This is a genomic window from Limisphaera sp. 4302-co, from assembly GCF_049537155.1.
Classification (GTDB): domain Bacteria; phylum Verrucomicrobiota; class Verrucomicrobiia; order Limisphaerales; family Limisphaeraceae; genus Limisphaera.
Genome location: NZ_JBMVQZ010000004.1, coordinates 230,686 through 346,028, shown reverse-complemented (window position 1 = coordinate 346,028; position 115,343 = coordinate 230,686). Strand labels below are relative to the sequence as shown.

Sequence of the window (115,343 nt, the reverse complement as noted above, 5' to 3'; positions counted from 1 at the left end):
GGTCGGGTGGGCGCTGGCGGGCGCGGTGGCATCGCTGCACGGCGAAGGGCTGGTACACCGCGATCTCAAGCCGGCCAACGTGCTGTATGTCCGCGGCACGTTGAAGTTGGGCGACATCGGAACGGTGAGCCGCCACGCACCTGCGGGTCCATCCGTGGGAAGCGTGGGATACCATCCACCGGAAGGGAGCGGTCTGCCCTCGGGCGACCTGTTCAGCCTGGGCCGGATCCTTTACGAACTGTTCAGCGGGATCCCCGTCCAAGAAGCGGGCGAGAGCCTGCCGGATCTGACCCCCCGGCTGCGGGGGGCATCCGAGCGGGCTTTTTATGAAGTGGTGCGGCGATGCTGTCATCACGACCCGGAAGGTCGGCCGGCCACCGCCAGGGATTTGCAGCGGGAGCTCGAGTCCGTGCCGTCTGCCTGAGCCCCGGTTGGCCGGAGAGCCGGGAGATGAGCGTCATCAACCGAGACGGAAACCGAGCCGGGGCCGGCGCAGGGTATCTGCCTCCGCCGGCCGCCGCGGCGGTGGAGGTTGGCCATGCAGGGTTTGCCGGGGCCGGCCCCACTCGGGACGTGACAAGCAGCCGCGACCCGGGGAAGATCGGGGACGTATGAAGAGTCTGAGCATGAACCTGCGAGCGAACGCCCGTTGGGGCTGGGGGGCGCTGCTGTTGGGGCTCCTGCTCCATGGCACGGCGCCGGTGCAGGCGGGCGCGTCCGGGGACGGCGCGAGCACCAACCAAGCGAGCGGGACAGTCCCGGCCCGGGCGTCCGGCGAGACGGAGGTGGCCGTCATCGAGACATCCGAAGGAACCATGGTGATGGAGTTCTGGCCCGAGGTAGCCCCACGCACGGTGGAGAACTTCAAGAAACTGGCGCGCCAAGGCTTCTACGACGGGACCTGCTTCCACCGGGTCATCAAGGGTTTCATGATCCAGGGCGGTGATCCGCTGACCAAGGACGAGTCGCAAAAGGCCCGTTGGGGCACGGGCGGCCCGGGCTACACAATCAAGGCCGAGTTCAACTCCCGCAAGCACGTGCGCGGGGTGGTCTCGATGGCCCGCCGGAGCGATCCCGACTCGGCCGGCAGCCAGTTCTTCATCTGTCACGGCGACGCGCCGCATTTGGACGGCCGGTACACGGCCTTCGGGCGGCTGATCAAGGGCGAGGACGTGCTGGACCGCATCGCCAACACCCCACCGATGCGCAGGATCGCCCGTTGAAGCGTGTCACGGTGGAAACCATCCGAATCGTTCCGGTTTCCCAGGCCCCGTGAACCGGCGGCTCGGGACCGGGCGCCCGGCAGTTGAAGCAAACCCAGCCAAATCAGGAGGCGAATCATGTCAGGTGAAAGGGCGGTCATCCAAACAAGCGAAGGGACCATGGTGCTGGAACTGTGGCCGGAGGTGGCCCCGCGGCACGTGGAGAACTTCAAAAAGCTGGCGTGCGAGGGGTTCTACGACGGGACCTGTTTCCACCGGGTCATCGCCGGTTTTGTCATTCAGGGCGGCGATCCGCTGACCAAGGACGAGTCGCAAAAGGCCCGCTGGGGCACGGGTGGCCCGCCCCACTGCGTGCCGGCCGAATTCAACGACCGGCCGCATGTGCGGGGCGTCCTCTCGATGGCCCGCGCCCAGGACCCGGACTCGGCCGGCAGCCAGTTCTTCATCTGCCACGGCGACGCGCGCTTCCTGGACGGCCAGTACACCGCGTTCGGCCGTCTGGTTGAGGGAGAGGACGTGCTCGATCGCATTGCCCAAACGCCCACGGACGACCGGGATTGTCCCATCCGCCGGATTCACGTCGAAAGCATCCGCATCGTGCCGGCGGCCGAAGGGACCCAACCGGGCACACGCGCCTGAGACCATGAGCGAGCCGGATCCCGAACTGCTCGCGGTGGCCCGGCTGTTGGAAGGATGGGGTTGCCCGCCCGAACGTTCGCTGGAGATGGGTCGCCACCTGCTGCGCCGGGCCGACCAACTGGCCCGCGCCAAGGGCCGTTCGAAGCAAGAGGCTCTGAACCATCTCCTGCGGCTTTTCGCACAGGCCCGGGCGGGCAGGCCACCGGGGCCTGACCGGGTCTGATCCGGGCGGGTCAAGCCCCGCCCCGCCCGGCCCCGGAGCAGCAGTCAACCTCGAGACTTCACATGATCCAACCCTGGACCCGACTCGACAGCGTGTCGCTGGGTGATTTCAAGGTGTTCCGCCTCCGCAAGGACTTGAAGCGCTCACCCCGCACCGGTCGCACCCACGAGTTCTACGTGATGGACTCGGTGGACTGGGTGAACGTGGTGGCTCTGACGCCCGACCGAAAGTTGGTGCTGGTCGAACAGTACCGGCACGGCACAGACACGGTGGAGCTCGAAATCCCGGGCGGTCTCATGGACCCGGAAGAAACCTCCCCCGTGGACACCGCCGTGCGGGAGCTCCGCGAAGAAACCGGTTACACCGGCGTGCGCCCGCGCGTGATCGGCGAGGTTCTGCCCAACCCCGCCATCCAGAGCAATCGTACCTACACGGTCCTGGTGGAAGAATGCCGGCAAACGCACCCGGTCCAGTTTGACCTGGGCGAGGACCTGATCACCCACCTGGTCCCGGTGGAGGAAATCCCGCACTTGGTCGCCGCCGGCCGGATCCGGCACTGCGTGGTGGTCGCCGCACTCTATCATTTCGACCTCTGGTTGCGGGGACTCAAATCGGCTACGAACACCCCGCCGGACGCCGAGCCCGTTCACCCGGCCGGATCGTGACCACTGCCCCACCCTCGTGCCTCGAAGCATCCAGCCCTGCCCCGTGGTCCGCGGCCCGGGAGCGGTCCGTGTGCCCGGCGCGCCACTCTTGGGCGCTCTCCTCCCGCACAGCTCCGCGACCTCGACCTCGTTCCAACGAGGTTCGATCTTCTTCGCGGGAGCTCAGGCCCAGGCCGGGCCCTGAAAAGCCGAACCCGAAGGCGATCGCTGCGCCGGCGCCAGACCATCCTCATCGTAACAGAAGCTGACCGAACGCCGGACGGGCGCGCCATCGCCCTGCACTCCTGACCGCCTCGCATCGGGGGCCGTGGCGCCATGCCGGGACCAACGGGCTGTCGCACGAGCTGCAGGGCAGGACGCCCCCATCTGGCCGGCTTTTGCGGTTCCGCCGGGGAGAGGCGTCTTCCATATACGCCTCCCCTCTGCCAGAGGCGTTTGGAGATAAAAAAACCGGGCCAAGCGGCCAGGGGGTGGCCGAGAGGCCCGGGGAGTATCGAACAGTACACAGAGGGATCAGGGAGAAGTCGGTCCGGGCCTGTACCAAGCCCCGACCGAAATCCGGTCTCGGAATCATTTCCCTGGATTCCGATGTTCAAAGAACACCCGCACTTGTATGGCGGTGACGCGGCGTAGATAACCACGTCCGCCAACGAATGTCAAACACCGCGCGCAAAGTATAAGGAAGTCTGGGGCCAGCGATTAGCCAACATCCGGCCGCGGCTTTTGCGCCGGTGCCGGGCCCGGTTCGCATGCACGGGTCTCTGTGGAGGCGAGAAACACGCCCGAGCAGAGCGTCCGCCTTCCTGGCCGGCCCGGGCAGAGCCGGTGAACACGTCCTCGCTGTGCACGGCTTCCGCTGCAGTCGCGGCCGCCGTTGTGCGGTTCGGGCCGGCCCCTTTTCGAGGGGATGGCACAGGGGCTGCGGAGGCGCTCGATCACCCCTCGCGGAAAAGACGTGCGGGCTCAGACGGGGTGGTTTTTGCCCCGGCGGTCTTTCCTGTCGGCCAGCGGCTCCCTGAAGGGAGGGGCGTTTGCATTCGGCCGTTTCGCATGACTGTGGGGGCAGACCTTGAATGGGATCGAACGAACCTGCGCGAGCTTGCTTGGCTCACGTGGCGGATCGGGGCGGGTGGCAGGGTCACTGGCCCCGCTCGGCCAGTCTGGCCAGGGCCCACCGGGCGTGCTCCGCCACCAAGGGATCGGGATCCTGTGCCGCCTTTTCCAGGGCGGGCCGGCAGTCGGGCCCACCCACATTCCCCAGAGCCACGCAAACGTTCCTCCGAAATCCGGAGTACCGGGCGCGCGCCAGTGGGGTTTGACCGAACCGGGCCCGGAACCCGGCTTCGTCCAGCTCCAGCAGTCCCGCCAGTTCCATCGCGCCGAGGTCGGGCCGGGCGAACTGCCGCATCAGCCGGCCTGCGTGTGCGAACCGGTTCCAGGGACACACCGCCAGGCAATCGTCACAGCCGAAGATGCGGTTGCCGATGGCAGGTCGGAGTTCGACGGGGATGGGGCCGCGCAACTCGATGGTGAGGTAGGAGATACAGAGCCGTGCATCCAGCTCGAAGGGCGCAACGATGGCCCGGGTCGGGCAGGCCTCCAGGCAACGGGTGCAATGGCCGCACCGGTTGCGCTCGGGTGGGTCCGGCGGCAGGGTGCAGGTCGTGAGCACCTCGCCCAACAACAACCAGTTGCCCCATCGGCGGCTGATGAGGTTGGTGTGCTTGCCCACGAACCCCACGCCGGCCCGTTCGGCCAACTCTCGTTCCAGCAGCGGGCCGGTGTCCACGTACCAGCGCGTTTGCGTGCCGCGGGGACCCACCTCCTCGATGAACATCGCCAAGGACCGGAGCCGCTCCCCCATCCACTCGTGGTAATCGGTTGCCCGGGCGTACCGGGCGACGACGCCCACCGGAGCGCCTGCGGAAATCCCCTCCGGTCCGTCCACGGCGTAACTGGCGGCCACGACGACGATGCTGGCGGCGCCCGGCAGGACCTTCCGCGGATCGGTCCGCCGCTCCACCCGCCGGGCCATCCACTGCATCTGACCGTGCCGGCCTTCGGCCAGCCAACGTTCCAGCCACGCACCTCGGGCCGGCGGATCGGCGGTCGTGAACCGGCATTCGTCAAAGCCCAGCTCCATCGCCCGCCGACGGATCTGCTCGCGCAATGCGGCTGCATCCGGCGCGGCGGGCCTCGATCGCTCGATCCCGCACGGATCCGCCGTGCCTTCTCCGCACGCCACAGGGGGCGGCGAGGTTTCAAACCTTCGAGGGTGCATGAAGCCGGAAGGCGTGAACGACCTGGGCGGCCACCTCTCGAACGGAACGTTGCTCGGTCTGGATCAGGACATCCGCCTGCCGGTACCACGGCTCACGCCGCGCCAGCAGTTCGCGAATGCGCGCGAGTGGATCAGCCGTCTGGAGCAACGGCCGGTGATCGTGGTGCCGAACCCGCTGATAGAGCGTCTCCGGCGAGGCCCACAGACAAACCACGAGTGAATGTTCCTTCAGCCGCTCCAGGTGATCATCGTAGGTGGGCAACCCGCCTCCGGTCGCGATCACCGTGCGGCTGAGCCCGGCCAGGGAACGCACGATCCGGCGTTCCCATTCGCGGAAGCCGGCCTCGCCCTCGCGCTGGAAAATCTCCGGGATGCTCATCCCCGCCGCCGATTCGATCCGCTCGTCCGTGTCCAGGAAGTCGAACCCCAACTGGGCGGCCGCCAACCGTCCCACGGCACTCTTGCCCGATCCCATGAACCCGATCAGCGTCAGGTTGCGGATGTCCCGCGACGTTGCCACACCCCATCCATAGCCTCGTCTCCCGGCTGGCGCACGCGAAAACCCCGGAGCAAGAACGTTTCCGCTTCCCCCGGCAGACCCCGGCCGGACGGCCCTTCCGTCGCGGTGAGTCCGGTCGCCGGGCCGAGACCCTGAAGGCCCTGCACTCGCCCGCAGATGAGTTTGCCGTTATGATGAAGCCGGCAAGTGGCGAACCGGAAACGGCCGCAACCGGGTGCCAGCCCCGGGTAACCGAAGCACCGTTCCGGGACGCACCCGGGCCGCACATCGTATGAGTATGACAATGTCTCCGTCCACCCGGCGCGCATTGCGCATCGCGGGCATCGCCGTCATTGTCCTGATCCTGCTCGTGGTTCTGGCCTGGTGGTACGGAACCAGCAACGCCTTCTTTCAACGGTTTGTCCTGCCGCGCATCTCGCAAAAGCTCGGGGCGCGGGTCGAAGTGGGGCATGCCCAAATCCGCCCCCTGCGCAGCGTCGTGCTCTCGGAAATCCGGATGCGATCCGGTCAGGCCGGCGAGGATCGCCCCATCCTGGAAGCCCGGGAGGTTCGCGTGCGTTATCATCTCTTTCGACTCCTGCGCGGCCAGGTGGATCTCGATGAGCTGACCGTGGAGAGTCCGCAGGTGCACCTGGCCGTGGACGCGGAGGGCCGGAGCAATTGGGGGGCCATCCTCGAATCCTTGCAGTCGCCGCCTGGCGAACCCGGTGTGTCTGAAGGAACTGCCGTCGAGACACCCGTCATCCGGCTGGGCAGGGTCGCCATCCGCAACGCCGCGCTCTCGTACCGGCGGGAGGATGCGGGCAGTCGTACGCTTGAGCTGGCCATCGAACCCCTCGACCTGGAGGTGCAAAATCTGGCCACGGATCAGCGCGGCTCGTCTTCCCTCCGGTTTCGCGCCCGTGCACGTGAGACGGATCCGGGCCAGCCAGCGACCAACCGGTTGGAACTGCGTCTCGAAACCCGGGCGGCATTCGCCCTGGGAAAAGGCACCCTTCCGCGGGAACTCACTCTCGACGGCCGCGCCGAGGTCACCGACGCCGCGGGTGATTGGCAGGTTTGGACAAATCTTCAAACGCTCCTGACGGCCCGACTCGGACCCGGGCAGTCGAATGAGTTCGTCATTCGCCTGATGCAGTCGGGCGACGCGCTCGCCATCCTTGCCGCGCGCGGATCGCTACCCTGGCAGACTCCGCAAACCGACCTGAACATCGAGTTGACCGGCCCGGACTCGCGCCTGCTCAACCGGATCGGTTCCATGTGGGGACTCGACTTCGGCCAGTCCCGGGTGAATGCGCAGGCGCGCCTGACAACCGATCCGGCCCACCCCGGCATCGGCCTCACGCTGCAGGGCGGCATCACCTCTTTCCAAGCGCGGAAGGGCAACCTGGCCACACCGGTCACCGACGTCGAAACCCGGCTCCGCGTCTTTTGGAATCGAGTGGCAAACACTCTCCGGGTCGAAGAGTTTCAACTCGCCGCCCGCCAGGAAACGCGGACCTGGCTCGAAGGCACGCTGCCGGCACCGATCGAATGGAACCCTGCGCAGGGCCTCTCGGCCGCGCCCGACTCCGGTCCTCGGCTGAGTATAACCGATCTCGATCTGGCGGATTGGCGGCCGATCCTGGGGAATCTTTTGCCCGCAGGGAAGGTGCGCGTCGAACTCGATCTCCGACCCCGATCGGGCACGTCGGATTTCGTCCTCTTCACGCGTGGAGAAGTGCGTGAGGCCAGTCTGCGCCTCGGCGAACGAAGCTGGCGCGCACTGGCCGCCTCGTGGGAACTGCCCGTGCGTCTGTCCCGGCAGGCCGATTGGATGCTCACCAACGGCTGGATCCGGCTCCGACACGAGGATCGTCCACTGCTGGAAGCGGTGGCGTCGGGCACCGGCAGTCTCTCCACGGCTGCGATGGCCTGGACCCTCACGGCCTCCCCGCCGGCGTGGCTGGCCTTCTTGCAGCCAGAGGCTGCCCCGGGGCTTCGCACCGGCGAACTCCAGACGCGGTTGGAGATCCGTCGCGCGGGCAGGACGCTCGAAACCCGGGGCGAACTGGCGCTGCGGCAGTTGGCTGGCGGTTGGTTCCCCAAGGACACCCCGTCTCCGGAGCTCGCTGCGACGTTCGACCTCCAGATCGGGCCGGCCCGGTGGGAGGCGCGCACGTTGAACGCCCGTTTCACGGCGGGTGGTCTGCCGGCCGGGACCATCGAGTTGCACGCCGTCCATCAACCCACCAACGGAGCCTGCAGCTTCACAGCGCGGGTGGACCGGCTCTCGCAGGCTGTCGCGGCCCCATTGCTGGCCGCCGTATCGGACGGTCTTCAATTGCCATCCTTGGAGTGCAGCGCCGAAGCTGCCGGAGATTGGAACCCGGGTGGTCTTTCCCGCATCCGGCTCCGGCTTGCGGTTACCAACATCGGTTTCCGCACCGGCACCGACGCGCCGGTGACCGAATCGCTGTCGGCCGGGCTCGATGCCGACCTGTCGATCTCACCCCGCGAATTTCACGTGAACCGGTTTCAGGCCCTCCTCGATCCCCGACCCGGTCAGCCCAACGAGGTCCGGGTTCAGGGCGGCCTGCAACGCACCGCAGTCGGGGTCCCATGGAGGGGGACGATCGAAGTGCAAACCCCGGATCTGGACCTCACCCGGGTCTGGACTGTTTGGGAGTCGCTGCGCCGGGAGCCAACAGGCGACACCGCCGCGCCGCCGGAGGCCGGGCCGACGGAACCGGAACCCGTGCGGCTTCCCGTGGATGAAGGTCGCCTCCGGGTGGCTCTTGGAAAGGTCCGCCTGCGCGAGTTGATCTTTTCCAACGCGGTCGTCGAGGTCCTCCTCCACACAAACCGCGTCCGGGTCCGCCCGTGCGAAGCACTGCTCAACGGCGCGCCGTTGCGCGCGTCGGCGGAGGTGGATCTTTCGGTCCCCGGCTACCGCTACCAGGTTGCGTTCTCCGCTGACGCAGTCCCGTTGCCGCCGCTGGTTTCCACCTTTGCGCCGGAGCGTCGCGATTCGCTGGCCGGCACGGCCACTGCCACACTGGAGCTCCAAGGGCTCGGCCTGACCGGTGCGAATCTACAGAAACACCTGCGTGGCCAGGCCTCCCTGGCGGCCACGAACCTCAACCTGGCCCTCGGACAGGTGCGCAGTCCGCTGCTTCAAACGGTGCTGAACGTCATCCTGGGGTTGCCCGATCTCATCCGCAACCCTGCGGCGGGGGTGACCCGGATGGTGGGCCAGTTGCTGGGTGCGCCCGGCTCGCGCAGCGGTTGGACCGATCGCCTCCTCAGTGCGCCCATCGATGCGGTCACCCTTCAGGCCCGGGCCGCAGACGGGCAGATCCGAATCACCGATGCAGAACTTCGCAGTCCCGCATTCCTGGCCCGTGCCCAAGGGAACGTAACCCTGGCGGCCGACCTGGCACAATCGGAACTCTACCTGCCCGTTCAGGTGGCCTTGGAACGCGCCCTGGCCGCCGAGATCGGCCGTGCCGGGGAGGCTGGCACCACCTACGTCGCCCTGCCCGACTTTCTCACCGTCCGGGGTACCCTGGGCGCGCCCCGCGCGGACCTGGACAAGCTGGCCCTCGTGGGACTGGCCACCACCGGCGGCGCCGCCGTGCTCCGCAACGTAGGAAGCGCCGCTGCCCAACAAGCCGGCAACGTCCTCGGCGCGCTCGGCCAGCTGCTGGGCGGCGGCACTCAGGGGAATCAGACGGCTTCCACCAACCCGCCAACGGCCCCGGCCATGCCTCCCCTGACAAACCCTCCGCCAGCCACGGACGCCACTGCGGTCACCAACCCGCCCGCGCAGCGGATCCTGGACCTTTTCAGGCCGCCGCGCTGACCGGCGGGGCCCCGAAAAGTCCCGAACCGGTTCACCAATCCTTGCGCGTCCGGGAGCCGCTTCGACGTCCGGTCTCCTTCTCCAGCGGCAGCCGGCGTTCGTCTCCACGAAGGGTTTCCAACAGTCGTGCCGCCTCTTCCGGCGTCATCTGCTCGGGTCTGCCGGAACGATCCTGTGCTTGTGGTTCCTTCCCGGCCTCGTCCCGGCTGTCCGGTTCCTTCGGCAACCTTTGAGACGGTTCCGTTCCGGGCTGGGGCGGCAGATCCTGCGGGCCGGACTCCCTGTCTTCCGAACGTGCTTCCGGGGGCGGCCCCGACGCGCGACGATCCGACGACGATTCCGGCTGTTGGGGCGCATTTGGGTTGTCCGAAGCGCCCTGCTGCGGTTGTTGCTCCGAAGGAGAGTCCTGCGGGCCGTTGTTCGGGGAAGACTGCGGCCGGGGCGGTGGAGGAGGCAGTTCCTCCAGCCGCTTGCGCACGTAATCCAGGTTGTACCGCGCATCCGCGTTGTTGGTGTTCAGCCGCAGCGCGTTCAGGTACTGGCGAAGCGCTTCCTCCCAAAGAGCCCGGCGCCGGGCCGGGTCCGTCTCCTGCTCGCCCAGTCGGTACAGGCTGTTCCCCCGGTTGTAGTACGACCATTCCTGCAGCCGGAGGTCCTGGCTCCGACTGGATTGCTCGAAATATTCGGCTGCCTCGTCGTACCGGCCCTGCCGGTAGGCGACCGTTCCAGCGTTGAAACGGAGTCGTTCATCCTCGGGCCGTTCCCGCAGCAACCGCTCAAACGCCTCGCGGGCGGCATCATAATGTCCCTTCTCGTATTCCCGCAGGGCTTGTCCGGGTGAGACGGCGATCAGTGGTCCGGGCCAGGTCGTTAAAAGACCGGCCAGGACCAACGTGGCGGCCGACCCGTTACCCCGGCCGGCGCGCCGCCGGCGCTCCGGCCACAACCACTCCACCGTCAACAACACCAGGGCCAGCCCCAACGGCCAGTGGTAACGATCCCGCAGCCGGCGGACGAACCGTTCGCTGCCCTCGCTGCGCGGTAGATCCGCCAGTCCCCGCTCGTACAGCGTTTCCATGACCCGCGGTCCCTGCAAGGGCAGATAAAATCCGCCGGGGGTGGCTGCGGCCATCTTCCGCAAGAGCCCTTCGGCCAGATGCGATTTCACCACCTGACCTGCCTCGTCCCGCACGTAGTCTTCACGTCCCCGGGCGTCCCGCACCCGGATCAAATCGCCCTCGGGCGTGCCCACGCCCACGGTGATGAGGCGCACGCCCTGTGCTCCCAGCCGTCGGGCGGCCTCCACAGCGCCGCCCTCGTGGTCCTCGCCGTCGGTCAGCAACACCACCACCCGATGGTTGTCACCGTCCTCCCCGAAAGCCTGCGCAGCCGCCTCCAGTGCCGCGGCCAGATGGGTGCCCGTGTCGGAAACCGTGCCCACTTCCAGCGCGTCCAGGCTCTGCAGAAAGGCCGCATCGTCCCAGGTGAGCGGACAGAGCACGATCGCCGAACCCGCAAACGCCACCAGGGCAAACCGGTCCGTCCGGGCCACGCGCAGGAGATCCTGCACGGCCAGTTTGGCCCGCGCCAGCCGGTTCGGCGCGACGTCGGCGGCCAGCATGCTGCGGGACACGTCCACCGCCACCACGATGTCCAGCCCCCGTTGTCGGACCTCTTCCAGCGTGTAACCCCATTGCGGGCGCGCCAGTGCCAGGAGCAGAAACAGCGCCGCGCCGGTGAGCAACCAGATCCTCCCCCGCTCCCGGGCGGCCGACCAGCCGGCCAGCAACACCGGCAACAGTCGCGGAGGCACAAACCGCTCGCGCAGCCGGCGCCGAACGCGGCTCCCCCAGCAGAGCATCCCCGCCAACACCAGCGGGACGATCACTGCCAGTCCCAGAAACTGTGGCTCTGCAAAATGCATGCCCAAAACTTCTTCCGCCCCCGCGCCACGAACCTCCGAAGCCCCGGTCCGGGCCGTTCTTCAGGGCAATCTCCGCCAGACCGTTTCACCCAGGACCACCTCCATGGCCAGCAACAACACCGCCGCGCTCACCCACCAACCGAACAGCTCCCGGTGCCGCGCGTACTTTCTGACCTCCACATCCGTCTTCTCCATCCGGTCAATCTCCCGGTAGATCTCCTCGAACCGCTCGGCATTGTCGGCACGGTAGTAGCGACCGCCCGTCCGGTCGGCAATGTACCGGAGGGTGTCCTCGTCAATGTCCACCTCCACCCACCGGTAAAACCTCCGCCCGAACACGTCCTGAACGGGCGTGGGGGCCCGACCGCGCGTTCCCACGCCGATCGTGTACACCTTCACCCCCAGCGCCTGTGCCGCCTCCGCGGCTGTCTGCGGATCGATCTTTCCCGCGTTGTTCTGACCGTCGGTCATCAGGATCACCAACCGGCTCCTGGCGGGCACCTCCCGCAACCGGTTCAACGCGCTTGCCAGGCCCATTCCAATGGCGGTCTGGTCACCCGGAATGTCGCCCAGCTCCAGACGTTCCACCGCCTGCAAAAGGTAGTCGTGATCCAGCGTGGGCGGCACGGCCACGAACGCGTCTGTGGCAAAGACCACCAGCCCGATCCGGTCGTTGGGCCTGCGCCGGATGAATTCGCGGAGCACGCGCCGCGACATTTCCAGCCGGTTGATCCGGCGGCCTTCCACCACGAAATCTTCCGCGGCCATGCTTCCTGACATGTCGAACGCCACCACGATGTCCACCCCGCTGGCCGTCACGCGCGTCTCGCTGTGGCTCAGCCGGGGCTGGGCCAGGGCCACGATCCCGCACGCCAGGCTCATCCATCGCAGCGCCTGCAGCCAGCGCGAGGGGCCCCAACGTCGCAACGGCACCAGCACGCGCATCAGCCGCGCCGAGGAATAAAGAAAGGCCGCCGGCACCGCCCGGCGCCGACGCAGCCACGCCAGCACGGGCAGAACCAACAGAAACAACAACACCCAGGGATGCGCAAACGTGATCACCGCACCGACCCTCTGCCATCCGGCGACCGTGCCTGGCGGATGGCGGATGGCGCCGCGGTCATCGGCACCGGCTCCGTCTCCTCCACCAGGCGCAGGGCCACGGAGTGCAACTCCATCAACTCCGACCGCACCGGCTCGTACCGTGCGAACTTCACCAGATCACAACGGCGCAGGAAATCTCCCAACACATCTTTCTGGTCGGGCAACAACCGGTCCGTCCCCCGCAGCTCCTCCAGGAACTCCTCGGTGGTGCGTTCCGGGGCGCGGAATTCGAAGCGTTCCTCCAGGTACTCGCGCAGAGTGTCCGAAACCGCCACGCAGAAAGCCTTCGGATCCTCCAACAGCGCCAGCGCTGCCTCCAACCGCCGGCGTGCCCGGACGTGGGCCGGTTCGGGTGGCGGCCCCGGCGGAACGGTACGCCGGCGACGGTGCCAGAACGCCCACAACGCCGCCACCATGCCCGCCACCACCAGCGCCAACAGGACCCAGCCCAGCCGGTCCCAGACCGACGGCACGGGCACCGGCGGCGCAATGTCCCGGATGTCCGGCGCAGAGGCCGCGCCGGGCGGGGTCGCGCCGGCCACCGTTTGGGTTGCCCGTATCATGCCTGTCTCCGCCGCTTCGGCTGTGGGGTGGGTTCCATCGTCCTTTGGCCGCTTCGAATCCATCCGTTCAGCCGCCCCGGCGGCGCCGGTGTTCGCGCATCTCGAAGAACCGGGCCAGCTCCACCTCGTACGGCCGGTCGGTTCTCAACAGGATCGCATCCACCCCGGCGGCCCGGAAGGTTCGCTCCAGTTCGGCCTGCCGCCGGGCCTGTTCCCGGGCGAATTGTTCCCGCCGGCGCACGTCTGCGGTGTCCACCTCCAACAGCTCGCCGGTTTCCACGTCCTCCAGAACGAGTCGTCCCAAATCGGGCAACTCCGCCTCGTACCGGTCCAGCACCTGCACCGCGACGAGGTCATGACGCCGGTTGACCTGTCGGAGCAGGCTCACCGTGCGGAGCCCCAGGGGGGCCAGTTGGAACAGCGGTCCTACCGTCCGCGGCTGGGGACCCGTGCGCCCGCCCGGGCCGGCCGGCTCCGCCGCCAGGAAATCCGAAACCAGCACCACGATCGCCCGCCGGCGCATCACCCGGAGCACGAACTGGAGCGCCGCAGGCAGATCGGTGCCGCGCCGGCGCGGCTCGTAAAAGAGAATCTCCCGGATGACCCGCAGCACGTGCCGCCGTCCCTTGCGTGGCGGGACAAACGTCTCCACACCCTCCGAAAAGAGCACCAGCCCCACCTTGTCGTTGTTCCGGAGCGCCGAAAAGGCCAGTACACTGGCCACTTCCGCCGCCAGTTCGCGCTTCGAGGGTTCCACCGAACCGAACCAGCCCGACCCGCTCACGTCCACCACCAGCAGCACCGTCAGTTCGCGCTCCTCCACGAACCGTTTCACAAACGGATGGTTCATTCGCGCCGTGACGTTCCAGTCGATCGCCCGCACCTCGTCCCCCGGCTGGTATTCCCGCACCTCCTCGAAATTCATCCCCTGACCGCGGAAAACACTGTGGTACTGGCCCGCCAGTGTCTCGGTCACCAGCCGGTTGGTGCGGATCTCGATCTGCCGGATCTTTTTGAGGATCTCGCGCGGGATCATGAGCGGGCTCCGTGTCAGCGGCGCGGTCCGGATACACGCTTCACGGCACCGGCAACTCGTCGAAGATCTTCTGGATGATCGTCTCGGGCGTCTTCTCCTCGGCCTCGGCCTCGTAGGTGATCATGACGCGGTGCCGCAGCACGTCCATCCCCACCGTCTTGACATCCTGCGGCGTCACGTAGCCGCGGCCGCGCAGGAAGGCATGCGCCTTGGCCGCCAGGGTCAGGTTGATCGTCGCCCGCGGCGAGGCGCCGAGCTGGATGTACTCGCGCACGGGAATCTTGTACTGATCCGGATCCCGCGTCGCGCACACCACGTCCACGATGTAGTCCTTGACCTTGTCGTCCACGTAAATGTCGTTGAGCACCTCGCGAGCCCGCAGGATTTGTGCAGGATCCACCACCGGTTGCACCTCCGGCAGCCCCGAGGTGCGCGCCATCAGATCCAGGATCTGTCGTTCCTCCCCCCGCGAAGGGTACCCGATCCGCAGTTTCATCATGAACCGGTCCACCTGCGCTTCCGGCAGGGGATAGGTGCCCTCCTGCTCGATCGGGTTCTGGGTGGCCAGCACCAGGAACGGTTCTTCCAACCGGAAGCTCTGGTCCCCGATGGTCACCTGCCGTTCCTGCATGGCCTCCAACAGGGCGCTCTGCACCTTGGCCGGCGCCCGGTTGATCTCGTCGGCCAGGACCAGATGGGCGAAGATCGGGCCTTTGCGCGTGGTGAACGTGCCGGTGTGGGGATTGTAGATCTGCGTGCCGATGACGTCGGCCGGCAGCATGTCCGGCGTGAACTGCAGCCGGGAAAACTTCACCTGCAGACATTGGGCGAGTGTCTTGACCGCAAGGGTCTTGGCCAGTCCGGGGACGCCCTCCAGAAGGACATGACCGTTGGCCAGCAAGCCCATCACCAGCCGTTCGGTCAGGTAGGTCTGCCCCACAATCACCTTGCCCAGTTCCTGGAACAGGGGCCGCACGAATGCACCGGCCTCCTGCACCGCCGATTGTATCGCTGCAATGCTCACGCTCATGTCCGGCCCAATCGTTACACGCTGACCTTGACCACTTCGACTCCCGGCACGTTCAAACCACCTGCCAGGGAGCGGGCAGCTTGTCCGCCGCTCCTCCCCCTCCGCAAGATCCGTCTGCGCCCGCGCGCAGAATGCCGCAGCCGCCCCAATCCCTCCCCGGCGAAAACCGGTCCCCCTCGCCACTGCCTCAGCGGCGGAGCCCCGCGTACACTTCCGCCAGCGACGGCACCCGGCGTTGCCCGCCCGGCAGGTCCCATCCATGATCGGCCACCGACCCCACCCACCCCACCAGCAGCGCCAGTGCCACCGGGGCAAAATCCATCCGTGCCACCCTCAGCGGCAGCCATCGCACCGGCGAAACCCAGCGCCGTCCGATCCGCGCGACGTAGTCCCAGATGGGGTGCCGCCCAAAGTACACGTACAGGTTCAGCCAGTAGAGCACCAGCAGGCCGGTGACTACCGGCACCCAGGCGCGCCCACAACCCACACCCATCACCAGGGCCTGCCAGGCCCGCCACGGCCATGGCGTGGGCTGGGGCAACAACCCCAACATGAACAACAAGGGTTCCAAAGCCAGCCACAGGACCGCCACGCAAACCATCGGGAACACCAGACGCAACCCACACGGCCAGCGGGCCAGAGGCCCCACGCACCTCCGCACCCATGCATGCACGGGGTTGCCCTCGCACACACCCTGCCCGGCACAGCTCAACAGCACCATCCAGAGCGCAAGCGCCGTCAACCACACCGCCAAACTCAGCAGGGTATAGACGGCCATCAGTCCCAGGCCCCGCCATCCCGGCAGGACCGGGAACGACAGGGTCAGAACACCGAAATCCACCCGGGGCGACCAGTCCGACCAACCCCCGGCCAGCCAGTCCAACCACGTCCGCAACGCCCACACGGCACCCGCGGCGGCCCAGGTCCACCCGGTTCGCACGCGGGAGACCGCCGCCGGCCGCAGGGTTCCGGCCAGCGTGGCCGCCGCGCGGCGCCGGTCCCAATCATCGCGACCGGCCCGGGCGCCGACGGCCAACAAGACACAGACCAGATTCAGCAGGCTGTCCACCCATGCCATGCCGCACGCCCCCGGTCGGACCGTTCCTCGCCCGATTATGGCGACCGGCCCCGCTTCACAGCAGCCGAATCAAGGTGTCGGCGATCTCCGCCGGTGTGGGCGCCACCGCCACGCCGGCGGCCCGCAACGCCTCGATCTTTGCCGCCGCTGTGCCCTTGCCCCCGCTGATGATGGCCCCGGCATGGCCCATGCGCCGCCCGGGAGGTGCCGTGGCGCCGGCGATGAACGCCGCCACGGGTTTCCGGCAGTGCTCCTGGATCCACGCCGCTGCCTCCTCCTCCGCACTGCCGCCGATCTCACCGATCATGATGATCGCGTGCGTATCCGGATCCTCCGCAAACAGTTTGACCACGTCCAGGTGCGACATGCCGGGCACCGGATCCCCGCCGATCCCCACACAGGTGCTCTGTCCGACTCCCCTGCGCGTCAACTGCCAGACCGCCTCGTAAGTCAGCGTGCCGCTCCGCGACACCACCCCGACGTGCCCTTTCTTGTGGATGTATCCCGGCGCGATCCCCATCCGGCAGCCCCCGTGAGAGCCCGGCCCCTCACCCGGCGTCACGATCCCCGGACAGTTCGGGCCGATCAACCGCGTCCGCCGGCCCGAAAGCGCCCGTTTGACGCGCAACATGTCGGAAACCGGGATTCCCTCGGTGATGCAAACCACCACCTCCAACCCCGCGTCTGCAGCCTCCAGGATCGCATCCGCTGCAAACGCCGCAGGAACGAAAATCACCGAGGCGGTCGCCCCGGTGGCGCGGGCCGCTTCCGCCACCGTGTCGAACACCGGCACCTCGTGGTCCTTGTACCGAAACACCTGCCCGCCCTTGCCCGGCGTCACACCGGCCACCACCCGGGTGCCGTAGTCCAGCGACAGTTGCGCGTGTCGGGCGCCGAAGCTGCCCGTGATGCCCTGAATCAAAACCTTCGTTTCCGGTCCAACCAAAATCGCCATAGGGTGCTGTCCCTTTGTTGTCTTGCGTCCGATCCGCTGTCACTTGCCCGCCCTCGGGGCCCAGGCCGGCGCGGTTCATCCGCCCGATCAACCGCCGCCACCCCGGGCCGCCGCCACCACCTTCCGGGCCGCGTCCGCCATCGAATCGGCATTGATCAGCGAAAGCCCCGCCTCCGCCAGCGTCTTCCGGCCCGCCTCCACGTTGTTCCCTTCCAGCCGCACCACCAGCGGGATCCTTAACCCCGTCTCCCGCACCGCGGCCACGATCCCCCGTGCGATCACGTCGCAGTCCATGATCCCGCCGAAGATGTTCACCAGAATCGCCTTCACGTTGGGGTCCTGCATGATGATGCGGAAAGCCGCCGTGACCTGCTCGACGCTGGCCCCACCCCCCACGTCCAGGAAGTTGGCCGGTTCCCCCCCGTAGTGCTTGATGATGTCCATCGTCGCCATGGCCAGCCCGGCTCCGTTGACCAGGCAGGCGATGTCGCCCTCCAGCTTGATGTAGTTCAAATGGTGCCGGCTGGCCTCGACCTCCAGCGGGGATTCCTCTCCCTCGTCACGCAACGCCGCCAGATCGGCGTGCCGGAACAGGGCGTTGTCTTCGAGCACCATCTTGGCATCCACCGCCATGAGTGCCTCGCCCTGCGGCGTGGCCACCACACAGAAGGGGTTGATCTCCACCAACGAGGCTTCGCACTCCCACCAGGTGCGGTAAATGCCGTCGAAACAACGCGTGGCCGCGCCCAGCAGCGGCCCCGCCAATCCCAGGGCCACCGCAAGTTTCCGCCCCTGATAGGCCTGCCATCCCAGCAGGGGATCCACCGGCTCGGTCACGATCTTCTCCGGGCTGCGCGCGGCCACCTCCTCGATGTCCATCCCGCCCTCCGTGCTGGCCATCAAGACCGGACAACCGCGCGCACGATCCAGCAACACGGCCACATACAGCTCCCGCCGGATCTCCGGAGCCACCGCCACCAGCACGCGGCGCACCTTGCGTCCGGCCGGACCCGTCTGGCGGGTCACCAACACATTGCCCAGCATCGCGCGCGCGCAGGCCTCGGCCTCCGCGGGGGACTGCACCAGTTTCACCCCGCCGCGGTAGCCGTCCACAAAGACTCCCTTTCCACGGCCGCCGGCGTGAATCTGGGCCTTGACCACCAGCTGGGGCGCGCCCTCCGCGCAGAGACGTTCCGCCACCGCGCGGGCCTGTTGCGCCGTTTCACACACCTCTCCCGGCGGCACCGGCACGTTCCGCGCCGCCAACAACTGTTTCGCCTGATACTCGTGAAGGTTCATGCCGACAGCCAAACGCCCCGCGATTCAACGGACCCGGCCGGACAAAGGCAATCTCAAAAGCCCCCGCCTGGCGCGCGATCCCCGGCCCGTTCCGCGGCGCGCCCGGTGAACCGGACAGGCCCGGCCGCGAGCGCCACCACCCTCCCGCTCCGGCCGTGCCCCGGCCGGATGCACCCTCAACCCCGCTGATCAATCGGAACGTAGTGCTGGAGCGTCGGCCCCACGTACACCTGCCGGGGCCGGTAAATCCGTCCGTTGGGATCCTCCACCACCTCCCGGTAGTGCGCGATCCAGCCCGGCATGCGCCCGATGGCAAAAATCACCGGGAACATGTTCACCGGGATGTCGAGCGCACGCATGATGATCCCGCTGTAAAAGTCCACGTTCGGGTAGAGTTTGCGCTCGATGAAATACTCGTCCTGCAGTGCCGCCTCCTCCAGGCGCTTGGCGATGTCCAGCAGCGGGTCCGTCCGGTTCAACTTTGCCAGGAGTTCGTCGCAATGCCGTTTGATGATCCGGGCGCGCGGATCGTAGTTCTTGTAGACGCGATGACCGAACCCCATCAGACGCCGCCCGCCGGTCCTGCTCTTGACCTGTTCGAGAAACTTCCGCCCGTCGTCCCCGCTGCGATGGATCTCCTCGAGCATCTCGATCACCGCCTGATTGGCCCCGCCATGCAACGGCCCCCACAGGGCGCACACACCCGCCGCCGCGCAGGCGAACAGGTTCGCCCCGCTGGAGGCCACCATGCGAACCGTGGAAGTGGAGCAGTTCTGCTCGTGATCAGCATGCAACAGGAACAACAGGTCCAGCGCCCGGACCGCTTCCGGCTTCAGCTCGGCATCCTCGGTCGGATGCGAGAACATCATGTGCAGGAAATTGGCCGCGTACCGGTATCTGGGCTTCGGATAGACGAAGGGCAGTCCGCGCGACTTCCGGTAGGCAAAGGCCGCGATGGTTCGCACCTGCGAGAGCAGACGCGCCGCCAGCACCTCGATGTGATTGGTCACGTCCCGCTGCAGCAACTCGGGATGGTAACAGCCGGCGGCGTTGATCATGGCCGAGAGGATCGCCATCGGATGCGCATGCGGTGGGAAGCCCTCGAAGTGGAACTTCATGTCCTCGTGGAGCATCTGGTTGCGCGTCAGCAGATCCGAAAAATGCTGCAGCTCCGTGCGCGTGGGCAGCCTGCCCATGATCAGCAGGTAAGCCACCTCCACAAAAGACGAGTGCTCGGCCAGTTCCTCGATGGGGATGCCCCGGTAACGCAGAATCCCCTTTTCCCCGTCAATGAACGTGATGGCACTGCAACACGATCCCGTGTTGGCATAGCCGTCGTCCAGCGTGATGTAGCCCGTCCGGGGCCGCAGTTGCCGGATGTCTATGGCCTTCTCCCCCTCCGTGCCCACCACGACCGGGAATGGATGAACCCTGCCCTCCAGCTTGATTTCCACCTGCTCGCTCATGGTCCCTTGCCCCTGTTGATGAACCCGGCGCCAACCTAGGAATCATGCAAAGCACCGCCAAGCCAAAACCTTTCGCACGGCCGCGGAAAAACCGGCCGGCTTCGAACCCTCCCCGCCCAGCGTCCGTACAAGCCGGCCGCCACCCGCACGCTCCACGACAAGGCTCCACTCACAGCCCTCTGACCACCCATTCCGCTGGCCCGGCCGCCGCAGGGTCGCGCAGCGCCGCTCCCCCGGGGCCTGATCCAACCTTTTCATCCCCGCGACCCATCACTATGCTGTCCGGCAAACGTGCGGTCGAGCGCCGTCGTTTCCAGAAAAAAGGCCCGGGCCAGACCGCCGCCCAAGGGACGTCGAGACCATGATCATCAAACCCAAACCCATCGTGGAACCAGACCCGCCCCTGCAACCGGACGATCTGCTGGTCATCACCGGGGCAGGCGGGTTCATCGGAGGCAACCTCGTTCGTTATTTCCGCAAAAAGGGATTCCGCCGCATCCGTGCGGTGGACAAAAAGCCCCTTCCCCAATGGTACATCCGCGAGCCGGGGGTGGAAAACCTCTGCCTGGACCTCACCATCGAGGAGAACTGCCGGCGTGCGGTGGAGGACGCGGTGGAGGTGTACAACCTGGCCGCCGACATGGGCGGCATGGGATTCATCGAACGCTACCGGGTGGAGTGCCTGCGCTCCATCCTCATCAACACCCACCTGATCGAATCGGCCTGGCGCGCAGGCGTGCGGCGGTACTTCTTCTCCAGCTCCGCCTGCGCTTACAACATCCAGCTCCAACAGGATCCGAATGCCCGCGCACTCAAGGAGTCCGACGCCTACCCCGCCTGGCCGGAGCGCGGCTACGGTTGGGAAAAACTCATGAGCGAAATCTTCTGCCAGGAATACTGGGCCGAACGCGGGCTCAAGACCTTCATCGCCCGGTTCCACAATGTCTACGGCCCGTACGGGACCTGGGACGGCGGCCGCGAAAAGGCCCCCGCAGCCATCTGCCGCAAGGTCATCGAGGCCATTGACCGCGGCGACCTCCGCATCACCATCTGGGGCGACGGCCGGCAAACCCGCAGTTTCATGTACATTGACGACTGCGTCTACGGCATTGACCGCATCATGCATTGCGACCAACTGGTGGCCACGCCCATCAACCTCGGCTCCAGCGAGCTCGTCTCCATCAACGACCTGGTCTCCATGGTCGAGAAGATCGCCGGAGTCACGCTGAAACGGGAATACGACCCGGACGCCCCCCGCGGCGTGGCCGGACGCAACTCCGACAACACTTTCATCAAACAGGTCCTTGGCTGGGAACCCAGCACTCCGCTCGAGCAGGGGTTGCGCGTTACCTACAACTGGATCAAGGAACAGTACGAAAAACGCAAACAGGGCCGCCACGTCGTCGAATAGCCGGTCCATCCGCACCAATCGGCGCGGTCGCCATGACCGATCCCGTCCAAAAGTTCCTGGGTCGAATCCCCCTGCGCATCGCCCTGGCAGGCGGTTGGATTGATCAACCGTTCGTTTCGCGACACAACCCCGACCCGCCGGGTTCCATGGTGGTGGTCTCGCTGGTGCCGAACTTCCGGCCCATGGACCGCGCCGGGTTCGCCACCGGCACCCGCGCCGTGGCCCAACGCATCTGGAAGGGCCGGTTGCCCCGGCGCCGCCCCGATCAACTCGTACGCGAACTCTACGCCGCCGAAAACGAGGGTCGGACCGACCCCAGCGGATCCCAGGACATGATCGGCATCGTCTATCCGGGCATCAGCCGGCTGGATTACGACGCCCGTGTCGAGGGCGGTGTCTTCCCGGCGCACATCGAGTCCCTGACCGACCGCCGCACCGCTGCCTGGCTGGAACGGGTGCTTCACATCCTGCCGGTCGAGCCCAGGCCCGACGGGTATTACCCCCTCGGTCGCCAGAACCTTGACCCGCGCTGGATCGCCCGACTCGGCCGAACCGGCCGCGACTGCTTCGAGGCCATCCGGCGGCGCGATCTCCACGCACTCGGCCGCGCCTTCAACGAATGCATGCGCTGCTGGGAGGTCATCCTCCCCGACACCGTCCAGCACCCCACCCTCCGCCTGGACCTCAAAGCCATGCTCCGCGCCTACCAACGCCGCTACCCGGGCGCCATGTTCTCCGGTTGCGGCGGGGGTTACCTCTTCGTCGTCTCGGAACAACCCGTGCCCGGCTCGTTCCAAATCCGGATCCGAACTCAATGAACCCCGACTCACAGCTTGTGGAACATTCCTCCGCCGCCCATCACCCGCCCGCACAGACCGCCGTGGTGGTCTCGGGCCCGTTCGACGACCTCCGATCGCATCATGTCCGTCTCCTGCAGGAAGCCGCCCGCCGCGGCCCGGTCACCGTGTGGCTCTGGTCGGACAACGCCATTCACCGGACCTTGGGACACCCGCCCAGGTTTCCCCTGCCGGAGCGGCTTTACCTTCTGCGCGCCCTCCGTTTCGTCACGGACGTCCAGTGCACCGACGAACCGCTGCAGCCGGATCCCTCGCTGCTGCCCCCCGGCCCGGTCCTGTGGGTCGTCCACCCCTTCCCGGAGCCGCATCCGGAACCACCCCCGCGAGCCGATCTCCAAACCCTCACCCTCGCCCCGACCGACCTCGCCGGATTCCCGCTGCCGGATCCCCTGCCACCCGATCCCGGCCGCAAAAAGGTCGTTGTTACCGGTTGTTACGACTGGCTCCACTCCGGGCATGTACGTTTCTTCGAGGAGTGCAGCAGCCTGGGCAACCTCTACGTCATTGTGGGCAACGACGCCAACGTGCGCGCCCTCAAGGGGCCCGGTCACCCGCTCCAATCCCAGGACGAACGTCGCTACATGGTCGCGGCCATCCGTTACGTCATCGAGACCTTCATCTCCTCCGGCCATGGCTGGCTCGATGCCGACCCGGAAATCCGCCGGCTGCGTCCCGACATCTACGCGGTGAACGAGGACGGCGACAAGGGAGGCAAACGCGAGTATTGTGCCCAACTCGGCCTCGAATACGTCGTGCTCAAACGGACGCCGGCCCCCGGCCTGCCCGCCCGTTCCAGCACCCAACTTCGCGGATTCTAACCCGGTCAACTGCCACGATTCCCAACCAACCAACCAGCCCTATGAAAAGACTCCCCAAAACCGCGGCGATCCTCACCGCCGCACTCACGCTCGGTACCAGCCAGCCTTCCACCGCCGGGGAACCCATCCGGCTCCAGATCGCCCGCGGCCCGTTCCTCCCCACGGCAGAGTCCCTCAGCCAATACACCTGCCCGGACTGGTTCCGCGACGCCAAGTTCGGCATCTGGTCCCATTGGGGCCCGCAATCGGTCCCCATGGCCGGCGACTGGTACGCCCGCAACCTCTACGTCCAGGGCCATCGCCAGTACCGGCATCATCTCGAGAACTTCGGACATCCCTCCACCAACGGTTGGAAGGGCATCATCCCGCTCTGGCGTGCCGAACGTTTCGATCCCGACCGCCTCATGGGCCTCTACCGCCGCGCCGGCGCACGCTACTTCGTCAGCATGGCGGTGCACCACGACAACTTCGACCTCTGGAATTCCAAGCACCACCGCTGGAACGCCGTCAACATGGGCCCACACAGGGACATCGTCGCCGCCTGGCAACAGGCCGCCCGCAAACATGGCCTCCGCTTCGGCGTCTCCGAACATCTCGGCGCCAGCTTCACCTGGTTCCAAACCGCCAAAGGCGCCGATTCCTCCGGTCCCCTGGCCGGCGTGCCCTACGACGGGAACCTCGAGCCGTACTGGGATCTCTACCACCCGCCGGCCGGCCCACACGACCGCGGCTGGTACTCCACCAACCGCCAATGGCACCTGACCTGGTTCCGACGCATCAAGGACCTCGTGGACTCCTACCAGCCGGACCTCCTCTACACCGACGGCGGCATCCCCTTCGACGGCGTGTGACGCAGCCTGGTCGCCCACTTTTACAACAGCAGCATCCTCCAGCGCGGCCGGCTCGATGTCGTCTACACCTGCAAGAACATGGGCTCGGGCGAGTTCATCCCCGGCGCCGCCGTGGAAGACATCGAACGGGGCGTCCAGGCCGGCATCCAACCCCGGCCCTGGCAAACCGACACGTCCATCGGAGACTGGTTCTACAACCGCGACTGGAAATACCGGCCCCCGCGCTGGATCATCCACATGCTCGTCGACATCGTCAGCAAGAACGGCAACCTCCTACTCAATGTGGTCCAGCGCCCGGACGGCTCCCTCGATCCAGAAGTCGAACAAGCCTTGGAAGAACTGGCCGCATGGTTCGCCATCCATGGCGAAGCCATTTACGGCACCCGCCCGTGGTACGTCTTCGGCGAAGGCCCCACCCGGATCCGCGGCGGCTATTTCCGGGAAGACTATCGCTTCACCGCCGGTGACATTCGTTTCACCACCAAAGGCTCCACCCTCTACGCCCTCGCCCTCGGTTGGCCAGCCGACCAGCGACTTACCATCCGGGCGCTGGGCAGCGTCCCCGGCACACGCACCAACCGCATCCGGTCCGTCCACCTGCTGGGCCACGACCGCCCCCTCGCCTGGGCCCAAGACACCAACGGCCTCACCGTTTTCCTGCCCCCGCAACCACCTTCGCGCCACACCGCCGCACTCCGGATCGCCGGCTCCCAACTGGCGCCCGTTCCATGGTTCGAACCCGTCCCACCCCTTGAACCCGCACCCGACGGTACCCTCCTCTTGGAGGCAGAAAGTGCCGATCTCCACGGCACTCAAATCCGGATCGAACAACGCGGCGGCCGACCCAACATCGGTTTCTGGGACCGTCCCGAAGAGTCCGTCTCCTGGACGGTTCGCATCCCCCGCCCCGGTTCCTATCGCGTCCACGCCGAATGCGCCGCCGCCGCGGGCGCCACCCGGTTGACTCTTCAAACCGGTCGAGAATCCCTCAGCGCCGCCATCCCTGCCACAACCTCATGGGACGAGTTCCCAACCATCGAACTCGGCAGCCTGCGTTTCGACCGGCCGGGCACCCACAAGCTCCATCTCAAACCCGCCGAGGCATCCGCCTGGCGCCCCGTCAACGTCCGATTGCTCCGGCTCACGCCCGAGCGCTGAACCACGCACTTCGCATCTCATGGCCCCCCTCGCTTGACGCAGCCCGGCCACGGGTGTAACCAAGCAGCAGATGGGGAGCTAACCCGTCCTGTCCGGCCGCAACCGGGCGGGCAAAGGCTGAGAGGGTACGGCGGGGGCCGTACCGACCCGTGGAACCTGATCCGGGTAATGCCGGCGAAGGGATCCTGAATCACCCCCTTCCCTGCCTTGCCCCGGCCCCGGGTTCCCCCAAACCGACAGGACAAGACAACGGGAAAACACCATGATTGCCGACCCGAAAGCCATCGAAACCGAAACCGACAGCAGTCGCCACCCCCTGCCCCGATCCCGGCGGGTGTACGTGTCGGGGCAGCTCCACCCCGACATCCGCGTGCCCATGCGGGAGATCGAACTTTCCCCCACCCGCCGCGCCGATGGCTCCATCGAGGTGAACGAGCCCGTGCGTGTCTATGACACCAGCGGCCCCTGGGGAGACCCTGACTTCCACGGCGATGTGACCCGCGGACTGCCGCCGCTCCGGCGGCCCTGGATCCTCGCCCGCGGCGACGTGGAAGAGTACGAAGGCCGGCCCGTCCGACCCGAGGACGACGGTTACCTCTCCGAACAACATCGCCAATGGGCCCGCGCCAGGCGGCAGGACGACCCGGGCTACCGGCTCGAAGGCCTCACCGCCCCACGCCGCAAACCGCTCCGCGCCTCCAAAGGTCACCCCGTCACCCAGCTGTGGTACGCACGCCAGGGCATCATCACACCGGAAATGGAGTTCGTCGCCATCCGCGAAAACATGCGCCTTTACAACCTCCGGACCCAGATGGCCGAACTATCCAGGGACCGCGCCCGGGACGACCTGCGCAAGCAGCACCTCGGCTCCGCCCAACTGCCCGGTTCACCCTGCACACCGTCGGTCTTCCGCCGCTTCCCCCAACGCATCCCCGATGAAATCACCCCCGAATTCGTCCGCCAGGAGGTCGCCGCCGGCCGCGCCATCATCCCCTGCAACGTCAACCATCCCGAGCTGGAGCCGATGATCATCGGCCGCAACTTCCTCGTGAAAGTCAACGCCAACATCGGCAACTCCGCCATCGCCTCCTCCATCGAGGAGGAGGTCGAAAAAATGCGCTGGGCCATCAAGTGGGGCGCCGACACCGTCATGGACCTTTCCACCGGCAGGAACATCCACGCCACGCGCGAATGGATCATTCGCAACTCGCCCGTCCCCATCGGCACCGTGCCCATCTATCAGGCCCTCGAAAAGGTCGGCGGTAAACCGGAAGAACTCTCCTGGGAAATCTTCCGCGACACCCTCATCGAACAGGCCGAGCAGGGCGTGGACTACATCACCGTGCACGCGGGCGTCCTGTTGCGGTTCATCCCGTTGACCGCCCGCCGCATGACCGGCATCGTCTCCCGCGGCGGTTCCATCATGGCCAAGTGGTGCCTGGCCCATCACCAGGAGAACTTCCTCTACACCCACTGGGACGAACTCTGCGAAATCTGCGCCGCCTACGACATCGCCTTCAGCATCGGTGACGGCCTCCGGCCCGGCTCGATTGCCGACGCCAACGACGAAGCCCAGTTCGCCGAACTGCAGGTCCAGGGCGAACTCACCCGCCGGGCCTGGGAACACGGGGTCCAGGTCATGAACGAGGGCCCGGGCCACATCCCCATGCACCTCATCGAGGAAAACATGCACAAACAACTCGAATGGTGCGGCGAGGCCCCCTTCTACACCCTCGGCCCCCTCACCACCGACATCGCGCCCGGCTACGACCACATCACCAGCGCCATCGGCGCGGCCATGATCGCCTGGTACGGCACGGCCATGATCTGCTACGTCACCCCCAAGGAACACCTCGGCCTGCCCAACAAAAAGGACGTCAAGGACGGCGTCATCGCCTACAAAATCGCCGCCCACGCCGCCGACCTGGCCAAGGGCCATCCGGGCGCGCAATACCGTGACAACGCCCTCAGCAAGGCCCGGTTCGAGTTTCGCTGGGAGGACCAGTTCAACCTCAGCCTCGACCCCGAAACCGCCCGGGCCTACCACGACGAAACCCTGCCTGCCGAAGGGGCCAAACTGGCCCACTTCTGCTCCATGTGCGGCCCCCAGTTCTGCAGCATGAAAATCACCGAGGACGTCCGGAAGTACGCCGCCGAACATGGACTCGATGAACAGGAAGCCATCCGAAGGGGGATGGAGAAAAAGAGCGAGGAATTCGTCAAACAGGGCGCAAATCTCTACCGCGAGGCTTGAAACCGCGAAAGCCCGCAACTGAGCCCGGCTCACCCGGACAATCCGGGACCCTCTCCGTCATCCGCAGCCGGAGTGGTCGGAACCACCCTTGCGGATCGGTGCGCGGCCCTTGGTGGGTGCAGCCCGTCTGAACGGACGGGTCCACTCCGGGCGTGGGCCTGCCGCCCTCCCGCCGGGCCTTCCTCGGCTTTTCCTCGTTCACGTTCACCCTTCGCAAGGAGCAGCTCGCCGGCGGATTCACCGCCTGCATGGCCCATCAGCGACAGGCATTGCCGGAGGTCTGGCCACAGGCCCGCCCCGATACCTGGTTCATGCTGATGCTAGAGCCCCATGGCATGAACAGCGGAGGTTCGTCCATACCCCATGCCATCGGCCGACTGGCTTCGACAGGTCCTCGAGGAGGCAAATCCGTTGGCGATCCGGGGAGTACTTTTCAACCCTTGGGCCGGTCCCCAAGACACCGAGACAATCGGAGACCGAATTCAGGCCGAGCTCTCCTCGGCTGCCGGACCGTCTCTCGACGCCGTGCGCCATGGTGCAACCCTGTGCTCCGATGGGGAACCCGGGCCGCCGCGCTGGGAACCGCCCGAGGTGGCTGACGGCCGGATCCTTCTTCGGTTCACCGCCCGGCCCGGGATGAGCCACACGGTGGAGTACGCGACGGAACTGCCAGCCATCAACTGCAACGTCCTGATCCGGGTTCCCGAAACGGCCGAAACCGTGGAAGTCGTGGTGGCCGACCCGGTCGGTCCCCTCCCGCGTTTCTAACGGGCCCGGTCTCCATGGCCCGCCCGGCGAAAGTCCGCGCCACCGGTCGGAAACTGCCTCCCCATGGTTCTACCGGGAACCCCGCCGGGGCACAGCCGGACCGGTGTCACCGGACGTTGCGCAACAGCCGCAAACCGCTACATTGCGCGGCCCTGACACGAGGTGCGGAACGACTCGTGAACAACATCGAGCTCATCATCTGTCTGTTGCTGTTGTTCATGGCCCTCCCTGATTTCTGCTCGAAACTGGGTCGGCCCGCCCTGGTCTTTCCCGCGTTCATTGTCTTCGGCCTGCTGCTCAGCCCGTTTGCCAACCCCCAGATTCGCACCCTGCTCGAGCAGGCCGGTCAGGTGGGGTTCCTCCTGTTGCTGTTCGAAGTGGGGCTGGAAATTGACCTGCCGCCCCCGCGCGAGTTCCTGCGCCCGCTGCTCCACGCGTTGGGATGGGCACTCGTCCAGTTTCCGCCGCTCGTGGCCGCGGCCCTGTGGATGGGGATGGACACCACCCAGGCCCTGCTGGCGGCCACGGCCTTGACCGCCTGTTCCGTCGGCCTGGCACACGCGGCGTGGAAAAGCTACCCCGGCCTGTCCGGTGATCGAAAGGTGTTTGTCCTGCACGGCATGGTGGCCCTGGAGGTGGTGGCGGTCGTTTTTCTGGCGCTGGGTTCCACCATCCTGCGGACGGGTCTGACCTGGATGGTCCTGGCCAAAATGGCCGGGATCGTTGCCACCGTGCTGCTCCTTGCACGTTTCGCCCTGCACCTGAACCGACTGTTCCAAACCGTCCTGGAGCACACCACACACTGGCGCATCCACTGGTTGGTGCTGCTGGTGTTGGTGGTCTGTGCCCTGGGTGAACGCCTCGGACTCGACGCGGCCAAAACCGCGTTCTTCCTCGGACTGGCCATGAGCCGCGTCCAACACCACGGCCTCACCATCGAGGAGTGTATCGCGCCGATCAGCCGCCGGTTCCTGATCCCGGTGTTCTTCGTGGCCCTGGGCTTGAATCTCCAGTGGTCGTGGTTACTCGATCGCACCGCGCTCTGGGCGCTCGGCACCACGGGGGCCCTGCTGGCCCTGCGCGCCTTCTTGCATCGCCACGCGTTCCGATGGGACGGGGATGCCCGCGTGTTCCTACTCTTCTGTCCCAACCTCACCATCGTGGCGCTGGCTGCCAAGGCCATGTTGGATGCGTCAGGAGAGCCGCGAATCGTGGCCTGGCTCCTCCTGACGGGCCTTTTCATGAGCATCGCGTCCGTGGCCCTCCTGCCGTCGGGTGGGAACAACCACACAGTTGCGACCGGACAAACGGCCCCGCAACCCTGAAGAGCGCCCGAACAGGCACAACCGGCACCAAGGGAAATCGAACCCCAACCGGAGACTTGTCCGCCCCGGCAAGCCTGTACCGGCCAGCCTGTTTCAGGTTGCCGAACCCAGCAGGTGGCGAATCTGGGCGGCCAGGTCCGCGCTGCGCATGAGGCTTTCCCCCACCAAAATCGCATCCGCACCGGCAGCCCGCACCCTGCACACGTCCGCGCGCGTGTGAATGCCGCTCTCGGCCACCAGCAACGGTCGCCGCCCGGTGCGGGCAGACCAGTCGGCCAGCCGACGCGCCACCCGTTCCGTGGTGGACAGGTCCACCCGGAACGTCCGCAGGTCGCGGTTATTCACGCCGATGAGGTCCGCCCCCACAGCCAGAGCCCGTTCCAACTCCGCTTCGTCGTGCACCTCCACCAGTACGGCCAGACCCGCCCCGGCGGCCAGGTCGTGCAACCTCTGCAGCCGCTCCTGGGAAAGAATGGCCACGATCAACAGCACCGCATCGGCCCCAGCCGCCACCGATTCCACCAGCTGGCGCTCGTCCAGAATGAAATCCTTCCGCAGCAGCGGCAGCGCCACCGCCGCACGGATCCGCCGCAGGTGATCCAGCGACCCTTGAAAAAACGCCTCGTCCGTCAGCACCGACAGGCAGGCGGCGCCCGCCGCCTCGTACGTTCGCGCAATGCCGACCGGGTCGAAATCCGGCCGGATCACCCCAGCCGAGGGTGATGCCTTCTTCACCTCCGCAATGAGGGCCGGTTCCGTGCCCGCGGCCCGTCGCAAGGCACCCGCGAAATCCCGCCGCGGCCCATGCCGATCCACCGCGGCCCGCAGCTCCTCAACGCTCACCTCCCGCGGGCCCAGACGCTCAATCTCCCCGCGCTTGTGCGCCACGATCCTCTCCAGGATGTCACCCGCCCCGGCCGGCGCGGTCATGCCTCCACCTCCTCCTCGTCCCTGACGCCCTGCTGCCGCTTGGTGGGACAACCCGCCCGGAGCCAGGCATTCACGAACATGTCCAGGTCCCCGTCCAGCACCGCGTCGGTGTCGCCCGTCTGCACGCCCGTCCTCAGGTCCTTCACCATGCGATACGGTTGCAGAACGTAGCTGCGGATCTGGTTGCCCCAACTGATGCTGCCCTTCTCGCCGTAGAAACGCTCCATCTCGGCTCGCTGCTGGTCCTCGCGCCACGCCATCAGCTTCGAAATCAAAAGCTTCATGGCCGTGGCACGATTCTGATGCTGCGAGCGTTGACTCTGCGACGCCACCACGATCCCGGTGGGAATGTGCGTAATGCGGACCGCCGTCTCCACCTTGTTGACGTTCTGACCGCCCTTTCCGCCGGAACGGTAGAAGTCAATCTTCAGATCCGCGGGGTTGATCTCGATCTCGCCGGGATCCTCGATCTCGGCGATCACGTCCACACTGGCAAAGCTCGTGTGCCGCCGCTTGTTGGCATCGAACGGTGAGATCCGCACCAGCCGGTGCACCCCGCGCTCGGCCTTGCAAAAGCCGTAGGCGTTTTCGCCGCGGATGGTCAGCGTGGCGTGTTTGATCCCCGCCGCTTCGCCCGGGAGGATGTCCTCGATCTCCACCTCCCACCCGCGCGATTCGGCCCAACGCTGGTACATCCGCAACAACATGGCCGCCCAGTCGCACGACTCCGTGCCGCCGGCACCCGCGTTGATGCTCATGATGCAGTTGCGGTGGTCGTGCGGCCCGTTCAACAAAACCTTCAACTCCAGCCGCTCCAGCTCCTTCAGAAACCGGTCGGTGTCCGCGGCCAGATCCTCCAACAGGGCAGGCTGGGTCGAGGGCGGTTCCGCCTTGCCCAGTTCCACCATCACGCGCAGGTCTTCCAACTGCTTCTCCGCCTTCAGCAGCGGCTCCACGCGCGAACGCAGGCGGTTGGCCTCCTCGATGAGCTTCTGCGCCTGCTCCCGGTTGGCCCAGAAGTTCTCCCCCGCCATTTGGGCCTCGATCTCCCCCAGACGACGCTGCGCACCGGGCACGTCAAAGAAACCTCCGCAGGTAGTTCAGCTTGTCAGCCGCCGCAGCCAGTTGGGTCTCAATCGTCTCAAACATGCAAATCAGGATAGCCCCTCCGCTGCGGCCCGCAACGGTGGAGCGCCTCCACACCAGCCCGCCATACAAGGTCTCGCTTCTCCGGCGAGCCCTTCCGTTGATGCAATCCACCCCGTCAAGCTGGACGCATACCCAGCCCTTCCCGGCCCATCGAATCGCGCATCACCGACAATCAGCAACTTGCATACTTACCGGCACGCACGAACAAAAAATACACAAAGTCTATTGACAAAGTGACTTTTTTGTCTAATGTGGCGGTGTCATGTGCGGGTGGACAGCAGCCACGACCGTCACAGGGCCGTCCCGCAAGGGTGCGGAAAATCACCATCCGGGAACGGAACCCGATTGCCCGAGCCGCCGGTCGGGCCACGGTTTGCAAGCACAGACCACGGGCCGGGCACGGGGCCGTCAGGCTGCCACTGCGCATGCGGACTGGCTGAGCAACCGGGAAGATGAAAGGGAGGCGCCGTGGTCGAAAAACCGTATCGCAGCCTGGTCAAGGCCGTCTCGTGGCGGATCACCGGTACGCTGGACACGATCTTCGTGTCGTTTCTGGTCACCGGAAAAATCAAAATGGCCGTCTCGATCGGGCTGATCGAGTTGTTCACGAAAATCATGCTTTACTATTTGCATGAGCGAATTTGGAATCGGATCTCCTTCGGGCGCGTGAAGGCGCAGGAGGACTACAGCATTTGAGCCGCAGGACAACAACATCACAGAACGGAGGTAGCAACGATGCCCTTGCATCCCGACATTGTCAGCACGGTGGGCCGCACGCCGCTGGTCAAACTCAACCGCATCACCGCCGGCCTGGACGCCACCATCGCCGTCAAGTGCGAGTTCTTCAACCCGCTCAGCAGCGTGAAGGACCGGATCGGCTATTCAATGATCGCAGCGGCGGAGCGGGACGGGATCCTCACCCCGGAAACGACGATCATCGAGCCCACATCGGGGAACACGGGCATTGCGCTTGCCTTCGTGGCGGCTGCACGCGGCTACAAGCTCATCCTGACCATGCCCGAAACCATGAGCCTGGAGCGCCGCACCCTGCTGGCCATGCTGGGCGCCAAACTGGTGCTGACTCCGGGGCCCGAAGGGATGCGCGGCGCCATTCGCAAGGCCGAGGAGCTGCATCGGGACATTCAACCCTCCTGGATCCCCCAGCAGTTTGAAAACCCGGCCAACCCGGAGATCCACCGGCGCACGACGGCCGAGGAGATCTGGGCCGACACGAACGGCAAGATTGACATCTTCGTGGCGGCCGTGGGAACCGGCGGCACCATCACCGGGGTGGGCGAGGTCATCAAATCCCGCAAAAAGGATTTCAAGGTCATCGCCGTCGAGCCCAAGGATTCACCCGTCATCACACAGACCCTGCGGGGCGAACCGATCAAGCCCGGCCCGCACAAGATCCAGGGCACCGGCGCCGGATTCGTCCCCAAGGTCCTGAACCTGCAGATCCTTGACGAGGTCATCACGGTCAGCAACGAGGACGCCTTCGCCATGGCGCGCCGGCTGGCCTTGGAGGAGGGCATTTTGGCCGGCATCTCCAGCGGGGCCAATGTCTGGGCGGCCCTGCAGGTGGCCAAACGGCCCGAAAACAAGGGGAAACTGATCGTGACCGTGGCGCCCAGCACGGGTGAACGCTATCTCAGCACGCCCCTGGCGGACGAAGCCCGCCGCCAGGTGCAGGCATGACGACAGCCCGTACGATGAATGCGACAAAAACCGAGAACGGCCTGACGCGCAACGAAGCCCTGAAGACCGGCTGCCCCACGCTGGCGGGCAACATCTTCGCCACGTGGGCCGACCCTTCGACCGACCATTTCACCGACGACGACTACGAGTTCCTCAAGTTCCACGGCGTCTATCAGCAGGACGACCGCGACCTGCGCAAGACCGGCAAGAAATGGATCTTCATGGTGCGGGGGCGGATCCCCGGCGGCGTGATGACCGCCCGCCAATGGGCCGTGTTCGACGAGCTTTCGACCCGCCACGGCAACAACACGCTCCGCATCACCACGCGGCAGAGCATCCAATTCCACGGCGTGCTCAAGCCGGGTTTGCGCCCCCTGATCCACGGCATCAACGAGTGCCTGCTCTCCACCCTGGCGGCCTGCGGCGACGTCAACCGCAATGTCATGGCCCCGCCCACGCCGGCCTACACACCGGCCCGGGCCGAGGTGTTCGATGACTGCAAACGCGTGGCCGAGGCGCTCAAGCCGCGTACGCCGGCCTACCACGCCATCTGGATCGAAGGTGTCCAACTCCAGCTGGAGGATCCGGCCCACCGCGACTTCGAGGACCCCTTGTACGGCAAGGGATACCTCCCCAGGAAATTCAAGACGGCCTTTGTCATCCCGCCCGTCAACGACATCGACATCCTCACCAACGACCTGGGCTTCATTGCCATCGTGGAAGGCGGTCGTCTGGTGGGTTACAACCTGGCCGTCGGCGGCGGCATGGGCCGGAGTCACGGCAACGCGCAAACCTACCCGCGCCTGGCCGATGTCCTCGGCTTTCTCCCGCGCGAGAAGGTCATCGACGTGGCCAGGGCCGTGTTGACCATCCACCGCGACTTTGGCGATCGGACCAACCGCAAGCACGCCCGGCTGAAGTACGTGGTGGCGGAGCGCGGCGTGGACTGGACGCGGGCCGAGGTCGAGAAACGCGCGGGATTCGCACTGGAACCGGCCCGCCCCTTCCACTTCACCACGACCGGCGATCTGTTGGGCTGGCACCGGCAGGTGGACGGGCGCTGGTTCTTCACCGTGTTCGTGGAGTCCGGCCGGGTCAAGGACACCCCGCAACTGCGGCTCAAGACCGCACTGCGCCAGATCGCCGATCGCTGGCCGGACCTCGAGTTCCGGCTCACCCCGAACCAGAACGTCATCCTGGCGAACGTCCCCGAGCCGGCCCGCAACGCAATTGATTCGCTCCTGCGCGAACACGGCGTCCGCACCGACCGGCAAACCACCGTCATCCGCGCCGCCGCACTCTCCTGCCCGGCCCTGCCCACCTGCGGCCTGGCGCTGGCCGAGTCCGAACGGCTCCTGCCAAGTGTGCTCGACCGGCTCGAGCGCATCGCCGCCGAACTCGGCCTGCAGGATCAGGAGATCATCGTGCGCATCACCGGTTGCCCCAACGGTTGCGCCCGGCCGTACATGGCCGAGATCGGCCTGGTCGGGAAGGCACCCGGTCGTTACCAGTTGTGGGTGGGTGGCGACGTGGCCGGCACCCGGCTCAACCGGTTGTGGAAGGATACCGTCAAGGAGCCCGAACTGGAGGGAGAGCTTCGGGCCCTTTTGGAGCGATACGCCCGGGAACGTACAACCGGGGAACGATTCGGTGACTGGGCCGTGCGCGTGCTCTGGCCGGAAATCCAGACCGTCCCTGCCCTCGCATGAACACCGAGACCCTGCAGCAGTGGAACGCCGAACTCCGGGAGCGCCATCCCCGGGACATCGTCCGTTGGGCCATCAGCCAGGCCGGGGGACGCGCCGTCGTCTCCACCAACTTCCGCCCTTACGAGGCCGTCCTGTTGCACCTGTGCGTGCAGGAACAGCCCGACATCCCCGTGCTCTGGGTGGATCACGGCTACAACCGGCCGGCGACCTACCGCCATGCCGAGCAATTGCGGCAGCAGCTCGGGCTCAATTTGAAGATCTACCATCCCCGGATGTCCGTGGCACATTACGAAGCCGTGCACGGCCCGCCGCCGCGCCCGGACGACGAGGAGGGACTCCGCCGGTTCAGCGCCATCATGAAACTGGAACCGTTCCAGCGCGGCATGCGCGAACTGGCCCCCAAAGTCTGGCTGACCGCGCTGCGCAAGGTCCAGAACCCCCACCGCGCCACCCTCGACGTCGTCCTGTGGGACGAAAACTTTCAGGTCCTCAAGGTCAGCCCGGTCTTTCACTGGACCGACGCCGACATGGAGGCCTATCTCCAACAACACAACCTTCCCAACGAATGGGACTACTTCGACCCGGCCAAGGCCGATGAAAAACGCGAGTGCGGCCTGCACGCCCGCTGGGTGACCCAGGTCCTGCGCCCCTGAGCGCCGGCCACCCCGCGGGCGGTTCCCGGGCATGCTCCGTTTCCGTTCATCCGCATGAGAAGCTCCTATCAACTGGATCATCTCCAGTACCTGGAAAGCGAAGCCATCCACGTGCTGCGCGAGGTCGCGGCCGAATTCGAACGGCCGTGCATCCTGTTTTCCGGCGGCAAGGACTCGATCTGCCTGCTCCGGTTGGCGGAAAAGGCGTTCCGCCCCTCGCCGATCCCCATGCCGCTGCTGAACATCGACACCGGCCATCACTTCCCCGAGCTCAACGAGTTTCGCGACCGCCGGGCACGCGAACTGGGCGCACGCCTCATCGTGCGCAAGGTCGAGGACGCCATCGCCAGGGGCATCGCCACACCCGCCCCCGGCGAGATCAGTCGCAACCGCCTGCAAATTCCCACCCTCCTGGCCGCCATCGAGGAATTCCAATTCGACGCCTGCGTGGGCGGCGCCCGGCGCGACGAGGAAAAGGCGCGTGCCAAGGAACGCTTCTTCAGTTTCCGCGACGCCTTCGGCCAGTGGGATCCGCGCAACCAGCGGCCCGAGGTCTGGAACCTCTACAACACACGCGTCAATCCCGGGGAGCACATGCGCGTCTTCCCCCTGTCCAACTGGACGGAGCTGGACGTCTGGGAGTACATCCGCAAGGAGAAGCTCGAAGTGCCCAGTATCTACTTCAGTCACAACCGGCTTTGCGTCCGGCGCCAGGGACAATGGCTGGCCGTCAACGACATCCTCCCGCCCCGACCCGGCGAGGAGGTCCGGGAACTGCGCGTCCGCGTCCGCACCATCGGCGACATCATCAGCACCGGCATGATCGAAAGCCCCGCCGACAGCATTGACGACATCATTGCCGAGGTGGCTGCAGCCCGGGTCACCGAGCGCGGCGCCCGTGCCGACGACCGCACCGGCGAAGCCGCCATGGAAGACCGCAAACGGCTCGGCTATTTCTGATCCCGCTTACCGTCGGACCTTGCACACCCATGACCACCCCTTCCATTGAAATCCTGCGGTTCAACACCTGCGGCAGCGTGGACGACGGCAAGTCCACCCTCATCGGCCGCCTGCTGTACGATTCCAAAAGCCTGATGGAAGACCAGCTGGAGGCGCTCCAGCGGTCAGCCGACCTGACCGGCGGCGGGCAGATCAACCTGGCCAACATCACCGACGGCCTGCGCGCCGAGCGCGAACAGGGCATCACCATTGACGTGGCCTACCGATACTTCGCCACCCCGCGCCGCCGGTTCATCGTCGCCGACACCCCCGGCCACGTCCAGTACACCCGCAACATGGTCACCGGCGCCTCCACAGCCAACCTCTCGGTCGTGCTGGTGGACGCCCGCCAGGGCGTCACCGAACAAACCCGCCGGCACGCCTGCATCGCCGCCCTGCTCGGCATTCCGCACATCGTTTTTGCCGTCAACAAGATGGATCTGGTGGACTGGAGCGAGGCGCGCTTCCTCGAAATCCGCGCCGAAATCGAGGCGTTCCTCCCCAAGCTCGACGCCTTCCGGGACGTCAAGTTCATCCCCATCAGCGCCCTGCACGGCGACAATGTGGTGGACCCGTCCCGGAACACACCCTGGTACGAAGGCCCCACACTGCTCCGGCATCTGGAAACCGTCCACATCGCCAGCGATTGGAACCTCACCCAGCTGCGCTTCCCCGTGCAGTGGATCAACCGGCCGCACCGGCCCACCGACCCCAAACTCCACGACTTCCGCGGTTTCAGCGGTCAACTGGCCGGCGGAATCGTCCGGGTCGGCCAACAGGTGCTCGTCCTGCCCTCCGGCTGGAAGACCACCGTACGCGAGATCTGGACACCCGAGGGCATCGAACCCGAAGCCTTCTGCCCACAGAGCATCACGCTGGTCCTTGAACACGACTTGGACATCAGCCGCGGCGACATGATCGTGGATCCCGATCAACTCCCGGGTATGAACACGGACGTGCTCGCCCGCATCTGCTGGATGCACACCAAACCACTCGTGCCGGGACGCAAGTTCCTCCTGAAACACACCACCCAGACCGTTCAAGCCGTTGTCAGTTCCATCGAGCACCGCCTGGACATCGCCACCTTCGAACCCCAGCCCGCGCCGGCCGAACTTCAGCTCAACGACATCGGCGAAGTCCGGATCCGCACCTCCCGGCCCCTCATCTACGACGGCTATCACACCAACCGCATGACCGGTTCGTTCATCCTCATCGAGCCCGGCACCAACGCCACCGTGGCCGCCGGCATGCTCCGCCCCCCGCTCGAACCGGCCAAACTCGAGTACACAGATTTCGTCATCTGAGTCCCGCCGTGGAGGGATCGGCGTGCCACTGGTGGCCATCCACGTTCTGCCTTTCCTCCCCTCACCGGGGGCAGTTCTCCCACGAGTCGAGGCGGGCTCTGCAGTTGAAACCTTTGCTGCGCTGACGACTGCGAAGGGGCCGAGGGCCCGTTCTTCATGCCGCCCATCCAGCGACAAACGCGCCAGCCCCACCAGCCCGAAACCAACCTCATCGAAGCCAGACGACGCGGTAAAAACTGGCCCCCGCAGGCCCCAGCGCCGGCGCGACGGCGATGGAACACTCCCACTCCACCCAAAAGTCCCGGGCGACAATTTCTGCATCTGCTTCAAAAACTCCCAACGCCGAGGCCGAGCGTTCGACCCGATAGCGCTCACCCGGGGCACTGTTCCAACGCAATCGCAGCCGCCAGTCCCCACCCGGTTGCAGGCGGCTCACGGTGGCCTGCAACCGGGGCGCCAAAACCCTCGGCACCTCGGCCTCATCGAACACGACACCCCAACGGTCCCGCGCAACCACTCGCAGCCGATCCCGTGACAACTCGCACTCCAGATGGTGAAACCGAGTCTCAAACCGCTCACTGAGGGGATCTCTCTCGGTCAGGGAGTAAAGCGTGTATCCGCCACCGCCTGTGGTCCACATGAACAGGGAACCGACAGGACGAAACCGCTCATAGACATGGTCATGGCCGAAGAAAGCCACCTGCACTCCGTACCGCTGCAACACCGGCAGCAGCCAGGTCTGCAATTCCACGCGGTCGGGCACTCCGTTCGTGTTGAGATCGTCGTATCGCCTGCCACCCGACGTGAACATCGGGCTGTGCATGAAAACAATTCTCCACGGCCGGTCTGTCCTGGCCAGGTCTTGTTCGAGCCATTGCAGCTGCAGGCTGTCAGCGCCCAACGCGTAGGCCTGCAGTTCCGGATAGGGTAGAAGCCCGGGAACAAACAGACTGACGAAGTGGGCGTCTCCCCGGTCGAAGGAGTAGAAGTGAGCCGTGCCGGTCAGGGAATTGGTCAACATGGCAAACGTCTCCAGGTAGGGAGTACCGGGAGGGGCCCGGTAGAGGGTGTTGTACACGTCATGGTTGCCCATCGTCGGATAAAGTGGCACGCGCCGTAGCAGAGGCCCAAACACGCTGAAGCACCGCAGATCCACCAGTTCCCGCGTCAATTCCGGATACACAAGGTCCCCGGTGTGAAGGATCAAATCCATTGCCGCTGTGGACAGACAGGAAACGACCTGAAGCTGGGGTAGTGTCCCCGACCCGCTGTCGCCAATCACAACAAACCGCAGGGGACCGTTCTCAAGAGGCGTTCGAAACGTTTCCGGAGGCGTGGCCAACCAACCGGTCTCGGTCCCCACTTCCACCTGGTAGGTCCACTCCCTGCCCGGCTGCAGCCCGTCAAGTTCGATCAGGTGGTTCGTCCCTTCACCAGCTGAGGACGACGCAAAAGACATCCCCCGGTCCGCAGGGCCGTGTCGAACTCGCACGGCCACGGGCGACGGGGTGCGAAAGGCGATCCATGCCCGGCGAGACTCCAAACGTTGAATGAGCGGGCCCCGCGTCAGGTTGGCTCGCAGCTCGCCTGACCAGAACAATGCGGCCACCTGGGAGGTATGACTCTGCACCTGAACGGCCAGGACGTTCATGCCCGTGTTCAACAGCCCACGGTACGCGCTCAGATCCAGCTCTCGCGTGTAAAACCGCCAGGAAAACGGCGCCGTCTGGTTCCAAACTTCCGGCGGTTGGCTCAGCCCCGTCCGATACACCTCCTGACCGTTCACCCACACGGCCAAGCCGCTTTGATAGCTCGCCCGCAGGATCAACCACCTCACCTGGGTCGGATCCTCCAACGTGAACCGGGTCCGAAAACACGCCGAAACTACGTTGGTCCGTTCCAGAACCGTCGCTTCGTCTCCCAGACCTGTGCCGAATCCCGAGCGCCCCTCCGGCCACTGTGAATCATCGAACTCGGTCCCCCACCAGCCCGGGGGAGGTCCCTGACTGTCCACACGATTGACCCGGTACCTCCACGAAGCGCCGACGGGCACCAACACGGGGTCCACGGCACCCGCGTGGAGTGGACCTGCTGACAGAAGCACCCAGATCAGTAAACCTGCCACCATCCCCCACATCAGGCGGCCTGATGACTCTCCCCCGCCTTCACCGCCATTCACCGCGCATCTGCCGCGCTGTGCATCAAGCAAGATGCCGCCCATGTTGTGGGAACGTTCCTCCTGAACAACCACTGCGGCCATGCTTCCTCCACAAATGGTCCACCGAATTTACACCCAAGCTCCGGATGTGAATGACCTTCAAGCCCGTCCACCTCCCCGGTGCAAGCATTTCCAACGCCGCGTCCAGTCCCGCCCCATGCTGCAGACTCCATGTTCGCTACGCTCGGCGTCCCACAGAGCGGCACGCTCTTCAGAGCTTCAACCGCATGCGGAAGAAGCGGGCTGTGTCTCCGGAAACCTTCACCGGGATTCTCTTCGGAACACGCACATCTTCCCAGCGCTCCACCTCTGTCCACTCGACGAGGTCACTGGACGTCTCCAGGATGACGGCTGACGGGACTACCGCGTCCGGCAGCCGGGCCATCCCCGGGAAGCGCAGCCAAATGAATTCGTCAGACCAGCCGCGCTCATACTCCAAACGAACCGGCTCCAGGACCACAACAGCAACGGGCGGACTGGTTACCGACCCGGCGGCGTTGCTGGCAACAAGCGTGTAACGGCCGGATTCCATGCCTGTCAGCCGATCCCAATGAGCCTGGGCATTCGTCCAACCAGGTTGCAGGACACCTTCGCGGAACCACTGAAAGCGGGCGGGCCACTCGCTCCAGACGCCCAGGTCCAACGAAAGGCTCTGCCCAGCAAAACCCACCACACGGTCGGGTACCGACCGAAACGCGGCACGTTCAACCCTCGCCGCGGCCACCACGGCATCAAACCACAGGCCGGAAGTGCCCAGCAGAGCCTGTACCCCCTCTCGATAAATGCGGCTCCTTTCCATCGATGTCAGCACTCGGTCGAAAACGAACACCTCGTCCGCTGCAAAGCCTCCGCCGCCGGAACGTCGAAGCAGGCGGATGGGCAGGGAGCCCGAAGGAATCCCTTGCGCCGGAACTTCCCAGGAACCTGCGTCATCCACTTGAATCCCCACGCGACGGCCGTCGAACCAACCGACAACCAAGCGCCATTGACCGGGTAGGATGCCCGGGACGGCCGCCTCCACCTCGGCCTGACCCACGCGAAAACGGTACCGGTTCGTCCGCGTACCGGTGTAATACAGCGCAAACACGCCGGGCTTTTCGATGGCTACCGTGCTTGGGTCGTTCCCACTCCTCCAGCCATACGAAAACCAACCGCCTACCGTGAATCCTTCGCCGATCGTCCAGGACTCCGATCCCGGCATCTCCATTCCTGCCGAGGTGCCGGCGTTGGTGGCAGCCAGGCCCCATCGGCCCGGAATCGAGTCCCAATTCGTTCCACCCTTTGCCAGCCGCTCGCCGGACATCACGTCCGCCCAGTCCTCCGCCGGCGAGTCGAACGGCCAGTAATACCGCGGGGACGTCTCAGCCGCATCAGCCCAGACCCTGAGAGCCACCAGGTTGCGGCCCGCACGGAACTGGGAAAGTGGCAATGAAAGCACAGGATTCGGTCCACCGCTGGCTGCAAAATCGGATTGGCTCAATCGGCCACTTTGCCTGGTGCCGCTGCTCGCATCGCTGCTCCCCACCGACTGGCCATTGACCCACAGCTGCCAGCGCGATCCCGCGCTCAGTTTCAACGTTGGCGCAGCCCCGGACTGCTCCGGACCCTCCCACCGAAACCATCCGCGAACTGCAACCGACTTCGGTGCCAAGCCCCATGCTTGGCGGAGGTCGCTGGTCAATCCGGAATGGCCGTAGCCAAGGGGCGACTTCAGTTTCGGCCACTCCTTCTCGGAAGCCTCGGGAGTCATCCACGCCGGGTCATTCACACGGGCGAAGTCTTGCACTGACCAGACCTGCGATTCAGGGCGCAACTCCATCCAAGCTTGCTCAGGAACCACCGCCATTGTAAGGGCCACGGACACCTCGCCACCCGAAGAAGTGGTGGACCCCGCCATCCAACGGATCCATCCCGGCCGGTGCGCACCCACAGGAACGCGCCAGCGAATCCATCCCAGCTCAGACTCCATCCACGCCCCGGGCGTGCCCATGACCAACCGCCACGGTGCCGACGAAGCGGATGGGCCCCACCACGGTGCGACCGGGACGGCAACCCCCTCCCCAGGCCGGACTACAAACCATGGGTCATCCCATCCGACGTCCGCGCTGCTGGTGTCGGCCCGCCCTGTCCCCATCAACGCCCACCCGCCAATAAAGTCGTTTTGGCCCGGACTCGTGTAACGGATGCGCAGATCGCCGTCTGAAGATCCTGCGTCCGCCGGCAAGGGAAACCTGTACAGGTTGTCCATTCCCTGCGACCCATCCACTCGGCGCCACTGTCCATCCCCACCCCATACCTCCAGCGTTGCCCCGGGCGAGATCCCGACCCCCAGCAGCAGAAACTCTTGTGGACGACGGCCCAGCCAACTCTCTGGAAATCGCCATTCCAAGGACCGCGTGTAAGCGTACCACTCCACGGCATCCTCCGCAGAAAGCGACACCACCTCCGGGGGCTTCCCCCTGGCTTTCAACCTCCGGAAGATGAGGTTCTCTGCATCCTGAAACGCCGTTCGGAACCGAACCGGGTTGTCCCAATTCGGAGAGTCCACGATTCGGAACCGGCCGTCATGCAGGTGCCAGTAGATCATCCCTGCAACACCGTTGCTCAAACAGAGAACCAGGCAGCCGGTGTCATAAGATCGGCCGTTGGTCGCCTGAGGGTTTGCCGTGCCCACAACAATCTGAGCCACTCTGGCCCGCCCCACCTCGTACGCTCGAACGGAATGCGCATGCTCGTGGCCGCTCAACACCCACAAGCGTCCCGCGTAATCACCTATCACTTCCTCCAGATCCGTGGCCAGTCCCCGGTACGTGGCCTTCTGCAAAAACGGCGGCACGTGAATGACGATAATCCGTTCCCGTCCAGGACCGGTCTGGACCCACTGTTGGCGAAGCCATTCCTTCTGTGCCACTGAACGTCCGCCGAAATTCCCGCAATTGAGCAGAAAAAACCTCGCACCGCCCACGTCCACCACTTGACGGGTCGGCATTTCCGGAAACCAGCGGCGGAACGTTTCTGCGTCCGCTTCCTCATCCAACTGGTCGTGGTTGCCGGGTACCCAAATGACGCCACCCGGTCCCACATTCGTCAGCTGCTGAACCACCCGTTTCCACAAAACGAACTCATTCGTACCCAGACGCCAGCTCCACTCCGTCGGCCTCCACCCGGGCATCGGCGCCAGAGCCTCGCACACATCTCCCCCGACGAGTACAGCATACGGAGCAGGACGCAGCGTGTTGAGAAAGCTCAACATCCGTGCATCCAGATTCGTCGTAACGGGATACAACGTGCCCGAAAGATTCAGGTGCACGTCGGATAGAAACACCACCGCGACGCTTTGGGGCGCATACGGGTCAAACCCCAGGGCGACACACGCTTCCTCGAAGGTCGCGAAAGTTCGCGTGCCCGCCCATGCGGTCAACGCGACCATCTGCATGCACCCGAGCAAGACTCCGACACGCCGCCGCATGACACCCGCCGTGAATCGCGCGGATTCTCCGAACCTCGCCCACCCGCCCCCACACGCCCAGCCACCACCGTCAATGGGTACGACGCCCACAGCAGCCGTTCGCGCGGGTGAATCCACCCCTCCTCCGGGGACAGCCCGGCCCGCCCAGCACAAGCCGGCCTCGCCCGGTGTCAATGAGCCCGTTCCCCACGACACAACGCGGGGAACGGGCTCGCTCGCCTCCGCACTTCCAGACTTGTCAACTACCGCTTCGGGGGCTGTCCGGAGGGCCCTGACGGTGAACCAGGTTGTCCCCCACCCGGCTGCCCGGTGGGAGATGAAGGTTTACTCTGTGGTTTCGAAGAAGGTTCACCCTTCGGTTTACCGGAAGCCGGCCCCTTGGGCGGTTGTCCGGACGGAGGATTCGTCTGAGCCATATGCGTCTTCAGTCGTTGGGTTACGGACCCGCACCACCGTGGCACCCTCGCCACACTGCGGCTCCTCACTGCAACCTTGATGGCAACAGACATGCCAATTCGCCCCGCGAAACGGACCCTCATGCGCAACCCACACAACGACAGCAAGCTGCGGAGGATCCCTCGTTGCCGGTCCCCGTTCAGCTTGCGCCGCGCCTGAGAAAAGAGGTACCATGGGTACCGGTTCTGTCGGAAGTGGCATTTCCTGATCAAACAGCTCATCGGCAAAGCAAGTTCCTATGCTACTCAAGGTCGCAGTACAGGTAGGTTCCGGCCCGCTGCGGGAGAGGTTGGAACGACTCTGTGAGAATCTGGACGTCGAGTTGGAAGCCCTGCCGGGCAGAAGCCTGGACCTTCAAAACGTCGCCAGGGCTGCATGTGACCTGTTGTTGATCGGGAAGAAGTTCCTTCGCCAACCGGCCTCGTCTGTCATGCAATCGCTCCGCTTGTTGCCTGAAAGCCCATGGATGGTGGTTTTGGAAGAGGACCTGCCGGAACCCGATGCGGCGCGCCTGATTGCCGCCGGGGTCGAGGCCGTGCTCTCGCCGCGCTTGCCGGACGAACATCTTGCCGAAGCCCTGCGCTCGATCCTCGACAAGCGACGCGCCTTTCTGGCGGCTGCCCGGCAGCAACGGCCGATGCCTTCTTTGGACGACTTCGTATCCATCAGCCCGGCGATGCAGGCCTTCCTGGACGTGGTGCGGCGTGTGGTGCCCACGGATGCCTCCCTTCTGATCCTGGGGGAGACGGGCGTTGGAAAGGAGCACCTGGCTCGAGCCATTCACGCAGCCAGCCCGCGGGCGAACGGACCTTGGATCGCCGTCAACTGCGCGGCGTTACCCGAAACATTGCTGGAAAGTGAACTGTTCGGCCACGAGGAGGGTGCCTTCACCGGTGCGGTTCGGACCCATCGCGGCAGCTTTGAGCTGGCGCATCGCGGAACCTTGTTTCTGGACGAGATCGGGGAAATGCCGCTTCACCTCCAGGTGAAGTTGCTGCGAGTCCTGCAGGAACATGCCGTCCGCCGCCTGGGCAGCGAACGCACCATCACCGTGGACGTGCGCGTGATGGCGGCCACCAATCGGGATCTCGTCGCCGATGTGGAAGCCGGCCGGTTCCGCCGGGACCTCTTCTTCCGCTTGGGCGTCATCACCCTGATAGTGCCTCCTCTTCGCGAACGCCGCGAAGACATACCCGCCCTCGTTGAGAGTCACCTTCGTTACCTTCGCACCCGTGTCAATCGGCCGGTCACCGGGATCACTCCGGAAGCACTCGCTGCCCTCCAACGTTACAACTGGCCTGGCAACGTTCGTGAACTCATGAACGTTCTCGAGCGCGCCATGCTTCTCTGCTCCGGTACGCAGATCACGCTCAACGACCTCCCTCATGCCATCCGGAACAATCCGAACAACGACGCAGGCACGCACCAGTCGGCCCGGCCGACCGGCACCACCGAACCGACGGACGAATGGAGCAATCGGGCTTGGGAGGAGGTGCGCCGAACGGAACTGGAGCGCATCGAACGCGCCTACTTCACGGCCTTGCTCCGACAGACCGGCGGGCGTGTGGGTGAGGCGGCACGCCGGGCGGGCATCACTCCTCGCGCGCTTTTCGAGAAAATGCGACGCCATGGTCTGCGCAAGGAGGACTTCCGAAATCATGTCCCCGCCCGGACATCATCCGACCCACCGTTGAAATGAAACCGCAAGACGCCCCAGCGACAGGCCTTGGACCGCCCTCCGGTTCCCCCTCGCAGGTCTGCCCGGTCGGGAGGTTCAGGACCAAGCCGTCCCCCGGCCGGGCCGGTTCAGCGGCGAGACCCTCGCGTACACGTACGCCTCCCCAGTCCAGCCCGGGGATACCGGGTGGGCTCCGACCGCGCCCGGCTTCTCCATCCAAGCGAACCGACTTCTTTGTGAACCTGCCGGGCACCCGACGGGCACGAACAGGTCGGAATCGCACCCGACCCGCATGGGCGGAGCGGGCCGTCCGCCGGCGCCCGGGCTGTTTCGCGGCGGCCCTGCCCCTTCAACGACAGGTCGGCACGGAACGACCCGCGCCCAGCACCGACGCAACGCCTTCCGCACGGCCGGCCTCCTCCACCACCCGCCGCATCTGAGCAAACCACCAAGCCGCCCGCGCCCGGCGTCGTTCGGCCTCCGTGCATCGCCGCAGCGCCCGGCGGTCCAGCTTCAGTTCCATCTGCATCATCCGGTTCATCCTTTCTCACCTCCGTTTGATTCGCCTCCATCCTGGCGAAGGGGGTGGGACAAATACCGACCAAGGGTGAAAAAATCCGGCGCCGGCTGACGTGGCGCCGCCAACGCGACAGGGCACGGCGAGGTCCGGAGGATTTGTCACCAATTCTCATGACATGCATGCAAGGGGGGGCCCGCGGTACGTTAGTCGTACAAAAGCCGTCCTCCGGACGATGAACAACCAACTCACGAGACCTCGCCCGGCGGGTGCACCGGCGCCGGCGCGCCACGCGCCCCGGTGGCGGTTGGTGCTGTGCCTCTGCCTGGGCACGGCGGTGCTGGCTTTGGGCCATGGATGCGGGCGATCGGGTGAAACACCGGAAGCTGCCGTCCCGGAACCTGCCGAGCCCGCCATGTCCGCCGGGCCGGCCCAGCCGGGCCCGCACTCTGCTGCACCACCGGGTGCCACCGAACCCACACCGGCGGTGGACCTGCAGACGCTCACGCAGGCCGTGCGCCGGTACGGGGCGGAACGACGCCGGGTGCCGGCCAACCTGGACGAGGTGGTGGCCGCCGGTTACATCCAGCAACTCCCTCCTCCTCCACCCGGCATGCGTTACGCCATCGAGCCCAAACGTCTGGAGGTGATCCTGGTCAAACCGTGATGTCCACACCGACCATGCCCCAACCCAGCCCAGGCCGCTTGCAACACTGCGGCCCCGGTCACCGGCCGGGTTTCACCCTGATCGAGTTGCTGGTGGTGATCGCGATTGTGGCCATTTTGGCGGGCATGCTCCTGCCGGCCCTTTCCAGGGCGAAGGCCAAGGCCCACACCACGCAATGCATGGCCAATCAGAAACAGATCGGCGTGGCGATGGCCCTGCACGTCAACGATAACAACGACATGTACCCTTACGCTGCGATCTACACCGGCGATTACATGTACCAGATGTCCTGGGACGATCTGCTGCACCGGAGCCTCGGCGGTACCGCGCCGCAGTCGGAACTGGACCTGGCCATCATGGACAGCGTCTACGTGCCCAGGCTGTTGAAGTGTCCCGCGGACAAGGTCCCGAACACGGTGGTGTGGGCGCAGTACGGCCAGCGCCGCACCTATTCCATGATTGAGGCGTCGCTCTCGGTGAACCGCTTTGGCGATCCGTTGCCTCCCACCACGCGCGGGGTGGGCGTGTATTACTGGTGGCGGGGCGTGGCCGGGCTGCCGAACTGGGAGCAGCCGGGATATAAAAGTTCCGTCGTCCAACAACCCGCACGCACCTTTCTGGTCGCCGAGAATCCCAAGACCAACAACATTGCCGGCAACTGCTGGCCCGCGGCGGTCCCGAGTCCGGCCCGCCAGCTCGAGGGGTACGGGGGACCCGTCTATTACCTTCACAACGGGCGATTCAACTACCTGTTTCATGACGGGCACAGCGAACTGCTGAAGGTCGAACAAACCATCGGCCGGGGTTCGCTCAACGACCCGCGCGGGTTCTGGACCGTGGTCGCCAACGACTGACAGCCCGCCCCACCCGAACCGGCGGTCGAATGCCCCGCGGCAGTGAGGGGAAATCTGTTGCGTCCGGAGCCGCCCTGGCCTAGAAGCTTGTGTATGCGATTCCGTTGGTGGATGGCTGCCGGACTCATGCTGACAGCCGGGTGGTGGGCTGCAAGCGCCACGGCCGTCGAAAGGCCCCGGTCCGAGCGCGGGCCGTTGTACGCACCGCATCATCCATTCGGTCGGGCGGAGCGGAAAGTCGTTCCCGACCGGAGCCTCGTCTCCCCAACCGGCCAGGCACATGAGAGCGGGGAGCGGGTTGAATCCGGGGCCCCCGCGGCCACCGGCCAGGCCGGCGCCCGGGCGGCCGGGAACCAGAAGCAGGGCGGACGCCCCGCGGAAGCGGCGAACGCAGTCTCCACAGGGGTCGCCTCGGCGCCGCTGCTTTTCGAGCCCCCGAAATCGCCGCTCACACCGGAACAACAGGCACGTCTGAGGGAACTGCTGGAGGAATACAAGGCCGACCGCATCACCGCAGAGGAGTATCACCGGGAGCGGGCGCGCGTTTTGAAAGAGGGGGGCCGCTGAGCCCGCGCCCCTCACCGTCCTTGAGCATCCGGGAAGGCAGGGCCGTTTCCGACCACGCAGGGTGACCCGTCTTATGCACCACTTTCGCTACCAGGACAACGAACTGTTTTGCGAGGGCGTCTCCGTGGAGGCCCTGGCGCGACGCCACGGCACCCCGCTGTACGTGTATTCCCAGCAGACCCTGACAGACAATTTCCGCCGGCTGGACGGGGCCTGGGCGGACGTGCGTCACCTCCCCTGCTATGCCGTCAAGGCCAATTCGAACCTGGCCATCCTGCGGCTCATGGTCGAGCTGGGCAGCGGTTTCGATGTTGTCAGCGGCGGCGAACTGCAGCGCGTGCTGGCCGCGGGCGGTCGAGCGGACCGCTGCGTGTTCGCCGGTGTGGCCAAAACGGAGGCTGAAATCGTAGCCGCGCTCCGTTCGGGCATCCACTGCTTCAATGTGGAAAGCGAACAGGAACTGGAGCGGATCGACCGCCTGGCCGGCGAGCTGGGTGTCGTGGCCCCGGTGGCCCTGCGGGTCAATCCCGACGTCGAGGCCCGGACCCACGCCAAGATCACCACCGGCACCTACGAAAACAAGTTCGGCATCCCGTTCGACCATGTCGAGAGCCTCTACGCGCGGGCGGCCCGGAAGCGGCATCTCTGGTTGCGCGGCCTGCAGATGCACATCGGATCGCAACTGACCCGCGTCCAGCCGTTCGAGGAAGCGGTTCAAAAAGTGGCGCCGCTGGCCCGTCGTCTGAAAGACAGGTACGGCATCGAGTTCTTCGACATCGGAGGCGGACTGGGCATCGTGTACGAGGACGCCCTGGCCAGCGGCGATCCCGCCTGGTGGCGGACTCCGCGGGCCCGGAAGATGTTGACCCCGGAAACCTACGCGGCGCGTTTGATCCCGCACCTGGCTCCGCTGGGGCTGCGCATCCTGATGGAGCCGGGCCGTTTCATCACCGGCAACGCCGGCATCCTGGTCACCCGGGTCGAATACATCAAACAGACGGGACGCAAAACCTTCGTCATTGTGGACGCTGCCATGACCGAGCTGATCCGTCCCGCCTTCTACGATGCCTACCATGAGATCGTGCCGGTGCGGCGCCGAAAAGCTGCCGTGACCGAATGTGACGTGGTGGGCGGCGTGTGCGAGTCGGGCGATTACTTCTGCAAGGATCGTCCCCTGCCCCTGCCGAAGCCGGGTGATCTGCTGGCCCTCTTCAGCGCGGGCGCCTACGGTTCCGCCATGGGATCCAACTACAACAGCCGGCCGCTGGCGGCCGAAGTGCTGGTCCACGGCCGCCGTGCAGCCCTGGTCCGGCAGCGTCAACCCCTGGAAGCCATCTGGCAGTGGGAACGGCCGGCGCCCTGGCAGGTCTGAACCGGTCCTGCTTGCGGGGTCATGGCACCGCCCGGGGATCCTGTCGCGGCGGGTTCTCGTCCGGGCAGGAAGCAGGGATCGGCCCGGCGGCGAAGGAACTTTACACCCGATCGCACGGGCGTCATCCTTTGACGCGATGACGCAACGTTCCAAGAATGCCGTTTCAGAGGCGCTTTTGTCGTCGGCGAGTGCCGGAATCGGCTCCGCGTGGCTGGACAGGCTGCACGAGGCCATCCAGCGGTCCCAATCCTTCTGGCTCGGCCAGCAAAAGCCCCAGGGTTACTGGATCGGCGAATTGTTCGTGGACGTCACGTTGGTGGCGGACATGGTGGCGTTCCATCACTGGGACCGCAGCGTGGACCCTGCCTGGCAGCGCAAGGCCGTGCGTCACATCTTCGACAAGCAACTGCCCGACGGCGGATGGAACATTTACCACGGCGGTCCCGCCGAGGTGAACGCCACCATCAAAGCCTATCTGGCTCTCAAGTTGGCCGGCATCCCGCCCACGCACCCGCGCATGCTGAAGGCCCGTGAAGTGGCGCGCTCGCTCGGCGGCGTGCCGCGCATGAACACATTTTCCAAGCTTTACCTCGCCCTGCTGGGGCTGTTCCCGTGGAAATACGTCCCCACCATCCCCTGCGAGGTGCTCCTGCTGGGCAAATGGTTCCGGGTGAACTTCTGGGACATGAGCAACTGGTCCCGGGCCATGCTGGTGCCCCTGGCCATCATCAACCATTTCCGCCCCACCCGGCCCTGCGGGGTGGACCTGGACGAGCTCTACCCCGAGGGTTTCCACGAGCGTGACCTCCGCCTGCCGCGCGATCCCGACTGGTTTACCTGGCGGAATTTCTTCCTGCTGCTGGACAAGGTGCACAAGTTCGCCGAGCTCTGGGTCCGGCTCGGCATTCATCCTTTCCGGCGCCGGGCGCTGCGCAAGGCCGAGCAATGGATGCTGGAACGGTTCGAAGGTTCCGACGGACTGGGGGCGATCTTCCCGGCCATGCTGAACTCCCTGATCGCCCTGAAGGCCCTGGGTTATCCGGACGACCACCCCGAGGTCATCCGCGCCCGCAAACACCTCAAGGAACTCGAACACGAAACGCCGGATTCCCTTCGCATCGAACCCTGTCTGTCGCCGGTCTGGGACACGGCCATCGTCACCATCGCCCTGCGCGAGTCCGGCCTGCCCGAAGACCATCCGGCCGTGGTGCGGGCCGCCGAATGGTTGCTGGATCGAGAGATCCGGTTCCGCGGCGACTGGCAGCACAAGAACCCCGCCCCGGTGGAACCGAGCGGCTGGGCCTTCGAGTTCAACAACAAGTGGAATCCGGACGTGGACGACACCGCCATGGTGCTGCTGGCGCTCCGGCAGGTCCCCACACACGATCCGGCCCGGCGCGACGCCGCCTACCGGCGCGGCCTGGACTGGATGCTCACTTTCCAATGCCGCGACGGCGGCTGGGCTGCGTTCGACAAGGATTGCACCAACAGCATCTTGGAAAAAGTGCCCTTTGCCGATCACAACGCCATGTTGGACCCGGAGTGCCCGGACATCACCGCCAGGGTCCTCGAGGTGATGGGCAGGGAAGGATTCGCTCTGGACCACCCGCAGGTCCGCCGGGCCGTTGCCTGGCTGCGATCGCATCAGGAGGCCGACGGTTCCTGGTACGGCCGCTGGGGCGTCAACTACATCTACGGCACGTGGCAGGTGTTGCGCGGTCTCCACGCCCTTGGCATGGACATGCACCAGCCCTGGTTGCTTCGCGCACGCGACTGGTTGGAGAGCGTGCAACACGAGGACGGCGGCTGGGGCGAACGTTGCAACACCTATGATGATCCGGTCTTCAAGGGTCAGGGGCCCAGCACCGCCTCACAGACCGCCTGGGCGGTCATGGCGCTGTGCACATTCGGGGATCCCCACCGCCCCTCGCTCCGGGCCGGCGTGGACTACCTGCTGCGCACCCAGAACCCGGACGGGACCTGGACCGAGGAGGAAACCACCGGCACCGGCTTCCCCAAGGTTTTTTACCTGAAGTACGACAGTTACCGGAACGCCTGGCCGTTGCTGGCCCTGGCGACCTACTGGAAACTGCTGCGCGGGCGAGGCTGAAGAACCGGCACGCGCCGCCCCTCTTGAAGCGGGCAGCGGTTCAGGCCGTCGAGCCTGGCTCCGGGCGGTCTTTTCATTGGCAGATCATCGAAAGGCAATCGACATGAGCACGGCACAAACCCAGAAACCGAAACACAAGGTTACGGTCATCCCCGGTGACGGCATCGGCCCGGAATGCATCCGGGCGGCCCAACGGATCGTGGAAGCGGCCGGCGCGGCCGTGGAATGGGAGGAGTGCGAGGCCGGAGCCTCGGTGTTCCGCAAGGGCATTGCCTCGGGCGTCCCGCAGGAGACCATCGAATCCGTCCGCCGTACCCGCGTGGTCCTGAAAGGCCCGCTCGAGACCCCGGTGGGCTACGGGGAAAAGAGCGCCAACGTCACCCTCCGCAAGCTCTTCGAGACCTACGGCAACATCCGGCCGGTGCGCGAGCTGCCCGGCGTGCCCACCCCCTACAGCGGCCGCGGCATCGATCTGGTGGTCGTCCGGGAGAATGTCGAGGACCTGTACGCCGGCATCGAACACATGCAGACGCCGGGCGTGGCCCAGTGTCTCAAACTCATCTCGGCCAAGGGCTGCGAGAAAATCGTCCGACTCGCCTTCGAGCTGGCCCGCGCCGAGGGACGCAAGCGCGTCCACTGCGCCACCAAGTCGAACATCATGAAACTGACCGAGGGCCTCTTGAAGCGGACCTTCGAGCGGATCCGCCCGGAGTACCCGGACATCGAGGCCCAGCACATCATCATCGACAACTGCGCCCATCAACTGGTCAAGCGCCCCGAGCAGTTCGAGGTGATCGTCACGACGAACATGAACGGGGACATCATCAGCGACCTGACCTCGGCGCTCATCGGCGGGCTGGGATTTGCGCCCTCGGCCAACATCGGCAACGAGGTCGCCATCTTCGAGGCCGTGCACGGTTCGGCGCCGAAGTACGCGGGCAGGAACGTCATCAACCCCACGGCGGTGATCCTCTCGGCCGTACTCATGCTCCGTCACCTGGGCGAGTTCGAGGCTGCGGCCCGGATCGAGCACGCCATCCTGGTCACGCTCGAGGAGGGCAAGGTCCGCACCGGCGACGTGGTGGGCTACGACAAGTGCGCCACCACCACCGCCTACACCGACGCGGTCATCGCCAACCTGGGACGCAAATCCGAGAAGTACCGTGTCCGCGACTACAAGCCCATCCGGCTGCCGCAGCTCGATGCGGCGCCGGACTTCGTCCGGGCCGAAAAGCGTCGCGTCATCGGCGTGGATCTCTTCCTCGAATCAGGCCAGTCGGCCGAGGAGCTCGGCCGGGGCCTGGAGGCGCTGGTCACCGATCTGCCGGTCAAACTGAAGATGATCTCCAACCGCGGCACCAAGGTGTATCCACCGACGGGCGCCATCACCGATTGCGTGGATCACTGGCGCTGTCGGTTCGTCTTGCGCGAAGAGTCCGGCGAGCTGGCCGACGCGGTCATTTTCCAACTCCTGGAGCGCGTCTCGGCAAAGTTCCGCTGGATGCACCTGGAGAAGTTGCAGGAATTCGACGGTGCCCGCGGGTTCACGATGGCCCAGGGCGAGGACTGAGCCCCGCAGGCAGCGGATTCGCCCGCAGCGGGTCGCTCCCCGGACAGGCGTCCCGGCAACGCCCATCGTGGCAGGCCGGGACCTGTGGAATGTTCAAATCTCCGGGTCCGGTCCGGCCTCGTCCGGGCCGGGCCCGATTCCTTTCAAGCCGGGGCCGGCTGGGCCGGCAAACCGATGTCGGCCGTCAACCGCGCCGCCGCAGCCGGGTCCACCCACCGCACCACTGCCAGGAAATTGTGGATGGTGGGGCTGTCCGGTTTGAGCCGGTAGATCTGACGCAGGCTGTTCAGCACGCGTTGATAGACGGACGCGTATTTCTCGTGCATCAGCCGGGTCACGTAACTCTGGAGTGCGGGATGGGCGATGGGATCGGTCTTGCCGTCGGGCCCGTACGGCAGGGCCGAACAGACGCGGATGAAGGTCATGGGATCCACCGCGCTGAGCGCCAGCCAGGATTGGCGCAGCTCGTCCGCGTCGTAGTGCGCGTGCAGCCGTTCGCGAATGGCCGCGGCCACCTCGCGCGGTTCGGCATGATGCAGCATTTGATTCTGGATCTGCTCCCAGGCCCGTTCCCGTTCCACCTCGGGCGGAAGGGTCGCCGGCGGGGCCTGCAGCTCGGTCACGGGCAGGCCCAGCGCCTGTGCCAGCTCCGTCGCCAGGGCCCGTGCCTTTTCCTTGGGGAGGCGTTCCGACCCCATCAGGGCATGCAACACCTTTTTTTGGCGTTCGACCGGGACCAGCCGCAGGATGGGAAGCCAGTCCGAAACGGCCGGGGTGGAACGCCCCCCGCTGGGGACCAGGTGCCGCACAAAATCCAGCACCACCACATCCAGGTCCGTGCTCTCCGGGGCGCGCAGGCGCAGAACGAACTTCAGTGTCCGGGCCCGTCCACCACCCTTGCCCACGTTGTTGATGATCATGAGACGGTGCTCCGGGCTCAGCACCAGGGCCAGCAGCGACTCCGCCTTTTTGATCGATTCCTCGCTCAGAACCGTGTCCGGCCGGGCGAACACCACCTGCTCCAGTAGCGCGGGCAACCGCTGCGCAAACACGACGTCCACCGGCTCGGTGCTCTGGTTCTCGTAAAAATGCAGCAGGTCCAGGATGAAGGACAGGCGGGTGAAGGTCTCCCGCTGGGCGAGCGCATCGGGTGACTCGCCGCGACTCTGCCGGATGCGGCGCAGCAGATCCAGCAGACCGGTCTTCTGTTCGGCCGACAGTGTCTCGTCCCGGCTGAGCAGCTCCTCCGCGTCCGGCCGGAATGCCAGGGCGATCTCCTCCGGTTTGGGACGCGGATTCAGTTTCGGGTCGGTGGTCATGTCCTGAAAACAGAAGAGTGCCGCCTCCCCGAACTGGCGCACGATCCGCTCGCGTGGCACCTGTCCCTTGACGAAGCAGCGCGTGGCCCGCACCACCGGGGGCGTGAAAAACCGTTCCGGCTCCTCCACCAGCGCCTGCAGCATCTCGTGCTCCAACGGCGTCTCCAGACGCATGAGCTCCCGAACCGCCTCCCGGGCCGCCTCCCGCAACCGATTCTTGGTCTCCTCCAGCGCCTCCAACAGCGGGGGCCGGGCCATTTCCGCATCGGCCTGTCCCTTGCCCAACGCGGTCAGGATGTCACTGACGTGGGTGTTGTGCTCCACCAGACGGGAGACGAACGTCCCGACATCCTGAATGGGCAGCTTGCTCACCAGCCCGGTCAGCAACAGCACCAGTTCGCCATGGGATTTCTGCCGGTGCTCGATCACCCGCTCCAGCAGGCGACGCAACGACCGGACCTCCTCCTCCAGCACCGTGCAACGGGAGGTCAACTGTTCCAACCGCAGACGGACCTCGGGCCATTCACGCTGGAGGTCGTTGCCCGTCGGCGGCTCGGTCGCGCGTCCGCTCTGGGTCGTCTCCTCTGCCATGCAACGGAATGTGCCGCAGCCCCCCGGCCCTTTTCCACTCAAATTTCCGCCGGGAAAACCCGCAGTCGCGCCGCAACCGGCGATCAGCCGCCCGGTCGGGGGTCGTACACCTGCAAGGTCTCCAGCACCGCGCGGACGCGCGGCACCTCGTGGGTCCGGAACAGATCGGTCCGGCCCAGCGCGGCCAGCACGGCGAAGAACGGCTCGGCACAGCGCACCTCCTCGCCGAAGTATTCGAACGCATGCGGCAGGGCGTGGCAGATCGGACAACCCAGCGTGCGCAACCGGAACGTCTGCAGGAACACCCGCATCTGATGCCGCACCCGCATCGCACTGTCCTGCAGGTTGCGATAGTAGAAACCCAGACCCGGATCGAGGATCACCTTCCCCACCCCGCGTGCGCGCGCCCGGTCCCGTTCCCGGGCGAACCATTCGGCCATGCGACCCACCATGTCCGCGTCGAATTCGAAGTCGCCCACGGCACGGACATGCGCCCCCTGGACATAGCAGAGGATCACCGCCGCATCGTATGCCGCCACCAGGTCGTACACGGCGTCGGCCTCCGCCGTGCCGGTGAGGTTGATCACCTGCGCACCCGCTTCCAGCACGGCACGCGCCACCGCCGCGGAGTAGGTTTCCACCGACACGACGATGCCGGCGGCGGCCAATTCGCGCACGACGGGACAGAGCCGGCTCTGCTGGAGCGCCTCCTCCACACGGGCCGCGTGAGCCAGGGTGGACTCGGCCCCCACGTCCACCAGGTCCGCTCCCTGGGCCGTCAGGATCCGGCCGCGCCGCACGGCACTCTCGGTGGTCAGGCAGACGCTCTCGCGGTACCAGGAGTCCGGAGAAAGGTTGATCACGCCCATCAGCACCGGGCGCCGTCCGAACGGCAGTTCCCGACGGCCCAGGAAGATCGGGCGCACCTCGGCCCGAAGAGCCCCGCCGTATTCCTGCACCAGCTCCGCCAGATGCTCCAACGTCAACATGTACCCACCATGCGGCCGGACCGTGCGAGGTCACAACCGAAAAGCGTGTCCGGCACCAACGTGCCCGGTCCGCCCGGGTCAACCGCGCGCCGGTCGGGCCGGGTCCGCCGGTTCTTCCGCCGCCGCCTGTTCCTCGGCGTAGTAACGGTAGCGGTTGATCCGGTACACCCAGGCCAGGACCTCTGCCACCGCGGCGTACAGCGAGGTCGGGATCTCGCCTCCCACGGGGGTGTGCTTGTAGAGGAGGCGTGCCAGGGGCGGGTTCTCCACGATGGGCACGTGATGTTGGCGGGCGATCTCGCGGATTTGCAGGGCCTGCAGCCGGATGCCCTTGGCCACCACCCGCGGGGCCCGCATGGTGCGGCGATCATAGCGCAAGGCCACCGCCACGTGGGTGGGGTTGGTCACCACCACATCCGCACGCGGGACCATGGCATGCTGCTGCGCGCGCGAGAGGGTCCGGCGCCGGCGCCGCGCCGCCTTCACCAGGGGATTGCCCTCGGTGTGTTTGAGTTCTTCCTTCAGTTCCTCCCGGGTCATCATCAGGTCGCGATGGGTGCGCCAGGCCTGGTAGGCGTAGTCCACCACCGCAAGCGCCAGCAACACGAGCGCGATGCGCAACAACAGCCGGAGCGAGGTCTCGCCCAGAAACCCGGCCATGCGCCCCACGCTGACCGAGGTGGCAAAGATCGGATCCGCCAGCACCGACCGGATTTCCGTGATCGTGAGGCCCAGGATCACGGCAAACTTCACCAGCGTCAACCCGGTCACCGGGATTTGGCGCACCGAGAAGATGCGCTTGAGGCCCGAGACGGGATTGAGCCTGCCCCAGTTGGGGGTGAGCGCCTCGGAGGCGGTGTTGAAGCGGTTTTGGATCGCCCCGGCCAGCAGGCCGGCCAGCATGGCTCCCAGCACCAGCGGGGCGGCGCACTGGATGAACACCCAACACCCGCCCAACGCATATCCGGGCAGCGAGGTGAGGCTCACCGGCGTGTCGTGAAGGTGTCCCAGAACGCCGGCCGTCGCCGTGACCAACCGGCCCCAGACCTCACGTCCGGCGAAGCTCAGGGCCAGACCACCACCCAACAGGACGAACGCGGTCTGCAGCTCGGCGCTGCGGGCGATCTGCCCGCGTTTCGCCGCCTCTTCCAACCGGCGCGGTGTCGGTTGTTCGGTCTTTTCGCCCGTGTGCTCGGCCATGGGGAGCCCGGTGCGGAAGGTCTTCAGCCGCCGTGCAGCAGGCGGGCCACGGTCAGCAGGTCATCCGGCAGCCGGTGCAGATAGTTGAGGACGTACTGGGCCGTCAGGTGGAGCGTCAGCCCCAGCACCAACAGGCCGCCGGCAATGCGAAAGGCGAAGCTCTCGGCAAAGACGTTCATCTGCGGGACCGCGCGGCTGAACAGGCTGAAGACGATCAGGATCACGAACGAAACGGCGACGACCGGCGCGGCCATCTGGACGGCCACGCGGAAGATGAGGGCCGAATGCTGCACCACCGCCTCGAACAAGGCCGGCTCCAGATGCACACCGCCCGCAGGCAGCACGCTGTAGGCCCGCCAGAAGCCGGCCAGCATCCAGTGATGCAGATCCAGCGTGAGCATCGTCACCGCCGCCAGCAGGAAGAGGATCATGCCCGGGGCACCCGTGCTCTGCCGCTGCAAGGGGTCCAGCAGCGCGCCGATGTTCAAACCCGTTTCCATTCCGATCACGTGGGCCGCCAGGTCCACCGCGTAGAAGACCATGCGCGCCACGAATCCCAGGATCAGTCCGACACACACCTCCCCGGCCATCAGCAGAATCAGATCGCCCAGGCCAAGCGGCCCCAGGGACACGGGAGGCAGCAACGGACCCAGAAACAGGGCCACGAAAAGCCCCATGGCCGCACGCAGGATCCCGGGAAAATGAATGGCGGAAAAAAACGGCAGCACCTGCAGGAAGGCGCTCACCCGCAGGAACACCAGCGCCATGTTGACCGCCTGAATCTCCAGCGCCGTGCCCATGCTCTCAGAGGGTCATCTCGGGGATGCGCCCGATCACCGCCGTGGCGAAGTCCACCAGCATCCGCACCATCCACGGCAACAACAGCAGGAGCACGCCCACCACCGCCAGGGCCTTGGGCACGAAGGTCAGCGTGTGTTCGTGGATGGTGGTCACCGCCTGGAAGAGACTCACCGCCAGGCCCACCAACATGGCCGCCAGCAGCACCGGCGCCGCCAGCAGCAGCGCCGTGAAGATCATGTTGCGCAGCAGTTCGATGGCGAATTCGGGATTCATGATCGTTGCTCAAAGCCCCAGGCTCCGCACCAGGGATTGCACCACCAGCGTCCAGCCGTCCACCAAAACGAACAGCAGGAGTTTCAGCGGCAGGGAGATCATCATGGGCGGCATCATCATCATGCCCATGCTCATCAGCACGGTCGCCACCACCAGGTCAATGAGGATGAAGGGCACAAAGATGAGAAACCCCATCTGAAAGGCGGTGCGAAGCTCGCTCAGGACATAGGCCGGGATCACCACCCGCAGCGGCAGTCGCTCCGGCTCGGTCGGTTCCATCCGGGCCATGGTCATGAACAGCTCCACGTCCCTGGGCCGTGTCTGGCGCAGCATGAAGGTGCGAAGATGCACAGCCGTGCGGTCCAGGGCCTGTTGCGCGGTGATCTGCCGGGCCTGGTAGGGGGCCAGGGCGTCCTCGTGGATCCGTTCCCAGACCGGTGCCATGACGAACCAGGTGATGAAGAGGGACAGGCCCACGATGATCTGATTGGCAGGCGTGCCCTGCAGTTGGAGCGCCGTGCGCACGAAGGAAAGCACGATGACCACCCGGGTGAAACAGGTCATCAGCAGGAGGATGGCCGGCGCCAGCGAGAGGAGGGTGATCACCAGCAGGACCTTCAACGCGACGTCCACGTCTTGTGGGGCGTTTTCGGAGCCGATGGTGATCTGGACGGGGCCGAACCCGGTGACGAGGTTCGTGGACTGGGCCCCGGCCCAAAGAGCGCCGGACAACAGGAACAACGCCACCCACCAGCCGACCCGGCGCCGGCGCGGCCGGGCGGGCACTTGCACGCCGGCGGTACGACCGGCAATCGCAGGCGGATGCGCCAGGTTCATGATCGCGGATGCAACGCGCGCCGGAGCATGTCGGCAAAGGAGTGCGGGAGGGGCACCGCCCGGACCGGCGTGGAAGCGGGTTGGGGTTGGGTGACCGGGGCGGGCTCGCCGGTCCCCGGCGGCAGGTGGGTGAGAAGTTGCACGCCCTGCGGCGATCCCGCCAGAAGCAGCCGTTCCTGTTCGTAGGCGACGACGTACAAGGTCTGGCGTCCGCCCAAGGGCCGCACTTCGAGGATGCGCAACTTCGGTTCGGTTCCCCGGCACATCAGGCGTTGCCAGTTTCGGTACAACCAGACGCCCACGCCGAACAGGCCGAGCACCACCGCCAGGGCCACCATCACCCGCACCAGTGCCGCGCCCGGATCCGGCAGGGGGCCCGGAGACACGGCCGCCGAAAGGGGTGCCGCCCCGTCACCCGTGACCTCCGCCGCCCGCAGGAGGACCGGTGCCAAAACGATCCAGGCGATCGCCACCCGGCGACGCCCGGTGCCGCGTTGAGGCGCTGTGGTGCACATCGTTTGGAAGGGACGGCCGGTTCCGTTCACGTCGGGGAAGAGCCGGCGATGACCTCGGTGATTTTGACGCCGAATCGGTCTTCGATCACCACCACCTCGCCCCGCGCGATGAGCTTGCCGTTGACGGTCAGGTCCACGGGCGCATCGGCGGGTTTGTCCAGTTGCACGACCGATCCCACCTGCAACTGGAGCACCTCGCGCATGGGCAGTTGGCAGGCGCCCAGTTCGATGCTCAGGTTCACCGGAACGTCGAGCACCAGTTCGAGGTTTTGGGGAGGAGAAGCTGCTGCGCTCATGGGAAAACCTTCAGGTGGAAACCGGTGCCGTCAGTTCCACCGCCCATCGGCCGCCCCGCACGCCGGGCCGGCCCAGGAACCGGGGCACGCCGTTGAGCCGGAGGCGGACCAGTACCGCCGGATCGTCCAACATCAGCACACTGCCGGGTTGCAGACGGCCCAGGTCGCCGGCGGTCATTTGCAGCCCGGTCCATTCCACGGCGACGGGGACCGGCAGGTCATCGAACTCGTGTTTCCAAGAGGGTCGGGGCGCGGTGGAGGGTCCGGCCGGAGTATCGGCCAGTGGAGGCGCCAGCAACCGGGTCAGCGGTTCCAGCGTGGCGTACGGAAAGGCCATCTGCAGACTCTCGCGGTACTCGCCCGGCCCGCCCTTCAGGTCGAGAACCAGGATGGCCGCATCCGGAGGGGACGTCTGGAGGAAGCGGCTGTTGGTTTCGTGCCCCAGGATGAACGGCCGCAGATCCCGCATCTCCGGCCAGTGCAGGCACCATTCCTGGAGGATGAGCTGCTGGATCTGATCAAGGAGGGCCACCTCGATCTCGCTGAGGTCCCGCTCGGTCTCCGGCGGCAGGCCCATTCCGCCGAGCAAACGGTCCACCAGGGCCAGACCCAGCTTCGGCGGGATCACCAGCAATCCCACTCCCTTCAACGGATCCACCTTGAACAGCGTGATGTGCGTGGGCTGCGGAAGCGCGTCGGTGAACTTCTGGTAACCCACGATGGAAATGCGCTCCAGGTGCAGGCCGAATTCGATGCGGAGCAGCACCGCCAGCCGCGCAGAGAGCGAACGCAGGAACTGTTCGTGTCGGAGCCGGATCCGGCGCAGCTCGCTCGGGGCCAGGAACCCCGACTGGCGAAAGTCGTAGGGCCGCACGCGCTCTCCGGGCACCGTGGTGCGACGCCCCTGCGGGGTCAGCACCTGCACGGCCTGTGCCGTTTCAACAGCGGCGGTGCCGTCGGGCGAAGGGACATCCGGAACGGTTTCCGACATGGCCAGACCCTCGGGTTGGTTTACTGGATCGCGAATTCGGTCAGGTAAATCTCCTCGACCATGGCCTCGCCGAGGACGTTGTTGAAGGCATTGATGAGCTCGGTCCGGACCAGGTTGCGCGCGCCGGGTTTCTCGAGGTCGGCCAGCGTCTTGGTGGCCAGGATGCCGCAGGCGACGTCGCGCAACTGGGGATCGTTCTCCTGCATCCTGGCCCGGAACTCGGGATGGCGGCCGACGGCCGCCAGGCTGACCAGCAGATAGCGCGAACCCATCGTGCCGGCCACGTTCACCAGGAGTTTGTTCATCTGCACGGTTTCGCGCGGCCCTTCCTTCTTCGAGCCGTGCGACTCGGCATGCGCGGCTGCCGGTTCGAGGCCCAGGCTTTTTTGCAGCTGCGGGATCAGCACGAAGGTGGTCATGGCCCAGGCCAGCGCCGGCATGAGCACCACCACCAGGATCAATGGCAGCCACGCCTTGAACCCGCTGCCGGAGGAGGTTTCCCTGGCGCCCTCCTGACCGGCCGCCTCCGCACCCTGCATTGCCTCGGTATTCTCAGCCATGGCGGATCAACGTTTCAGATTCACCAATTCGGCCAGGATCTCGTCGCTGGTGGTCACCACGCGTGCGCCGGCCTGGAAGGCGCGTTGCGTGGTGATGAGCGTCGAGAACTCCTGGGCCAGGTCCACGTTCGAAAGCTCGAGCGCGCCGCTGATGACCGTGCCCAGGCCGTTGGTGTTCGGTGGCTGGGGTTGGTTCAGGGGACCGGCCGCAGCGATGTTGGAGTAGAGGTTCTGTCCTTCCTTTGCCAGGGCATGTGGATTCTGCACGTTCTGCAGCAGGACCTGGCCGCGGATGAACTCGGTGCCGTCGGAGAGACGCACGCGGATGTAGCCGTCCGTGTCGATGGTGAAGGAGGCCACGCCCGCGGTGCTGCCGCCCGGCGCACCCGTGTTGTCGATGCGCAGATCCCCCACCACGGTCAGTCCGGCGTCGGCGTATCCCTGCAGCCGCAGGCCGGTGGCGGTGACCAGATAGCCGTTGGCGTCGAGTTGGAAACTCCCGTCGCGCGTCAGGTACTGGGCGTTGCTTTCGTTGTTGCGAACCACGAAGAAGCCCTGGCCGGAGATGGCCAGATCCGTGAGGGTGCCGGTGCGGGCGATGGCCCCCTGGGTGAACTGGTTCCGGATGGCGCTGGTGGCCACGCCGGTGCCGATCTGCAGGAGGCTGCCGCCCGTGTTGCCGAGCGTTTGGCTGAACGCATCGGCAAAGTCCACCCGGGCACTTTTGAAGCCCGTGGTGTTGACGTTGGCAATGTTGTTGCCGATGACGTCCATCCGTTCCTGAAACTGCTGGAGGGCACTGATGCCGGAATTGAGAGAGCGCAGCATAAACGGGGAGTGGTTGAAGGGTCAGGCGATTGCGGAGGTGATGAGCGACGAGACCTGTTTGAGCGGATAGAGTTGACCGTTGACCAGAAGCTGCGGACCGTCCTCGCCGAAGGCCACCGCTTCCACCACGCCTTCGACACGGCCGAGCTCGTCGGATTCCAACGCCACGGAACGCCCCAGCAACGCAGCCGCCTGCATGCGTTGCTGGGCGTCGCCGAGGCTTTGCATCATTTCCTGCATCTGCCGGACCTGCTCCAGGGCGGTGAACTGGGCCATCTGGGTGATGGAACTCAGGTCCGCGTTCGGTTGCAGGGGATTCTGGCTGGTGATCTGGGTCACCAGGATCTTCAGGAAATCCTCCTGCGAAAGGGTCTTGACCGGCACGCGCGATTCGGTGTCCGAGCCCGTGAGGGCCGCACGAGCCAGGGCAGTGCTGACGGAGACATTCATGGCGTTCCTCCCAAAGGCCGGGTGGTCAGGCCCAGGTTTCCCACCCCCGATGCCGCGCCGGGCGCGGGCCGCGCCGCGAAGGGGGTTCGGTCAGTGAACCGGCCAGGGCGAACTCGGCGAATGCCCCGGCCATCAGCGGATCCGCCCACTCACCGGTGGGCGGCCGGTAACCGTGACGTTGCTGATGCGACTGGAAATCCGGGTGCCGCTGCAGATCGCCGAGCTGGATACCGCGGGTCTCGCACCGCTCCTGCAGCTCACGCCAGTGTCGCTGGAAGAATTCCAAATCCCCGCGGTGCATCCAGACCTCTGCGTGGACACGATCCCCTTCCTGCCGCAGTGTCATGGAGAGTTGCACGCCCGCCCCCGGTTTGATCACCACGTGGAGCTGGTCCGTGCCCGAGTGGCGCAGACGACCGGCGTGAAGCTGCACGATGTCCTCGGTCCGTTCCAGGGCGTGAAAAAGCAGTTGCAATGCAGCCGGCGAGGTGCGTTGCGGGCTTGCTGTTTCGGGAGTGGCTGCAGGAGCCGGAGCAGAGGGAGGACTCACTTCGCCATGACCCGGCAAATTCTGCTGGTCCAGCCCGGCATCTTTGGACGTTTGCGCGGCTTTGTTCATGGCAACCACATGCGGAGCATGGGATGTGCCAGCATCCGGGAGTCCGTCCGCACCGTGTTCCGGACCGATTTCCCCCCGAAGCGGCCCCGCCCGGCCGGAAGTTTCTTCCGCGCCTGCGGTCACTTTCTCCTCTACGGGAGCGGCTTCGGCTCGCATGGATTCCCCCGGCTCGCGCCCGGCCGAAAGTGCGGATCGGTCGAATCGATCCGGCGGGGAGGTGGAATCACGAACCGCCGCGGCATCCTGTCGCGATATGGCCCATGCCTCCAGTGCCTCGCCGACGGCTTCACCGGCCAGCGCCGGCTGGAGGGGACGGACCGCAGGTGCGTCTGCCGGACCGAAACGCGCCGCCTTGTCACCGGGGTTGCCCTGAGCCGGAGCAGTTGGCCCCGCAGGGGGGCGGGTTGCCTCCCGCGCGGCCGGATCGCTTCCACGCTGTCCGCGCGCGTCCACCGTGCCCGTGGCGTCGGAGGACGATGAGTCTCCGGCGGGCAGCGGGTCTGCGCCCGATCCTTCCGCTCCATCCTGGTGCGCCCCTGCACCTGTCGGGCCTGTCGTTCCCTGCCCTGCCGTTTCCGGGGCGACCAGGTTCACCGGCCCGTTCCCAGCTCGAAGCCCGCCCTGCGGGAGGCTGGTGTCCGGCTCGGGACTCGTGCCGGCAGCCGCAGGCAACGCCGGAAGCCCGGCTCCGCGCACGTCGGACAACCCGGGCGGCACGGCCACGGTTGCCCACGCCTCCTCCGGGTGCGCATGGCGAGCCGCCGACCGGCGCGGCAGACGCGGGGTCTCCGTCGCGTCCTCCACCGTGTGGACAGACTCCGGCCGGGGAGACGGGTCCGCACCACCGCGTGGGGAGAGCAGTTCGGCGAAAGCCGTGGCGTCCGTTTGGAGGCATGGCGTTGGTCGGGCACCGGCACCTGAAGGATCGCCGGCATCGGACGCCACACCGGACCAGCGAAGGGGGGCGAGGGTCATGCCAGGATCAGGGAGATCGAACGACGGCAACCTTGTTGGTGTCGGGCGGCAGGAGCCGGCGCATCTTCTCAATGATCAGGAGCGCCCGGCGTGCCTCTGCCGGGCCGGCCTTGCTCATCGCGTCGAGCAGCTGGCTGACGTCGTCGTTTTTCATCAGGGCAAAGAGCCGCACGACATCGTCGTCGGCCATCTCCGCCAGCAGGGCCAGTTGGCCGTCCAGCGACATGCCGGTGAGCAGCTTGGCCTGTCGCTTGAACTGCTCAGCCTGCGACTCTTGCAGGCGGACGATGTTGCGATCGAACTCCGCCTGGAGCCGGGCCACTGTTTGTGTGATCACCGAAAGTTCCTGGCGCTCGGCCTCCAGGCGCACTTCGAGTTCCTTCAACTGCTCGCGGCGCAGGGCCAGCGCCTCGCGTTCGCGTTGCAGTTCGGCGATCCACTGGTTCAGTTCCGGATTTCGGAATCGCCAGGAGGGCAGGTCGTCCGCCGGGCGTGGTTTTCTCAGGGCGGTTGCCGGGGTCGTCCCGCCGGGGGCAACGAACCGCACCTGGGTCAGCAGGGCGGTGGTGACGCCCAGGTACAACAGGCCGCCGACCAGGGCGGCCATCCAGGGTGCTTGCAAGACGCGCGTCATGGCATCGAACCCGTTTGCAGATGGCCGAGCGCGCCCGTGCCGGAGCCCGTCGCCCGGCGGCGGGCCAGCTCATCCAGTTCCTTTTGTTCTCCGCGCAACCATGCCTGCTGCCATGCATGCCGCTGGCGTTGGTGGTAGCGGTCCAGCATCTCGCGCTGGCGTCGGGCCTGCAGCCACTGTTCGCGGGCTGCCTCCGATGCGGAGCAGGCAGCCTGCCAGACTTGGATGCGACGCCGGAGGACCTCTTCAAGCTGCTGCAGCCAGGTCCGTTCCTGCTGCAGCTCGGCTGCGCAGGCACCGGCGAGGGCTCGTGCCTGAAACGCCTCCGCGGCCCAGGCCAGCACGGCGCGGGCGTGTCGGACCGCGGCCGCCGCCTGGTCCACCGCGCGGAGGCTTTCGGCGAACCTGCGCCGGGCCAGTTCTTCCTGCTGGCCGCGCAGGACCCAGAGGGCGTGCAGGCTGAAGCGGAAGCGTTTCATGAGCCGGAGGGCTGTTGCAGATCAGGCCGGCCCCACAGCGTCGGGGACTGCGGCGGTGCCGGAGCGGCCGGCGGCGTGGAGGGACCGGGCGGCGCCGGGGCCGGCCCGCCGGCGGCCAGGGTTTGTCGGAGCATGGCCCAGCTCTGCTCGAGCGTGAACCCCTCGTCCACACCCTGGCGCAGAAACCGCCGCAGAGGTTCCTGCAGAGCGATGGCGCGGTCGATGGCCGGGTTGGTGCCGGCCGGATAGGCACCGATCTGGATCAGGTCCTGGTTGCGCCGGTAGGTGGCCAGCGCGTCACGAGCCGCGGCGGTCAGCTCGAGTTGTTCCCGCGTCAGGAGCTCGCGATTCAGCCGGCTGACGCTCTCCAGCACGTCAATGGCCGGGTAATGATTCTGCGTGGCCAGCTCGCGGCTGAGGACCACGTGGCCGTCGAGGATGGAACGGACCGCATCGGCGATCGGATCGTTCATGTCATCGGCCTCTACCAGCACGGTGAACAGTCCGGTGATGGTCCCCTGCTCGCCCGCACCGGCCCGCTCCAACAATTGCGGCAGAAGGGAAAAGACCGAAGGGGTGTAGCCGCGGGTGGCCGGAGGTTCGCCCACGGCCAGGCCGATCTCGCGTTGCGCCATGGCGAACCGGGTGACCGAATCCATCATGAGCAGCACGTTGAGGCCCCGGTCCCGGAAGTACTCCGCGATGGCCATGGCGAGGAAGGCGCCCTTGACACGGTGGAGGGCCGGTTCGTTTGACGTGGCCACGACCACGACGGATTTCCGACGGCCCGCCTCGCCCAGGTCCCGTTCCAGGAACTCGCGCACCTCGCGCCCCCGCTCACCGATCAGGGCAATCACGTTGATGTCTGCCTCGGCATGGGCGGCGATCATCCCCAGCAGTGTGGACTTGCCCACGCCACTGCCGGCGAAGATGCCCAGGCGCTGGCCCCGGCCGAGCGGCACGAAGGTGTCGAGCGCCTTGACGCCGGTGCAAAACGGCTGGCGGATGCGTTGCCGCCGCAGCGGATGGGGCGGAGGCAATTGCAAAGGCACCTGCGCCTCGGCGTCCACGGGGCCCCGGCCGTCCAGGGGCCGGCCCAATCCGTCGATGACCCGGCCCTGCAAGGCCGGGCCCACGGGCACGCGGAGGGCCGAGCCGGTGGCCACGACCTCGCAGCCCGGATGAATGCCGTGCACCTCCCCCAAGGGCATCAGGAGCAGATGATGATCACGGAACCCGACCACCTCGGCCCAGGTCTCCTCCTTCTGTCGCGGGGACAGGATGCGACAGACCTCGCCCACGGCGGCCAGCGGTCCCTCGGATTCGATGACCAGCCCGATCAGTTGGACGACCCGGCCGCAGGTCTCGGTCAGGCGGGCCTCACGCACCCGTGCCAGGGCACGTTCCAACGATCGGGAGCGGCAGGACGCGGGGTTCATTTCAACAGCGTGTGTTCGAGCTGTTCGAGCTTCGTCTCGCGCCGCGCGTCTATGAGGCCGAAACGGGTCTGGACCACGCAACCGCCGCGGCTGACCTCCTGGGAGGCCACGAAACGGAGGGGCCCCGTCTCGGGTGTGCCTTGCAGGATCGCGGCCCCGTGCTGTCGCAGCAGCGCCAGGTCCTCCGGATGCAGGCGGATGGTGACCTCGGCGGTGTCCTCGGCCTGGCGGAGGGTCTCGCGGACGACCCGTTCCACCAGCGCGGCGTCAATGGGGATTTCGGCCACGATGCGGCGCGCCGCTTCCAAGGCCAGGGGGATCAGCATGGACTCGGCCTGCTGCAGCACTTCGGGCACGGCCCGGCGCAGGGCGTCCAGGACACCGCGCTGCAACTCGGCCAGTTCGTTCCGCTGCCGGATGAGTTGTTCGCCCAGGGCACGTTCGCCCTCGCGCCGGCCCTCCTCCCGGGCACGTCGCAGTTCCTCGGCCCAGACGGCGGGCCAGTCCAGGGGCGGTTGACCCGCGACGGTGCGCACACCGCGCAGCGGGCGATCCAGGCGGATGGTTTCAGACCACGGCATCCTCGGGGGTCTCCTCGACGTCCAGGTCAATCTCCCCCTCGGCCTCCAGTTTCCGCACGACGTCGATGATGCGGAACTGGGCGGCCTCGATGTCGCGCAGCTTGACATGGCCCAGGAAAGCCATTTCTTCGCGCACGGTTTCGGCGGCGCGACGCGAGATGTTGGAGAGGAGCAGTTGGGTGAGTGGTTCGCTCGCCTTTTTGAGGGCGAGCACCAGATCGCGCATCTCGATTTCGCGCAGGATGCGCTGGATGGCCTGGTTGTCCAGGCGCCGCAGATCCTCGAAGGTGAACATCTTCTTGCGAATGGCCTGGCAGAGCTCGGGATTGCGCTCTTCCAGACTGGCCAGCAATTGGCGGCTGACCTCCTTGTCCATGGCGTTGAGGATGTCGGCCGCGGTGGTGACGCCGCCGGTCTGGGTGAGGGCGCGGGTCTGTTTGACGCCGAGCTTGGCGTTGATCACCTCGGCCACCTTTTCGGTCACTTCCACCGGAGTGGGTGCCAGCGTGGCCAGGCGCTCCACCACCTGGTCGCGTTGTTCCGGCCGCAAGAGATTCAGCACCTGTGCAGCCTTCTCCGGCGGCAGGTGGCTGATGACGAAGGCAATGGTCTGGGGATGCTCGTCCCGGATCAGGTTGGCCACGTTTCGCGGGTCCATTTCGGTGAGGTCCTGCATCGCCGGTGGCACCGGGCGGCTGGGTGCAATGCGGCCCAGGATGTCGCTGGCCTTGAACGAGCCGAGGGCCTTTTCCAGCGTGACACGTGCGGTCTCCACGCCGGCACAGACCGCGGTGGCCGCGGTGAGGATCACCGGGGTCAATTCCCGCAGCAACGCCTCCTGCTGCTCGCGGGTGATGAGGGTGAACCGTGCCATTTCGCGGGAGAGGGCCTCGACCTCGCGCGGCGGGAACTGGCGGAGGATGAGGGCGGCGTGGTCGGGCCCGAGCATGACCAGCAGGGCCGCCAGCTTCTGCAGTCGGGTCATGCCCTCGGTTTGGGCCGGGGCATCTGCGGGGACAGGGGCAGCAGGGGCGGCAGGCATGGCATCTCACTCCTGGGGCCGGCCCTTGTTCATCCAGTCGCGCAGGGCCTGGCCGAGGTTGACAGGGTTTTCACGCACCAGCTGGTTGAGCACTTCCAGAGTGACCATGTCGGGGGTCTCGCCTGCCTCGGCGCCGGAGGCTCCGGCGGGCACGGGCCGGCGGCGGGGCTGACCATGGCCGTGGCCGTTTCCGTTGCCATTCCCATGGGCGAGGAGTTGCCCGACCGGCACGCCCAGGGGAATGTCCGGTGTGGCGGACTTTTGCAGCAGCCGCCACAGCAGAAGCAGTGCAACGACGGCCAGAAGGGGGTAACCGACCTGCCGGACAAGTGAGAGCCAGAACTCCCAGCGCTGCTGCCGTTCCAGTTCCCGGACCAGGTCGCGGCCGAACGTGTCCTCGAAAGGCAGCTCTTCCACGGTCAGGCTGTCGCCCCGGGTGTTCTCGGTGCCCAGTTGAATCCCGAGAGCACCTGCGACGATGCGCCGGATTTTCTCCAACTCCTCGGGCGAGCGCGGCACGACCTTGCGGTCGGGGCCGGTCCCCTCCACCCGTGCGGCCACGGTGACCGCCGCCGAGAGTCGTTTGATCCCGCCGGCCAGTTGGGTGAGGTTGCTGATGGTGCGGCCCAGTTCGTATTCGACGGTGGTGGTGGTCTTGCGGTTGCGGGTGTTGGTGACGGGCGTGGCGGCGGTGGTGGTGTTGGTTTCGGTGGCGGTGTTGGCGGTCACGCCGACCGGAACGGTGGGCGAACTGGTCACGGTGTCGTTGTTTTCCTCGTTTTTGGTCTGGGTTTTGATGACCTGGCCGTCCGGGTCGTAGCGCTCCTCCGTACGGGTCAGGGTGTCGAAATTGATGTCGGCGGCCACACGCACGACGGCCTGGCCCTGCCCGACCACCTTGTCGAGGATGTCCTGGGCTTTCCTGGCCAGGTACTGTTCCAGCTCCCGGCGCACGGCCAGCTGGCTGGCGGTGAGGCCGGAGAGCGACGGGTCTTCGCTGTTGCCGGAGAGCACGTTGCCGAAGTTGTCCACCACGCTCACCCGGTTGGGTTTCAAGCCCTCGACCGCGTTGGCCACGAGGAATTGGATGGACTGCACTGCCTGGGGCGACAACGGGCCGCTGCCGCGCAATCGCACGAAGACCGAGGCGGTGGGTTGCTTGTCCCGGTCCAGCAGCAGCCGGTTCTCCGGCAGCACGACCATCACCCGCGCCGATTCCACCTCGTCCAACTGGCTGATGGTGCGGGCCAGTTCGCCCTGCAAAGCCCGCAGGTAGTTGGCGCGCTGCACGAAGTCCGAAATGCCGAAGTTGGGTTTGTCGAAGATCTCGAATCCGACGCCGTCTCCGCGCGGGATGCCCCGACCGGCCAGTTGCATGCGAACGGCGTGGACCTGGTCGGCGGGCACGTAGATGGAATTGCCGCCCGGGCCGATGCGGTAGGGCACCTTGGCCTCGTCCAGCGCGTTGATGACGCGGGCGGCCTCGGCATCTGAGAGCTTCCCGTACAACAGGGCGTAGGGCGTGCGTGCGGACCACAGCGCCACACCGGCCAGACCGCCGATCACCAGCAGACCCGCCGCGACCAGCGTGAGCCGCTGGGTCCACTGGAGTTCCTTCCAGATCCCGGCCAGTTGGGCGGCCAGTCGAGCGAGAGAGAGGTTCATGGACGATGTCGGTTCCGGAGTCGGGGGCGGTCCCCGCTCAGATCTGCAGGCGCATCAGTTCCTGGTAAGCCTCCAGAAGTTTGTTGCGCACCTCCACCATCAACTGAAAGCTGACGCTGGCCTCTTCCATGGCAATGATGGCCTGGTGCAGCGGGACGGGTTGACCCTGCTGCAGTGCCTGGACGGTCTGGGCAGCCACCTGCTGGTGCTGGTTGACCTCGGAAACGAACTGTTGCAGCAACTGCCCGAACGGATCGGCTGCAGGTGACGTGGGGCCGGCGGGGGCGGTGCCGGGGGTGCTGGCGGGGGCCGTGAGCGGTGGCAGTCCCGGCGGCCCATCCACGCGCCGGACCGGCCAGTCCGCCGCGGAACGGGTGAGCGGGATGGGCGACAAGGGCGACATGGCGGCACATCAGAAAGGGTCCTTTGCCGGATTCAACGTTTGCCGATGGCCAGCGTCTGGAGGGCCATGGCCCGTGCGTTTTTCACCACCGCCAGGTTCGCCTCGAACGCACGGGAAGCGGCGATGAGATCGGCCATTTCTTCGTGAATGTTGATGTTCGGGAGGGCGACCATGCCGTTGGCGTCGGCGTCGGGGTGCCCCGGCCGATAAACCAGCAGGGGCGGACGCGGGTCGGTCTGGATGCGGGCCACCCGGACGGTGGCGGGCGCGCCTCCGGGCGTGGAACGACTCAGGGCATCCCGCAGGACCGTCTCGAACACCACCACGCGCCGTTTGTAGGGCCCGCCGTCGGGCCCGCGCGTGGTCTGTGCGTGGGCGATGTTCTCCGCGATGACGTCCAGGCGCGTTCGCTCGGCCGTGAGGGCCGAAGCCGTGGTTTGAATGCCGCTCAGGATTTCGACCATGGGATCAAACGGGGCGTCCGGTGATGGCCAGCTTGAGTCGCAGCAAGCGGCCGGTGATCAATTGCGTCTGGAATGCATGAACCAGGGCGTTCTGGTTCAGTTCCAACAGTTCCTGCTCGAGGTTCACCGTGTTCCCGTCGCGTCCGTTCGGCAGGGCCGTGGGATCGGGCGCCAGGGCCGGCTGGAGCTGTTTCAATCGTGCGGGGTCACCCGCGGCAATGGCCCGCTGCAACTCTTGCTGGAACGACGGGGCCAGGTCCACCCGCTGGTAGCCCGGCGTTTCCAAGTTGGCCAGGTTGGCCGCAATGGCCTGGTGCCGCAGCGCCACCGCGTCCAGCATCCGCTTGGCCGCCAGGTAATTCGTCTGATTGAAGAGTGCGTCAATCATGGCACCCAAGATCCCGAGCTCCCGACGAAGCAAAGCCGATGCCACAGTGCCATTTGTGCCGGAAATGGCGGTTTTACGCATCGGCCGAACCGGGTCAGCGGCAAATGTTACCGCCGGACCGGGCAATCCTTGTCCGGGCACCGGCCCGATCCGGCCCCGGCAGCCTGGGTGACGGATCCGCCTTCACATGACCGGCACGCGGACAACCGACCACGGGTCAGGCCACCCTCGTGCTCCCGGTTCGGGTTTGCTCCGGAGGCGGGTTTCTCACACTCTGCCCCCGTGGGTCTGGCGGACAAGATCCTTGCATGGTCGGAGCTCCCCCGTTGGAGGGAGTCCCAGCGTCAAGCCGGCCGGCGCGTGGTGGTCACAAACGGATGTTTCGACCTGCTGCACGCCGGGCACGTCACCTATCTGGAAGCCGCCCGCGCGCTTGGTGACGTGCTTCTGGTGGGACTGAACAGCGACGCCAGCGTCCGGGCGTTGAAGGGGCCCGACCGACCTGTGAACCCGGAGACCGACCGCGCCACCGTGCTGGCGGCCCTCGAGTCGGTAAGCGCGGTGTGCGTCTTCAACGAACGTGACGCCACACGGTTCCTGTCGCTGGCCCGACCGGACATCTACGTGAAGGGAGGGGACTACCGTTTGGAAACCCTCAACCCGGACGAACGGCGCGTGGTGGAATCGGTCGGCGGGCGGATCGTCCTGCTGCCACTGGTGCCGGGCCGGTCCACCACCGAGCTGCTGCGCCGCCTGCGGTCTCAACCACCCGGCTGAGCAGGCCGGTCCGGTCCGAGCCGACCCTCCTGCATCTGGCGCGCGTGTTCCTCGTCCAGCTCGCGCAACTGGTCGAGAATGGCGCTCAGCTTCTGCCCCGTGGAGGTCAGGTGGTAGTGCACTTCGGGAATGCGCCCCGGCTTTTCCGTGCGCGTGATGAGCCCGTAGTCCAGCAGCTTGCGCAACCGCTCGTTCAACACCTTGGTCGAAATCCCCGGGATGAACCGCTCGAGCTGGCCGGGCCGGGTGACCCCACGCGCAATCGCCGCCACGACGGCAGCCGACCATTTGCAACCCACCACGTCCTCCAGACGCCGGAATGCAGTCCGCTCCTTCAACGACAGATACCGCGGCTTCATGTCAGGAAAAGATACCGCGTCCCTCCGGACTTTCACGGGGTTACCAAACGGTAAGGGGGCACCAAAAAGTGCCCTCTGGGCGCATCACCGCATGAAGCGCACCTTTGGACACGGCCGGATCCGAAAGCGGGCCCGGCCGGCAGAACCGACAAGAACTCCAAACCAGGAGACCAAGAACGATGAAAACCAAAGCCGTGTTCTATCACGCGGGCTGCCCGGTCTGTGTGGCAGCCGAGGAAAACGTCGCGCGCGCCCTGGATCCGGCGCGCTTCGAGCTGGAGGTGGTCCACCTCGGAAAGGAAAAGACCCGTCTGACCGAGGCGGAGCGGCTGGGGGTCAAATCCGTCCCGGCCCTCGTGCTCAACGGCCAGGTTTACCACATCAACTTCGGCGCGGCACTGTCCGACCTGCGCTGAAGCACCTGCGCATCAACGCCCGACCCCGGTGCGTCCGCTGGCACGCACCGGGTTTCTTTTTGGGAAGGTGCGCCCGGGCCGGCGGTGAAAACAGTGGTTCAGACCTTGTCGGGTTCCGGGTGCACCCACGGCGCACGGTAGGGTCGCCGCAGCAGCCGGTTGGCCTCGTCATCACCGACCACCTGCCAGCGCTCCGGGTCCCAAGTGAGGGTTCGGCCCAACTGCAGGGCAATGTTGCCCAAAATGCAACAGGCGCTGGAAATGGCTCCCTCTTCGATGTCCGCCACCGGACGGCTCCGGTTGTCCACCGCCCGCAGGAAATCCCTCCAGTGCCGGCGCAGAGCCGGGGCAACATGTCGTTCCAGATCCCGCTCGGTTTTGTCCTCTGGATACTGGTCCAGCTCGTACACCACGTCGGCGTGAACCGGCTGGCCGCCACCCTGCGGGATGAAGTCGTAGCTCATGACGCTGGCCTTCAACGTCCCCCGATCGCCGTAGAACGTGGCCGCCCAGGGGTATTGCGGATCCGGCGCGCGCCCGTAAGTGCGATGGGTCCAGACCACCACCAAATCGCCATAGTCAAATGTGACCGTTTGGGTGTCGGTGATGTTCGCCTTGCTCTCCTTGTCCACGAGGATCCCCCCGCTGGAACTGATTCGTTTGGGCCAGCCCAGATCGAGCATCCATCGGACCATGTCAAACATGTGGATGCACATGTCACCGACGATCCCGTTGCCGTACTCCATGAAGTTGCGCCAGCCCCGGGGATGGATCAGCCGGTTGAAGGGCCGCATCGGGGCCGGACCGGTCCAGAAGTCCCAGTCCAGGTGTTCCGGGGGCGGGGTGTCCGGGGGATTCTCCCGCGAGCGCATGTGATAATAGCAGCAGATCTCCACCAGGCCGATCCGACCCAGCCGCCCCTCGCGGATGAAACGATCGCGCGCCTCGATGAGATGGGGTGTGCTGCGCCGCTGCGTGTTCACCTGGACCACGCGGTTGTATTTCCGCGCCGCCGCCAGCATGGCCTGGCATTCCACGACGTCCACCCCGACCGGTTTCTCCACGTAGACGTCCGCCCCGGCGCGACAGGCCTCGATCATGGCCAGTGCATGCCAATGATCGGGCGTGGAAACCTGGACAATGTCGAGCTGCTGCTCTCGCAGCATCTGGCGGAAGTCCTTGTAAACCTGCGGCCGCTTCTTCGAACGCTGGCGTTCGGCCACCATGTCCGCCGCCTCGTTGAGCATCCGTGAGTCCACATCACACAAGGCCACCACTTCCACCGGCTCCACCTGCAACAGGCGAAACAACGCCGATTTTCCGTACCAACCGGTCCCGATCAGACCCACGCGACGCGGCCGCGTGGCGGCAAAGGTGGTGGGGACATACCGGACAGCCGTGGCCGCAGCCAGGGCGGTCGCACCGAGCTTGAGGAACTGACGGCGGTTCATGGCCCACCTAATGGCCGAAGCCCACCTGCTTGGCAAGTGCAACCGGCCGGGCTCGGAGGGCCCTCCTTCCTGCGGGTTCGCTCCCACCGTGCGGCAGCCTGGCTAGCAACCCGGGGGAAACCGGCCCTCCATCGGGGTCTTGCAACCGTGGCAGCGCCCTGTTAGAAACCGCTACGTCATGCGCGGGCATGCATACAAGCCGAACCCGGTTACGCGCGCACAACTGGTTCGCCTGAGATCGTCAAGTCCGCCGCGCGGCACCGCCCAGGGTGCCCGCCATTGCATTCCAAACTGCACGCAACTTCGTTCCGTCCCCAACGAGTGGCCCCTCTTGGGAGGGGCGTGACTTTGGTCCTCAACCAACCTCAGGGCGCCCGGAGCCGTCGTGCTTCGGGCGCCCGCATGTTCTGCAGCGCCCGGCTGTGCACCGCCGGTTGCCGGCAGCAATTCATTTCACGACCCCGTTCGGGTCCGCCGGATCCCGGCCGGACAAGGGGCTCCGAAGCCGTCTTCTTCACCGCGATCCGTGTCGCGCGCGCTCCAGTTCGGACTTCAGACGCAGCGCTGCGGGAGAAGTCGGTTCACGCGCAAGGACCGCTTCCACCTCGGTTTGAGCCCGATCGAGGTCTCCCCGGGCCAACCAGGCCGCCGCCAGTTGCAGGCGCGCCCGGTCCAGGCCGGGGTCCAGACGAATCGCCTCCTCCAGCTGCCGGACGCCCTCCGCCCAGCGGCCGGAACGCAGCCAGAGCTCGCCCAGGCGCATGTGTGCCTGTGCACTTTTCGGATTCAATCGCACCGCCGCCTGAAGTTCCGACGTTGCCTCGTCCAGCCGACCCAGTTGTGCCAGTACGGCCCCCAGGAACAACCGCGCCTGCGGATGGGTGGGGTCCAGATCGCGTGCGCGGGTGAGGACCCGGCGCGCAGCCTCCCAGTCACCCCGTGCGGCCAGCACACTGCCGAGCTCGGTCTGAACATCCGCCAGGTCGGGCCTCAAACGGGCTGCCATTTGGAGGGCCGCCAGCGCATCGTCCACCTGCCGCATCTCTTTCAGCAGGGTGCCCACGCAGTAATAACCAAAATAATGATGCGGCAGCAGCGCGCAGACCCTGCGCCGGTGCTCCAGAGCGGCAGCGCGATCCCCCGTGGCCTCCAGGAACTCGGCGTAATTCTCGTGCAGTGCGGGATCCTCCGGGCGCCGTTGCAGCGCCGATTCGTACACCGACCGCGCGTGCTCGGGCGGGGTGTGGCGGATCCGTTCCTCCAATGTCGCGAGCCAGTGGCGGAAGTACGCGACATGCTGATCGTGTTCCCACTGCCGGTCGAACGGCGGCTGTTCCAAGCGCTGGATCATTTCCGACACCACCGAACGGCGGTTCCAATCCGTCAGGCCCAGCAGCGCCTCGCAGGTTTCCTGATCCGCCCATTCCGATCTCGCCCGGGACCGTACAGGCTCCGGCAGCAAATCCGCCACACGCTCCGCCCAGAGCCGTGCCAGACGATAGTTGCCATCGAAGTTGAGGTGTACGTGCTCGTAAAACGATCCCCGCCCCGGCACACCGCCGGGGGCCGCCTCCCCCAGGGCCGTCGCAGCGTCGCACAGGACCACGCCTTCAGGGAACCGGCCGGCCAGGGTTCGGGTCACCTCGTTGAGCCGGTGGTCCGCGCGGAAGGGCAGCGCATCCCATTCACAAGCTTGTTGATAGTGTTCCCGCGCCTCGCCTGCCCGGCCGGCTGCCTGCAGGGCCCTGGCCAGCCGGTAATGTGCCCCGGCATGGCGCGGCGCCAGGGCGATCGCTTCGCGGAACCGGGCCAGCGCCTCCTCGATGCGACCCTCACCCAAAGCCGCGGCACCCAGGCGCAACTGTTCCGCCAAGCGTTCCCGCGCCGGTTCATTCGTCAATCCGGAGTCCATCGAATGGAAGGGCGGGCAGTCCGCCAGGTTGACCGCCACCGTGCTCAAGACCACGGCGGCACCCGAGCGGCGCGCGGCTCGGAGAATGGCTTCCAAATTGGCTTCGAAACTTCGCCGCACCCGTTCGCGCCGTGGGTCCCCCGGTGGCACCGTGTTGTGCAGGAACATGGCCATCCCCTCCCACGCAGCGGGCGATCCTCCCCGGCCCGCGCGTTCTTCCCACAGGGCCTTCAGCGCCTGGACCAGCCGCAGTCGCTGGAGCGTGACCGCCGCACGCACCATCCAGAGCGGTGGTGCGCGCGGCCCAAACACGGTGGCCGCGCCGTACGGGCCCACCATCTCGTTGTTTCCCATGTAGACGATCCAGATGTCCCCGGCCCGCCCGACCAGGTCATTGGCAATCTCCCGAATCACGTGTGAGTTGATCGCGGTCATGCTGGTGTTGATGACCTCGAACCTCACCCCGGGAAACCGCTCCTCCAACAACACCTGCAGATAACGAGCCGCGCCATACCGGGGCCGTGGATCGCCCAGGGCAGCCGATTCGCCCAGTACGAAGATTCGAACGGTGTTCGGCGGTTTGGGGACGTTCAGACGGATCGCCAACGGGGCCCGCGCGAGGCGCCGCGGAAAGAATCGCCGGCCAAAGGCGGGGTTCTCCACCCACACCTTGTCCCCACCCGATCGGTCGCGAACAAAAAAGTGCGGATCGAAGCCCACTCCCCCCAGTCGCAGCACCAGTTCGCCAACGAGCAGAAGCACCAGGGGCACGCCCATGGCCGCGGCCCGGAACACCCACCGCCGCCCCGGCGAGAGCGACGGTGCCTTCGCCCGGTCCCGCTGGACCGGCTCGGATCCGGCCGAGGGATCCGGTTTGTGCCGTCTGCGCCCGTGCGAACGCCGCCGTACCACGGCGGCACCTTACGGCGTCCATGGGTTGGGAACAAACCCAAAGCCGGTCACCCGCTCCGGCAGGACCGCCGGTCGTGCCGGGGTGCCGGTCCAACACGTTGGCGCCGAACGAAAGCGACGTCTCTGCCCTCGCCACCCCGCATGGTTCCGTCCGACCGGGGCGGCCGCCGGGAGGCGTGGCCGCGGCCCGGTCATCGGGACCAAAACTTGGTGTTGACAGCCCGGCAGGAAAACATAGAGATTTGAGCGGAAACCTTAACTGGTCCTTGATCAACCAACATGAAAGTGCCTCTTCCGACCACGAGCCGCCTCGCAATAGCGCCGGTCTCGACCGGGCGCCATGGACTGCGGGGATTTACGCTAATCGAACTGCTGGTTGTCATCGCCATCATCGCCATCCTCGCCGGGATGCTGTTGCCTGCCCTGACCAAGGCCAAGGCCAAGACCCAGGGCATCTACTGCATGAACAACACCAAGCAGTTGATGCTGGCGTGGCAGATGTACGCCACGGACAACAACGACCGGCTGGTCATGAGTTTCCATGGCGGCGACGCCCAGGGAGGCGCCGCAGCCAATAATCCAAGGAACGCGCCATGGGTGGTGGGTTGGCTGGACTGGTCGCTCAGCCCGGACAACACCAACATCCTTTTCCTCATTGACGAGCGTTACTCGAAACTGGCGAAGTACATCGGGAACAAGCCGGAGATTTTTCATTGCCCCGCCGATCAGTTCGCCAGTCCGGCCCAACGCGCTCGCGGTTGGCCCTACAGGGTGCGGAGTATCTCCGGGAATATCGGTGTGGGCGACGGCAACGCAGAAACCGGGCCCTGGGACAGCATCTACAATCACATCAAGAAGATGTCCGATTTCATCTACCCGGGACCGGCGGAAACCTGGGTGTACTGCGACGAGCACCCGGACAGCATCAACGACGCCGGCTTTTTCAATCCTTATGCCAGCCAGTTTGTGGATCTGCCGGCAACCTACCACAACATGGCCGCCGGGTTCGCATTTGCTGACGGGCATTCGGAGATCCACAAATGGCGGGGTGTGATGACCCGGTTCGCGGGAGTCCGCTACACCAGCACCCTTAACATCCCCACGTCCCCGAACGACCCGGACTTGAGGTGGATGCGGTATCGCGCAGGTCGCAGGGTGCCAAACTTCTGAAGGCTTTTTCCTGCCACATACCACACCTCCTCCCGCAACCCTGCCGGCAGCCCCTCCCTGCCGGCAGGGTTCTTGTTTTGAGATGACCAATCGAAACTTCGCCTCAGCCGATTCACCAGGCTTGCCCCGACAGGAACCGCCCCTCCTCTGACGGTGCGGCTCCCTGCCCCTGCGGCTTCCGGTCCCCACAAGGGCCGCGCACACCGACTCGCTCCGCCGGCCGGGCGCGCGTAGGATGTGCCGCGCGGCATGAAATGCGGTGTGTTCCCAATGGCAGTTCTTGGGTTCCTCCTCGGAGCGGCCGGCCCGATCCCGTGCGCGCCGGTCCCGGCGGCCGGCCAACCCACCACCGAGCCATCCGCAGCCCTGCTCCGGGACCGGTTGGATCGCCTCGTGACGGCTCCCCGTTTCCGCCACGCCCAGTGGGGTATCCAGGTCATGGATTTGGAATCCGGCACCGTCCTCTATGAGCACGAGGCAGACCGGCTTTTGACTCCGGCCTCCCTGACCAAGCTGTTTACCGCGGCCCTGGCGCTCGATCGCCTGGGCGGCGACCACCAGCTGCGGACACGCGTTTACACCAGCAGCGCACCAGATCGCAGAGGCAGACTCGCAAGTCCCCTGATCTTGCGCGGTGAAGGCGATCCGGGGTTTCGTTGGGAAGAGGACGCCGAACCGCCCCTGCGCTCCTTCGAGCCCTTGGTCCGGGTTGTGCAACAAGCCGGGATTCGCGAGCTTCGCGGTGGGCTCCTCGCCCTGGAAACCTGGCTCGGCGGCCAGAAGTACGGTCCCGGCTGGTCGTGGGAAGACCTCCCGCATGGCTACGGTGCACCACTGTCGGACCTCGTCGCAAACGAGAACCGGGTCCGCCTCGAGGTCAGACCCCGGACGCATGCCGGTGACCCGTGTGAAGTTCGTCTGTACCCGGGCACCTCCCAGCTTTGGATCACCAACCTTGCGACCACCGGGCTGCCCGGGCGGCAGGGCGAGGTCCGCTGGACTCGTCTACCCGGTCAACGCTCGGTGTTCGTAACCGGCCGGCTGCCGGCGCACGCACGGGCGTGGACGGATTCGATTTCCGTCGAAGAACCGGCAGCATTCTTCCTTGAGCTTTTTCAGCGGGCACTCGAAAGCCGCGGCGTGCGCGTGGGAGGTCCGTTACGAGTGGTGGGACCGGCCGACCCCGACTCGCACCGAATCCGTTCGACGGCGACGTTGCTCGGCGAGGTGCGGTCGGCCCCGGTCCGGGAGTTGGTTCGGGCCATGCTCAAACGGTCGGAGAACCTGCATGCATCCGTCCTGTGGGCGGCGGTGATTCGTGCCAGCGGAACGACTCCGGCGGACGAGCGGAATGAAAGACCACCGGATGCAGCACCGGTTTGGGCGGCTTTTCTGCGCGATCACCAAATCCCGGTTTCCGAGGTTATCTTGGAAGAAGGTTCCGGGCTGTCACGCAACAACCTGGTGACCCCGCGAGCCGTGGTGGCTCTGCTCCGCGCAATGACGCGACATCCTGAAGCCGGTGTCTTTCAAGATGCCCTGCCCGTAGCGGGCCGGGACGGCACACTGTCCGGGCGCATGATCGGCACGGCCGCCGAAGGTGTCGTGCATGCCAAGACCGGAACGCTGCGCTGGGCCCACGGCCTGGCCGGCTACGTGCTCCCGGAACAGGGACGGTCGCTGGCTTTTTGTGTCCTGCTCAATCGTTACCAACCCGGCCCTGAAGATCCCCCGCCCCGTGACGAACTGGACCGCCTCGCGATCCTCCTGGCCGAGTGGTCCACCGGATCCATCGAACGATGATCGGTTGACCGGGGCCCGTTCCGCAACGGTCCCCGGCAGGTCCGGCCGATCTTCTTCCGGCTTTGACGCCGGCCGTCGTCGGGGGCAACGTGCCCTCCATGCGCATCCGGAACAACTGCTTTCGAGGCCCGGCATGGGGAGCTTTTCTCGCACTGGCCCTGCTGAGCGTGCACGACCTGGAGGCGACGTCACTCGAATGGGCGGTGACCCGATGGCCGGACACGGTCGCGGCAGGAAGCACGTTCACGTTCGAACTCGCGGTCATGAATCATGGGACATCCCCCTCCAATTGCACCTTTCCCCCCGTGCTGGAGGGCTGGTTGAGCATCGGCAACCAGCGATGGCACGTGACAGCCGGGGTGGAAGGCACCGCATCCCCGGCCGACGTCGCCCTGGGTGCCGGCATGTTCCGTTCGCAGTGTTATCGCGTGCACCTGCCGCCCGCCGCCGTGGGCCAGGGACTTTGCCGTTGGGAATGGGCCGATCTCCCGGCCATGGGCCTTCGGATCGAAAAACGGGAAGTGTCCGGGCCCCGGGCTTCACCCGGGTCCTCTTCCTGGCCGCGATGGTTGCAGGAGGGGGATCCGGAAAGCGTGGGCACCTCGCTCGAACCGGGCCGCTTCTTCAAGGAACACTTTTTCGCCTACGAGCCGTTCTATTTCATCGCCGGCATGGACTCTCCCAATGCGAAGTTCCAAATCAGTTTCAAATACCGCGTACTCAACGAAGAGGGGCCACTGGCAGCGCGCCTGCCCTGGCTGCGGGGCGTGCACCTGGCGTACACCCAGACCTCGTTGTGGGACTGGAACAGCGAGTCCAAACCGTTTTTCGACAGCAGCTACAAGCCGGAACTGCTATGGAGCTGGGAGAATCTCGTGCCGGATCGTCCCTCGGCGCGGTGGATCCGCTGCGACCTGCAGGGCGGGTTCCAGCACGAGTCCAACGGCAAGAGCGGTGCGGACTCGCGCAGCCTCAACATCGTCTATTTCCGCCCGACGATCACCTTCGGCCCGCCGGACGCGCTGCAATTGAAGGTTCAACCCCGACTTTGGGCCTATGTGGGCGGATTGGAGGAAAACCCCGACCTGCCCGACTACCGCGGGTACGCCGATCTGCGCCTGGTCCTCGGCTGGCCGCGCGGTTTGCAACTCTCGGCCTGGGGACGCCTCGGCGACGATGCCGACCGTGGGAGTCTCCAACTGGATCTGACCTACCCGATGATGCGGCTGCTCAGCGCGAGTTTCAGCCTCTATCTCCATGCCCAGTACTTCACCGGTTACGGCGAGAGCCTCCTCGATTACCGGGGGCGCACTGAGATGTTCCGCGTCGGCGTGTCGCTCTATCGCTAATCCATTTTGACGCGCCGGCTTCCGGCCCTGCAGCCCGCACCCACCTCGACACACCACTGATCCGGGAACCACCACCGCGCAGCCGGACCGCCAAAGGCTCGCCCGGTCGTGGAAAAGAAGGCGGGCATTTGACAGGCATCCCGGTCTTCGCCAACTTTCAGACCGCATGGTCGCGGCCGCCCGCATTCTTGCCTGTTTGGTGCTGACCCTGACGCTGGGTCTGCACTGGGCCGTGCTGCAATCGGTGGCCTGGACCGGCATGCTCGTCCGGTACTCCCGGAACGCCACCATCGTCGAGGCACTCCAAAAAACGTTCGACGGCAAACATCCCTGTTCGCTCTGTCGTTTCATCCAGCAGGGCGGGCAGACCGGTCAGGACTCATCGTCCGAGCGGATTGCGCCGCACCGGGCCAAACTGGATCCGGTCCCCCTCGAAAAGTCTCGCTGGGTGTGTGCGGCTCCCGCGGTCGCGCCGTTGCCCGTGCAATCGCCACCACGGCCAGAAAGCTTCGACCCGGGACCTCTCACCCCGCCCCCAAGGGTCGTGTGGAAAAGGGGATGCAGCCGGGCCGCTTGTCCGGGAGACTGAGCCATCCGCACCTGCTTCGATGCCGGCGGGTACAAACCGCCCGGGCCTGATCGAACCCACTCAAGCCGGGCCCGGGCTGCGCATCCGCCCGTGGCATCGGCACCGGCGGATCCGGGCCACAACACCGGCTCTCCGACAAGCCGGCCAGTCACCGGTCCTCTGACGAAACGGCTCGCATCCCCACCCGCATATCGAAAGACCTCCGCCGATCCGGCCCCGACCGGGTGAGTCCGGGAGCAGGCCACGGTCACGCAGGCCGCGCCTCGGCGGATGTCCGGACGGAATCTGACCCTGTGAAACCCGGCCTGCTCCGCAATCCCAAGACAAGTCATGAAAGTTTTGTACCAACAACGACACTCACTTGCACCGCGTTCAACCGGAATGCGTCTCCACCCAAGCCTCGTTCTGACGGCACTTTTGACCGGCACACTCCTGCCGCAACTGCCGGCGGCAGTGCTCACCACGGTCCCCATGCAGGGTGGCATGGTCATGCCCATGATCTCCTACCGAGCCGGGGAAAACCGGCTTTATGTCACCGTGCCCGTGGAGGTGCCCCAACTAACCCCTCTGCTGGTCAGTCACCCCGGTGACCACTTCGATCCTGCCGATCCATGGTTCGAGGATCTCGATCCTTCGCGACGCGGATACTCCTTCAGCCGGCGTTACGGGTTCATCATGGACGCGATGACGGATCCCCTGCCGGAAGGTGTCCAGATCCACATCCGCAAGATCGATGGTCCTCCCGAACTCGGCTTCCATCGCTACTCCGGTTCCGAACCCAAAATGTGGGAACCGATCTTCGGAACGGCCGGTTCCCCTGATGCCCTGGCGTGGAACGGCCTGATGTTTCACCCGGCGGTCACGGCGCCTCCGGGCACAAACAGCTACGAGGCGGTCTTCGAGGCCTATCTGGCGGACACCCTCACCGGGGAACCCTTGCCCGGCAGTTCCACCGGACCTTTTGTGCTTCGCTGGACCAACCTGCCGGACGGCCGGCCCACACTGCACATCCGCCCGGCTGCCGGTGCGGTTATCCGGTTGAGCTGGGACGGCTCCGCCCAGGGGTGGGAACTGGAGCAAACCGAGGACCTGCGGCCCTCGACCTGGCAACCTGTCCTCGCACAGCCGGTTCTGGAAAACGGCCGATGGTCCGTCTCCATCGAACCTGCCGGTGGAAAGAAGTTTTACCGGCTCCGTCTGGCCCGCTGATCCATGCACGCCCCGGCTCGAGGTCGCCGCGCCCGTGCAGGTTTCCTGCACGGGTGCGGCGGGTTTACGTTGTTGGAGTTGTTGATTGTGCTGGCCGTCGTGGGGCTGCTGGCCGCCATGCTCCTGCCGGCACTGGCCCGCGCAAAGACACGGGCGCAGAGCGCCGTCTGCGCCGGGCAACTCCGCCAGATGGGTCTGGCGCTCCGCATGTACGCGGCGGACCACGAGGACGAGTGGCCCCGCAGTCAGCACTCCGCCTTTGCCCACCGGCAGCGCCCGTGGGGTGTGGCCATTGCACCCTACCTGGGTGCCCGGATCGAGACCTGGACCAACCTGCGCACCACCCTGTATCGCTGCCCGGCTGATCGTCGGCCGGACGGCTGGAGCTACGGGCTGAACGTCTATTTCGAACTCGGCCCGTTGGACGACTACCCCGGCAAACCCAGGACCTGGCGACGAGTCGGACAGGTCCGCCGCCCGAGCGAGACCATTCTTCTGTCCGAGAACGACACGCAGACCGACCATCTCATGCCCAACTTTTGGGGTTGTCCCGAGGATGTGACCGACGTTCCCCGGAACAGGCACGGCCCTCGTTCGCTCTACCTGTATGTGGACGGGCACACCGAGGCGCGAAGCTTCGAAAGCACCTACCGTCCCGAGGCAGGTGTGGACCAGTGGCACCCGGATCCGTGATCCGGGCTGCATCCCGGCCGGGCCTCTCACCGCGCAGCCGTCGAGATCCCCCTCTCTGGCAGCGGGCCCCTTGTGAAGGGCGGCCGAGAACCCTACAGTGTGCATGCTCATGACAGGTGGAAGCCGACGGTCCGGCTCTGTGCGCACAAGACGCCTTGCGAGTCTGTTCGGGCTCGCCGCCTGTACACTCCTGGCCTTGCTGCCGACCCCCGGCAGCCGCGCTTCCGAGTTCGGCACGCCCACCGACTTCCTGTGGCGCAGTTGGGACACCGACAACGGCCTGCCAACGCCACGCATCAACGCCATGGCCGTCAGTCCGGATGGATTCCTGTGGCTCGGCACCGCGGCCGGTTTGATCCGGTTCGACGGAATCGAATTCACAACCTACCAGTCATCCAACACGCCTGCGCTGGCCGACAACCGGGTGTTGTCTCTGCATCTCGACCGGGAAGGCCGTCTCTGGGCCGGGACGGCCGATGGCCGTCTGTTGACCTGGCGGACGGGCCGCTGGCATCGCGTGAGTCTCCATGGTGAACGAGCCACGCAGGGCCGGAGCATCCTGGCCATCACCGACGACCGGGACGGCGCACTCTGGCTGGCCACCGACGGCGCGGGACTCCTGCGAGTGGGACCGACCGGCACCACCGATGCCTACGGACCGGACCAGGGGCTCCCCTCGCCAACCGTCAACCTGGTCATCCGTGATGCCACAGACCAACTCTGGGCCATCGCCGGCGGCCAATTGTGTCGCAAGACCACCAACCAATGGGAGGTGGTGCCGACACCGGGCCCGGTTCCCCTCCCTGTCCGCATGATCACACCGGCGCGGGACGGCGGGCTTTGGGTGGCGACCCTCACGGCACACCCCATGGGTTCGCGCGGCACGCATCTGTTCCTGTACCGGGACGGTGCCTGGTCCGAACCTCTGGCACCTTACCCGTGGCCACAGGAGTCCACCCGGTCCCGTGCCCAGGCCATCTGGGAAGACCAGGCCCGCCGACTCTGGTGCGCCACTGCAGGAGGGGGCGTCTTTGTCCACGACCCGGGAGCAGGTTGGCTGGAGGTATCCGCCGACCTGCCACCGGCACAACTTCAGGTCCTGTGTCTGATGGAGGATGCCCACGGCACCATCTGGATCGGTACGCGCACGCTCGGCCTCCTGCAGGTCCGCCCCCGGCCGGTGGCCGTTTTCCCCTTGCCGCCGCGGTATCGGCCGCACGTGTTCCTCTGCGCCACGGTGGATGCCGAGGGGCGTCTCTGGGGAGGCACCGACGGCGCCGGTCTCTTCCTCTGGGAAGGCAACGGATGGCGGCGGGTCGGTCCCGAGCCCGGACCCGCAGAGAGTTACGTCGCTGTCCTTCTGTCCGATCGGAGCGGAACGCTCTGGGTCGGTACCTTCGGTGGCCTGTATCGCCTGCGGCAACAGCAATGGGAAATGCCATCCGAAACGCCCGTCCTGCGCCAGACCACAACCGCCCTCCACGAGGACCGCAGCGGCCGAATCTGGGCGGGAACCCAGGGTGGACTGGCCTGTCTCCACGGCGAGGAGGTGCGCGTGTACGGCCCCGACGCAGGTCTCCCCCTCACGCCCGCGCGCGCCATCACAGAAGACCCGGAAGGCCGCCTCTGGGTGGCCGTCCCCGGGGAAGGACTGTTCCGCCAGGAGGGGGATCTTTTCGAGCCGGTCCAGGTGACCAACAGTCCGGCCCTGCGCAATATCCGCGGCATGGCATTCGATGCCGCAGGCCGCCTCTGGTTCGTCACCCTCGGCGACGGCCTCGGCTGTCTCGACGACAGCGGCCTCCGGACATGGTCATCGGCCGAAGGTCTGCCAACCGACCACCTCATGAGCCTGGTGCCCTTCCAAGATCGCTTCTGGATCGGCAGCGAAAACGGAATCTTTGCCCTGCACCCCGGCGAACTGCCGCCGCCCGACAACCCGGCCGGTCGGCTGCGCACGTTTCGTTTGACGCCCCAGGACGGATTGCCTTTCAAGGTCTGCACCGGTCTGGGCCAACCCAGCGCCGCCATTGCATCGGACGGCACCCTGCTGTTCCCAAACGGATCGGCCATCGTCCGGTTTCGACCCGAACGCTTCCTGAACCCGCCACCGGTGCGCCCGCCCCGCATGGTGGCCGTCCGCGTGGACGATCGCACCGAGCCATGGATACCCGGCAGCCCCTTGGAAATCCTCTCCGGCGCGGTCTCCTTCGAGCTCCACTACACGTCGCCCAATCTCCTGGCGCCCGAACGCATCCGGTACCGGTACCAATTGGTGGGACTGGACCCGCAACCAGTGGAAGCCGGACACCGCCGTGTGGCCTTTTACAACCGGCTGCCCCCGGGCCGGTACACCTTCCATGTTTGGGCAGCGGGCGCGGACGGGACCTGGATCGAATCCGCCGAGCCGTTCCACCTCCGGATCCGGCCCCGCTGGTGGGAGCGGCGCCCGGTGCAAATCGCCGGCATGGTCGGGCTGACGGCCCTGATCAGCCTCGGCGTCTGGCGTTGGGAACGCAACCGGTCCCGGCGACGGATGGAACAACTCCGCTGGCAGCGGGCGATGGATTTGGAACGGCAGCGCATCGCCCGCGACATCCACGACGACCTCGGCAGCGGGCTCACCGAAATCATCCTGCTCAGCGACACCCTCCGCGAGGAGAGCACCTCCGCACCGGCCCTCCGCGCCCTGGCCGATCAGATCGCCGACTGCGCCCGCCGCCTCACCCGTGCGATGGACGAGGTGGTCTGGGCCAACAACCCCCGCCATGACAGCCTGGAAAGCCTCCTCACCTACCTGAACCGCTACGCTCAGGAGCAGCTCAATCGAGCCGGCATCCGATGCCGATGGGACGTGCCCCTGGAGGTCCCGGACGTGCCGCTCTCTGCCGAAACGCGGCATCACCTCTACCTCGCGTGCAAGGAAGCCCTCCACAACGTGGTCAAACATTCCCAGGCCTCCGAGGTTTGGGTCCGGCTTCACTCCCACGCAGCCGGATTCCAACTCGTCATCGAGGACAACGGACGTGGGTTCGACGTCGGGGACGCAAACACCGACAGCAACGGCCTCCGCCACATGCAGCAGCGGTTGGCCGAGGTCGGCGGCAGCTGCCGCATCGAAAGCCAGCCCGGCCGGGGCACCCGCGTGACCTTCACTTTTGCCGCCCGCGCAACCTTTCGCCCCGTGCCGGCTGCCACGGAGGAATGAACCCAAGCGCGTCCCCTCCCGCGGCCGCAGCCGCCGTCCCCTTCCCCGCACGCCCTCGCGCTCCGTCCCCGCCGGAAACCGCCATGACCCGTTTTGGCCACTGGCCGCCGAACCGCGGGCGTGTCATCCTCGGAACGGTCAAACATGGAAACGGTGATTCCTGTGGCGGTGGTCGAGGACGATCCCAGGGTGCGAACCCAACTGGTGCAGGCCATCAACCGCTTCAAGTCCTGCCGGTGCGTGGGCGATTTCGCCACGGCCGAGGAGGCCATCGAAAAGCTGCCGGCATCACGGCCGGAGGTGGTCCTGGTGGACATCCACCTGCCCGGACTCAGCGGAATCGAGTGCGTCCGCCGGTTGAAGGCTGATCACCCGAAAATGGAATTCATCATGCTCACGGTGTACGAAGACACCGACACCGTCCTCAACGCCCTGGCCGCCGGTGCCAGCGGGTATCTCCTCAAACAAGCCACCCGGGACGAATTGCTCGAGGCCATCCAGCAGGTGCACGCCGGTGGCTCACCCATGACCAGCCACATCGCACGCAAAGTGGTTCAGACCTTTCGCCAGCCGGCACCCGCGGGAGCCGAGTTGGCCACGCTCACCCCCCGCGAACAACAAGTGCTGGAACTGCTGGCCAAGGGCTACATCTACAAGGAAATTGCCCATCTGCTGAACATCAGCTACGCCACCGTCCACAACCACATCCGCCGGATCTACGAAAAACTTCAGGTCCGATCCCGCACTCAGGCGGTGGCCAAGTTCCTGGGCCGCGAAAAGGCGACGCCACCGCCCCGGCCGCCGCGCCAGGCTTGAACCCGGCTTGGATCACGGGAGAACCTTTTCGGAATGCCCGCCGGCACATTTGCTCAGGACCGACCTCTGCCGGCGTGCGCGAATCCGAATGAAGGCACGCTTGCAAGCCCGGGCGGCCTCGTTGCGGTGTCCCGCCGGCGTGCACCGCCCCGACCGGCGGGTTCTTCGATCACCCGGCACCGGCCGCGGCCGTGTCTCGCGCCTCTTCCAACGCTGCCTGCAGGCACCGGGCCGCCGTGGGCAATCGTTCGGCCCAGCCCGGCAGGCTGTCGTGCAACTGCACCAGGACCTTGTGCGCGCCGCACCGGTGCAGACGCTGGTACCAACCCAGCCAGGCCCGGCTCACCGCAGACTCCGGAATCGATGCGTCCCACGGTTCCATGGCCCGGCCGGTCACAGCCGCACACAACAGGCGCGCCGCCACCGTTTCCGGATGGCTGGAGACCCCCTCGGCCTGCCGCCACAGTTCCCAGGCACCTTCGCAGTCGCCACTCAGGAGCAGTGCAGTGGCGCGTTGCACCCGCAGCACGGCGTCTGCCGACACGTACCGCAGGGCCTCACCCGTCCAATCCCGCGCAAACTCCAGGAAGTCCGGCCTCGAAAGCGCCACCTGCCCGCCCAGTCGCCAGGCTTCCACGCAGTCCGGTTTCTCCGTGACACACTCCGTCAGCGCGCGCAGCGCGTCCACGGGACGCTCCCGTTCCACAAGGAAACGGGCATAGTCCAGACGGATGCGGTCCATCGCTCCCGGCCCTTGCAGGGCCGTCTGGAAGGATTGTTCCGCCCCTTCCGCATCCCCGGATCGCCACAAGGCCACGGCCAGACAATGATGCGGCGCAGCGGTCCGGATCTCCTTCAAAATCGGAGACAGTGTCGGCCTGTCCCTCTTGGCCAGGCACTGGCGCATCTGGTCGGCAGCCTCACTGAACTGCCCCCGCTCCAGATGCGCCAGGCCCAGCGCAAAGTGCATCGAGGCCGTCAGCCCACCGTGGCCCCGGGCCAGGGGCGAGGTCAGGACATGGATCACCTCCTCGTATCGGCGGGCCCCGAGAAGCCGGGAGGCCATCTGTGTCAAAAGCGTTTCCCGCAACTCCGGCACCACCTCGGCCGCCGGTTTTCGCGACATCGCTTCGAAAGCCTCCCGATAACGGTCCAGTCCCTCGGCTTCGCGTCCCGACCGCACCAGCTCCAGGCCCAGGTTCATGAGCAGATGAGGCTCGCCCGGCAATTCCTCCACCGCCTGCTCCAGCAGGCGCAGGTTGCGCTCGATCTTGTTCCGGTCCCGGATGACCTCCGGCCGGTACCCGTGATGCCGCAGCAGGACGTTGCCGATCCGGCAATCCAGCCCCCATTCCCGCCGTCGCACCTCCACACTGCTGAAGATCTGCTCGTGCACACGCCCCACGTAAAACAGACCGGGCGCATTTCGAAAGAGCCTGGGCACATAGCAGACCCCCTCGTCCTCACGACCGACGTCCACCATGGGCAACCGCCAGGCCATCACCTCGGGCCGCTCCAGGGCCGCGGCCAACTCCCGCCGACCTTCCTCGGTCAGCTCCTCGTCCGCATCCAACATCAACACCCAGTCCCCCCGCACGTGCTCCAACACCGCGTTTCGCGCCGCGCTGAAATCGTCGCACCAGGTGAATTCGTACACCTCGGCGCCATACGACCGCGCGATTTCCACCGTGCGATCCGTCGAACCGGTGTCCACCACCACGATCTGATCCGCCACTTCACGGACCGAGGCCAGACAACCGCCCAGGAAAGCCTCCTCGTTCCGCACGATCAGCCCCACGCTCAATCTCGGCCGGGCGGCGCCATCAGCCCAGGCCGGCAGCCGCATCCAGTCCGGCTGGGCCGAACCATGAACCGGGCGTTTCAAAAATTGCCGCGCTGCCGCGTAACCCGGCGCCATCCGACGGGCGCGTTCGGCACATTGCCGCGACACCTTGCCCGCACCCACCGACCGCGCAATCTCCGCCAGCAACAGCCACGCCTCGGGATGGAAGGGCCGCTCTTCCATGGCCGCCAGCGCGGCCTTCCACGCCTGCTCCCAACGCCGCTGCCCCGCCAGTTCCCGCGCACGGCCCAAATGGCCCAAACGCGCGCAGGCAGGCAATGCAATCCGCGAGGTGCCGGCCTGCGCACGACCCCGTCCGACCGAGGCCGGGGCCGCCGTCGCGTTCTCCACCTGCCCGGCCAACTGCCGCAGCCGCGCCGCCACCTGTTCCGCAACCCGTGTCCAGGTGTAATCACGGGCGCGCTCGCAAGCGCGCCGGCCCCGGTCGCGACAACCTTCCGGATCCTCGTAAGCCGCACGAAACAGACGCGCCAGAGCGTCCGCGTCCGGCTCCAGCCACCAACCCGGCCGGACCAGCCGGAACTCGCCCACACGATCTCCGATGCCGCGGCGTTCCGCCGGGATCCGCCATCCGCAATCGTCGCCGACGAAATCGTCGGTGGCGCCTCCGGCCGTCACAATCACCGGCAGCCCGCAGGCCATGGCTTCCAGCACGGGCAGGCCAAATCCTTCCCCGCGATAGGGCAACACAAGACAATGGCAGGCCGTGTAAAGGCCGGGCAGTTGGTCCGGAGGCCATTCTTCGTCCAGGTACAGGATCTCCGGTGCCCCGGGCTGTTGCTGCAAGGATCGGATTCGATCGGCCAGGGTCTGACCGGCGTAGTGCGTGGCGCCGCCGCAGTCTTTGATCACCAGGCAAACATCGTCGACAGCCCTGAAAGCCTCCACGTACGCCCGCAACAACACGTCCGGCCCTTTGCGAACAATGGTTCCTCCCACGAACAAAAAGCGGAATCGCTTGGACGTGGGCAGCGGCCGGGCGGGTGTGTCGGGACGAAATCGTTCCGTGTCCACCCCGTTGGGGACGACCACCACCTTTTCAGCCGGTATCCCGGAGTCGACGTACACCTGCCGCACATATCGGGACGGCACCCAGAATTCATCCACCCGGTCCGAGGCACACACCCAATCCACCGGCAACGCCCCGAATTCCCAGGGCTGAATCACCACGAAGCGGCCGCTCCGCGGGCGACGCCAATCCGGTGGCCAGGCATGTCGCACCGTCACCGGGGCCCCGGCATCCGCCTCGGACGAAACCTTCTGCGCAAGCCGCGCGTAGGCCGAATCAATCAACCGGCCCTGCTGCACACGGTGGACACGAATGCCTTCCTTCTCTTCCAGTGCCCGTGTCAGCTCGCGGTTGACATGCGACAAGCTGCCGTGATCCAGAAACGATCCCACCCAATTGACCCGCACCGGTTCCGGGCGGTGCGAAACCGGGCCCGGTGCGTTCCTGACGATCTCCGCTTCCCGGGTCTGAACATGCGTGTCCGCTGCGTGCCCATACAACCACCGCCGGAGCTGAGCAGGGGTCACTTCCGGGATGGACGTGTTCGCCACCTTGGGGGCTTCCGTTGCTTGTCGCGGCATCGAGGTGACATTTGCCCGGGCACGGACCTCCCGAACGCAGCGCACGTCCCAGCCCGCTGCTTCCATTTGACTCAACCAACAGGCCCAAACCCGACCGGGATCGGATTCCGTCACGCCCGCGGGAGGCGCATCCAACAGCGCCTCCCGGCGCAGCAACAGACAACGGGGCAACACCGCGCACAATTGCGCCGTTCCAAGCCGGTCCGGGTCGGCCAGATCGGCCCACCCGGGGACAGCAGCACCGACGCGCCCGCCCTCCGTCGCGCGCATCATCTGTTCCCATGCACGCTCGGGCAATTCCACCCCCGGCTGCAACCACGCCAACCACGGTGCGTCGGATTCGCACGCCTGAACCAGCACCGAAACGAACCACGGATCGTGGGAATCGGCAGAAATCCACACGTTCCGGATACCCTGCAAGGCGCCGCGGAGTTGGGGACCCGGAAGTTGCCGTCGGCTGCCTGCGAGCAGCACGACTTTCGTTCGTGCCACGTCCGGCCAGGCTGCCCGCACCTGGCGCACCGCATGCGCACAGGATGCATCCGGCGCATCCGCCGGAATGAACACCAACAGCTCCACAGGCTCGTGCACCGTGCGACCCTCCAGCTCACCGAGCAGCATGGCCCGGCCGAATGCGAAGTATTCATTGGCGGCGTTGGGCTGATGCTTGTGAAAGACCGCCTGAGGCCACAAAACCCCCTGCTGTTGCAGGAGGCCCGCGTAGCCCTGCTCCCGCAACAGGGCCAGATCCCTGTCACTGCACAGCCTCCGGACGCCGCCCTCGAAATACCGGTCGTCCAGGATCAGCGCGCCGAATTGTTCCACCTCCTCCGGCAACGGGAATGCAGCCGCACGCGCCAGAATGGCTGCGTCGCACCTTCGGAGATCCGTCTGCCAACGCCGCAACCAATCCGGACGGTTCGTTCCCAACCAACCCTTGGAACCGCGCACCCACAACCAGAGCGTCTGATACCAGAGAACGCCCTCCTGAAACCACCGCTGCCGTTCCACGAGCGAGGGGGGCAGGGGCGTGTCACTCAGACACGGTTCGATCGTGCCATCCCCGTTTCGCCGGTAACCGACCGTGCTCCCGCACGGAGCATTGATCAACTGCTCGGCAAAAGCCGGCGAACGCAGAAACGCCCACAGCAACGCCCTGGGAGAACCGAAACTCCCCAGGTAACTCCGCACGTCCATCCCCTCCAGGGCCCGCGCCGCGGCCGTTTCACACGTCAACACATAGCAGCCCAACGTCCGCCGCGGGTTGCCCTCCAGCCGGAGGATCTCGTGTATCTGATACTGGGCGGTGGCGTTGTAACCGATGTCGCACACACCCAGGGTCTCAATCCCTTCGAACCACGGGCGGAGGTAATCCAGGACCTTGCGCCGTTCCTCGGCGCTCCGTGTCTCGACGCGTCGCGCGATCTCCGGCTGAAAAAGCCAGCGCGCAAACTCCAGCATCCGGTCAGGGGTTTGGAGCCTTTCTTCCGGATCCAGCGGAAGTCGCCTGAGATCGCGGGCTTCCAATCCGAGTTGCTCACAAATGGCCCGTACGGAGAGCGTTTGCCGCCGGCCCAACCACTCGACCAGTTTCTCCGCCGTCAGCCGGCCCAATGCAGCAAGATCGGTCGAGGTCCGATTCACATACAACGGACGAACCTCCAACTCCCACCCGCGGGCCCCGGCCTCGCGCTGCAGCATCCGGCCCAGAAGCGCCCCCTCCCGCATGAGAGCCCCCACACGGCGCACCCCTGCCCGGGCAAACTCCTCGCACGCCCAGGTGACGAAGCCGGACAACACCGGCCCCATCAGCAACGCACCGGCGCGGCCAAAAAACGCGGCATCGTCCCCGCCGCCGAACCGGCGCGTCGCCAGCAATCGGAGCCAACGCGAACTGAACACCGTCGGCGGCCGGCCCGGCAGAAAGCCCTCGCGCTCGAAAATCGCGTGGGCAGGTTGCCAGACCGGTGCGTAACCCACCGCACGCACGCCCGCGCGCCACGCGCCGGCCACGTCGGCCCGCACATTGTCTCCCAGATGGACCAGTTCCTCCGGACGCAAACCCTCCGCGCGCAGCACGGCACGGAACAGATTGCCCGTGGACTTGCAAACGCGTTGGTCCGCCGAGGTGTAGATGCGGTGGAACAGCATAGGGTCACACCCGTTCGCCCGCAGGATCTCCGCCAGGTGCTCCGCCGAAAGGTACACGTCGGAAACGATGAAAACACGAAGACCCCGCCCCCGAAGCCATCGCGCAAACTGCAAAACGGCCGGGTTCAAACAGCACAGATCCGCCTCCGCCGCCACTTCCTCGGCGGCCAGCGTCTCGAGGGGCATGCCCAGGGCTCGAAGTTCCTCCGTGATTTCTCGGAGCGTAATGTCCTCGAGTCCGCCGGCCCTCCCCGGCAGCCGGTTCCGGACCCTCACCTCCGCCATCCGGCGGTAGGCCTGGTAGTCGGACGGGCAGAGATGCCCCGGCAACAAACCGCGCGCCGCCAAGCGCTCCCCCACCTCCGTGAACACATCCACCGGATGCTCCGTCCATCGCCAAACCAGGGTGTCGAAAAAATCGAAAGAGACGGCGCGTACGCGGCCGCCGGAATTCTCGATCCAGCCCTTTACACGCCGGATGGCCGGATCGTGAAGCCACAGATCCCCGGGCAGGTTTTGCCACTCTTCCGCTCTCATGGACAACTGCTCCCGTGTTTTCCAGCCCGATCCCCACGGCCCGACCGCGCCGGGGGAATCGGACGGGTGCTCCGGTCGAATTGCCGTTCTCTGCCGACGCGCGGCGATGCCATGACCCTGCTCATATCACCTGCTCCACGGACCGTTGCTCCCTGCGCAGGGGACGATGGCGGGTTTTCAACCCGTCCAGAACCGTCCGCAGGGTCTGCATGCGCTCGAGCACCTCGGCCTCCGAGCGATCGCCCGGTACCAGTCGGGCGATATGCCCGGCCAGATCCTCCAAACCATGACGCGCCGGGACCTCCGGCGCGCACGCAAAGAGAAACCGATCCATCAACCACAGCAGGAACTTCCGTGCACGGCTGCGGCGCTCCTGCCACTCCCGCCGGGCCAGAGCGGCCTCCAGGGCAGCGCCGAGTTCCTCGGGGGTCCTCACCTCGTAGGTCGCGCCGAGTCCCCACCAGGGACTTCGGCCCAACAACACGACCGGTTTGTCGTAAAAGACGGCTTCGAACTGGAGTGTGGTGAACTGGGCGACGATCACGTCCGCCAGCTCGATCAACGCCAACGGATCGGCTTCCTTCACCACGGTGACGCCCTCGATCCTTGCCACTGCGTACGGTTGAAAATCCAACGGGTGCGGTTTGAAAACCACCGCCAGGTCGGGGCGGGCACCCAATTCCCGCCACACCGCCATCACCATGGATTCCGTGGAAGGGAAATGCGGTGCATGATAGCGTCGGACCCGGCTCGCGGCCGGCACCATCCCGCAGGCGTCGAAGTGTCCCAGAACGAGGACCACCCTCCGGTTTTCCACTCCCAGTTCGGCCCGCAGCCGCTCCGCCGACTGCCGGGGCACGTCCGCATACTTGCGCGGTCGGCATGTCCGATACCATTCGGCCAGCCGACCAAAACGGGCCTCGTCCATTCCCGCCACGGCTGCCGGATCCATGAGCCAGTGGGTCTGCAGGTCGGACCACCCGTTGAGTCCCCGGCTTTCAATCATGAGCGTCCCCGGCAACAGGCCCCGCTCGATGGAAAACCATGCGACGCCCCGCTCCACGCACACCCGCTGGAGCAACCGGCTCTGAGGATGGAAGGGATCCCAAGCCAGCACGACCCCGGGATCCAAAAGTTCCAGGACACCCTCCCAGAACTGTCGTGCCCACAGGGCGTCCTGCACACCGTGCCCCCCCGAACGGCCATTCCTCGAGCGCTCGCACTCGTTCTGCCAGCATTCCACCAGGTGTCCATCCACGTAACCTCCGCCCAGCTCCAGGCCCGGGTACACGCGGGGATAGTCTCTCATCAAATACGGAAACTCGAACAGCTCCGGCTCGGAGGTCTCCGGTGGAAGATTGGTGGTGAACAGGGCCAGAGCGACGTGGCGCTCGGCCAGTGCGCGGTGGAATTGCCGCCACCAGCCCCGGGCCGCGGAGTCCAGAATCAACAGATTCGTGGCAAGGCAGATGTCCATCGGATCCATTCCTGTGATGGCGCGTGGTTCCTCGAGTCGCCGTGCACCGCCGGCATTCCGCGCCTTTCACCTCCGGCCCATTCAAAACAACCCGAACTGCCGCATCAGTTCGTCGGTCTTCATGCCGCGGGCAATGGCCAGCACGATTTCACTCTCGTTTTTCTTCCGCCGCAGGGCCTCTTCCAACACCGCCTGCTCATGCTTGCGCGGGATCACCACAATGCCGTCCTCGTCCCCGAACACCAGGTCGTCGCGATGCACGCTCACACCGTCGATCACGAGGGTCTTGTTCCGACCGGTCACGATTCCGCGTTTGCGGGTGTCGCGGCAATGATGGCCCTTGGCAAAAACCGGGAAGCCCATCCGACGGGTGTCGGCCCAGTCGCGCGTGACGCCGTCAATGATGGCCCCCACCGCGCCCGAACGAAGGGCCAGGTTGGCGTTCAGCTCGCCGAAGAACGCGCAACCCGGGGTGCGGTTGGCCACCACGATCACGTCATTGGGCACCACGTGATCGTAGAGGTGCAGGCTGTCATAGATCTCCCGGTAATCTGCATCGTCCGGGCAAACGTCAATCTGCAGGGTTTTGGCCCGACCCAACACGCGCTGGTCCGGAAGGTTCAGCTTGAATTCGGACGACAGGACGCCGGCGATGCCCAGGTCGTCCAGCACGTCGGAGAGGAGTGCCGATGAAAGCACCAGGCGCAGGTTGGCAAACAACCGGCGCTCCTGCTCGCGCAGCCCGACCGCTATCAGATTGGCCATCTCGCAGTCGGCCGGCCAGTTGACGTCCACGCTCTCCAACGGGTCGATCTCCAACAAATAGGGTCGGTTCCCGATGCGCCGTTTGGTCGCCAGGGCCGTCTCCCGGCGCACGACGTACAGTCCCATGGACTCGATAATGGTGTCCTCCAGCTCCACGCTGTTGGGGATGCGATCCAGCGGATAGCAGGGCCGGCCGTTGACCCAGCGGTATTGTTTCTCGCGCCGCACCGCCACCACCGAATCATAGGAGGGATCGTTGCGCAGGAGTTCAATGGCCCGTTCGATGGTCTCCACCCGGATGAAAGGCGAGGTGCAGAGCAGCTGCACGCAGAGGTCGGCGTCCGTGTGCAGGACCTCGTTGTAGAACAGTTGGTGTCCGTCGGTTTGGTTGCTGGCCAGTGCGGGATCGCGCCGCAGGATCTTGCACCGCACCTCGGAGGCCAGACGCATGATCTCCGGCGATTCGGTGTCCAGCCACACCTCGTCCACCGAAGGACAGGCCAGCAGCTTGCGCAGGCTGCGCAAAAACAGCGGTTCACCATCCAACAGCAGGGTGTTCTTGTTGGGCACCCTCTGGCTGGAGCCTTTCGCCGGAACGAACGCCGCCACCTTCAACTTGCGCTCCGTGGCGGAAGGCGACCGCTCCGGCGGCTGGACGGCCGGTGCTGGGGCGGAGTCCACCATCATACGCACGGCTCCGGTTGAAGCCCACCCGTGAGCCCTCCCACACGAGTTTCCAACCGCTCCCAAGCCACCCGGACCGCCTCGTCGGCGGGATCCAGTTCCCGCGCCTGCCGGACCAGCAAAAGCGCCAAACCGGGTTGATCCATCCGCTCGTGTGCCAGGGCCAGGTGCAACCACGCGCGCGCGTTGCCGGGCCGCAGCCGCACCGCCCGCAGAAACGCCATCCCGGCCTCGGCCCATTCGCCAAGCAAATAGTGCACCGAGCCCAGCGCGATCCAGATGCGGTCGTCGGTCGGATCCAGATCGGCCGCGTGTTTCAGGAAATCCCGGGCGGCGCCCTGCTCCCCCCTTGCAAACCACTCGTCCGCACAGGCCACGCACCACCACTTGAGAGCCTCGCGACTTTTCGGGGAAGGACACGCATCCCTGCGCGCAGCAGCATCGCGGCGGGTGGAGGTCCGGGAACGGGGAGGTTCACACACGGTCGCTTTCATCGTCTCACCTCATGCTTGTCGAAGTGGTTGTGTTCGCACCCACGCCGGCGATCTGTCGTCCCCGTCTTCACCCCGACCACCGGCGAACCGGGCGGACCCGGACTCGGACCCGGTCCGCCCGGGGGAAGGAGCCAGCGGTTCGTCCAGTTTTGGCGACCTGACGAAGTCGCTGGACACTCGTTCGGTGTCGTTACGACAGCAGGCCCAGCACCCGTTCGGGTTGCGCATGAGCCTGCGCGCGCAGGGCCTCATCGGCCCGCACCGAAATCCGTACGCTCACCTGACGCGCCACCGCCTCGGCCTCGCCCGCACCCCGCAGGCGCACCGTTGCGGCCGCCAGATTCTGCCGTTCCACCTGCAAAGTTTCGGCCGCCTGCAACAATGCGTCCCGACCCGCCGCCACCCCGGCTCGCTCTTCGTCCAGCGTGCCCACCGCGGCCTCCAGGTGCCTCACGGCCTCCGCAGCCGCCTCCGGCGTCTCCAACCGGGCCGCCTGCACCCGGGCGTATACAGCCCGATCCAGGGCCGGCGACTTCAGGCGCAAGGTCCGACCCCTGCTGTCCACGGGAACCTCCCGCACTGAACCGTCAAACAAGGGCTCGCCATCCAACCTCTGCGCAGCCACTTCACCCAGCGTCCGCGCCAGAGCCGCGAATTCCACCCGCACCGCCTCGCGGTCGGGCCCGGCCAGTGCCGGATCCGCCGCCTGCCGGCTCAATTCCGTCATTCGCGCCAGGGCGGAGTGCGCCCGGTCGAGATACTCCGACTGCGTCCGCACCCGCGTGACGGCGGCGCTGATGCGGTCCGACAACACGTGCACCTGCCGCACTCGCGCGGCCGGCCCGGCAGAAATGTCCCGCCGGGCGGCAACCTCTGCCGCACCAGCCGCCTGCACGTCCTGTACCAGGCGGCCCGCCGACCGGGCCAGCCGGCCGGTGGCATTCGCGCCCCGCAGGCCGGCGCCATCATCCGTGATGTTCGGTTGAATGATCATGGCCGGTTCTCCTGCACAGCAGCATTGGTGCCACGTTTCTGAGCCGGAGGCCGCATGACAATTCGCGGGCCCGACCGGCCTGACGTAACAGCCGTCTGGTCACCATCGGCACGCACCACCGGCAGACGCGGCAACGCCGGTCTCTGCGTCACCACCGCACCGCGGTTGCTCCCCTGGATCTCGAGGTACACCTCCATCCGGTGCACGGGCACTTCCGCCGGGGCCTCGATCCCCACCTTCACGATCTCACCCTCCACCCGCACCACCTTCACGTGGATGCGCCCGTCAATCATGATGCTCTCACCGGGCTTGCGCGAAAGTATCAGCATGGCAACAAAGCTGTGGGGGGTTCAATCACCCGACTGCGGCACCGGCAACGGATGCTGGACCGAGTACTCGATCGCATTGCCGATCACCACCTGCTTGCCCACCCAGGTGTGCCGGTTGATCACCACCGGTCCCTTCAAATTCACCGTGGCCTTCTGCGGGCCGTGGATGGTCACAATGTTCAGCAACAACGCGTCCTCAGGCCCTTTCAACCCCAGCAGGGCCACGTCCGGTGGCGGGATGTCCGGCCGATACTCCGGCACCACCAAAAACGGATCCACCACCACAAAAGCCAGACCCGAACCATCCCGCGCCTCCAACCACCCGAACGGCGCCTCCTCAGGATGAAACGTCAGGGTGTACTCACGAATCGCTTCGAATCCCAGCAACCCCGTCGGCATCCGCACCGTGTACACGGTCGGCCGGGGACCTGCTGCCCGCGCATCCGGTGAACTCACGCAGTTCGTCATGCCGAGCCCGGAGAAGCAACGGCCGTGCCACGACCGTTTCCACGCACCGCATCCGCATTCCACACCACCTTTGCGCGGCGCTGTGCCCGCCCTTTTTGATTCTGACGACGCCCCGGGTTCACCCGCGCAAGCCGGGCGCAGAGCCGGGGAAAACCGGCAAAAAGCTCCGTCAACCGGTGAATTTTTTCCGCAGACGGGTCCGCCACGCGTCGCGGGCGGAAGTTCCGAAACAGGCGAGCTTCATCCCCACGCGGACGCAGTCCCGCTCCGGTAGCCCAACCCGTCACACGGAGGGGACTGCCGGCGGCGTCACCGCGAAGGAGCCGTCGCACGCACCGGCCGTTGCCGGTACTTCTCGTATAACCGGGTGTGGCGGTTCTCCAGGCCGACTTCGCGCCCGGCTATCCACATCCGGACCACCTGGGTGCGAATGTCAAAAATATCCCCGGTGGCGGCGAACAGCGTCCCCTCCCGGCCGGGTTCGATGGCCCCCAAACGATCGCCCAGTCCGCACGCACGCGCGGCTTCCAAGGTCAGGGCGCGCAAGGCCGTCTCAGGCGGGAAACCATGAGCCACCGCCTGGGCGGCGTGGTAGGGCAGGTTCTTCACCAACGATGCGTCCCCGGCCCCCGTACTGAACAGCACGGTCACGCCGGCCTCGTGCAACACCGCTGGCGCGCGAAAATGCACATCATACGGATCCACATCCCGCTCCGGCCGGGTGAACACATGCTCGTAGATGACAGGGATCTTCTGCGCCGCCAGTCGGCCGGCCTCGCGCCAAGCATCCCGCCCGCCCGCCAGGATCACCTGCCAGCGATTGGTTTCCGCCCAGGCCAGCACCGCTCGAATCTGCCGCACCTCGTCCGCATGCACCACCACCGGCAGTTCGCCCCGAACGAACGGGAGCATCGCCTCCCAAATCGGTTGCGTGCCCGGCGCAGCCGGCCGGGGCGGCCGGTTCGGATCCTGGGCGCGCGCGTACGCCCCGGCCTGTCGGAAAAAATCCTCCAGCTCACGCAATCTCCCCGTCCGTTCCCGGGCCTGCTCAGCGAGGGATTTCCACGCAGCCGGGTCGGGCACTTCATCCTTCGAGCGCGTGTCCAAATCCATCGAGGGCCAGAACACGTGCAACGCCAGCGGCGCACGCACGGTCATGTCCCGCACGCCCCAGCCTTCCAGTCGCATCAGGCCGGACCGTCCCGAAACCACTCCGCCCATCGGTACCGGCTCGAAAAAACCGATTCCGTTCGCCCGCGCCACCGGCAACAACTCGGAGTCCGGATTCACCGCCACCCACGACGCCACTTCCGGCGTGTACGCGCCCACCTCGGTCTGATCCAACGTCGAGCGCACGGCGTCGATCTCCTTCAGCCCCAGCCCGGTGTTCAAAGCGATCAATGCCGGATACAGGTGAAGTCCCGACAGATCCACCACCTGCGCGCCCGGCGCCTCCACCCGCTCTCCCACCGCCACCACCCGTCCGTTGCGCAACCACACGTCACCCCGCGTCAGCGTCGGGCCGGTGACCGTATGCACCACCGCGCCCCGCAACAACAAGCCCCCGGCTGTCTCGGAGTCAGCCGTGGCACACGGCCGGCTCGTCACCAACGCCGCAACCACGCCGCATGCGGCCCATGTCCGGCCGCGCCCCGCCCGGTGCGTCTGCCGCACCCGCTCTGCCGCCCTTGCACCAATCATGGCTCCACATCCTCGCAATGCTTTTCCCGATCCGTCACCTCCTGGATGACGCGGAAGAACCCTTCTCCGGCCCCTTCACCGCGCATGCGCCCGCCCTGTGCCCGTACCCACCGCCGCGCCTTCTCGAGCAATCGTTCCCGCTCGGCCCGCAGCAGCCCGGCCTGCCGCAGCGCCGTTTCCCGATCGAAGTACAGGCGTCCATCCACCCAGGTCTGCAAACAGACCGCCCGCGTATCCAGAGGAGGACGCGACCACACGGCGAAATCGGCGTCCTTGCCCGGTTCCAAACTCCCCACCCGATCCGCAATCCCCAACAACCGTGCCGGATGCAAGGTCACCAGCCGCAGCGCCTCCTCTTCGCTCAGCCCTCCGTATTTCACCGCCTTGGCCGCCTCGGTGTTCAATCGCCGCGCCAGATCGGACGAATCGGACTTGAACGCCACCGTCACACCCCGGCTATGCATCAACGCCCCCGCGTAGGGAATGGCGTCGTACACCTCGAATTTGTACGCCCACCAGTCCGCGAACGTCGCCACACCCGCCCCGTGCGCGGCAATCTCGTCGGCCACTTTGTAACCCTCCAAACCGTGCTCCAACGATGCCACCCGCACCCCAAAAGCCTCCATCACTTCGAGGAACGCCAGGATCTCATCCTGCCGATACGCATGGCAGTGGACCAAACGCCGTCCCTCCAGCACCTCCGCCAGTGCCTCCAATTCCAAGTCCGGCCGGGGAGGCAAACGACCCGAGCGCCGCGCCTCCTCTTGCGCCAGGCGGTATTCCCGCGCCGCCGCCAGCCGGTTCGCAATGAACGCCGGGACGCCCATTCGCGTCTGGGGAAAACGGTTCGTGAAACGGTCGCCCCAGTTGGACTGCTTGACGTTCTCGCCCAGGGCCATCTTGATCCCCGGCGGTGCGCCCTCGAACTTCATGGCCTCGGGCGAGGCACCCACGCGCAACTTGATCACACAACTCTGGCCGCCGATGGGATTGGCCGAACCATGGAGCAACTGGCAGGTGGTCAGTCCACCGGCCAGCTGCTCCCGCAACGTCACCGATTCGCTGTTGATCACATCCTCCACCCGCACCATGGCCGTTGACGGCAGCGTCGCCTCGTTCACGGCTCCCAGGATGGCGGTATGACTGTGGGCATCGATCAACCCCGGGCTCACATGCCTGCCCCGCAGATCCAGCACCTCCGCCGCCGGATCGTCCGGAACCGTCGCGCCCACGGCCACGATCCGGCCCTCCCGAATCAGCATCTGCCCCGACTCGATCACCCCCGCCGGCCCACACGTCCAGAGCGTCGCGTTGACCACCTTCAGAACCCGCGGAGCCCGCAACGGACCCGTTCCCTCCAGCGGCAACGCAGCCACGCGTCGGGCACGGTCCTTGCGCGCCTCCTCCCGCCGGGAGAGGTCCCGTTCCTTCCCGGCGCTCCCGACCTCCCCGGAGTCCTCCCCTCCCGACTCCAAATCCGCAGGTTGCCGGTAAACCCGACCCCGAACCCAGACCTGCCGCACCTTTCCCCCGGGGTCGAAATAACTGCGGCCGGCCACCACCGTGAAATTGGCCAGCTTGCCTGCTTCGATGGTCCCCAGCCACTTTTCCACGCCGCACCACCGGGCCGGTACCACCGTCAATGCCGCCAGGGCAGCCTCCTCTTCCAATCCCCGGTCCAACGCCTCCAGCAGTTTCGCGCGAAACTCCTTGCGGTCCGACAACCCATGCGTCGTCAGCGCCAGCTCGCAGCCCGCCCGGCGTAACACGGCCGGGTTCTCGGGCCCCCAATCCCACCGACGCAACTGGTCCAGGCTGACCTGTTCCCAGTCCGCTTCCTCCGGCAGCCGGGGCAGCTCCGGGAAGTCCACTGGCACGATCCATCCCGCGCGCCGCCCTTTCCACAAGTCCGGCCGGCGCCACTCCTCACCGCAGGCCACCAACAAAGGTTCGAACCCAAACTCCTCGGCCAACCGAATCGCCCGATCCATCATCAACACGCTGCCCGGCTCGATCACCAGACGCACCTCCCCGCTCCACAACCCGTCCAGAGCCTCCCAGGCCGGATTGTATTCCAGCTCCGTTGCCGCTTCCGGGTGGGCCCGCACCCAATCCCGCGCCTGCCGGTAATGTTCCGCCTCCATCAAGGTCTGCCGGACCACCGCAACCACCCCCATCAAGGACGCCGGAAACCGCCGGCCGCGGGCACCCACAGGCTCGAACGCCACGTACTGAAACACATCGGGCCGCAACACCCGCCGATTTGGATCCTCTTCACCCAACAGGACCAGGGCACTTCGCCCCCGGAAGATCCCCTCAGGCGGCACCAGCACCGCAGCGGAAAACCCGAGCTCGCGCAACGCCGCCCACCCGGGATCCGCCGCATCCAATCCTTCCACCGCACGCCTCTCGGGCGTCACTCCCGCCACGGCATGTCCGGGCGCTTGCCGACCCCGACCGCCCCCCTGGCCAGAGGCACCCAAAAACTGGTAGCCCATCGCCCCCGCCACCGACGCATCCACCGGTTGTACCATGCGGGTATCCACCGGACGATTCGTACGAGAAGACACAAAATACGGCTCGATGAACCCCGGATAGATCGTCAGCCCGTCCATCCGCCAGACTTCCGCCCCCGGCGGCAGCGCCACATTCGTGCCAACTGCGGCGATCCGGTCCTCCCGAACCAGTATCGTGCCCGACTCCAACACCTCCCCCGGTCGCACCACCACCCGGCCGCCCACCAGCGCGCGCCATTCCGGCGGTGAAGGCGGAAGACCAGGCGGAGCGATCTCCACCGCACAGGCCGTTCCCATCACCCACACCCCGAGCCAACACGCAATCGGGCGGCCCCAGGCACATCGCACTTGCCCGCACATGACAGGCCGAACCTTAGAATCCGATCGTTCCCCCGACAAGCGCCGTCCCGCCCTTCCCGAACCCGGGTCGGACCGAGGCCATGAACGCGCCCTCGCGCGGACCCAACCTGAACGCATCCCCTACGGCTCTCCCCTTGCCTTCCAGCGGCCCGCGCCTAGATTTCTCCCGTGAGCAAGGCAGCACATCTGTTCCGCACCGGGTTGATCCTCCTGTGCCTGAGCCTCTGGTGGTGCGGTTGCGCCACCAACAAGATCAACTGGGCCGAGCGCGTCGGACACTACACCTTCGACCAGGCCGTCGTGGAACTGGGCCCGCCGGATAAACAGGCCAAATTACAGGACGGCACCCTCGTGGCCGAATGGCTCACCCGCCCCGGCCGCAACCGCCTCTACACCTCCGCCGGCTGGTACCCGTATTGGCACGGCTGGGCCTTCCCCACCTATGTCGAAACCTCCTCCCCGGACGCCTGGCTGCGGCTGGTCTTCGCCCCCGACGGCCGGCTCAAGGAATGGAAAACCTACCTGCGCTGACCGAGCCGGCCCGCTTGAGCACCGACAACCGGCCCACGCCCCCACGCAAACGCCGGCCACGGCCCGGGGATGAACCGCCTTGTGCCCCCATGCCCCGCCTGACATGCTGACGCCCTGCATGGCGGAACCGGCCCCCACACCTCTCACCGACGCCCAGTTGGTCCATCGGGCCAAACAGGGTGACCTCGGCGCTTTCGAAGAACTGGCAAGCCGCCACGAACGCAGGATTTACACCCTGGCCCGCCGCATCACCCAGAACGAACACGACGCCCAGGACGTCACCCAACAGGCCTTCCTCAGCGCCCTCGAACATCTCCATGACTTCCGCGAAGAAGCCAGCTTCGCCACCTGGCTCGACCGCATCGCCACCCACGCCGCACTTAAAATCCTGCGCAAACGCAGGGGCCTGGACACCGTCTCCCTCGACCAGGCCACCGACCCCGACCCCGAAACCGGCGAGATTCCTCACCCCGAGTACATCGCCGACTGGCGGGCCGGCCCCGAAGAGCTGGTCCACCGCGGCGAGGTGCGGCAATTACTCGAGGAAGCCCTGGCCAACCTCGACGAAAAATACCGGCTGGTGTTTCTGCTGCGCGACGTCGAGGGCCTCTCGGTCCGTGAAACCGCGGAGTTGCTCGGCCTGTCCGAAACCAACGTCAAGGTCCGGCTCCTTCGCGCCCGCCTTCAACTCCGCGAACAACTCACGCGCGCACTGGGTGACCCCGCCCGCCGGCTCGAACCTCACCGTCACGAAACCTGATCGCACCCTCCGCCCCCGGCCGGCCGGTTGACCCTCTCCGGGCGGACGCATCAGTCGTGCGATCCGCCGTTTCCCGGCAGTGGCTCCGCCGGCACGCAACCTCCCCGCATCGTGCCAACCCCGGCCCGGCATCCGGACTTTCCATCCCGCCGTCCCAGCCGTAAGCTGCCGGTTTCGCACAAACCAGGGATTCGAACAGCATGGCGGAGAAGTTCATCCGTATCGGCGGCGCACGGGAACACAATCTCAAGAACCTGACCCTGGAAATCCCGCGCGACCGGCTGGTGGTCATCACCGGACTGAGCGGCAGCGGCAAATCGTCGCTGGCGTTCGACACCCTTTACGCCGAAGGCCAGCGCAAGTACGTCGAAAGCCTCTCCACCTACGCGCGGCAGTTCCTCGGCCAGCTCCAAAAACCGGACGTGGACTACATCGAAGGTCTCTCGCCCGCCATCGCCATCGAACAGCGCAGCTCCGGTGGCAACCCCCGGTCCATCATCGCCACCACCACCGAGATCTACGACTATCTCCGCCTCCTCTACGCTCACGTGGGCAACCCTCACTGCCCGGAAACCGGCGGCCCCATCGTGACCCAGACCACCAGCGACATCGTGGACCGGCTGCTGGCCCTGCCCCGCGGCACGCGCCTGCAGGTGCTCGCACCGGTGGTCCGCCAGCAAAAGGGCGAGTTCCGTGACGTGCTCGAACGGCTCGCCCGCGAAGGTTTCGTCCGTGCACGCGTGGACGGTCAGATCGTCGAAATCGGCGATCCCCAGCACCGGATCCGTCTGGACCCCGGACAAACCCACACCATCGAGGTCGTCGTGGACCGGCTCCTCGTGGACGACAAGGTCCGCGTGCGCCTGCAGGATTCCGTGGAAACCGCCCTGCGCTGGGGGGACGGCCAGATCCTCACGCTCCACCAACCGCCCCCTTCACCCACCGCCGCCCTCACCGGCACCAGCAGCGCAGACGGCTGGATCGAAACCATCCACTCCAACCGGCGTTTCTCACCCGCCACCGGCAAGAGCTACGAACCGCTCACTCCCAAGCACTTCTCGTTCAACGCACCCGATGGCGCCTGCCCCGTCTGTCACGGGCTCGGTCAGGTCATGGTCTTCGACGAAGGGCTCGTCGTCCCCGATCCCGACAAATCGCTCGAGCAGGGCGCCATTCAACCCTGGCGTCGCGGCGACAAACGCATGGTGCAGCATTACCGCACCGTCCTCCGCGACCTGGCCGCCCACTTCGGCCTGAGCCTCGACACGCCCTACAAGGACCTGCCCGAATCCTTCCGGCGCATCCTCCTCCACGGATCCGGCTCGGAACTCATCGAATTCCACTTCACGCGTGGCGACTCGACCCAGGTCGTCCGCAAACCCTTCGAGGGCGTCCTGCCCCAGCTCCAACGCCTCTACGCCGAAAGCGGAAGCGAGACCACACGCAACCGCCTCAAAGCCTTCATGAGCCCCAAAACCTGCCCAACCTGCATGGGCAAACGCCTCAAACCGGAAATCCTCGCCGTCACCCTCACCGACGGCCGGCCCGAACGCCGAACCCGAATCGGGCCCCATGGCCCCGAAATCCCGGGCCTCTCGATCATGGACTTCTGCGCCCTCACCGTGGACCAGGCCGAATCCTTCCTGGCCGCACTCCAACTGACCGAGTTCCAGTGGAAAATCGCAGGCGAAATCGTCCGCGCCATCCGCTCCCGCCTCGAGTTCCTGCGCAATGTCGGACTGGGCTACCTCACACTGGACCGCGAAAGCGGCACCCTCAGCGGCGGCGAAGCCCAGCGCATCCGCCTGGCCACCCAGATCGGCGCCGGCCTGGTCGGCGTGCTCTACATCCTCGACGAACCCAGCATCGGCCTGCACCCGCGCGACAACGAAAAACTCCTCCACACCCTCGAACGGCTCCGCGACCTCGGCAACTCCGTCATCGTCGTGGAGCACGACGCCGACACCATCCGGCGCGCCGATTACATCATCGACATGGGCCCCGGCGCCGGCGTGCACGGGGGCGAGGTCGTGGCCGCCGGCACTCTCGAAGAGGTCCTGCAACACCCGCGTTCCCTCACCGCCCGTTATCTCAGGGGCGAACTCTCCATCCCCGTGCCCAAAAGCCGCCTCCAGCCCGATCCCCACCGCGGTTGGATCGAGGTCCTCGGCGCCACCGCCAACAACCTCAAGAACATCCACGCCCGCTTCCCCATCGGCCTGTTCACCTGCGTCACCGGCGTGAGCGGTTCCGGCAAAAGCACCCTCGTGGACGACGTCCTGCGCCGTGCCCTCATGCGGCGGTTCTACGGTGCCAAAGACACCCCGGGACCCCACCGCGAAATCCGCGGATACGAACGCCTCGAAAAGGTCATCGTCATTGATCAATCCCCCATCGGCCGCACCCCGCGCAGCAACCCGGCCACCTACACCGGCATCTTCAACGAAATCCGCGAGCTCTTCGCACGCCTGCCCGCCGCACGCGTCCGCGGCTACGGTCCCGGCCGGTTCAGCTTCAACCTCCGCGGCGGCCGCTGCGAGAAATGCCAGGGTGACGGCGTCCTGGCCATCGAAATGCAGTTCCTCCCGCCGGTCTACGTCACCTGCGAAGCCTGCGGCGGCAAACGCTACAACCGCGAAACCCTCGAGATCACCTACAAGGGCCGGAACATCGCCGATGTCCTGGCCATGACAGTGGACGAGGCCGTCACCTTCTTCCGCGCCATCCCTTCCATCCACGAAGCCTGCCTCACCCTTGCTCAGGTCGGCCTCGGCTACCTGCAACTCGGCCAACCCGCCACCACCCTCAGCGGCGGCGAAGCCCAGCGCGTCAAACTGGCCGCCGAACTCGCCCGCCGCTCCACCGGCCGCACCCTCTACATCCTGGACGAGCCCACCACGGGCCTCCATTTCCATGACGTCGCCAAACTGCTCGAAGTCCTCTTCAAACTTCGCGACGCCGGCAACACCCTCATCGTCATCGAACACAACCTCGACGTCATCAAATCCGCCGATTGGATCCTCGACCTGGGCCCCGAAGGCGGCGAGGGCGGCGGCCGAATCGTGGCCGAAGGCCCGCCCGAAACCGTGGCCAACTGCCCGCAAAGCCACACCGGACGGTTCCTCCGACCGCTCCTGCAACCGGCCGGGCCATCCACCTGAGCCCCCGGCAACCCAACCCCTCCCCCGCACCGGCGCCAACCCGCAAACAGAGACCTTTCCCAGCCGCACCATCGGAGCCAACATCCCTCCGGCGCACATGAAACAGTATCACGAGCTGTTGCAACACATCCTCGATCACGGCCGGTTCAAAAACGACCGAACCGGCACCGGCACCTTTTCCGTCTTCGGCTACCAGATGCGATTCGATCTCAACGCCGGTTTTCCCCTCGTCACCACCAAGAAAATCCACTGGAAAAGCGTCGTCTACGAACTGCTCTGGTTCATCCGCGGCGACACCAACGCCCGCTGGCTCCGGGAACACGGCGTGACCATCTGGGACGAATGGGCCGGCCCCGACGGCAGCCTGGGCCGCATCTACGGCGCCCAATGGCGCGACTGGCGCACCGCCGACGGCCGTTCCATTGACCAACTGGCACGCGTCATGGAGGAGATCCGGCACAACCCCGACAGTCGCCGCCTCATCGTCACCGCGTGGAACCCGGGCGAGCTGGACCAGATGGCCCTGCCGCCCTGTCACACCCTCTTCCAGTTCTACGTTTCCGAGGGCCGCCTCAGCTGCCAGCTCTATCAACGCAGCGCCGACGCCTTCCTCGGCGTGCCCTTCAACATCGCCAGCTACAGCCTGCTCACCCTCATGATCGCCCAGGTCTGCGACCTGCAACCGGGCGAGTTCATCCACACCTTCGGCGATCTCCACCTCTACGCCAACCACATCGAACAAGCCCGGCTCCAGCTCTCCCGGCAGCCGCGTCCCCTGCCCACCGTCCGACTCAACCCGGCCATCCGCCGGCTCGAGGACTTTCGTTACGAGGACATCCAACTCATCGGTTACGACCCCTGGCCCGCCATCAAGGCACCCGTGGCCGTCTAGCACTGCAATACTCATGCACCACGCAAACCCCAGTACGGCTTCCGCAGCCCGCACCGCCACCCCGTCGTCCACCCCCGATCCCATCGGCGGGCCGGATTTTTGGGCCCTGGAGCCCGGCGTCACCTTCCTCAATCACGGCGCCTTCGGCAGTTGCCCCCGCCCGGTGCTGGAACACCAGCACAACCTCCAACTCCGGATCGAGCGACAGCCGGTCCGATTCTTCGTGGACGAATACGAGGCACTGTGGGACGGGGCGCGAACCGACCTGGCCCGCTTCCTGGGCGCCCGGGCCGAAAACCTCGTCTTCCTCCGCAACACCACCGAGGGGATCAACATCCTGCTGCGTGCCTTCCCCCTCCGGCCGGATGACGAGATCCTCGTCACCAACCACGCATACAACGCCTGCCGGAACGCCGTCGATCGCACGGCCGCCGAACGCAACGCACGGGTCCGCGTGGCTTCCATCCCGTTTCCCTTGCCCCGGCCGCAAACGGCGGTGGAATGCATCCTGGCAGCCGTCACGGAACGCACCCGGCTGGCGCTGCTCGATCACGTCACCAGCCCCACCGGACTCGTGTTCCCCTTGGAAACGCTCATTCCGGAACTGCGCCGGCGCGGCGTGGAGGTCATCGTGGACGGAGCCCACGCACCGGGTCTGATCCCCACCCGGCTGGACGCACTCGATTGCCTCGGCTATGCCGGCAACTGCCACAAATGGCTCTGCGCCCCCAAAGGAGCCGCCTTCCTGCATGTGCGACCCGACTTCCAAGCCCGCGTGCAGCCGTTGATCACCAGCCACGGCGCCAACAGCACGCGCACCGACCGGTCCCGCTACCTCCTGGAGTTTGCCTGGATGGGCACCATGGATCCCACGGCGTGGCTCTGTGTGCCCGAAGCCATCCGCCAGGTCGGCTCCCTCCTGCCCGGCGGCTGGCCGGCCATTCAACAACGCAACCGCACACTCGCCCTGGAGATCCGCAACCGATTGTGCGAGCTGTTCGAAATCCCGCCACCCGCGCCCGACTCCATGCTCGCTGCCATGGCCGCAATCCCCCTTCCACCAGACCGGCAGGGCGAGATCGGCCGGATCCGAAACGGCCTGGACCCGCTGCGCGACCACCTCTGGCAACGCCACCGCATCGAGGTGCCGGTCTTTCCCTGGCCGCAACCACCCGCCCGCGTTCTCCGTGTTTCCCTCCACCTTTACAACACGCCCGAAGATGGCCACCGGCTCCTCGCCGCCCTCCGCGAATGGAGGGAAAACGCTTGTCCATCCTGAAGCCCCTCCCAGCCCGCCATGCGCGCACGCGCCGACCAGACCCCGCCCGACCGGCCGTTCGAAGCCATCGCCGCCATGGCCCTCAACCGCGTCATCGGTTGCCAGGGCCGGCTTCCCTGGCACCTGCCCGAGGACTTCCGCTGGTTCCGGCAAACCACCATGGGCCATGTCCTCGTGATGGGCCGGCGCACGTTCGAATCCATCGGCCGGCCGCTGCCGGGTCGCGTGACCATCGTGCTGACACGCCGGTCTTTCCACTGGCCGGGCGTACACGTGGCGCACGATTGGGATCAGGTGCGAACCATCGCCGCCGGCCGCCGCACCTTCATTTGCGGAGGTGCCGAAATCTACCGCCAGGCGCTCCCGTGGTGTTCGGACCTCTACCTCACGCTGGTCCAAAGGGAAGTGCCGGGCGACGCATCCTTTCCCCCGTTCGAAGACCGGTTCGAACTGGTGAAGGAAATCCTGGCCACGCCGGAATTCCGCATCCTTCACTTCCGCCAGCGATCACCGGCGCAGCACCCGGCTGCGCAGGGAGCAGACCCTCCGGCAACCCCGACCTCCGGAGGCCCACCGGTCTGACATGCAAAACCGCCGCCGAACCCCGACAGGCCCGGCGGCGGGTAAACGTCACAAGTGGAACGTCACTTCGTGGCCTCGGCCAGCGGCCCGCTCAGCGGCACCACCGGCGATTGCAGCCCGGCCTTGGAAGCCGCCGCATACACCACCAATCCCACCACAAACGCCAGCACGGGCGCCGCCGGCACCGCCACGCCCAAATTCGGCAGAATTCCGACGATGAAACCCAGCGCCCACGCCAGCCATCCGGCCGGGTTGAAGCCGGCCCGCGGCCCGGTCCAGCGCCCGCCATTCAGCAGATAATCCGCCACCATCGCACCGCAGATCGGCCCGAAGGAGGCCCCGATGATGGTGAACACGGTCACCAGTTTGCCGGCCCACCCGAACAGCGCCAGCACGATGCTCACCACGGTGCCAATTCCCACCGAGACGAACGGATTCACGTTCGGCAGCGTGGTTTTGAAGCTGTTGGCCGCAATGAACGAGGAGAAACAGGCCGGCGGAAACGCCGCCAACGCAAGCAACAGCCAGAACAACTTGGCCGCCTTCTCCCCGACCACGCTCACCATCAGACTCGTGGCCGTCACACCCTCCGGCAGGTTGCTCCCGGCCTTCCCGTACGCACCTGCCACGATCAGCAGGCTCAGGCCCGCGGTCAACAGGATTGCCAATCCGATGCCGATCAACCCGCCCCACTGCACGTCCTTCTTGTCACGGTTGTTCAAACCGAAGTCCACACCCGCCGCGCCGGCCGTTGCGAAGAATCCCACCACATACGTCAGCATCAGGGCAATGACCGCCCCGGCACTCAGCGGCTGGGCCACCTTGCCGGAGGCCACCAGCACCTGCGGATCAAAGTTCCCCACGCCACCCACGGTCTTGACGAACAGGATCAACAGGATCGCCAGCGGCAACAGCGGCAGATAGGTCGCCACCTTCGCCACGTACTGGATCCCCTTCAACCCCATGAAGGCCGCCAGGGCCGCCCAGATCACCACCAGGATCGCATGGCCCGGCACCGGATAGGCCGAGTCGGCCGCCAGCGAGGCGCCCGCAAACGTGTTGTACAACAGCATCGAGGAGAAGAACGCGTTCACGCCCAACCACCCGAACTGCAGCACGCCCATCAGGAAGCCCGGCATGATGAACCCGCCCTGCGCACCGAACGTCGAGGTGCCCACAATGTAAAGCGGCAGACCCGTGCGCATGCCGAACAAACCCGGCACCAGATAGAACAGATAATGACACGCCAGCGCCGACAACAGCAGCCCCAGCAGCGCCACGCCCAGGCCCGCCGACAATGCCTGCCCGCCGTTGGTCACCGGGTCCCAGAACACGAACCACAGGAAAATCCCCGCATAAGTCGGCGCGGTGTTCTTGTACCAGGGAGCCCGTTTCTCCTGCGGATTCGGCGTCGCACTGGTGATGTAACTCGGCAGTGAAGTGGCAGGTTGAGGAGTGGTTGCATTCATGACACCGGTCGTTGGGTTGAAGAACCTGATCCGGCAACCGTCCCCCGCCGCAACACGGGTCGCCCGGGTTGACGAATGCCGATGGTCGGTTCCATGGAATTGCGCTTCCGACCGCGCGCGGAGCGGCCTCAGGGGTACCCCGCGCCCGTGCGCCTTTTCTAATGAAAACCCCCGGAACCTGTCAATCGGAAGATGTACCCCCGGGGCTCCCCGCAGCGCCCTGTCTCCGAGTGACCCATGGATCCGAAGGGGACATGCCGCCCCGTCCCAGACCGGCTTCTTCCGACCCGCCCGCGGTCGGACCGCGTCCACCGGGCATTTCAACCCGCCCGATCAGTTCCCGAACATCCGCAATCCCGTGTCGGGCCATGTAGGCCTGCAGACCTTCCACCACCTCCAACGCCGTGCGCGGCGCGTAAAAATTGGCCGTCCCCACCGCCACCGCCGTGGCACCCGCCAGCAGAAACTCCACCGCATCCGCCGCGCTCTGGATGCCGCCCATGCCGATGATCGGAATCCGCACCACACAGGCCGCATCGTACACCAGCTTCACCGCAATCGGTTTGATGCACGGCCCGGTCAAACCACCAATCCCGTTGGCCAGGCGCGGCCGCCGCGTCTCGATGTCAATGGCCAGCGCCGGATAACTGTTCATGATGGACAACGCGTCACTCCCCTCCTGCTCGGCCACACGCGCATACGGGACGATGCTCGTCACATTGGGACTCAGCTTCGTGATCAACGGCAATCGGGTGGCCTTCCGGCACGCCGCGACCACCCGCCCCAACAACCGGCAGTCTGTCCCGAATTGTGCCCCTCCCTCCTTGATGTTCGGGCACGACACGTTCAGCTCCAACGCGCCCACACCCTCCAGCTCGTCGAACCGGCGCGCCACCTCGGCGTACTCCTCGATGGTCGTCCCCCAGATGTTGATGATCGTCGGCACCCGCAACTGCCGCAGAAAGGGCCAGTACCGGCGAATGAATCCGTCCACCCCGGGGCCCTGCAGCCCGATGGCATTCAACAGTCCGCTGGTCACCTCGGCCGTTCGCGGCGTCGGATTGCCCCGCACCGGCCGCAAACAGATCCCCTTCACCGTCACCGCGCCCAGACGGTTCAGGTCCAGCAGCCGCGCATATTCCACCCCGTAGCCGAACGTGCCCGAGGCCACCGTCACCGGATTCTGCAGCCGCAGCGCCCCAATCTGCACCGACAGGTTCATTCCGGCACCTCCCACAACAGCACCCGCGAGTCGAACACCGGTCCTTCCGTGCAGGCGCGCTGATACTCCCAACCCGTCTCCGTCCGAACCGGCACCACGCAGGTCAGACAAACCCCCACGCCACAGCACATGTGCTCGTCCAGCGAAAGTTCCGCCGGCAGACCGAACTCCTCCGCCAGCCGTCCCACCGCACGCAACATGCCGGTCGGCCCGCAAGCGTACAGTTTCCGTCCCTGCCCTCCGCGTTCCAGCTCCCGCCGGAGCGGCTCTGTCACGAGACCGCGCACACCCCGGCTGCCATCCTCCGTGGCCACGTGCACCTCCCAGCCCAGTGCGCGGAATTCCTCCTCGCAAAGAATGTCCTGCCGGCTCCGACCTCCCTGGAACAGGACCCCGCGCACCGGCGACCGCTCGGCCAGCAGGTACAACGCCGCCACCCCGTATCCCCCGGCCACCAGCAACGGTTGCTCATCCCTGCCGGGCAGGCTGAATCCGTGCCCCAACGGACCCAACGCGTCCATCCGGTCCCCCGCACGCGCCCGCGCCAAAGCCGCCGTTCCCTGACCCACCACCTTGTACAGGATCGAAAGGGTCTGCCCCCGAACCCGGTAAATGCTGAAAGGCCGGCGCAACAGCGCGCCCCCGCAGCAGGGAATCCGAAGATGCACGAACTGGCCCGGTTGCGCGGCCGGCGCAATCCCGGCCGCCCGCAACGTCAGCAAATGATACGAGCCGGCCGCCGGCCGGTTCTCCACAACCTCCACCGATTCATCCACCATGACCGCGCGCAACATGGGACGCCGGCGCCCGGCTTGTCAACGTGACCCGCCACGGCCGCCCCCCCCAAACGCCGCATCCCGCACAAAACAAGGGGCGAAGCCGCACGACTTCGCCCCTCCATGAACCCAAAGAGCTTTTCTATCCGGAGCGACCGGCCCGCCCCGGCAGAACCCTCAACTCGCAGCCGCCTCCGGCTTCTTCCAGTTCCTCTTGGGCGGTTTGACCACCAACCCCTTCTTGATCGCACTGGCAGCCACGCGAATGTACCGGACCCGCCCGTTGACCACCGCCTTCACCCGCTGCAGGTTCGGGAAAAACCGCCGCTTGGTGATGGCCGTCACGTGCGTGCCAATACCGCCCGCCTTCTTGGCCTTGCCACTCCGCCAGATGATGCTGCCCTTGCGGGGCCGTTTGCCTGTCAATTGACAAATCCGAGCCATAACAAAGTCCTCCAGCCCACTCCGGAGTCCCTAGCCCGACTCCGGAGTGGCACATTCTAGCTTCGGACGCCGCCGCCGCAAG

General features: G+C 66.2%; 95 protein-coding genes, 2 pseudogenes and 1 riboswitch (1 of these 98 running past the window's edge). Of the genes and pseudogenes, 43 read left to right on the top strand and 54 right to left on the bottom strand.

The genetic code is table 11. The features are described from left to right. From ACPDIX_RS06760 to ACPDIX_RS06740, 5 genes are all read left to right on the top strand, one after another. A protein-coding gene (locus ACPDIX_RS06760; protein WP_423431016.1) for a protein kinase domain-containing protein crosses the window boundary here: on the top strand, positions 1 to 424 show its 3' portion. 383 nt of this gene lie to the left of the window's left edge; 424 of the gene's 807 nt are visible here — the last part of the coding sequence; the start codon falls outside the window, past its left edge; the stop codon is at positions 422 to 424. 202 nt (positions 425 to 626) lie between these two features. After that, positions 627 to 1,223: a peptidylprolyl isomerase gene (locus tag ACPDIX_RS06755; protein WP_423431015.1), complete on the top strand. Its 597-nt coding sequence runs from the start codon at positions 627 to 629 to the stop codon at positions 1,221 to 1,223. 117 nt (positions 1,224 to 1,340) lie between these two features. Next, on the top strand, positions 1,341 to 1,862 hold the full coding sequence (locus ACPDIX_RS06750) for a peptidylprolyl isomerase (protein WP_423431014.1): 522 nt from the start codon (positions 1,341 to 1,343) through the stop codon (positions 1,860 to 1,862). A gap of 4 nt (positions 1,863 to 1,866) precedes the next feature. Further along, positions 1,867 to 2,085 (top strand): hypothetical protein, encoded by a 219-nt coding sequence (locus tag ACPDIX_RS06745; protein ID WP_423431013.1) that lies wholly within the window; start codon positions 1,867 to 1,869, stop codon positions 2,083 to 2,085. 62 nt (positions 2,086 to 2,147) lie between these two features. Further along, positions 2,148 to 2,750, top strand: coding sequence for an NUDIX hydrolase (locus ACPDIX_RS06740; protein ID WP_423431012.1), 603 nt, complete (start codon positions 2,148 to 2,150; stop codon positions 2,748 to 2,750). A 1,138-nt stretch (positions 2,751 to 3,888) separates the two neighbouring features. Here ACPDIX_RS06740 and queG read toward each other — a convergent pair. Together queG and ACPDIX_RS06730 are read right to left on the bottom strand one after the other, a co-directional pair. Then, positions 3,889 to 4,995: a tRNA epoxyqueuosine(34) reductase QueG gene (gene queG / locus ACPDIX_RS06735; RefSeq protein WP_423431011.1), complete on the bottom strand. Its 1,107-nt coding sequence runs from the start codon at positions 4,993 to 4,995 to the stop codon at positions 3,889 to 3,891. Between the two features lie 16 nt (positions 4,996 to 5,011). Further along, the gene (locus tag ACPDIX_RS06730; protein ID WP_423431010.1) at positions 5,012 to 5,551 is read right to left on the bottom strand and encodes a shikimate kinase; all 540 of its coding nucleotides are present in this window, start codon (positions 5,549 to 5,551) and stop codon (positions 5,012 to 5,014) included. 283 nt (positions 5,552 to 5,834) lie between these two features. Here ACPDIX_RS06730 and ACPDIX_RS06725 point away from each other — a divergent pair, with 283 nt between their 5' ends. Then, the gene (locus tag ACPDIX_RS06725; RefSeq protein ID WP_423431009.1) at positions 5,835 to 9,395 is read left to right on the top strand and encodes an AsmA family protein; all 3,561 of its coding nucleotides are present in this window, start codon (positions 5,835 to 5,837) and stop codon (positions 9,393 to 9,395) included. Positions 9,396 to 9,426: 31 nt separating this feature from the next. On the opposite strand, the gene ACPDIX_RS06720 is transcribed toward ACPDIX_RS06725, so the two are convergent. From ACPDIX_RS06720 to ACPDIX_RS06680, 9 genes are all read right to left on the bottom strand, one after another. Continuing rightward, complete coding sequence (locus ACPDIX_RS06720) at positions 9,427 to 11,319, bottom strand: VWA domain-containing protein (protein ID WP_423431008.1); 1,893 nt, start codon at positions 11,317 to 11,319, stop codon at positions 9,427 to 9,429. Positions 11,320 to 11,379: 60 nt separating this feature from the next. Then, on the bottom strand, positions 11,380 to 12,381 hold the full coding sequence (locus ACPDIX_RS06715; RefSeq protein WP_423431007.1) for a vWA domain-containing protein: 1,002 nt from the start codon (positions 12,379 to 12,381) through the stop codon (positions 11,380 to 11,382). Further along, entirely contained in the window at positions 12,378 to 12,986 is a 609-nt protein-coding gene (locus tag ACPDIX_RS06710) for a DUF4381 family protein (RefSeq protein ID WP_423431006.1), read from the bottom strand. Before ACPDIX_RS06710 ends, ACPDIX_RS06715 begins: the two co-directional genes overlap by 4 nt. Before the next feature lie 67 nt (positions 12,987 to 13,053). After that, positions 13,054 to 14,022 carry a DUF58 domain-containing protein gene (locus ACPDIX_RS06705; protein ID WP_423431005.1) on the bottom strand — a complete coding sequence of 323 codons (969 nt, stop codon included), beginning with the start codon at positions 14,020 to 14,022 and terminating at the stop codon, positions 13,054 to 13,056. 40 nt (positions 14,023 to 14,062) lie between these two features. Further along, positions 14,063 to 15,052 (bottom strand): AAA family ATPase, encoded by a 990-nt coding sequence (locus ACPDIX_RS06700; RefSeq protein ID WP_423431004.1) that lies wholly within the window; start codon positions 15,050 to 15,052, stop codon positions 14,063 to 14,065. 187 nt (positions 15,053 to 15,239) lie between these two features. Next, positions 15,240 to 16,130: a hypothetical protein gene (locus ACPDIX_RS06695; RefSeq protein ID WP_423431003.1), complete on the bottom strand. Its 891-nt coding sequence runs from the start codon at positions 16,128 to 16,130 to the stop codon at positions 15,240 to 15,242. A gap of 55 nt (positions 16,131 to 16,185) precedes the next feature. Next, positions 16,186 to 17,085 carry a succinate--CoA ligase subunit alpha gene (gene sucD, locus ACPDIX_RS06690; protein ID WP_423431002.1) on the bottom strand — a complete coding sequence of 300 codons (900 nt, stop codon included), beginning with the start codon at positions 17,083 to 17,085 and terminating at the stop codon, positions 16,186 to 16,188. Between the two features lie 87 nt (positions 17,086 to 17,172). Next, the gene (sucC, locus tag ACPDIX_RS06685) at positions 17,173 to 18,384 is read right to left on the bottom strand and encodes an ADP-forming succinate--CoA ligase subunit beta (protein WP_423431001.1); all 1,212 of its coding nucleotides are present in this window, start codon (positions 18,382 to 18,384) and stop codon (positions 17,173 to 17,175) included. 176 nt (positions 18,385 to 18,560) lie between these two features. After that, positions 18,561 to 19,850 (bottom strand): citrate synthase, encoded by a 1,290-nt coding sequence (locus ACPDIX_RS06680; RefSeq protein WP_423431000.1) that lies wholly within the window; start codon positions 19,848 to 19,850, stop codon positions 18,561 to 18,563. Positions 19,851 to 20,211: 361 nt separating this feature from the next. Between ACPDIX_RS06680 and ACPDIX_RS06675 the strand changes: the two genes are divergently transcribed. The 8 genes and pseudogenes from ACPDIX_RS06675 to ACPDIX_RS06640 all read left to right on the top strand — a co-directional run bounded on the left by ACPDIX_RS06675 (position 20,212) and on the right by ACPDIX_RS06640 (position 29,292). After that, positions 20,212 to 21,261 carry an NAD-dependent epimerase/dehydratase family protein gene (locus ACPDIX_RS06675; protein ID WP_423430999.1) on the top strand — a complete coding sequence of 350 codons (1,050 nt, stop codon included), beginning with the start codon at positions 20,212 to 20,214 and terminating at the stop codon, positions 21,259 to 21,261. Between the two features lie 32 nt (positions 21,262 to 21,293). Continuing rightward, positions 21,294 to 22,079 (top strand): hypothetical protein, encoded by a 786-nt coding sequence (locus tag ACPDIX_RS06670; RefSeq protein ID WP_423430998.1) that lies wholly within the window; start codon positions 21,294 to 21,296, stop codon positions 22,077 to 22,079. Between the two features lie 17 nt (positions 22,080 to 22,096). Next, complete coding sequence (locus ACPDIX_RS06665; RefSeq protein ID WP_423430997.1) at positions 22,097 to 22,936, top strand: adenylyltransferase/cytidyltransferase family protein; 840 nt, start codon at positions 22,097 to 22,099, stop codon at positions 22,934 to 22,936. A 41-nt stretch (positions 22,937 to 22,977) separates the two neighbouring features. Continuing rightward, positions 22,978 to 24,144, top strand: a pseudogene (locus ACPDIX_RS06660) (alpha-L-fucosidase); the annotation flags it as partial. Continuing rightward, positions 24,118 to 24,945, top strand: a complete 828-nt coding sequence (locus ACPDIX_RS06655; protein ID WP_423431019.1) for an alpha-L-fucosidase C-terminal domain-containing protein — start codon at positions 24,118 to 24,120, stop codon at positions 24,943 to 24,945. The pseudogene ACPDIX_RS06660 and the gene ACPDIX_RS06655, both read left to right, overlap by 27 nt. A gap of 61 nt (positions 24,946 to 25,006) precedes the next feature. After that, positions 25,007 to 25,146: riboswitch (TPP riboswitch) on the top strand. A 61-nt stretch (positions 25,147 to 25,207) separates the two neighbouring features. Beyond that, complete coding sequence (thiC, locus tag ACPDIX_RS06650) at positions 25,208 to 27,199, top strand: phosphomethylpyrimidine synthase ThiC (protein ID WP_423430996.1); 1,992 nt, start codon at positions 25,208 to 25,210, stop codon at positions 27,197 to 27,199. 363 nt (positions 27,200 to 27,562) lie between these two features. After that, positions 27,563 to 27,967 (top strand): hypothetical protein, encoded by a 405-nt coding sequence (locus tag ACPDIX_RS06645; protein WP_423430995.1) that lies wholly within the window; start codon positions 27,563 to 27,565, stop codon positions 27,965 to 27,967. Between the two features lie 176 nt (positions 27,968 to 28,143). Then, complete coding sequence (locus tag ACPDIX_RS06640) at positions 28,144 to 29,292, top strand: cation:proton antiporter (protein WP_423430994.1); 1,149 nt, start codon at positions 28,144 to 28,146, stop codon at positions 29,290 to 29,292. A 93-nt stretch (positions 29,293 to 29,385) separates the two neighbouring features. Here the strand turns inward: ACPDIX_RS06640 and trpC are convergent, their stop codons facing one another. Then, positions 29,386 to 30,222: an indole-3-glycerol phosphate synthase TrpC gene (gene trpC / locus ACPDIX_RS06635; RefSeq protein WP_423430993.1), complete on the bottom strand. Its 837-nt coding sequence runs from the start codon at positions 30,220 to 30,222 to the stop codon at positions 29,386 to 29,388. After that, a pseudogene (gene prfB, locus ACPDIX_RS06630) lies at positions 30,219 to 31,313 on the bottom strand (peptide chain release factor 2); the annotation flags it as partial. The pseudogene prfB and the gene trpC, both read right to left, overlap by 4 nt. Positions 31,314 to 31,839: 526 nt before the next feature. Here prfB and ACPDIX_RS06625 point away from each other — a divergent pair. The 6 genes from ACPDIX_RS06625 to ACPDIX_RS06600 are packed head-to-tail and all read left to right on the top strand — an operon-like array spanning position 31,840 to position 37,734. Further along, a complete protein-coding gene (locus ACPDIX_RS06625) occupies positions 31,840 to 32,067 on the top strand; it encodes a DUF2061 domain-containing protein (protein WP_423430992.1) in 228 nt (75 codons plus the stop codon). A 39-nt stretch (positions 32,068 to 32,106) separates the two neighbouring features. Continuing rightward, positions 32,107 to 33,069 carry a cysteine synthase A gene (gene cysK / locus ACPDIX_RS06620; protein WP_423430991.1) on the top strand — a complete coding sequence of 321 codons (963 nt, stop codon included), beginning with the start codon at positions 32,107 to 32,109 and terminating at the stop codon, positions 33,067 to 33,069. A gap of 14 nt (positions 33,070 to 33,083) precedes the next feature. Further along, positions 33,084 to 34,778 (top strand): NADPH-dependent assimilatory sulfite reductase hemoprotein subunit, encoded by a 1,695-nt coding sequence (locus ACPDIX_RS06615; protein WP_423430990.1) that lies wholly within the window; start codon positions 33,084 to 33,086, stop codon positions 34,776 to 34,778. Next, complete coding sequence (locus ACPDIX_RS06610; RefSeq protein ID WP_423430989.1) at positions 34,775 to 35,431, top strand: phosphoadenosine phosphosulfate reductase family protein; 657 nt, start codon at positions 34,775 to 34,777, stop codon at positions 35,429 to 35,431. The genes ACPDIX_RS06615 and ACPDIX_RS06610 overlap by 4 nt, the downstream gene beginning before the upstream one ends. A gap of 54 nt (positions 35,432 to 35,485) precedes the next feature. Then, positions 35,486 to 36,391, top strand: a complete 906-nt coding sequence (gene cysD / locus ACPDIX_RS06605; protein WP_423430988.1) for a sulfate adenylyltransferase subunit CysD — start codon at positions 35,486 to 35,488, stop codon at positions 36,389 to 36,391. A 29-nt stretch (positions 36,392 to 36,420) separates the two neighbouring features. Then, positions 36,421 to 37,734, top strand: a complete 1,314-nt coding sequence (locus tag ACPDIX_RS06600) for a sulfate adenylyltransferase subunit 1 (protein ID WP_423430987.1) — start codon at positions 36,421 to 36,423, stop codon at positions 37,732 to 37,734. A gap of 208 nt (positions 37,735 to 37,942) precedes the next feature. Here ACPDIX_RS06600 and ACPDIX_RS06595 read toward each other — a convergent pair whose 3' ends face one another. Next, positions 37,943 to 39,838: a metallophosphoesterase family protein gene (locus ACPDIX_RS06595; protein ID WP_423430986.1), complete on the bottom strand. Its 1,896-nt coding sequence runs from the start codon at positions 39,836 to 39,838 to the stop codon at positions 37,943 to 37,945. Positions 39,839 to 40,163: 325 nt separating this feature from the next. Next, positions 40,164 to 43,388, bottom strand: coding sequence for a metallophosphoesterase (locus ACPDIX_RS06590; protein WP_423430985.1), 3,225 nt, complete (start codon positions 43,386 to 43,388; stop codon positions 40,164 to 40,166). A 727-nt stretch (positions 43,389 to 44,115) separates the two neighbouring features. Here ACPDIX_RS06590 and ACPDIX_RS06585 point away from each other — a divergent pair. Further along, a complete protein-coding gene (locus ACPDIX_RS06585; protein WP_423430984.1) occupies positions 44,116 to 45,576 on the top strand; it encodes a sigma-54 interaction domain-containing protein in 1,461 nt (486 codons plus the stop codon). A gap of 328 nt (positions 45,577 to 45,904) precedes the next feature. On the opposite strand, the gene ACPDIX_RS06580 is transcribed toward ACPDIX_RS06585, so the two are convergent. Further along, positions 45,905 to 46,096, bottom strand: coding sequence for a hypothetical protein (locus tag ACPDIX_RS06580; RefSeq protein WP_423430983.1), 192 nt, complete (start codon positions 46,094 to 46,096; stop codon positions 45,905 to 45,907). Between the two features lie 211 nt (positions 46,097 to 46,307). Here ACPDIX_RS06580 and ACPDIX_RS06575 point away from each other — a divergent pair, with 211 nt between their 5' ends. From ACPDIX_RS06575 to ACPDIX_RS06550, 6 genes are all read left to right on the top strand, one after another. Beyond that, positions 46,308 to 46,739 (top strand): hypothetical protein, encoded by a 432-nt coding sequence (locus tag ACPDIX_RS06575; RefSeq protein ID WP_423430982.1) that lies wholly within the window; start codon positions 46,308 to 46,310, stop codon positions 46,737 to 46,739. A gap of 38 nt (positions 46,740 to 46,777) precedes the next feature. Further along, positions 46,778 to 47,593, top strand: coding sequence for a type II secretion system protein (locus tag ACPDIX_RS06570; RefSeq protein WP_423430981.1), 816 nt, complete (start codon positions 46,778 to 46,780; stop codon positions 47,591 to 47,593). Between the two features lie 93 nt (positions 47,594 to 47,686). Next, positions 47,687 to 48,160: a hypothetical protein gene (locus tag ACPDIX_RS06565; RefSeq protein WP_423430980.1), complete on the top strand. Its 474-nt coding sequence runs from the start codon at positions 47,687 to 47,689 to the stop codon at positions 48,158 to 48,160. A 73-nt stretch (positions 48,161 to 48,233) separates the two neighbouring features. Further along, on the top strand, positions 48,234 to 49,532 hold the full coding sequence (lysA, locus tag ACPDIX_RS06560) for a diaminopimelate decarboxylase (protein ID WP_423430979.1): 1,299 nt from the start codon (positions 48,234 to 48,236) through the stop codon (positions 49,530 to 49,532). A gap of 136 nt (positions 49,533 to 49,668) precedes the next feature. Continuing rightward, positions 49,669 to 51,642, top strand: coding sequence for a squalene--hopene cyclase (gene shc, locus ACPDIX_RS06555; RefSeq protein WP_423430978.1), 1,974 nt, complete (start codon positions 49,669 to 49,671; stop codon positions 51,640 to 51,642). A 103-nt stretch (positions 51,643 to 51,745) separates the two neighbouring features. Next, positions 51,746 to 53,212: an NADP-dependent isocitrate dehydrogenase gene (locus ACPDIX_RS06550; protein ID WP_423430977.1), complete on the top strand. Its 1,467-nt coding sequence runs from the start codon at positions 51,746 to 51,748 to the stop codon at positions 53,210 to 53,212. Positions 53,213 to 53,355: 143 nt separating this feature from the next. Here the strand turns inward: ACPDIX_RS06550 and ACPDIX_RS06545 are convergent, their stop codons facing one another. The 22 genes from ACPDIX_RS06545 to ACPDIX_RS06440 form a co-directional block, all read right to left on the bottom strand. Continuing rightward, entirely contained in the window at positions 53,356 to 55,122 is a 1,767-nt protein-coding gene (locus tag ACPDIX_RS06545) for a hypothetical protein (protein ID WP_423430976.1), read from the bottom strand. A gap of 83 nt (positions 55,123 to 55,205) precedes the next feature. Next, positions 55,206 to 56,111 (bottom strand): dihydropteroate synthase, encoded by a 906-nt coding sequence (locus tag ACPDIX_RS06540; protein WP_423430975.1) that lies wholly within the window; start codon positions 56,109 to 56,111, stop codon positions 55,206 to 55,208. 78 nt (positions 56,112 to 56,189) lie between these two features. Then, complete coding sequence (locus ACPDIX_RS06535; RefSeq protein WP_423430974.1) at positions 56,190 to 57,311, bottom strand: EscU/YscU/HrcU family type III secretion system export apparatus switch protein; 1,122 nt, start codon at positions 57,309 to 57,311, stop codon at positions 56,190 to 56,192. Positions 57,312 to 57,334: 23 nt separating this feature from the next. Next, on the bottom strand, positions 57,335 to 58,111 hold the full coding sequence (locus ACPDIX_RS06530; protein ID WP_423430973.1) for a flagellar biosynthetic protein FliR: 777 nt from the start codon (positions 58,109 to 58,111) through the stop codon (positions 57,335 to 57,337). A 4-nt stretch (positions 58,112 to 58,115) separates the two neighbouring features. Beyond that, a complete protein-coding gene (fliQ, locus tag ACPDIX_RS06525; RefSeq protein WP_423430972.1) occupies positions 58,116 to 58,385 on the bottom strand; it encodes a flagellar biosynthesis protein FliQ in 270 nt (89 codons plus the stop codon). 9 nt (positions 58,386 to 58,394) lie between these two features. Then, entirely contained in the window at positions 58,395 to 59,222 is an 828-nt protein-coding gene (gene fliP, locus ACPDIX_RS06520) for a flagellar type III secretion system pore protein FliP (RefSeq protein WP_423430971.1), read from the bottom strand. Further along, complete coding sequence (locus ACPDIX_RS06515) at positions 59,219 to 59,737, bottom strand: FliO/MopB family protein (RefSeq protein WP_423430970.1); 519 nt, start codon at positions 59,735 to 59,737, stop codon at positions 59,219 to 59,221. The genes fliP and ACPDIX_RS06515 overlap by 4 nt, the downstream gene beginning before the upstream one ends. Before the next feature lie 26 nt (positions 59,738 to 59,763). Next, entirely contained in the window at positions 59,764 to 60,033 is a 270-nt protein-coding gene (fliN, locus tag ACPDIX_RS06510) for a flagellar motor switch protein FliN (protein WP_423430969.1), read from the bottom strand. A 10-nt stretch (positions 60,034 to 60,043) separates the two neighbouring features. Next, positions 60,044 to 61,024, bottom strand: coding sequence for a flagellar motor switch protein FliM (locus ACPDIX_RS06505; protein ID WP_423430968.1), 981 nt, complete (start codon positions 61,022 to 61,024; stop codon positions 60,044 to 60,046). Between the two features lie 20 nt (positions 61,025 to 61,044). Continuing rightward, complete coding sequence (locus ACPDIX_RS06500; protein ID WP_423430967.1) at positions 61,045 to 61,584, bottom strand: flagellar basal body-associated FliL family protein; 540 nt, start codon at positions 61,582 to 61,584, stop codon at positions 61,045 to 61,047. A gap of 6 nt (positions 61,585 to 61,590) precedes the next feature. Continuing rightward, the gene (locus ACPDIX_RS06495) at positions 61,591 to 62,412 is read right to left on the bottom strand and encodes a flagellar hook-basal body protein (protein WP_423430966.1); all 822 of its coding nucleotides are present in this window, start codon (positions 62,410 to 62,412) and stop codon (positions 61,591 to 61,593) included. Between the two features lie 21 nt (positions 62,413 to 62,433). Beyond that, a complete protein-coding gene (locus tag ACPDIX_RS06490; RefSeq protein ID WP_423430965.1) occupies positions 62,434 to 62,862 on the bottom strand; it encodes a flagellar hook capping FlgD N-terminal domain-containing protein in 429 nt (142 codons plus the stop codon). Positions 62,863 to 62,887: 25 nt separating this feature from the next. Next, positions 62,888 to 63,337, bottom strand: coding sequence for a hypothetical protein (locus ACPDIX_RS06485; protein WP_423430964.1), 450 nt, complete (start codon positions 63,335 to 63,337; stop codon positions 62,888 to 62,890). A 1,126-nt stretch (positions 63,338 to 64,463) separates the two neighbouring features. Next, the gene (locus tag ACPDIX_RS06480; protein WP_423430963.1) at positions 64,464 to 65,090 is read right to left on the bottom strand and encodes a hypothetical protein; all 627 of its coding nucleotides are present in this window, start codon (positions 65,088 to 65,090) and stop codon (positions 64,464 to 64,466) included. Then, the gene (fliJ, locus tag ACPDIX_RS06475; RefSeq protein WP_423430962.1) at positions 65,087 to 65,569 is read right to left on the bottom strand and encodes a flagellar export protein FliJ; all 483 of its coding nucleotides are present in this window, start codon (positions 65,567 to 65,569) and stop codon (positions 65,087 to 65,089) included. The genes ACPDIX_RS06480 and fliJ overlap by 4 nt, the downstream gene beginning before the upstream one ends. Further along, complete coding sequence (locus ACPDIX_RS06470; RefSeq protein WP_423430961.1) at positions 65,566 to 67,008, bottom strand: FliI/YscN family ATPase; 1,443 nt, start codon at positions 67,006 to 67,008, stop codon at positions 65,566 to 65,568. Before ACPDIX_RS06470 ends, fliJ begins: the two co-directional genes overlap by 4 nt. Beyond that, positions 67,005 to 67,589, bottom strand: coding sequence for a FliH/SctL family protein (locus ACPDIX_RS06465; RefSeq protein ID WP_423430960.1), 585 nt, complete (start codon positions 67,587 to 67,589; stop codon positions 67,005 to 67,007). The genes ACPDIX_RS06470 and ACPDIX_RS06465 overlap by 4 nt, the downstream gene beginning before the upstream one ends. Next, positions 67,576 to 68,574, bottom strand: a complete 999-nt coding sequence (gene fliG / locus ACPDIX_RS06460) for a flagellar motor switch protein FliG (RefSeq protein WP_423430959.1) — start codon at positions 68,572 to 68,574, stop codon at positions 67,576 to 67,578. The genes ACPDIX_RS06465 and fliG overlap by 14 nt, the downstream gene beginning before the upstream one ends. A 63-nt stretch (positions 68,575 to 68,637) precedes the next feature. Continuing rightward, complete coding sequence (fliF, locus tag ACPDIX_RS06455) at positions 68,638 to 70,296, bottom strand: flagellar basal-body MS-ring/collar protein FliF (RefSeq protein WP_423430958.1); 1,659 nt, start codon at positions 70,294 to 70,296, stop codon at positions 68,638 to 68,640. A gap of 37 nt (positions 70,297 to 70,333) precedes the next feature. After that, a complete protein-coding gene (fliE, locus tag ACPDIX_RS06450) occupies positions 70,334 to 70,699 on the bottom strand; it encodes a flagellar hook-basal body complex protein FliE (protein WP_423430957.1) in 366 nt (121 codons plus the stop codon). 32 nt (positions 70,700 to 70,731) lie between these two features. Continuing rightward, entirely contained in the window at positions 70,732 to 71,163 is a 432-nt protein-coding gene (gene flgC / locus ACPDIX_RS06445) for a flagellar basal body rod protein FlgC (RefSeq protein ID WP_423430956.1), read from the bottom strand. A 4-nt stretch (positions 71,164 to 71,167) separates the two neighbouring features. Then, positions 71,168 to 71,551 (bottom strand): flagellar basal body rod protein FlgB, encoded by a 384-nt coding sequence (locus ACPDIX_RS06440; RefSeq protein WP_423430955.1) that lies wholly within the window; start codon positions 71,549 to 71,551, stop codon positions 71,168 to 71,170. Between the two features lie 282 nt (positions 71,552 to 71,833). Between ACPDIX_RS06440 and rfaE2 the strand changes: the two genes are divergently transcribed. Continuing rightward, complete coding sequence (gene rfaE2 / locus ACPDIX_RS06435; protein ID WP_423430954.1) at positions 71,834 to 72,328, top strand: D-glycero-beta-D-manno-heptose 1-phosphate adenylyltransferase; 495 nt, start codon at positions 71,834 to 71,836, stop codon at positions 72,326 to 72,328. Here the strand turns inward: rfaE2 and ACPDIX_RS06430 are convergent. Further along, positions 72,313 to 72,687 carry a winged helix-turn-helix transcriptional regulator gene (locus ACPDIX_RS06430; protein ID WP_423430953.1) on the bottom strand — a complete coding sequence of 125 codons (375 nt, stop codon included), beginning with the start codon at positions 72,685 to 72,687 and terminating at the stop codon, positions 72,313 to 72,315. The two genes, rfaE2 and ACPDIX_RS06430, sit on opposite strands and share 16 nt — an antisense overlap. Positions 72,688 to 72,866: 179 nt before the next feature. On the opposite strand from ACPDIX_RS06430, the gene ACPDIX_RS06425 reads away from it, so the two are divergent. Further along, positions 72,867 to 73,103: a thioredoxin family protein gene (locus tag ACPDIX_RS06425; protein WP_423430952.1), complete on the top strand. Its 237-nt coding sequence runs from the start codon at positions 72,867 to 72,869 to the stop codon at positions 73,101 to 73,103. A gap of 98 nt (positions 73,104 to 73,201) precedes the next feature. Here ACPDIX_RS06425 and ACPDIX_RS06420 read toward each other — a convergent pair whose 3' ends face one another. After that, complete coding sequence (locus ACPDIX_RS06420) at positions 73,202 to 74,554, bottom strand: Gfo/Idh/MocA family protein (RefSeq protein ID WP_423430951.1); 1,353 nt, start codon at positions 74,552 to 74,554, stop codon at positions 73,202 to 73,204. Between the two features lie 514 nt (positions 74,555 to 75,068). Further along, positions 75,069 to 77,378 (bottom strand): tetratricopeptide repeat protein, encoded by a 2,310-nt coding sequence (locus tag ACPDIX_RS06415; protein WP_423430950.1) that lies wholly within the window; start codon positions 77,376 to 77,378, stop codon positions 75,069 to 75,071. A 279-nt stretch (positions 77,379 to 77,657) separates the two neighbouring features. On the opposite strand from ACPDIX_RS06415, the gene ACPDIX_RS06410 reads away from it, so the two are divergent. The 8 genes from ACPDIX_RS06410 to ACPDIX_RS06375 all read left to right on the top strand — a co-directional run bounded on the left by ACPDIX_RS06410 (position 77,658) and on the right by ACPDIX_RS06375 (position 88,215). Next, positions 77,658 to 78,548: a type II secretion system protein gene (locus tag ACPDIX_RS06410; protein WP_423430949.1), complete on the top strand. Its 891-nt coding sequence runs from the start codon at positions 77,658 to 77,660 to the stop codon at positions 78,546 to 78,548. A 249-nt stretch (positions 78,549 to 78,797) separates the two neighbouring features. Next, positions 78,798 to 80,351: a D-alanyl-D-alanine carboxypeptidase/D-alanyl-D-alanine endopeptidase gene (gene dacB, locus ACPDIX_RS06405; RefSeq protein ID WP_423430948.1), complete on the top strand. Its 1,554-nt coding sequence runs from the start codon at positions 78,798 to 78,800 to the stop codon at positions 80,349 to 80,351. Positions 80,352 to 80,449: 98 nt separating this feature from the next. Further along, the gene (locus tag ACPDIX_RS06400) at positions 80,450 to 81,700 is read left to right on the top strand and encodes a phospholipase A (protein ID WP_423430947.1); all 1,251 of its coding nucleotides are present in this window, start codon (positions 80,450 to 80,452) and stop codon (positions 81,698 to 81,700) included. A 166-nt stretch (positions 81,701 to 81,866) separates the two neighbouring features. Beyond that, positions 81,867 to 82,289: a hypothetical protein gene (locus ACPDIX_RS06395; RefSeq protein WP_423430946.1), complete on the top strand. Its 423-nt coding sequence runs from the start codon at positions 81,867 to 81,869 to the stop codon at positions 82,287 to 82,289. Positions 82,290 to 82,670: 381 nt separating this feature from the next. After that, positions 82,671 to 83,498 carry a hypothetical protein gene (locus ACPDIX_RS06390; protein WP_423430945.1) on the top strand — a complete coding sequence of 276 codons (828 nt, stop codon included), beginning with the start codon at positions 82,671 to 82,673 and terminating at the stop codon, positions 83,496 to 83,498. Positions 83,499 to 83,501: 3 nt separating this feature from the next. Further along, positions 83,502 to 84,191 (top strand): type II secretion system protein, encoded by a 690-nt coding sequence (locus ACPDIX_RS06385; protein ID WP_423430944.1) that lies wholly within the window; start codon positions 83,502 to 83,504, stop codon positions 84,189 to 84,191. Between the two features lie 196 nt (positions 84,192 to 84,387). Next, positions 84,388 to 87,399: a sensor histidine kinase gene (locus tag ACPDIX_RS06380; protein WP_423430943.1), complete on the top strand. Its 3,012-nt coding sequence runs from the start codon at positions 84,388 to 84,390 to the stop codon at positions 87,397 to 87,399. 144 nt (positions 87,400 to 87,543) lie between these two features. Further along, positions 87,544 to 88,215 carry a response regulator gene (locus tag ACPDIX_RS06375; protein WP_423430942.1) on the top strand — a complete coding sequence of 224 codons (672 nt, stop codon included), beginning with the start codon at positions 87,544 to 87,546 and terminating at the stop codon, positions 88,213 to 88,215. Positions 88,216 to 88,384: 169 nt separating this feature from the next. Here the strand turns inward: ACPDIX_RS06375 and ACPDIX_RS06370 are convergent, their stop codons facing one another. From ACPDIX_RS06370 to ACPDIX_RS06330, 9 genes are all read right to left on the bottom strand, one after another. Further along, positions 88,385 to 94,357, bottom strand: coding sequence for a glycosyltransferase (locus ACPDIX_RS06370; protein ID WP_423430941.1), 5,973 nt, complete (start codon positions 94,355 to 94,357; stop codon positions 88,385 to 88,387). A gap of 121 nt (positions 94,358 to 94,478) precedes the next feature. Continuing rightward, positions 94,479 to 95,834, bottom strand: coding sequence for a hypothetical protein (locus ACPDIX_RS06365; RefSeq protein WP_423430940.1), 1,356 nt, complete (start codon positions 95,832 to 95,834; stop codon positions 94,479 to 94,481). Between the two features lie 81 nt (positions 95,835 to 95,915). After that, entirely contained in the window at positions 95,916 to 97,286 is a 1,371-nt protein-coding gene (locus ACPDIX_RS06360) for a cytidylyltransferase domain-containing protein (protein ID WP_423430939.1), read from the bottom strand. Beyond that, complete coding sequence (locus tag ACPDIX_RS06355; protein ID WP_423430938.1) at positions 97,283 to 97,777, bottom strand: tetratricopeptide repeat protein; 495 nt, start codon at positions 97,775 to 97,777, stop codon at positions 97,283 to 97,285. The genes ACPDIX_RS06360 and ACPDIX_RS06355 overlap by 4 nt, the downstream gene beginning before the upstream one ends. Before the next feature lie 190 nt (positions 97,778 to 97,967). Beyond that, positions 97,968 to 98,771, bottom strand: coding sequence for a flagellin (locus ACPDIX_RS06350; RefSeq protein ID WP_423430937.1), 804 nt, complete (start codon positions 98,769 to 98,771; stop codon positions 97,968 to 97,970). Beyond that, positions 98,768 to 99,100 (bottom strand): carbon storage regulator CsrA, encoded by a 333-nt coding sequence (gene csrA / locus ACPDIX_RS06345; protein WP_423430936.1) that lies wholly within the window; start codon positions 99,098 to 99,100, stop codon positions 98,768 to 98,770. The genes ACPDIX_RS06350 and csrA overlap by 4 nt, the downstream gene beginning before the upstream one ends. A gap of 21 nt (positions 99,101 to 99,121) precedes the next feature. After that, positions 99,122 to 99,568: a flagellar assembly protein FliW gene (gene fliW / locus ACPDIX_RS06340; protein ID WP_423430935.1), complete on the bottom strand. Its 447-nt coding sequence runs from the start codon at positions 99,566 to 99,568 to the stop codon at positions 99,122 to 99,124. A gap of 309 nt (positions 99,569 to 99,877) precedes the next feature. Beyond that, a complete protein-coding gene (locus ACPDIX_RS06335; protein WP_423430934.1) occupies positions 99,878 to 101,269 on the bottom strand; it encodes an amidohydrolase family protein in 1,392 nt (463 codons plus the stop codon). Then, positions 101,266 to 104,145 (bottom strand): amidohydrolase family protein, encoded by a 2,880-nt coding sequence (locus tag ACPDIX_RS06330; RefSeq protein ID WP_423430933.1) that lies wholly within the window; start codon positions 104,143 to 104,145, stop codon positions 101,266 to 101,268. Before ACPDIX_RS06330 ends, ACPDIX_RS06335 begins: the two co-directional genes overlap by 4 nt. 168 nt (positions 104,146 to 104,313) lie before the next feature. On the opposite strand from ACPDIX_RS06330, the gene ACPDIX_RS06325 reads away from it, so the two are divergent. From ACPDIX_RS06325 to ACPDIX_RS06300, 6 genes are all read left to right on the top strand, one after another. Next, positions 104,314 to 104,676 (top strand): hypothetical protein, encoded by a 363-nt coding sequence (locus ACPDIX_RS06325; protein ID WP_423430932.1) that lies wholly within the window; start codon positions 104,314 to 104,316, stop codon positions 104,674 to 104,676. 118 nt (positions 104,677 to 104,794) lie between these two features. Next, a complete protein-coding gene (locus ACPDIX_RS06320; protein WP_423430931.1) occupies positions 104,795 to 105,436 on the top strand; it encodes a sigma-70 family RNA polymerase sigma factor in 642 nt (213 codons plus the stop codon). 200 nt (positions 105,437 to 105,636) lie between these two features. Then, on the top strand, positions 105,637 to 108,597 hold the full coding sequence (uvrA, locus tag ACPDIX_RS06315; RefSeq protein WP_423430930.1) for an excinuclease ABC subunit UvrA: 2,961 nt from the start codon (positions 105,637 to 105,639) through the stop codon (positions 108,595 to 108,597). A gap of 97 nt (positions 108,598 to 108,694) precedes the next feature. Then, entirely contained in the window at positions 108,695 to 109,489 is a 795-nt protein-coding gene (locus ACPDIX_RS06310; protein WP_423430929.1) for a thymidylate synthase, read from the top strand. 13 nt (positions 109,490 to 109,502) lie between these two features. After that, positions 109,503 to 110,768, top strand: a complete 1,266-nt coding sequence (locus ACPDIX_RS06305) for an aminotransferase class V-fold PLP-dependent enzyme (protein WP_423430928.1) — start codon at positions 109,503 to 109,505, stop codon at positions 110,766 to 110,768. Between the two features lie 18 nt (positions 110,769 to 110,786). After that, positions 110,787 to 111,350 (top strand): dihydrofolate reductase, encoded by a 564-nt coding sequence (locus ACPDIX_RS06300; RefSeq protein ID WP_423430927.1) that lies wholly within the window; start codon positions 110,787 to 110,789, stop codon positions 111,348 to 111,350. Between the two features lie 62 nt (positions 111,351 to 111,412). On the opposite strand, the gene ACPDIX_RS06295 is transcribed toward ACPDIX_RS06300, so the two are convergent. The 4 genes from ACPDIX_RS06295 to rpmB form a co-directional block, all read right to left on the bottom strand. After that, a complete protein-coding gene (locus ACPDIX_RS06295; RefSeq protein ID WP_423430926.1) occupies positions 111,413 to 112,819 on the bottom strand; it encodes a cytosine permease in 1,407 nt (468 codons plus the stop codon). A 181-nt stretch (positions 112,820 to 113,000) separates the two neighbouring features. Continuing rightward, positions 113,001 to 114,041: a dihydroorotate dehydrogenase gene (locus ACPDIX_RS06290; RefSeq protein ID WP_423430925.1), complete on the bottom strand. Its 1,041-nt coding sequence runs from the start codon at positions 114,039 to 114,041 to the stop codon at positions 113,001 to 113,003. Beyond that, positions 114,038 to 114,835: a dihydroorotate dehydrogenase electron transfer subunit gene (locus ACPDIX_RS06285; RefSeq protein ID WP_423430924.1), complete on the bottom strand. Its 798-nt coding sequence runs from the start codon at positions 114,833 to 114,835 to the stop codon at positions 114,038 to 114,040. The genes ACPDIX_RS06290 and ACPDIX_RS06285 overlap by 4 nt, the downstream gene beginning before the upstream one ends. A 159-nt stretch (positions 114,836 to 114,994) precedes the next feature. Next, positions 114,995 to 115,261: a 50S ribosomal protein L28 gene (rpmB, locus tag ACPDIX_RS06280; protein WP_423430923.1), complete on the bottom strand. Its 267-nt coding sequence runs from the start codon at positions 115,259 to 115,261 to the stop codon at positions 114,995 to 114,997. Positions 115,262 to 115,343: the final 82 nt, after the last annotated feature.

What these genes read in the sequence shown, in the direction of transcription:
- ACPDIX_RS06755 (WP_423431015.1), top strand. Translation starts at nt 627, where the DNA reads ATGAACCTGCGAGCGAACGCCCGTTGGGGCTGGGGGGCGCTGCTGTTG.
- ACPDIX_RS06750 (WP_423431014.1), top strand. Translation starts at nt 1,341, where the DNA reads ATGTCAGGTGAAAGGGCGGTCATCCAAACAAGCGAAGGGACCATGGTG.
- ACPDIX_RS06745 (WP_423431013.1), top strand. Translation starts at nt 1,867, where the DNA reads ATGAGCGAGCCGGATCCCGAACTGCTCGCGGTGGCCCGGCTGTTGGAA.
- ACPDIX_RS06740 (WP_423431012.1), top strand. Translation starts at nt 2,148, where the DNA reads ATGATCCAACCCTGGACCCGACTCGACAGCGTGTCGCTGGGTGATTTC.
- ACPDIX_RS06725 (WP_423431009.1), top strand. Translation starts at nt 5,835, where the DNA reads ATGTCTCCGTCCACCCGGCGCGCATTGCGCATCGCGGGCATCGCCGTC.
- ACPDIX_RS06720 (WP_423431008.1), bottom strand. Translation starts at nt 11,319, where the DNA reads ATGCATTTTGCAGAGCCACAGTTTCTGGGACTGGCAGTGATCGTCCCG.
- ACPDIX_RS06710 (WP_423431006.1), bottom strand. Translation starts at nt 12,986, where the DNA reads ATGATACGGGCAACCCAAACGGTGGCCGGCGCGACCCCGCCCGGCGCG.
- ACPDIX_RS06705 (WP_423431005.1), bottom strand. Translation starts at nt 14,022, where the DNA reads ATGATCCCGCGCGAGATCCTCAAAAAGATCCGGCAGATCGAGATCCGC.
- ACPDIX_RS06700 (WP_423431004.1), bottom strand. Translation starts at nt 15,052, where the DNA reads ATGAGCGTGAGCATTGCAGCGATACAATCGGCGGTGCAGGAGGCCGGT.
- ACPDIX_RS06695 (WP_423431003.1), bottom strand. Translation starts at nt 16,130, where the DNA reads ATGGCATGGGTGGACAGCCTGCTGAATCTGGTCTGTGTCTTGTTGGCC.
- sucD (WP_423431002.1), bottom strand. Translation starts at nt 17,085, where the DNA reads ATGGCGATTTTGGTTGGACCGGAAACGAAGGTTTTGATTCAGGGCATC.
- sucC (WP_423431001.1), bottom strand. Translation starts at nt 18,384, where the DNA reads ATGAACCTTCACGAGTATCAGGCGAAACAGTTGTTGGCGGCGCGGAAC.
- ACPDIX_RS06680 (WP_423431000.1), bottom strand. Translation starts at nt 19,850, where the DNA reads ATGAGCGAGCAGGTGGAAATCAAGCTGGAGGGCAGGGTTCATCCATTC.
- ACPDIX_RS06675 (WP_423430999.1), top strand. Translation starts at nt 20,212, where the DNA reads ATGATCATCAAACCCAAACCCATCGTGGAACCAGACCCGCCCCTGCAA.
- ACPDIX_RS06670 (WP_423430998.1), top strand. Translation starts at nt 21,294, where the DNA reads ATGACCGATCCCGTCCAAAAGTTCCTGGGTCGAATCCCCCTGCGCATC.
- thiC (WP_423430996.1), top strand. Translation starts at nt 25,208, where the DNA reads ATGATTGCCGACCCGAAAGCCATCGAAACCGAAACCGACAGCAGTCGC.
- ACPDIX_RS06645 (WP_423430995.1), top strand. Translation starts at nt 27,563, where the DNA reads ATGCCATCGGCCGACTGGCTTCGACAGGTCCTCGAGGAGGCAAATCCG.
- trpC (WP_423430993.1), bottom strand. Translation starts at nt 30,222, where the DNA reads ATGACCGCGCCGGCCGGGGCGGGTGACATCCTGGAGAGGATCGTGGCG.
- cysK (WP_423430991.1), top strand. Translation starts at nt 32,107, where the DNA reads ATGCCCTTGCATCCCGACATTGTCAGCACGGTGGGCCGCACGCCGCTG.
- ACPDIX_RS06615 (WP_423430990.1), top strand. Translation starts at nt 33,084, where the DNA reads ATGAATGCGACAAAAACCGAGAACGGCCTGACGCGCAACGAAGCCCTG.
- ACPDIX_RS06610 (WP_423430989.1), top strand. Translation starts at nt 34,775, where the DNA reads ATGAACACCGAGACCCTGCAGCAGTGGAACGCCGAACTCCGGGAGCGC.
- cysD (WP_423430988.1), top strand. Translation starts at nt 35,486, where the DNA reads ATGAGAAGCTCCTATCAACTGGATCATCTCCAGTACCTGGAAAGCGAA.
- ACPDIX_RS06600 (WP_423430987.1), top strand. Translation starts at nt 36,421, where the DNA reads ATGACCACCCCTTCCATTGAAATCCTGCGGTTCAACACCTGCGGCAGC.
- ACPDIX_RS06590 (WP_423430985.1), bottom strand. Translation starts at nt 43,388, where the DNA reads ATGCAGATGGTCGCGTTGACCGCATGGGCGGGCACGCGAACTTTCGCG.
- ACPDIX_RS06585 (WP_423430984.1), top strand. Translation starts at nt 44,116, where the DNA reads ATGCTACTCAAGGTCGCAGTACAGGTAGGTTCCGGCCCGCTGCGGGAG.
- ACPDIX_RS06580 (WP_423430983.1), bottom strand. Translation starts at nt 46,096, where the DNA reads ATGAACCGGATGATGCAGATGGAACTGAAGCTGGACCGCCGGGCGCTG.
- ACPDIX_RS06575 (WP_423430982.1), top strand. Translation starts at nt 46,308, where the DNA reads ATGAACAACCAACTCACGAGACCTCGCCCGGCGGGTGCACCGGCGCCG.
- ACPDIX_RS06565 (WP_423430980.1), top strand. Translation starts at nt 47,687, where the DNA reads ATGCGATTCCGTTGGTGGATGGCTGCCGGACTCATGCTGACAGCCGGG.
- lysA (WP_423430979.1), top strand. Translation starts at nt 48,234, where the DNA reads ATGCACCACTTTCGCTACCAGGACAACGAACTGTTTTGCGAGGGCGTC.
- shc (WP_423430978.1), top strand. Translation starts at nt 49,669, where the DNA reads ATGACGCAACGTTCCAAGAATGCCGTTTCAGAGGCGCTTTTGTCGTCG.
- ACPDIX_RS06550 (WP_423430977.1), top strand. Translation starts at nt 51,746, where the DNA reads ATGAGCACGGCACAAACCCAGAAACCGAAACACAAGGTTACGGTCATC.
- ACPDIX_RS06545 (WP_423430976.1), bottom strand. Translation starts at nt 55,122, where the DNA reads ATGGCAGAGGAGACGACCCAGAGCGGACGCGCGACCGAGCCGCCGACG.
- ACPDIX_RS06540 (WP_423430975.1), bottom strand. Translation starts at nt 56,111, where the DNA reads ATGTTGACGTTGGAGCATCTGGCGGAGCTGGTGCAGGAATACGGCGGG.
- ACPDIX_RS06535 (WP_423430974.1), bottom strand. Translation starts at nt 57,311, where the DNA reads ATGGCCGAGCACACGGGCGAAAAGACCGAACAACCGACACCGCGCCGG.
- ACPDIX_RS06530 (WP_423430973.1), bottom strand. Translation starts at nt 58,111, where the DNA reads ATGGGCACGGCGCTGGAGATTCAGGCGGTCAACATGGCGCTGGTGTTC.
- fliQ (WP_423430972.1), bottom strand. Translation starts at nt 58,385, where the DNA reads ATGAATCCCGAATTCGCCATCGAACTGCTGCGCAACATGATCTTCACG.
- fliP (WP_423430971.1), bottom strand. Translation starts at nt 59,222, where the DNA reads ATGAACCTGGCGCATCCGCCTGCGATTGCCGGTCGTACCGCCGGCGTG.
- ACPDIX_RS06515 (WP_423430970.1), bottom strand. Translation starts at nt 59,737, where the DNA reads ATGTGCACCACAGCGCCTCAACGCGGCACCGGGCGTCGCCGGGTGGCG.
- fliN (WP_423430969.1), bottom strand. Translation starts at nt 60,033, where the DNA reads ATGAGCGCAGCAGCTTCTCCTCCCCAAAACCTCGAACTGGTGCTCGAC.
- ACPDIX_RS06505 (WP_423430968.1), bottom strand. Translation starts at nt 61,024, where the DNA reads ATGTCGGAAACCGTTCCGGATGTCCCTTCGCCCGACGGCACCGCCGCT.
- ACPDIX_RS06500 (WP_423430967.1), bottom strand. Translation starts at nt 61,584, where the DNA reads ATGGCTGAGAATACCGAGGCAATGCAGGGTGCGGAGGCGGCCGGTCAG.
- ACPDIX_RS06495 (WP_423430966.1), bottom strand. Translation starts at nt 62,412, where the DNA reads ATGCTGCGCTCTCTCAATTCCGGCATCAGTGCCCTCCAGCAGTTTCAG.
- ACPDIX_RS06490 (WP_423430965.1), bottom strand. Translation starts at nt 62,862, where the DNA reads ATGAATGTCTCCGTCAGCACTGCCCTGGCTCGTGCGGCCCTCACGGGC.
- ACPDIX_RS06480 (WP_423430963.1), bottom strand. Translation starts at nt 65,090, where the DNA reads ATGACGCGCGTCTTGCAAGCACCCTGGATGGCCGCCCTGGTCGGCGGC.
- fliJ (WP_423430962.1), bottom strand. Translation starts at nt 65,569, where the DNA reads ATGAAACGCTTCCGCTTCAGCCTGCACGCCCTCTGGGTCCTGCGCGGC.
- ACPDIX_RS06470 (WP_423430961.1), bottom strand. Translation starts at nt 67,008, where the DNA reads ATGAACCCCGCGTCCTGCCGCTCCCGATCGTTGGAACGTGCCCTGGCA.
- ACPDIX_RS06465 (WP_423430960.1), bottom strand. Translation starts at nt 67,589, where the DNA reads ATGCCGTGGTCTGAAACCATCCGCCTGGATCGCCCGCTGCGCGGTGTG.
- fliG (WP_423430959.1), bottom strand. Translation starts at nt 68,574, where the DNA reads ATGACCCGACTGCAGAAGCTGGCGGCCCTGCTGGTCATGCTCGGGCCC.
- fliF (WP_423430958.1), bottom strand. Translation starts at nt 70,296, where the DNA reads ATGAACCTCTCTCTCGCTCGACTGGCCGCCCAACTGGCCGGGATCTGG.
- fliE (WP_423430957.1), bottom strand. Translation starts at nt 70,699, where the DNA reads ATGTCGCCCTTGTCGCCCATCCCGCTCACCCGTTCCGCGGCGGACTGG.
- flgC (WP_423430956.1), bottom strand. Translation starts at nt 71,163, where the DNA reads ATGGTCGAAATCCTGAGCGGCATTCAAACCACGGCTTCGGCCCTCACG.
- ACPDIX_RS06440 (WP_423430955.1), bottom strand. Translation starts at nt 71,551, where the DNA reads ATGATTGACGCACTCTTCAATCAGACGAATTACCTGGCGGCCAAGCGG.
- ACPDIX_RS06430 (WP_423430953.1), bottom strand. Translation starts at nt 72,687, where the DNA reads ATGAAGCCGCGGTATCTGTCGTTGAAGGAGCGGACTGCATTCCGGCGT.
- ACPDIX_RS06425 (WP_423430952.1), top strand. Translation starts at nt 72,867, where the DNA reads ATGAAAACCAAAGCCGTGTTCTATCACGCGGGCTGCCCGGTCTGTGTG.
- ACPDIX_RS06420 (WP_423430951.1), bottom strand. Translation starts at nt 74,554, where the DNA reads ATGAACCGCCGTCAGTTCCTCAAGCTCGGTGCGACCGCCCTGGCTGCG.
- ACPDIX_RS06410 (WP_423430949.1), top strand. Translation starts at nt 77,658, where the DNA reads ATGAAAGTGCCTCTTCCGACCACGAGCCGCCTCGCAATAGCGCCGGTC.
- dacB (WP_423430948.1), top strand. Translation starts at nt 78,798, where the DNA reads ATGAAATGCGGTGTGTTCCCAATGGCAGTTCTTGGGTTCCTCCTCGGA.
- ACPDIX_RS06400 (WP_423430947.1), top strand. Translation starts at nt 80,450, where the DNA reads ATGCGCATCCGGAACAACTGCTTTCGAGGCCCGGCATGGGGAGCTTTT.
- ACPDIX_RS06395 (WP_423430946.1), top strand. Translation starts at nt 81,867, where the DNA reads ATGGTCGCGGCCGCCCGCATTCTTGCCTGTTTGGTGCTGACCCTGACG.
- ACPDIX_RS06390 (WP_423430945.1), top strand. Translation starts at nt 82,671, where the DNA reads ATGCGTCTCCACCCAAGCCTCGTTCTGACGGCACTTTTGACCGGCACA.
- ACPDIX_RS06385 (WP_423430944.1), top strand. Translation starts at nt 83,502, where the DNA reads ATGCACGCCCCGGCTCGAGGTCGCCGCGCCCGTGCAGGTTTCCTGCAC.
- ACPDIX_RS06375 (WP_423430942.1), top strand. Translation starts at nt 87,544, where the DNA reads ATGGAAACGGTGATTCCTGTGGCGGTGGTCGAGGACGATCCCAGGGTG.
- ACPDIX_RS06370 (WP_423430941.1), bottom strand. Translation starts at nt 94,357, where the DNA reads ATGAGAGCGGAAGAGTGGCAAAACCTGCCCGGGGATCTGTGGCTTCAC.
- ACPDIX_RS06365 (WP_423430940.1), bottom strand. Translation starts at nt 95,834, where the DNA reads ATGGACATCTGCCTTGCCACGAATCTGTTGATTCTGGACTCCGCGGCC.
- ACPDIX_RS06360 (WP_423430939.1), bottom strand. Translation starts at nt 97,286, where the DNA reads ATGATGGTGGACTCCGCCCCAGCACCGGCCGTCCAGCCGCCGGAGCGG.
- ACPDIX_RS06355 (WP_423430938.1), bottom strand. Translation starts at nt 97,777, where the DNA reads ATGAAAGCGACCGTGTGTGAACCTCCCCGTTCCCGGACCTCCACCCGC.
- ACPDIX_RS06350 (WP_423430937.1), bottom strand. Translation starts at nt 98,771, where the DNA reads ATGATCATTCAACCGAACATCACGGATGATGGCGCCGGCCTGCGGGGC.
- csrA (WP_423430936.1), bottom strand. Translation starts at nt 99,100, where the DNA reads ATGCTGATACTTTCGCGCAAGCCCGGTGAGAGCATCATGATTGACGGG.
- fliW (WP_423430935.1), bottom strand. Translation starts at nt 99,568, where the DNA reads ATGACGAACTGCGTGAGTTCACCGGATGCGCGGGCAGCAGGTCCCCGG.
- ACPDIX_RS06335 (WP_423430934.1), bottom strand. Translation starts at nt 101,269, where the DNA reads ATGATTGGTGCAAGGGCGGCAGAGCGGGTGCGGCAGACGCACCGGGCG.
- ACPDIX_RS06330 (WP_423430933.1), bottom strand. Translation starts at nt 104,145, where the DNA reads ATGTGCGGGCAAGTGCGATGTGCCTGGGGCCGCCCGATTGCGTGTTGG.
- ACPDIX_RS06320 (WP_423430931.1), top strand. Translation starts at nt 104,795, where the DNA reads ATGGCGGAACCGGCCCCCACACCTCTCACCGACGCCCAGTTGGTCCAT.
- uvrA (WP_423430930.1), top strand. Translation starts at nt 105,637, where the DNA reads ATGGCGGAGAAGTTCATCCGTATCGGCGGCGCACGGGAACACAATCTC.
- ACPDIX_RS06310 (WP_423430929.1), top strand. Translation starts at nt 108,695, where the DNA reads ATGAAACAGTATCACGAGCTGTTGCAACACATCCTCGATCACGGCCGG.
- ACPDIX_RS06305 (WP_423430928.1), top strand. Translation starts at nt 109,503, where the DNA reads ATGCACCACGCAAACCCCAGTACGGCTTCCGCAGCCCGCACCGCCACC.
- ACPDIX_RS06300 (WP_423430927.1), top strand. Translation starts at nt 110,787, where the DNA reads ATGCGCGCACGCGCCGACCAGACCCCGCCCGACCGGCCGTTCGAAGCC.
- ACPDIX_RS06295 (WP_423430926.1), bottom strand. Translation starts at nt 112,819, where the DNA reads ATGAATGCAACCACTCCTCAACCTGCCACTTCACTGCCGAGTTACATC.
- ACPDIX_RS06290 (WP_423430925.1), bottom strand. Translation starts at nt 114,041, where the DNA reads ATGAACCTGTCGGTGCAGATTGGGGCGCTGCGGCTGCAGAATCCGGTG.
- ACPDIX_RS06285 (WP_423430924.1), bottom strand. Translation starts at nt 114,835, where the DNA reads ATGTTGCGCGCGGTCATGGTGGATGAATCGGTGGAGGTTGTGGAGAAC.
- rpmB (WP_423430923.1), bottom strand. Translation starts at nt 115,261, where the DNA reads ATGGCTCGGATTTGTCAATTGACAGGCAAACGGCCCCGCAAGGGCAGC.